The organism is Microvirga sp. 3-52 (genome assembly GCF_018383585.1).
Classification (GTDB): domain Bacteria; phylum Pseudomonadota; class Alphaproteobacteria; order Rhizobiales; family Beijerinckiaceae; genus Microvirga.
In genome coordinates, this window is sequence record NZ_JAHAMK010000001.1 from 53,193 (window position 1) to 165,735 (window position 112,543).

Here is a 112,543-nt window from a genome sequence, read left to right on the forward strand (position 1 = left end):
CCGACGTGACGGCCTGCCGGTAGATGTCGTCCGTCACGTCGCCGGCTGCGAAGACGCCTGGAACGTTGGTCTCGGTTGAGCCGGGCTTCGTGAGCAGATAGCCGCCGGACTTCATGTCGAGCTGACCGGTGAAGAGTTCCGTCGAGGGCTTGTGGCCGATGGCGATGAAGACCCCGTCGGTCTTGAAGTCCGACGTATCGCCCGAGACGATGTTCTTCAGCCGTACATGGGTGACGGAGGAGGGGTTCTCGCTGCCGCAGATCTCCTCGACGGCCGAGTTCCAGATCACGTCGACCTTGGGATGCTTGAACAGCCTATCCTGCAGGATGCGCTCGGCGCGCAGGGAATCCCGGCGATGAACCAGCGTGACCTTGGAGGCGAGGTTTGCTAGATACAGCGCCTCCTCGACGGCGGTATTGCCGCCGCCCACCACCACGACTTCCTTGCCGCGATAGAAGAAGCCGTCGCAGGTCGCACAGGCCGAGACACCGAAGCCCTGGAACTGGCCCTCGGACGGCAGGCCCAGCCACTTCGCCTGGGCGCCGGTGGCGACGATCAGCGCATCACAGGTATAGTTTTCTCCGGAATCCCCCTCCAGGCGGAAGGGGCGCTGCTTCAGGTCCACCTTGGTGATGTGGTCGGAAATCATGTGGGTGCCCACATGCTCGGCCTGCATCCGCATCTGCTCCATGAGCCAGGGGCCCTGGATCACGTCGGCAAAGCCCGGATAGTTTTCCACGTCCGTGGTGATCATGAGCTGCCCGCCAGGCTGGAAACCGGAGATCATCACCGGTTCGAGCAGAGCGCGAGCCGCATAGATCGCTGCAGTGTAGCCCGCCGGCCCCGAGCCGATGATGATGAGCTTGGCGTGTGAGTGGGCCATCAAAGGGTCTCCAGTGGTAAGGCGATGTCCGGCAGGCCGAGAGCGCGGCGGTGACGGCTGAAGCCCTCGGCTATGGCCTCCGCGACCTTGGGTGTTGAATTTAGTGGCTGATAGGGCCGTCCTTCAAGACGACCCTCGAAGGGATGCACAACTCCATGGGCTTTAAGGGCCTTCATGTAAACATCCAGTTTCGGATGTCCCCCCGAGGGCTCGAAGACCAGGATCGGCCGGCCGGTCACGGCTGCCTCGCCGATCATGTTGAAGGAATCCGCCGTTGCAATCACGAAGTCAGCCAGGGCCAGAAAGTCCACATAGGGGTTCTCGCCCGTGCCGTCCCAGAAGAAGCCGCCATGCTCGGCGATCACGGCCACCAGAGCTTCCCGCAGGGCCGGAGGCGTGCGGCGCGAGACCGTGACCATCAGACCGGCTCCGGTCACAGCCACGGCGGTGAGGTGCCGGACGAAGCCGGCGATGTCTTCGTCCGAAAAACGGTGGTGGCGGCTGTCGCCCCCGGCCAGCACGGCGACGCGGGGCCCGGGAAGGTGGGCGAGGCGAGGATCGGGCTGGGTCCGCGCCTCCTCGATGCGCCTGGCCGAGACCCGGTGGGGCGGGGTCAGCGTGTTGAGGACATTCGGCCCCCGCAGGCGATCGTAGCTTGGGGACCAGATGAAGTCGGCAGTCTCCGGTCCGGTACGGGGATCCTTGAGAAACACCGTATAGGCGCGCCCGCCGCTGGCCCTCTTCACATGGCGGAGGTAGGCCACGGCCCGGCGGCCCGAAGCGACGGCAAGGTCGGGAAAAGGCGGGGCAAGGGGACTGCCCGGAGTTCCCGGCCGCTCGTGCGGATCGATAGGGCCCCAGGGCATGAACCAGCTGAAGGGCGGCCTCGGCTTGATCCGGCGGATCTCCGGATCGACGCCGAGCGCCTCCGCCACGCTCAGGGCCTGCAGCTCATCCCCGGCCTTGCCATCGGTCAGCACCCAGGTGATAAGGCCGGTATCCTTGCGCAACATTCGATCAACGAGCCTGTGGAGTTCATGAAGTTCGTTGCGACTTAATCGCCTGTCCTTCTTGTGTAGACCCTCTACACGGTCTACTCACCCAAGACGAGATTTTTTGACCTGATGCCGCATGATCAGGACGACCGGCGGGCGCCCGTTGTCTGACCATGCATGAGCGGAGTTACCGTGCGCGGACGCCTCGATTCCATCGACTGGGCCATTCTGAAAGAACTGCAAGCCGACGGCAGCATCACCAATGTGGAGCTTGCCCGCCGGGTGGGCCTGTCGGCGCCGCCGTGCCTGCGCCGGGTGAGGGCGCTGGAAAGCGCCGGGATCATCAAGGCCTATCGGGCGATCCTGGATCCGAAGAATCTCGGTTTCGAAATCGTCTGCTTCGCCATGGTGCAGCTCGATGTCCAGGGCAAAAAGGATCTGCAGGAGTTCGAGCAGCGGGTGAAGGATTGGTCCATGATCCGCGAGTGCTGGACCCTTTCGGGCGATATCGACTTCATCATGAAATGCGTGGCCCCGAACCTCGCGTCCTTCCAGGGTCTCGTTTCCGAGCTCACCTCTCTGCCGAACGTGCGCAACGTCCGCACGGCGCTCACCCTTGATCTCATCAAGGACGAGCCGCTGGTGCCGATCGAGGACGTAGCGGAAGTCGAGGGCTGATACTTCACCGCGGGCCGCGGCGCTCCCGTCCGAAATGACATCCCTTGAGGATCAGATCTGTCGCCTGAGCCAGCGGACGTAATGCTGCGCCACTTGCACGGCACGTCCCTGCTCGTCCGGAGTCAGGATGCTGGTGTTCACGTCGCGCACGGCCAGCATTGGATGGCTCGCCAGGACTTCGCCCCTGCGTCCCACGGCCAGGGCTTCGCCCTCGACGGCATCGTGCCCGCTGTTTCCGCCGCCACCGCCTCGATCTCGGTATCCGCTGCTGTTGTCAGGGGAAGACGTGAGAAAGACTCCCGTCAGTCGCAGCACAAGACGCGGCCCACGAGGATCGACCCGATCGGCGAAGGAGCGCTGCAGCTCATCGAGCGCGGCCGCGCCGACGAGGTCGGCAAATGGACCGAGCCCCTTGGCCTTGAGGACGCTCACATCGACCGAGAAGGACGAGAAGGCCTGCGGGAAGCTCTGGGCGCCGGCAGGCACGGCAAAGCCTGCGCCGGCGAGGCTGACACAGGCGAGAGCTTTTAGAATGGTCCGACGGGATTGAGGGGACGTCATGGGATTTCTCATCATTGCTGCCCCCTTCCGTTGATCAGGCGCCGAACTGGACGCCGACGACCTCATAGGACTTGCCGCCGCCGGGGGTCGAGACCTCCACCGTATCGCCGATGGTCTTGCCCATCAGCGCGCGGGCGATGGGAGACGCGACAGAGACCCGGCCCGAGCGCACGTCGGCCTCGGGTTCACCGACGATCTGGTAGGTTTTCTCTTCCTCGGTGTCCTCGTCGACGAGTTTCACCGTCGCGCCGAACTTGATCCGGTCGCCGGAGAGCTTTGCGATATCAATGACTTCGGCGCGGGAGATCAGGCTTTCGAGCTCGAGGATCCGGCCCTCGTTGAGGGATTGGGCTTCCTTGGCGGCATGATATTCGGCATTTTCCGACAGGTCGCCAAGCGCGCGGGCTTCCGCGATCGCCTGGATGATCCGGGGGCGTTCAACCTGCTGCCGGTGCTTGAGTTCTTCCTCGAGCGCCGCAAAACCCTTGATCGTCAGAGGGACCTTGTCCATAGTTTGTCTCGTCCAAAAAGAGGTACGAGGCCGCTGTCGCCAGCGCCCTCGCATGTCAACGAAAACTTACCAGAAGCTTCGCAGTTCCAATGTGAGGCCGGATGCCTCAGGCAAAGTAGTCCTGAAGCGCCCGGACTTCGAGATCGCCGCTGAGGTACGCCTTGATGCCCTCGGCCGCGGCAATCGCTCCTGCAAGAGTGGTGTAGTAAGGTATCTTATGCAAGAGGGCAGCTTGTCTTAAAGACCGGGAATCCGAGAGGGCGCCAGCCCCTTCGGTGGTATTGTAGACGAGCTGGATATCACCGTTCTTGATGGCGTCCACCACGTGCGGGCGGCCTTCCAGCACCTTGTTGATCCGCGTCGCCTTGACGCCGTTTTCCTCAAGAAATTTCTGGGTTCCGGCGGTCGCCATGATCCGGAAGCCGATTTCCTCGAGCATCCGGACGGTGGGCAGGATGCGGACCTTGTCCGAGTCGCGGACCGAGACGAAGAGCGTGCCGGTCCTGGGAACCTGGCTGCCGGCGCCGAGCTGGCTCTTGGCGAAGGCCACGCCGAAGCTGCGGTCGAGGCCGATCACCTCGCCCGTCGAGCGCATTTCCGGTCCGAGCAGCACATCCACGCCTGGGAAGCGGGCGAAGGGGAAGACGGCCTCCTTCACGCCGATATGCGGCAGCTCCTTCGGGGTGAGCCCGAACTTTGCCAGCTCTTCGCCCGCCATGATCCGGGCTGCGATCTTGGCAATGGGCTCGCCGATCACCTTGGCCACGAAGGGCACCGTGCGCGAGGCGCGGGGGTTCACCTCGAGCACGTAGATCGTGCCGTCCTTGATGGCGTATTGCACGTTCATCAGGCCGCCCACATCCAGGGCCAGGGCCAGGGCCTTCGTCTGGCGCTCCAGCTCGGCGATGATCTCAGGTGAGAGCGACCGGGGCGGGAGCGAGCAGGCGGAATCGCCCGAGTGGATGCCTGCCTCCTCGATATGCTCCATGATGCCGGCGATGAAGGTGTCCCGGCCGTCGCAGAGGCAGTCCACGTCGACCTCGATCGCATCCGAGAGGTAGCGGTCGAAGAGCAGGGGGTTCTTGCCCAGCACCGTGTTGATCTGGCCGGTCTTGTCGTTCGGGTACCGGGCCTTCACGTCGGACGGGATCAGGCTCGGCAGGGTGCCGAGCAGGTAGTCTTCGAACTGGGTCTCGTCGCGGATGATCGCCATGGCCCGGCCGCCGAGTACGTAGCTTGGGCGCACCACGAAGGGCAGGCCGAGATCGGCGGCGATCAGACGGGCCTGCTCCACAGAATAGGCGATACCGTTCTTCGGCTGCTTCAGATGCAGCTTGTCGAGAAGGCGCTTGAACCGGTCCCGGTCCTCGGCGAGGTCGATGGCATCCGGCGAGGTGCCGAGGATGCGCACATCGGCCTCTTCCAGGGCGCGGGCGAGCTTCAGCGGAGTCTGGCCGCCGAACTGGACGATCACCCCGTGGAGCGTGCCCTTTGAGCGCTCGGTCTCGATGATCTCCAGCACGTCTTCCTGCGTCAGCGGCTCGAAATAGAGCCGGTCGGAGGTGTCGTAGTCGGTCGAGACCGTCTCCGGGTTGCAATTGATCATGATGGTCTCATAGCCCGCGTCCTTGAGCGCGAAGCAGGCATGACAGCAGCAGTAATCGAACTCGATGCCCTGGCCGATCCGGTTCGGACCGCCGCCGAGGATGATGACCTTCTGCGCGTCCGAAGGGTTGGCCTCGTCGGCAGGCTTGCCGGCGAAGGGCGCGGTATAGGTCGAGTACATATAGGCGGTCGGGGAGGCGAACTCCGCCGCGCAGGTGTCGATGCGCTTGAAGACCGGGCGCACGGAAAGCGCGCGGCGCGCCTCGCGCACTTCGGCCTCGGTCTTGTGAGTGAGCACGGCAAGGCGTGCATCCGAGAATCCCATGGCCTTGAGATGACGGAAGGCGCCCGGTGTCTGCGGCAGACCATGGGCCTTCACCTTGGCTTCCAGGTCGACGATGTCCTGAAGCTGTTCCAGGAACCAGCGGTCGATCTTGCAGCTCTCGTAGACCTCATCGTGGCTGATGCCCAGGCGAAGCGCCTGCGCCACCTTGAGGATCCGGTCCGGGGTGGGCGTGCCGAGAGCCGCCTTGATGGCGTTGCGGTCGTCGCCCTTGCCCATGCCCTCGATTTCGATCTCGTCGAGGCCGGTGAGGCCGGTTTCGAGCGAGCGGAGCGCCTTCTGGAGCGATTCCGGGAAGGAGCGGCCGATGGCCATCGCCTCGCCCACGGACTTCATGGCCGTGGTCAGGGTCGGCTCCGCGCCGGGGAACTTCTCGAAGGCGAAGCGCGGGATCTTGGTGACCACGTAGTCGATGGTCGGCTCGAAGGAGGCCGGGGTCGCGCCGCCGGTGATGTCGTTGGCGATCTCGTCCAGGGTGTAGCCGACGGCGAGTTTCGCCGCGACCTTGGCGATCGGGAAGCCTGTGGCCTTGGAGGCGAGCGCCGAGGAGCGCGACACGCGCGGGTTCATCTCGATCACGATCATGCGCCCGCTTGAAGGGTCGATCGCAAATTGAACGTTCGAGCCACCGGTCTCGACGCCGATCTCGCGCAGGACCGCCAGGGAGGCGTCGCGCATGATCTGGTATTCCTTGTCGGTGAGCGTGAGGGCCGGGGCGACGGTGATGGAATCGCCCGTGTGCACGCCCATCGGATCGAAGTTCTCGATGGAGCAGATGATGATGCAGTTGTCCGCTTTGTCGCGGACGACCTCCATCTCGTACTCCTTCCAGCCGAGCACGCTCTCCTCGATCAGCACCTCGTTGGTGGGGGAGGCGTCCAGGCCCCGCTCCACGATGTCGAGGAATTCTTCCCGGTTATAGGCGATGCCGCCGCCGGTACCGCCCATGGTGAAGGAGGGGCGGATGATGGCGGGCAGGCCGACTTCCGAGAGCGCGATCAGGGCCTCGCCCATGGCGTGCTCCTGGTAGCGCTTGCGGCGGTCGTTCTCGCCGGCGTCCCATTTCAGCTTGTAGCTCGAAATCACGCGCTTCTTGTCGCCCGGATGCATGTCGAGGGCCTCGAGGCGCGCGAGCTCGGCGAGATAGGCGTCCCGGTCCGCCTTCTTGAGAGCCGAGGCGTTGGCGAGGCGCGATTTCGGGGTGTCGAGGCCGATCTTGGTCATGGCCTCGCGGAAGAGCTGCCGGTCCTCCGCCTTGTCGATGGCTTCCGCCGTCGCGCCGATCATTTCCACGTTGAACTTGTCGAGCACGCCCATCTTTTTGAGCGACAGGGCGCAGTTGAGCGCCGTCTGGCCGCCCATGGTAGGCAGGATCGCGTCGGGCCGCTCCTTCTCGATGATCTTGGCGACGATCTCGGGGGTGATCGGCTCCACGTAGGTGGCGTGCGCGAGATCAGGGTCGGTCATGATCGTCGCTGGATTCGAATTCACCAGGATGATGCGGTAGCCTTCCTCCTTCAGGGCCTTCACGGCCTGGGTGCCCGAATAATCGAACTCCACGGCCTGGCCGATGATGATCGGACCGGCGCCGACGATGAGAATGGAGGAGATGTCTGTCCGCTTCGGCATTGGGCCACCCAGGCGTGTCCAGCCGCGCGGCCGTAGAGCTACGGCGCTTCAAGCGCAGCCGGGATGTGATCGGATTGTAGGTTGAGAGAGGCTCTTACACGGACCTTGTGCAAATTCAAAGGCCTGAGCCATGATTTAGACAGGCAATGCCCATGCGGCACGATCCGCCGCGTATGGCGGCGAAAGAGAATTGGGAAAAGATGGCCATGACCGAAGAGCCGCGCTGGACGTTGATCACGGGAGCATCCAGCGGAATCGGTGCGGAGCTGGCCCGCGTCTTCGCCGGCAGAGGTTACCCGCTGGTCCTGACCGCCCGGCGGCACGAGAGGCTCGAGGCCCTGGGTGCAGAACTTGGCCGGACCCATGGTGTGCCGGTCGAGGTCATGGCGATCGACCTCGAGGACAGGGAGGCCCCACGGGATCTCCACGAAATGCTCCAGGAGCGGGGGATCGCGGTCCATACCCTGGTCAACAATGCCGGGTTCGGGCTGAGAGGGTATTTCGCCTCCCTTCCGCACGAGAAGCAACTCGCCATGATCGATCTCAACGTGACGGCACTCACTTCGCTCTGCCGGCTGATGCTGCCTGGCATGATCGAGCGGAAGCGCGGGGGGATCCTGAATGTGGCCTCCGTCGCTGCCTTCCAGGCCGGGCCGTACATGGCGGTTTACTACGCGACGAAGGCCTTCGTCCTATCCCTGTCGGAGGGGCTGCATGACGAAGCCAAGCCGCACGGAGTGACGGTCACGGCCCTCTGCCCGGGACCGACCGAAAGCGAGTTTTCGCAGACCGCAGGCTTGAAGGATTCGCGTCTGTTCAGTTCAGGTGTCATGTCCTCCGCGGAAGTCGCCCGAGCAGGGGTCGAGGGCTATGAGGCCGGGCGGGCCATCGTCATCCCAGGCGCCAGGAACCGTGTCGGAGCCATTGGGGCGAAGTTCTCGCCGCGCTTTCTGTCGCGCAGGATTGCAGGGCTTCTTCAGGGAATGAGGTGACGGGCCGGCGGGAAGCCGTTATCGAAAGGACGTGACCGCATCCCGCCCCCTTCATCGTCTCACCCGTCAATTCACCGCCTTCTTCGGGGTCGGCCTTGCGGCTGCCGTGGCTCATTACGGGCTTCTCATTGCTCTCGTCGAGGGCGGAGGCATGCATCCGGTTCCGGCGACGCTCGCGGGCTATGTGGCGGGTGGGCTCGTGTCCTACATGCTCAACCGCAAGCATACTTATGAGAGCGACCGGCCCCACCGGGAGGCTACATGGCGTTTCGCACTCGTGGCCTTCGTGGGCTTTCTCGTGACCTGGTTCCTCATGCACGCCTTCACCGTCTGGCTCGGCGGCCCGTATCTTCCGGCACAGATCATCACCACCGGCGTCGTGATGCTGTGGAGCTTCATGGCGCATAAAACTTGGACATTTGCATAAAGTCTCGGCAGGCAGGAGGCAGATCCGGCAAGTTCCAGTCTTCCAGCGCAGCCCTGGCTTGCGTTCTGCCCGGTCCCGCGAATCTTTTTGCAGTGCAATATGAATGTCGCAGGAGCTGCTCAAACCGCTCTACCGCTTCATCCACCTTATACACTGCATGAGAAGCTTGGGGGCTCTATGTCCGATATGGCCGTTGCCGAGGAAGCCTGTCTTGCCGCCGAGGACAGGGCGCCCGCCGTTCCGCAGTCCCGATTGGCCGTTGCTCTGATCGAATTGGCCCTTGCGGTCGGCAGCTTCGGCATCGGAACGGGCGAGTTCGCGATCATGGGGCTGCTTCCCAACGTCGCGCAGGAATTCAACGTTACGACTCCTGAGGCCGGATACGCGATCAGCGCCTATGCGCTTGGGGTGGTGGTCGGTGCGCCGATCATCGCGGTCCTGGCGGCGAAGCTCGCGCGCCAGACCCTTCTCCTTCTCCTGATGGCTGTCTTCGCGGTCGGCAATGCGGTCAGCGCCGTCACGCCGACCTTCGAATCCTTCGTGCTCCTGCGCTTTCTCACCGGTCTGCCGCACGGCGCCTATTTCGGTGTCGCGGCTCTCGTGGCAGCCTCCCTGGTTCCTCCGAACAAGCGCACCCAGGCCGTGGCCCGCGTCATGCTGGGCCTGACGGTCGCGACCCTGCTGGGCACGCCGATAGCGACCTTGTTCGGCCAGATCCTGAGCTGGCGGATCGCCTTTGGGGCCGTCGGTTTCATGGGAGCCCTGACCGTGGTGCTGATCTGGCTCTTCCTGCCGAAGGACAAGGTCCAGGAGGGTGCGAGCCCGATGCGGGAACTCGGGGCCTTCAGGCGCAAGCAGGTCTGGTTCACCCTCGGCATCGGCGCCGTGGGCTTCGGCGGCCTGTTCTCCGTCTTCTCCTATATCGCCTCGACCGCAACGGAAGTGGCCGGAATGCCGGATAGCGCCGTTCCGGTGATGATGGCCCTGTTCGGCTCCGGCATGATCGTCGGCAACCTCGTCGGTGCCTGGTTCGCCGACCGGAACCTGATGGCCACCATCGGTGGCGTGCTCGCCTCCAGCGCCGTGGTCATGACGGTGCTCTGGCTGACGGCCGAGAACCCCTACCTGCTCTCCGCCTGCGTCTTTCTGGTGGGATGCAGCGTCGCCATCGGGCCTGCGCTCCAGACCCGCCTGATGGACGTGGCTGCCGATGCGCAGACGCTGGCGGCCGCCCTCAACCATTCGGCCTTCAATGTCGCCAATGCGCTCGGCGCCTGGCTCGGCGGTCTTGCGATTGCCGCAGGTTACGGCTTTGCCTCGACCGGTTGGGTCGGGGCGGCTCTGGCCGTCGCGGGCCTCGTGGTTTTCGGCCTGTCGCTCGCGAGCGATCAGCGCTCCGAGAGGTCTTCCGTATCGCGAGCGTGAGCGGGCCGCGCCAGATAAGTTATACGGGCCTGATTGTGCCCGAGGTTCCGCTCGGCGCGCTCGGGTACGAAGCTGGCGTCCTCGAGAAGGTCAACGATCTCCTCGGTGCTGTACTGTGCCAGGCCGACCTCCTCGCGGATCCTGCGATACTCCGAGAAGGCCGTGCGGGCGAGACCGCTGACGGCCGAGCGCAGAAAGCCGCCCTGCCAGGCAAAGCTGAGCAGTGCCTTCGCGTCGGTGAACGGGCTGATATCCGGCGGGATGATATCGCCCAGGACCAGCGTGCCGTCGGCTTTCAGCTTCTCGTGCATGAGCTTCAAGAGCGCACGGAACTCGTCGAGGGAGAGATACTGGATGAGCGAATTCACCACGATGAGATCAAGCGATGCCTCCGCAATGCCGGCGACGTCGTCGGTCGAGAGAACCGTGATCCGCTCGTCGTCGCGAAACCGTTCATTCAAGCGCTCTCGCACGAGCGGAGCTGCATCGCTCAAGTAGAGGCGGCCACATTTGGCGGCGATCCTGTCGGCGAGAAGTGCCTCGCCGCAGCCGTAATCCAAGACGATTGCCCCAGGGGAGGGGACGAGGCCGATAATGTCGTTGGCGAGCAGGCGATAGTGCAGCAGCTTGTGCCGCTCGCTCGCATAGATCGGCGTGTCCTGGTTCCAGTAGTCGCGCCAATTCATCAAAAAGATATCTCCCTGAATTCAGGATTTTGCCGAGAGCGCAGCCGAGTCATGGAGCCTGCTGCGGAGTTTCGCAACCTCCTGGACAAGAGCCCGGGCCTCGTCGAACGAGAGACCCAGGACGCAACCGACATGCGTCGGAATCTCCTCCGCCTTCTCCCGCAGGGCTCGACCGGCCTCGGTGAGTGAAATCCTGACCTGCCGCTCGTCCCTCTTGTCGCGCGTGCGGCGGATATGGCCCGCGTTCTCAAGGCGCTTCAGCAGCGGCGTCAGGGTGCCGGAATCGAGAAACAGCCGGTCTCCGATCTCCTTCACGGTGAGATCATCCTGCTCCCAGAGGACCAGCAGGACCACATATTGCGGATAGGTCAGGCCGAGAGGGTCCAGAAACTGACGATAGGCCCGGCTGAAGGCATGGGAAACGGAATAGAAGGCGAAGCACAACTGGTTAGTGAGCGCCAAAGTCTCTGACTTCTTCGTCATCGTCACCTCCATTCGCAACCAGCCTATGAAAGAAATAGATTGCACACAATGGAATTCTGACCTATACCTATAAATGCATGGCGCACAATTGAATTGTAAGCATGCGATTGACCAGTCAGACTTTCCGGCCTGACACTTCAAGGAGCTTTCCGATGACCCCTCTCTACACAGCCCATGCTTCAGCTCGCGGCGGACGCGAAGGCGTTGCCGCCTCCAACGATGGAAAGTTGGAGGTTCGTCTCTCCACACCGAAGGAGCTCGGTGGTGCGGGCGGTGAGGGGACCAATCCGGAGCAGCTTTTCGCAGCCGGCTACTCAGCCTGCTTCCTGGGCGCACTGAAGTTCGTCGCGTCGCAGGACAAGATCGCGCTTCCGGCCGATGCCCATGTCGAGGCCAAGGTTGGCATCGGCAAGCGCGATGACGGTGCAGGCTTCGGTCTGGTGGTCGAGTTGAAAGCCAACCTGCCGGGTCTAAGCCAGGAGCAGGCCATCGATCTGGTGCATAGGGCCGACGTGGTCTGTCCCTATTCGCACGCCATCCGCGGCAACGTGCAGGTCACGCTGTCGGTCTAAGGACCGACCCACCCGTACCGTAGGGGCAAAAGCCTCCCGCCTCGCAAGGCGGGAGGCTTTTCTGCATTCAGGTCCAAAGCTTCATGAGCGGCCCGTCGGCACCGTCCACAGGGTCGGTATCCGGGAGGGGGACTTGCGCAATGCGCTGCTGCGATGCGGCCAGGGCCTTGGGATCGTCGCGGACCGTGTCGTAATCGGCCCCGCCCGGATAGGCGCCGACCACGGCGAAATCGTCGCTCGCGTTGATGCAGGCATGGGCGACGCCGGCCGGGATGATCACCACGTCGCGGGCGCTCACGGCCACGAGATCGCCGTCCTCGCCGCCGAAGCGGATCTGGGCCGAGCCCGACACGATCCCGAGCACCTCGTGGGTGTTGGGATGGTAATGGTGGTAGTCGTGGATGCCGTCGAGCCAGGCATTCGTCCAGCCGTTCTTGGCGAAGGTCGCCTTGAAGCTCCTGACGGCATCGTCTTCAGAGGGGGAAATCGCCCCGCGTCGCACGATCAGCGGCAGGGACGAGTTCGGGACGATGCCGTTGCTGCGGAAGACGTAGGTCTCCGTGCCGAGCGGTGCGTTATAGCCCCGTGGATCGCCGTATCCTTTCGCCTGAGCCATAATTCTCTCCCTTCAGATCCGGGAGGGAACGCATGGTGCAGGCGAAAGATCGAGCGAGGCCGTGCAAAACCTGTCCGGCCCTACATGCCGATGAGCATCGCCGCGACGGCACGGTCGATGGACAGGTAGAACATCCCGAAGGCCACGGCTGCCGCGATGGCGAACTCGATGATCTGATTCCTGAAGACGCGGAACTTGGCGAAGAGGTTCTGGCCGAAGATCGAGATCAGCCAGGCCGTCGTGAGCACCACCGGGAAAATGAAGAGATAGGACCAGGTGCTCTCGACCGGCCCCACATTGGCCGGGTCGATCAGCGGCCGGATGTTGCGCACCCACGGAGCGTAGAGCGAGGCATAGAGGGACGTCAGCCACGCGAGGGTGACGGCGACGCCGAGGTGAAAGGTGAACAGGTTGTGCAGCCGGCTGAATTGGCCGGAATCATCATCGAAATCCATTGAAATACCCCCAAATCAAGGCCCGGAATCATTTTATTTTTATGGTTAATGATCGGTTACCGTGATTTGGGCAGCTGGCGCAACCGACGCGTTTGTCGCGGCGCCAGTCTTCACAAGTTCGTCAGGCTCAGGCCTTCTTCTGATCCATCAGCTCAACGAAGCGATCGAACAGATAATGGCTGTCCTGCGGGCCGGGGGAGGCTTCCGGGTGGTACTGCACCGAGAAGGCCGGGCGGTCGGTGAGCGAGATGCCGCAATTGGAGCCGTCGAACAGGGACACGTGGGTCTCCACGGCGTTCTGCGGCAGCGTCTCCGGATCCACCGCGAAGCCGTGGTTCATGGAGGTGATCTCGACCTTGCCGGTGGTCTTGTCCTTCACCGGATGGTTCGCCCCGTGATGGCCCTGGTGCATCTTCCTGGTCTTGGCGCCGACGGCAAGGCTCAGCATCTGGTGGCCGAGGCAGATGCCGAAGGTCGGGATCTTCTCCTCGAGCACCTTCCGGATCACCGGCACCGCGTACTCGCCGGTTGCGGCCGGATCGCCGGGGCCGTTGGAGAGGAACACGCCGTCGGGCTTCAGCGCCAGCACGTCCTCGGCCGAGGCGGACGCGGGCACCACCGTGACCTTGCAGCCGGCACGGGCGAGCAGGCGCAGGATGTTGCGTTTCACGCCGTAATCGATGGCGACCACGTGATGCCTCGGGGCACTGTCCTGGTGGCCATAGCCTTCGCCGCGCGTCCAGGTGGTCTCGTCCCAGTCGAAGCGCTGGGCGCTGGTGACCAGAGGCACGAGGTCCAGTCCGTCCATGGAGGGGAGGGCGGCGGCCTTGGCCTTCAGGGCCTCGATGTCGAACCGCCCCTCGGGATCGTGGGCGATGACCGCGTTGGGCATGCCCTTGTCGCGGATGAGCGCGGTCAGCGCCCGGGTGTCGATGCCCGAGAGCCCGACGATGCTGCGGGCCTTCAGCCAGGCGTCGAGGTCGCGGGAGGCGCGCCAGTTGGACGGCTCGGTGATGGCCGCCGCCAGCACGACGCCGCGCACGCCCGAGGACGAGGCGGCGTTGACGCTCTCGGTGTCTTCCTCGTTGGTGCCCACATTGCCGATATGCGGGAAGGTGAAGGTGATGATCTGGCCGGCATAGGACGGGTCGGTCAGGATCTCCTGGTAGCCGGTCATCGCCGTGTTGAAGCAGACCTCGCCGGTCGCCTCGCCGGCGGCGCCGATGCCGAAGCCTTCGAGAACCGTTCCGTCCTGGAGCACGAGAACCGCGGTCGGGCGCGGCTCGGCCCAGCCACCCGAGGAGGACCCGGTGGTGTCTTTGTCTTGCAGCATCGTCATGATCTCTTGTAAGTCCGGGGCCAACAGGCCGTGCTTGAGCAGGCCATTACCCGGGCCGCCCTTGAACTACCCCCGTGACTTAAGGGGCCGTTCGCGTTCCGTCAACGCTCAAGCGATTTAAAACCAAGGAGAACTCCATGCTGCGCGAACGTTTCACCACCGAGATGAAGGAAGCCATGAAGGCCGGCGACAAGAGCAGGCTCGGCGCCATCCGCCTGATCCAGGCGGCCCTCAAGGACAAGGACATCGAGGCGAGAGGCAGCGGCAAGGAGCCGCTGTCCGACGAGGAGATCCTGTCCCTCCTGCAGAAAATGGTGAAGCAGCGCCAGGAATCGATCACCATGTACGAGCAGGGCGGCCGCGCCGAGCTGGCCCAGCAGGAGAAGGACGAGGTCACGGTCATTTCCTCCTACCTGCCGCAGCAGATGGACGAGACCGAGACGAAGGCCGCCATCGAAGCCGCCATTGCCGAGACCGGCGCCGCCTCCATGAAGGACATGGGCAGGGTCGTCGCAGCCCTGCGGGCCAAATATGCCGGCCGCATGGACTTCGCCAAGGCGAGCGGGCTCGTGAAGGACCTGCTGCCGAAGGGGTGAACCCTCATGCACCGCCTGTCATCACCGGCCTTGGGCCGGATGAAAGAGGGTGTGACTCAGGACGATGTCATGCCCACCGCGCCATCACCGACCCTCGTACCCTCCGACGTCATCACCGGCCTTGTGCCGGTGATCCCGATCGGAAAGGCGCCGCGCTCTTCCGACCGGGATGGCCGGGTCAAGCCCGGCCATGACGGGCGAGGGGGCGTCCGGGCGGTGTCCCGACGCGAAGAGCACAGCGCCTCACTCATGGATCGGGATGGCCAGCACAAGCCCGGCCATGACGCCGGAGGAAGGCGATGACGACAGCGCGTGCCATTCCAGATCGTCTGCCGTCGGGGACGACATTCCGTTCGTGAATCTCCAGCCCACCGTGCTAAAAGGCGGATCCCTATCGAGCATCCGACGATGCGCCCTCGCGAACGAGCATCGGTGACCCATGAGCCTTGAACTCTGGCTGATTTATCTGGTTGCCGCGGTCGGCCTTTCGCTGACCCCTGGGCCGAACGGCCTGCTGTCGCTGACGCACGGCGTCTGTTACGGCTTCCGGCCGACGATCTATACGGTGCTGGGCGGCGCGCTCGGGTTCTTCGTCCTGATCGCGGCATCGCTCGCCGGCATGGGAGCGCTGCTCGCCGCCTCGGAGCAGGCCTTCACGATCGCCAAGTGGATCGGCGCCGCCTATCTCGTCTATCTCGGCATCCGCATCTGGCGGGCGCCCGCCTCCGTCCTGGATGTGGCGGAACAGACTAAAGGGTTGCGCAGGGCGCGGCCGCTCTGGATGTTCAACCAGGGCTTCCTCGTGGCGGTTTCGAACCCGAAGGCGCTGATCTTCTTCGCGGCGTTCCTGCCGCAATTCATGGCCCCGGGCGTGCCCTATCCGGTTCAGCTCGCGGTGTTCGGCGGCACCTTCGTGGTGGTGGAGATCGTCTACGAGCTTCTTCTCGCCGTCATGGCGCAGCGCATCGCCCCTGGCTGACCCGGCACGGGCGATGGTTCAACCGCGCCGCAGGCGTGACCTTCGTCGGCATCGGGGCGGCGCTCACGACGGCAAGCCGCTGACAGGCGCTCGTGCCCTAAATCAGTGATCCGGAAATCCTCGTCACGACCGCCCGTCCGTGAATTGAACGAGATCCCACAGATTGCCGTACACGTCCTCGAACACGGCCACCATGCCGTAGGAAGCCTGCTTCGGTTCGCGGATGAAGGTGATCCCGGCTTCGATCATGGCCGCGTGATCGCGCCGAAAATCGTCGGTGCGCAGGAACAGGAAGACGCGGCCGCCCGCCTGGTTTCCGATGAAGGCTTCCTGATGGGACGAGGAGGCCCGGGCCAACAGCAGCGACGTGCTGCCGCTCCCCCGAGGCCGGACGACGACCCAGCGCTTGTCCTGCTCCGGCTGATAGGTATCCTCGACCAGCTCGAAACCGAGCTTGCCGACATAGAAGGCGATCGCTTCGTCGTAGTCCCGTACGACGATGGCTATATGGGCGATGCTCTGATTCAAAGCGCTCCACCTGCTCTCAAACTCGCGCAGGATGGGGAGCTTATGTCTTGGGAGGAATAGCGCGCTTCACCTTGTCCACGTGAAACGGCGTCTCGCGGGTGCGCCTCTGACGTTGCGACCGAGCCCCGGCATCGCTCACATGGGCGGCGATCGATCGACGCAGTCGTCGTCCAGGAGGTCGTGAAAGCTGATCCGGACCCGGCTGCCGTGTTTCGTCGGTTCGGTCGCGGCGCCCAGGCCCACAAGCGCATTCATCTCGCCCACGAGACACCGGGTGCTGTCTGCCGTCCTGATCCGGACCTGGCGATGCCGCACCCGCGCTTCGAAGTCGTTGAGGTGGAACAGGGTCTCAGGATCGATGTCGAGATCGATGCGCCCGTAGCGTTTGCCGTCTCCGCCGGCTGCCACCTGAATGCCCGTCAGAAGATGCTGGAGCTCGGGCGGCCATTCCACGATAGGGTTCTGGGTGAGCGGCATAGGTGATCCCGAGGCTCGAGAGATCCTTCGACGATAAAGGGTCCTCCTCATTCAAGCGAGGGCCACGCTTCCTGGTTCCATGACCCGCCCCCTCGTCACCATCGGCCTGTCGAAAATGGCCGACCCTGTGGATTGCGGGCACAGAAAAGCTTGGCCTTGGGGTTTTTAACTCTGCCGTAGGCGCACTAGTTTATGGAGCAGGTTTGGAGAATTCCGCCTCGTGCGCTACCCGCCCCAAATCCTGGAAGAGATCCGCGCCCGGCTGCCGACCTCGGCGGTCGTGGGCAAGCGCGTGCGCCTGAAGAAGGCGGGGCGGGAATGGAAGGGGCTGTCGCCGTTCAACGCCGAGAAGACCCCGTCCTTCTACGTGAACGACCAGAAGCAGTTCTACCATTGCTTCTCCTCGGGAAAGCACGGGGACATCTTCACCTTTCTCATGGAGACGGAGGGGCTGTCCTTTCCCGAGGCCGTGGAGCGGCTGGCAGGCGAAGCGGGCGTGCCGCTGCCGCAACTCTCCCGCGAGGACCGGCAGGAGGAGGTCAAGCGCAGGAACCTCCACGACGTCATGGAGCTGGCGGCAGAGTTCTTCCAGACTTCGCTCCAGGGGCCGTCCGGAGGCAAGGCGCGGGATTATCTCGCCAGGCGCCAACTGAGCCGGGACACGCAGGCTCGGTTCCGCATCGGCTATGCCCCGTCCGAACGTTATGCACTGCGCGACCATCTCGCCGGCAAGGGCGTGCCCGTCGAGATGATGGTGGAGGCGGGCCTGGTTCATGCGGGCGAGGAGGGGAAGATCCCGGCCGACCGCTTCCGCGACCGGGTCATGTTCCCGATCTGCGACGTGCGCGGCCGGGTGATCGCCTTCGGCGGCCGGGCCATGAGCGCGGACGTTCCGGCGAAGTATCTCAACTCGCCCGACACCCCGCTCTTCAACAAGGGGCGGCTCCTCTACAACTACCACCTCGCCCGCCAGCCGGCCCATGACCGAGGCACGGTGATCGCCGTGGAAGGCTATGTGGACGTGATCTCGTTGAGCGTCGCGGGCTTTCCCCACGCGGTCGCGCCGCTCGGCACGGCCCTGACGGAGGACCAGCTCACCCTGCTCTGGCGCCTTGCCGAGGAGCCGATCCTCTGCTTCGACGGCGACAAGGCCGGGCAGCGGGCGGCCTACCGGGCACTCGATGTCGCCCTGCCCAACCTCATGCCGGGCAAGTCCCTGCGCTTCGCCATGCTGCCCGACGGGCAGGATCCGGACGATCTCGCCCGTTCCGGAGGAAGCGCCGCCGTGGAGCGGGTTCTGGCCTCGGCCCGGCCCCTGGTCGATGTGCTCTGGGCCCGGGAGCTGGAGGCGGGACCGCTGGATACCCCCGAGCGCCGGGCGGCCCTGGAGCGGCGCCTGCGCGAATCACTGGCACTGATTCGCGACGAAACCCTCAAGAAATACTACAGGGAGGAGGTCGAAAGCCGCCTTGCGGCCCTGAATCCCGATTCCCGGGCCAACCGGTTCAACCGTCAGACCGGGGGCTCGCGGCGGGACTTTCAGAAGCCCCAGCCCATGACGCCGAGCTCCCGGCTGAGCGTCTCCCCGCTTCTCGCCCGCAGCGCGCTTTTCGTCGGCGGAGCCGCCGAGTCTCCGCGGGAGGCGATGATCCTCTGCACCTTCCTGGCCCATCCGGAACTCGTTCAAAATCACGTCGAAACCCTTGCAGATCTTGAACTTGAGGGGCGGCCCACCCAGATGGTGCGCAGTCTCCTGCTCGATGGAGCGGCGAGCGGCGAACCTGCCGATCTGACGGTCATGAAGGCCCGACTCGAACGGGCCGGCCTGACGCCGGTGGCGGACAGGCTGACGGCTCTGGTCCGTCCCGGCGACCGATGGATGCTGGATCCGCATGCGGATCCCTTGCGGCTTGAGGACGCATTGAGACAAGCCATCACCTTGCATCGCCGCGCACGCACGTTACATAGCGAACTTCGGGCTGCCGAGCGCGCGCTTGCCGAAGAGGACAATGAGGCCAATCTCGCCTGGCTGCGGGAGGTCCAGAACCAGCTGTCCTCCGTCGAGGGTGCCGAGGCCGATATCGACAGCGGAGGGCTCCAGGGGGGCCACTGATGTCTCACACGATCGGGGTGCGGCAGGTGAGGCGGCTGCCGCTCTCTGGGCAGGGGATGGTTAACGGTTAGTCAAGCGACTCACTGTTTATAGTTGGAATGATTTCAGGTGGCGGAGCCTCGGGGCTCGGCCACCCATTCGCGCATCGCAGGTCCTGTAGGGGGGATGGGCGGGCGCTGGAGTTGAGCAAAGCATGGCGACGAAGACAACCGGCGGCGACGAAGGCGATACGACCACGACCGAGCAGCAGACCGATGGGCCTCTGCTCGACCTGAGCGATGCCGCCGTTAAACGGATGATCAAGCTCGCGAAGAAGCGCGGGTACGTCACTTACGACGAATTGAACGAGGTTCTGCCTCCGGAGGAGTTCAACTCGGAGCAGATCGAGGACGTTCTCGGCCAGCTCTCGGAGATGGGCATCAACGTCGTCGAGTCCGAAGAGACCGACGAGAATGCCCAGCCGGAGGCTGCCGACGAGGAGGAAGCCGACGGCGGCGACCTCGTCGAGGCCTCCCAGACCCGTGCCGTCGCGGTGCGCGAGACCACGGCCAAGGAGCCGACCGACCGCACGGACGATCCGGTGCGCATGTACCTGCGCGAGATGGGCTCGGTGGAGCTTCTCTCCCGCGAGGGCGAAATCGCGATCGCCAAGCGCATCGAGGCCGGCCGCGAGGCCATGATCGCGGGCCTCTGCGAAAGCCCGCTGACCTTCCAGGCCATCATCATCTGGCGCGACGAGCTCGTCGAAGGCCGGGTGCTCCTGCGCGACATCATCGACCTCGAGGCCACCTATGCGGGCCCCGACGGCAAGGGCGCGCCCAAGGTCGATGCCCTGGGCGAAGGCGAGGCCGAGGAGGAGACGGCCGAGGGCGAGGAGGGCATGACCCCGCCCGAGGGCGACCTCGACGACGACGACATGGAGAACAACGTGTCGCTCTCGGCCATGGAGGCCGAGCTGAAGCCGCGTGTTCTCGAGACCTTCGATTCCATCGCCGACAACTACAAGAAGCTGCGCCGCCTGCAGGTCGAGCATGTGGAACAGCGCATGCAGAACAAGCAGCTGACGCCGGCCCAGGAGCGCAAGTACAAGGAGCTCAAGGCGGATATCGTCGCGTCGGTGAAGTCCCTGTCGCTGAACAACAACCGCATCGAGGCCCTGGTCGAGCAGCTCTACGACATCAACAAGCGCCTCATCTCCCATGAGGGCCGCCTGATGCGCCTGGCCGAGAGCCACGGTGTCGCCCGCGAGGAGTTCCTCAAGCACTACCAGGGCTGGGAACTCGACCCGAAATGGGTGCTGCGCGTCTCAAAGCTCGGCGGCAAGGGCTGGAAGGACTTCGTCGCCAGGGCGAAGGACGGCATCCACGACCTGCGCGAGAACATCCACAATCTGGCGAGCGAGACCGGCCTGGAGATCCAGGAGTTCCGCCGCATCGTCATGATGGTGCAGAAGGGCGAGCGCGAGGCCCGTCAGGCGAAGAAGGAAATGATCGAGGCCAACCTGCGCCTCGTGATCTCCATCGCCAAGAAGTACACGAACCGCGGCCTGCAGTTCCTGGACCTGATCCAGGAGGGCAACATCGGCCTCATGAAGGCGGTGGACAAGTTCGAGTACCGCCGCGGCTACAAGTTCTCGACCTACGCCACCTGGTGGATCCGGCAGGCGATCACCCGGTCGATCGCCGACCAGGCCCGCACGATCCGCATCCCGGTGCACATGATCGAGACGATCAACAAGATCGTCCGCACCTCGCGCCAGATGCTGCACGAGATCGGCCGCGAGCCGACCCCGGAGGAGCTGGCCGAAAAGCTAGCCATGCCGCTGGAGAAGGTGCGCAAGGTCCTCAAGATCGCCAAGGAGCCGATCTCCCTCGAAACGCCCATCGGCGACGAGGAGGATTCGCATCTCGGCGACTTCATCGAGGACAAGAACGCGATCCTGCCGATCGACGCGGCGATCCAGTCGAACCTGCGCGAGACCACCACGCGCGTGCTCGCCTCGCTGACGCCGCGCGAGGAGCGCGTGCTGCGCATGCGCTTCGGCATCGGCATGAACACCGACCACACCCTCGAGGAGGTCGGCCAGCAGTTCTCGGTGACCCGCGAGCGTATCCGCCAGATCGAGGCGAAGGCCCTGCGCAAGCTCAAGCACCCCTCGCGGAGCCGGAAGCTCAGAAGCTTCCTCGACAACTGATCGCAATGATTTCGCCTACCGTGATGGCCGGAACAAGCCCGGCCATCACGATCAGCGAGGCGCGGTGCTTCACGGAATCGGGATCACCGGCACAAGGCCGGTGATGACGCGACAGAATCGGACATTGAGAATTACCTAAACAGCGCGAACGCCACGCCGCCCGCCGCGATGGCAGCGGCACTCGCCGCCGAGACGATCCAGCCGGCCTGCGCGCCGCCGAGGCTGAGCGTCATGCCTGCCTTCACCGCGGTGTTCACGGCAGCGGCGATGCCGATGCCGAGCGCCGCCGTGGCGACCGTGATGCCGCCATTGGCGAGACGCGCGAGCGAGAGCGTGATGGCATCGACATCCGCGATGCCGGAGAGCGCTGCCAGAATGGTGATCCCGACATCCCCGGCGGAGGTGCTGATCACCTTCGCGAACAGGCTGATCACGGCGATCAGTCCCGCGAGCTTCAGGGCGGTCCCGAGATCGAAGGGGCTTTTCATGACGAGCTGAGGATGCTCCTCGCTTCCTCGGCCATAACGGACGAAGAGCACTCCGGAAACCGCGATCATCACGAGCCCCGCGGCTCCCAGCGGCCCGGCGAGCGGCATGAGCAGTGCATTGTTCAGGGCGCTTGCCAGGATCAGCACCCGCACAACCATCACCGCTCCGGCCAGAAGGATGCCGCCGGCCAGCAGCGGACCTGCAGGCGGGTGCTCGCGCGCCATCCGTGCGAGGGTCACGGTCGTGGCCGTTGACGACGCCAGACCGCCGGCGAGGGCCGCGAGGGCGACACCCGCCTGACTTCCCATGATCTTCACCGCCATATACCCGATGAAGGACAGGGCCGCGATGATGATCGCAAGCAACCAGATCTCCGCCGGATTGATGGAAGCCCATGGGTCGACGGTCCGGTTCGGCAGCAGGGGCAGCGCCAGGAACGTCATCGCGAGAAGGATGAGCGCAGATCGGATCTCCAGCCATGTCAGACGCCGAAGCCAGCTGTGAAGTGGCTGCTTGAGAGCCAGGATGAGCGTGACAAGGACACCGGCCGCGACGGCGATTTCAAGATCGCCGAGGACCGCGTAAGCGCCGAGGGAGAAGGTGAGGAGGCCGGCGACGACGCCGGTGACGCTGAAATTCTCCTCCGCCTTCGCCTCGAGCCAGGAGAAGGCGCTGAACGCGAGAGAGAACCCGAGAAAGGCCAGCGCCAGAAAGACGGCGTTGGTGTAGTTCGTCAGGATTGCGGACAGGGCGCCGAGCAGGGCGATGAGGGTGTAGGTCCGCAGGCCCGCCGTCCGCTCGCCTTCCGCCTCCTCGCGCTGCTTCCAGCCGCGCTCCAGGCCGATGAGCAGGCCGATGGCCAGGGCAACGGCAAGACGGAAAAGCAGGGACGTGTCGTTCATGGCACTTGGGTTACGTGATCGGCGAGCCTGACGGGCCGCGGCTTCCGACCGTTCCTCCCGTGTCTAGCATGGGCATCTTGCGGGCAACAGCCTAGCTTTCCCGACGGCTTCATCGATGCTTTGCACAGGGCTTGCGCCGCGATACCTGTGGTGGGCTTTCCGCTCCTGAGGCCTGTTCATGATTGTCAGCCTGACCGTAATTCTTTTCTGCCAGCTCCTGGGCGAGGTGGTGACCCGCGGGCTCGGGTGGCCTCTGCCCGGTCCTGTTCTGGGAATGCTCATTCTGCTCGTTCTCTTAAGCCTGCGCGACCGGATCAAGACGAAGATCCCCGAGTTCGGCAGGGCGCTCGACTCGACCGGGAAGGGGCTTCTCGCCCATCTCTCGCTGCTGTTCATTCCGGCCAGCGTCGGCGTGATCCAGCGTCTCGACGTGCTGGCGGAATATGGCGTCGGTCTCGCGGTTGCACTCGTGGTCTCGACCTTCGTGACCCTGGTGGTGACGGTCGTGATCTTCGTGGTGGTGTCGCGCCTCAGCGGCTCCTCGATGGAGGCAGGCGAGGAGGGCAGAGCCCGTGACTGATCAGGCCTTTTCCCTCTGGGTCTATCTTTCGCAGACCCCGCTGCTCTGGCTCGTGGTGACGCTCGGCGCCTATGTCATCGCAGACCGCATTTCGCTCGCCCTCAAGCGGCATCCGTTGTGCAATCCGGTTCTGATCTCCGTCGTCACGGTCGCTCTCGTCCTGTGGGGCACGGGCACGTCCTATCCGGTCTATTTCGAAGGCGCGAAATTCGTGCACTTCCTGCTCGGTCCCGCGACCGTCGCGCTCGCCATCCCGCTCTACGAGAACCGGCGCATCGTGATGCGCTCCATCGTGCCGATGGTGGTGGCGCTCGTGGTGGGATCCGTGACGGCCATCGTGTCGGCCGTCGCCGTGGCGCAGCTCTTCGGCATTCCCGATCCGATCCTGATCTCGCTGGCGCCGAAATCCGTCACCGCCCCTGTGGGCATGGGCATCACGGAGGCCTTAAGCGGTGATCCGGCGCTGACCGCCATCCTGATCATGCTTACCGGCGTCACCGGCTCGATCATGGTCACGCCGCTGATGAACGCATTGCGCATGAAGGACTGGCGCGCCCGTGGCTTTGCGGTCGGGCTCGCGTCCCACGGCATCGGCACTGCGAGAGCGTTTCAGGTCCATTCGCTCGCCGGCACCTTCGCGGGCATCGCCATGGGGCTCAATGCCCTCGTGACCGCACTGCTTCTGCCGCTCGTTTTGGCGCTCCTGCTGGATTAGGTGTTGTTTACTCAACAGCCCCACTATGAAGCGCGTCAGCACGTCGCCAACGGGGAGATGAATCAATGACCGAACCTGCGCCCGGAAGCCCGTCCAGGAAATCGTCAGCCCGCAAGCCCACGGACACCGGGCAGCCGATCCTACTCTCGGGCGGGAACCCTCAAATCGCGAAGGGCTACGGCGATGCTCCCGTGCAGGCCTACATCGCCGCCATGCCAGGTTGGAAAAGCGACGTCGGGCGCCGCCTCGACGCGCTGATCGAGCGCACGATCCCCGGTGTGAACAAGGCGGTCAAATGGAACTCGCCGTTCTACGGAGTCGAGGGTCAGGGCTGGTTTCTCAGCCTCCATTGCTTCACGAAATACATCAAGGTGGCTTTCTTCCGCGGCACGTCGCTGGAACCTGCTCCTCCCGGTACGTCCAAGCAGAAGGAAGTGCGCTATTTCCACATTCACGAGAACGACCAGCTCGACGAAGCTCAGTTCGCCGATTGGGTGAGGCAGGCCAGCCGACTGCCCGGCGAGCGAATGTGAAAAGCGGGTGTTCGTTCCGGGCAGCAGGCTGACGTAGAAGGCTGCATCAATCCGAGAGTTTGCCTCGTAAGCCTCCGCTCTCATCCTGATAGTCAAGACGAGAATAGAAATGAAGAGTTCGCCCGTCCTTCCTGGACAAGTCTTCGGCGTCATGGCCGGGCCTGTCCCGGCCATCCCGATGTTGAAAAGCGCTGCGCCTCATGCAACCGGAATCACCGGCACAAGGCCGGTGATGACGACCCAGGTGAATGTCCGGCTAGATTCTAAGGAGGTCGCATAGGGACCCTCTCGACGAAAGATCCAGAGAACATGGGAGACGCTTTCGGTCTGCGAGACGCTCACTTCGTAATCTCCTCGGGATGATGGCTTCGGGAGCAATCTGAATGATGAGCCAAGCCGTCAAAAGCGACCAACCACCTAAAGCGGTTCTTCAGGCGGCGGGTTGCCGGACCCCACGCTGCCCGTCGTCTCGCTCTGCCGTGGCAGGAGCGCCGGAACGATGCCGTCCGCCACGAGAGCGTGAAGCTGCCCGATGTAATTGTCCTCCCGTGACGGCGCGGTCGGATCGGAGGTCATGACGATGGACAGGCCGAGACTCGGAATGACGTAGAGCATCTGTCCGCCGAAGCCCCAGGCGTAATAGGCCGTGTGTCCGCGCATGTCACGGATGAACCAGCCATAGCCGTAGCGGTCTCCCGTGAAAGGCGAGGCGGTGCGCGGCGTCCACGATTCCCTGATCCAGTTTTCCGACACGACGCGCCTGCCGTCGATCATGCCGCCCTGGCGATACAATTCGCCGAAGCGCCAGAGCGCGCGCGGCGAGAGCGCCATTTCGTTGCCGCCGAGATAGATGCCCTGCGGATCGCGCGTCCAGGGCGCGACATCGATCTCCAGCGGCTCGCCGAGCCAGTCGCGCGCGAGTTCCAGCGTGCTGCGTTTCGAAGCCCGCGTCAGCGCGGCGGAGAGAATATGCGTGCTGCCGGTCGAATAGAGCATGCGTCCGCCGGGCTCGTCCACGAAGGGCCGCGAGAGTGCATAGCGGACCCAGTTGCCGCTGCTGATCCAGGGGCCGTAATTGCGCCCGGAGGTGCGCTCCAGTCCGGCCTGCATGGACAGCAGATGGCCGATGGTGACCTGCCGGATCCGAGGATCGGCCTCGGAGGGAATGCTTTGCCCGAGCACCGACGCAACCGGCTGGTCGACACTCTGCAGAACGCTGCGGTCGATGGCGATCCCGACGAGAGCCGACATGATCGTCTTCGAGGCGGACTTGATGTTCGTCGGACGGTCGAGACGCGCGCCTCCGAAGGCCCGTTCGGCCAGAACGCTTCCCTGGTGGGACACGATCAGGGAGCGCAGATTCGGAAGATCCCCGGCACGCTCGACCGCCTCCTCGATCAGCCGGACGTCGGGCCCTGGCGTCGGAGGAGGGGAGGCGGGCTGGGCGAACGCGCCGACAATGCCGGTCAGGACGAGGAGAAGAGCCAATCCGCTTCGAGGGCTGGCGAAGCTTGAGAGCAGGCGCATGGAGAGCTCTGGCGTTGCATTTGTATCGGACAGGATTCGAGATGGACCGGTGTTCCCTCGGTGCAACACCATCGCACGCCATTGTGAGCACCGGCCGTCCATGCGGCAGCACGCTCCCTCCCTTGCATGGGCGGCATTTGCGCTTTCTCTGCCGATCCCTTATTTGCGAGGAAATTCGTAAATACAAGGCAATATACATGATTGGAACGTGGTTTACCCGCCCGCTCTGGCAGCGGGTCGCCGTGGGCTTCCTCCTCGGCATCCTGGCGGGCGTGCTGGCCGGAGAGCAGGCTGCAATCTGGTTCAAGCCCCTGGGCGACCTCTATCTGAACCTCGTGCGGATGATCGTGATCCCGCTCGTGTTCTTCACCATCACGTCCAGCGTGGCGAAGCTGGCTGAAGCGGGCAATGTGGCAAGCTTAGGCCTGCGCACCCTGTTCTGGTTCGTCGCCACATCGGCCATCGCCGTGCTGGTGGGCATCGCCTTCGGCCACCTCATCGATCCGGGTCTCGGCCTGTCGAACCTGCCGCTCGGCGAGGTGAAGCCGCGCACGATCCCGACGCCGCTCGAGGTGCTGATCGGCATCGTGCCGACGAACCCGATCAAGGCTATGGCCGACACCAACGTGCTGCAGGTGCTCTTCTTTGCGGGCATCGTCGGGGCGGCGCTCGTGTCGCTGGGTGAGAAGACCGCCGGCATCCGCACCCTGGTCGACCAGGGCGCAACCGTGGTCTTCCGCATCACGCGCTGGGTGCTGCAGCTCACGCCCATCGGCACCTTCGGCCTGATCGCCTGGGTCGTCGGGCGCTATGGCCTGGCCTCGCTCCTGCCGCTCGGCAAGTTCATCGCGGCCATGTACCTCGCCTGCCTGTTCCACATCATCGTGGTCTATGGCGGCCTCCTGAAGCTGCACGGCCTCAAGGTCGGACGCTTCTTCCGCGGTGCCGCGCCGGCGATGCAGATGGCCTTCGCGACCTCGTCGAGCCTCGCCACGCTGCCCATGTCCCTGCGCGTCGCCGTCGAGAAGCTCGGCGTGCCGCAGAGCTATGCGAGCTTCGCCGTGCCGCTCGGCGCCAACGTGAAGATGGACGGCTGCGGGGCGATCTATCCCGCCATCGCGTCGATCTTCATCGCGCAGTATTTCGGCCTGGATCTCTCGCTGACGCAGTACGTGCTCATCGGCCTCACGGCGGTTCTGGGTTCGCTCGGCACCGCCGGCGTGCCCGGCACCTCCATCGTCATGCTCACCCTGACCCTGAGCACCGCGGGCCTACCGCTCGAAGGCATCGGCTACATCATCGCCATCGACCGCGTCGTCGACATGATGCGCACCATGACCAACGTGACGGGCCAGATCCTCGTCCCGGTGATCGTCGCCAAGGAGGAGCACATTCTCGACCAGTCCGTCTATGATGGCGCCGTCGAGACGCATACGCCGGCCGGCGATGCGGTTCTGGTTGCGGCCGAGTAACCACAGGCTGCAAACAAGCAAGGCAAAAGGCGGGCCGTCGAGCCCGCCTTTCTTGTATGAGCTCCGGCCGACAGCGTGGATCGCTGAATCCCGTTCGGTCCTCGTACCCTCCGACGTCATCACCGGCCTCGTGCCGGTGATCCCGACGGGTTCAGGCACCGCGCTCCACATCATCGGGCGGGCCGGCACAAGGCCGGCCATGACAATCATGGCAGGATGAGAAGGAGTGTGATCCGGTCTCTCACAACAGGAAGTCCGAAGCGCCGATCAGCGAGAGCTTCACGTTGAGCAGCGTGATCGATTGACTGTCGGCCTTGATGATCACGTCATCGGCCCTGCCGTCACTGTCGGCATTGACCCTGCTGATGCTGAGCTCGTCGAAGCTCAGGCCGTTGCCGCGCAGATCGATGCGGTCGCTGGCGTTCCTGAAGTCGGTGATCTTGTCCTTGCCCCACTTGCCCGAAAAGCGGAACGTGTCCGCATTCGTGCCGCCGGTAAGGATGTCGTTGCCGCTGCCGCCGGAAAGGGTGTCCTTCCCGCTGTTGCCATAGAGCTTGTCGTTGCCCCCGTTGCCGTAGAGCTTGTCGTTGCCGCCATTGCCCTTGATCGTGTTGGCCGCGGACGTGCCCTTGAGGGTGTTGTTGCCAGCCGTGCCGCTGATCGTGGTGGGCGCAGGTGCGGGCGAGGCGCCCGCTGCCGGGTCGATGAGATCGAGCTTCACGTTGGAGGCGCCGATCGTCACCTGCTTGGTGACCGGGGCGTAGCCGCCGCCCGAGAAGGTGACCGAGTAGGTGCCGGCCGCGAGCGCCAGGCTGTAGCCGCCGGCGCCTTCCGTCGGGGTGCTGTACCGGGCGCCGGACGAACTCACGGCCGTGACGGTCAGCCCGCCGAGGCCCTCGCCGATGTCGTAGAAGCGGTCGCCGTCCTTGTCGTCCATGCCGACGCCCGTGAGGAACACGTTACCGCCCGACTTGGCGAAATGCTGCGTGACGAAGGCTCCGTCCCAGGTCTGATACGGTCCGGTGTCGAAGCCGATGCCGATCTCGCGGAAGGTCCCGTTGAGGATGTTGGCCTTGTGCCCCGGACTGTTCATCAGGTTCATGTGCAGGAGCTGCACCTCGTCCTGCAGTCCTGCCGGAGCGCGGGTGCTGGCCCAGGCGATGTTTTCTCCCGAGGTCCAGGAGCCCGAGAAGGCATAGCCGGCGTCCATCATCCGCTGGTGCGGAGAGGAGCCGCCCGTTCCCGTATGGGAGAACGTGTCGGTGGCAATCATCCAGTCGCTGTGCGAATCCGCCGACGCGTTCAGGCTGCCGTTGAAGGCAAGCGGCTGAGCGCCCGCCTTCGCCCGTTCACGGTTCACCAGTTCGAGCATGAATTGCTCATAAGCCGTGGCCTGCGACATGGAACACCCCTTTGTTGCTTATGATTTTTCCCGCGTTCGGGTTAATGACCTGAGCTTGGGCTTAAGGGGCAAATGGGAAAAAGTTGTGACCCTGGGATATGGTGTTGCAACCCGGCTCGGTGCGCGCCGTTGAACGAGGCAGGTGAAACGGCCCTACCGGCGCCGTAACCCTGCCCTGCAGGATGAGAGGGAGATCAGGAACCTATTCTGGTCTATAGCGGAAGCTGGAAACGCCTCAAGGCTGGGCTTGGCCGCAAGCTTGGCAGCATCACGAAGAATGTCGATGACCAACCAAACGCCCGCCATGCCCCTTGCCTCCCGTCCTGTCTCGGCAGAGAGGGTTGCCGTCCCGATCCTGGCCGCCATCAGCGTTTCGCACCTGCTGAACGATCTCATCCAATCCCTGCTGCCGGCGATCTACCCGATCCTCAAAAGCAATTTCCATCTCGACTTCGGACAGATCGGGCTTCTGACGCTGACGTTCCAGCTCACCGCGTCCCTGCTGCAGCCCCTGGTCGGCAGCTTCACCGATCGCAGGCCGCAGCCGTTCTCCCTCGTCGTGGGCATGGGCTTCACCCTCATCGGCCTGCTGACGCTCTCGCGGGCGGGCTCCTATCCGGTCCTGCTCCTGGCGGCGGCCCTCGTCGGCATGGGATCCTCGGTCTTCCACCCGGAATCCTCCCGCGTCGCCCGTCTCGCGTCAGGCGGACGGCACGGCCTGGCGCAGTCCGTGTTCCAGGTTGGCGGCAATGCGGGAACGGCCCTGGGCCCGTTGCTCGCGGCCTTCATCGTCGTCCCGTTCGGGCAGCCGAGCATCGCCTGGTTTTCCGTGGTGGCGCTGCTGGCGATGCTGATCCTGTTCGCCATCGGGCGCTGGTATCAGGCCAAGCTCGCGGATCTGCGCGCCAGGCCCCGCACGGCCGAGACGGGATCGCTGGTCTCGAAGAGGCGCGTCGTGATCTCGCTCGCAATCCTGATCCTGCTGGTCTTCTCGAAGGACTTCTACGTCGCAAGCCTCACCAATTATTTCACCTTCTACCTGATCGCCAAGTTCCAGCTCTCAGTGCAGGAGGCGCAGATCTATCTCTTCGTCTTCCTCGGCGCGCTCGCCGTCGGGACGATTCTGGGCGGCGCCATCGGCGACAAGATCGGGCGGCGCTACGTGATCTGGGGCTCGATCCTCGGGGTCCTGCCTTTCACGCTCGCGATGCCTTACGCCAATCTGTTCTGGACGGCGGTTCTGAGCGTCACCATCGGGTTGGTTCTGGCCTCGGCGTTCTCGTCCATTCTCGTCTACGCGACGGAGCTCGTTCCGGGACGGGTCGGCACGATCGCGGGCCTCTTCTTCGGCCTGTCCTTCGGCATGGCGGGCCTAGGCGCGGCGCTGCTGGGTCAGCTGGCCGACCTGACGAGCATCGAGACCGTCTACAGGGTCTGCTCGTTCCTGCCGGCCATCGGGCTCCTGGCCTACTTCCTCCCGAAGATCGAGAAGAAGCACGCCTGAGGGGCGAGCTCCCCCCGTCATGGCCGTCCCCGGACTTGATCCGGGGATCGGTCCCGGCCATCCCAATGGGACAAGCACCGCGCTTCGACCCATCGGGATCACCGGCACAAGGCCGGTGATGACGTGGGAACGGATGACGTCTGAAGCTTTGTTCCTGCCCTTGCCTCCAGGGACGTATCGGTATCGAATATTTACGAAACGCCGTTCGTCAGCTCAGGGCTGCTCTCGCCGCATCTTCCAGGGCCTTCATCGCCATGCGATACGGGCCCGGTCCATGGCTGATGCGGGCGACGCCGAGCTCCGCGAGCCGTGCAGCCGGGGGCGTCTTCGGGCTCGCCATGATGTTCACCGGCAGGGACGAGCCTTCGACGATGCGGGCGATCAGCGCCTCGTCGGCAAGGCCGGGAACGAAGAACCCGTCGGCACCGGCATCGGCATAGGCGCGGCCGCGCTCCAAGGCCGTGTCGACGAGGCTCTCGTGCTGGTCCGCGGCGGCCACCAGGAACACGTCCGTGCGCGCATTCAGAAAGGCCGGAACCCCGAGCCGGTCGGCCGCATCCCTGGCGCCCTTGAGCCGCGCCGCCTGATCGGAGATCGCGCGCAAGGGACCGGTCTCGCGAGAGCTGTCCTCGATATTGTAGCCGATGGCGCCGGCCTGGACGGCGCGGGCGATATTGGCGCCAACCTCTGCGGGAGTGGTCCCGTAGCCGCTTTCGAGATCGATGGTGACCGGCAGGTCGGTGGCCGCCGCGATGCGCTCCAGATTGGCGATGGCGAGGTCGAACGGCATGTATTCGCCGTCGTCGAAACCGTGCGCGGCCGCAACCGACCAGCTGCCGGTGGCGAGAGCCTTCGCGCCGCTCGCCGCAACCGCCTTGGCGCTGCCCGCATCCCAGACGTTGAACAGGATAACCGGGCGGCCCGGAACGTGGAGAGCCTTGAACGTCTTGGCCTTCGTGACTTGATCCGTCATGCTTTTGACCCCTTGGAGAATGTTGCCGCGATGCGCCGCTCGTGTTCCAGCAGCCATTGCTTGCGCCAGATCTTGCCGCCATAGCCGGTCAGCGATCCGTCGGCGCCGATCACGCGATGGCAGGGCACGATGATCGCCACCTGATTGGCGCCGTTCGCCCGCGCGACGGCACGCGCCGCGTCGGGGCGATCGATGAAGCGGGCGATGTCGCCGTAGCTGCGCGTGGCACCCGCCGGGATCCGGCGCAGCGCGTCCCAGACCGTCGCCTCGAATGCCGTACCCTTCTGAACGATGGGAACCTCGAAGGAGATCGCGCGGCCGGCAAAATACTGCTCCACCTGATGGGCCAGCGTGTCGAGCATCGCGTGCTGCCCGAAGCAGATCGGCCCGACGCGTCTGCGCAGGCGCTCGATCTCGGTCGGAAGCGCCTTGCGTTCCGCGAATTCGAGCAGATGCACGCCCGCATCGTCCACGACAGCGAGCATGGCGCCGATCGGCGAGTCGAGCCATTGCGCCGTCAGGATCTGACGCGCCGGCGTGCGGATCGGCGCATCGCCGATGAGCTTGCTGATCGCATCTCGAAAGCCGCTGCCGGATTCGTAGCCGGCATCGAGCTGGGCCTCCACCACGGAACCTCCCTGCTGCAATGTGTTCACCGCAAGTCCCAGACGCTGCGAGCGCGCATATTGCGCGAAGGTGATGCCGTATTCCCGCTGGAAGGCGCGGCGGACGGTGGAGGGATCGTAGCCGAGGGCCTTTACGTCTTCGGCGCTCCAGCGCCGGTCGGGCTCGGCCTTGATCCTGTCCCGGAGGCTTTCGAGCGCCCCGCTCGTCGGCCGCTTGATGTCGAGGGGCCTGCACCGCAGGCAGGGGCGGAAACCTGCATCCTGGGCGGCATCCTTGCAGGAGAAGAACACCACGTTGTGGCGCTTCGGCTTCCGGGCCGGGCAGGTCAGGCGGCAGAAGATGCCCGTCGTCGTCACGCCCACATAGGCGAACCCTTCATAGGAAGGATCGCGGGCGATCAGGGCGGCAAAGAGAGTGTCGTCGTCGCGAAGCATTGGCATGACCCTGTTCTAGCGCAGCCGCCGGGGCCGTGTCGCCGGAAACGAGGCGTGTATTTTCTTTTCCTCAGCGGGCCTGAGCGACATCGACGCTGAGGCGCATCTCCGGGTGGATGCCGCAGATCACGTCGTAGTGGCCCGGCCGATCGAACCCGACGGTGACGGTATCACCGGGGTTCTGCGCATCGGAATTGAAGCTCTTGCCCGGCCCGTCGAGGCGTATGTTGTGCACACGCGTGTCATCGTTGAGGATGCGCAGGGCATCGCCCACCTTCAGGATGACGGCGCCGGGCGTGAAGCGCCGGGCCTTCTGGCTGACGCTGGATGCCGGCACCGCATCCGCATTGGTGCCCCAGGCCATCGTCCTGGCCGGCAGGCTTGCCGGACGGGGAGGATCGTCGCTGGACACGGTGTTGAGGAACGCGACGAGCTGCGCCCGCTCCGTCGCGCTGAGCTCGATCTGCTGCGGCAGGTCCGCCGAGAGGGTGGGGCGCTTCACCACGCGCTCTGCATAGTGATTCACCACATCGTCGAAGCTCGCAATCGAGCCGTCATGCATGTAGGGCGCGGACCAGACCCGTTCGCGCAGGCTCGGCGTCTTGAAGGCATGATCCGCCGCGCTCACGCCGAGAACCGGCCCACGACCCTTGTCATCGCTCGGCAGGCCGATGTCGTGGAAGGCTTCATCGGTGAAGCGCCAGCCCTGGTGGCAGGCCACGCAACCGGCCTTGCCGACGAACAGGGAGAAGCCCGCAAGCTCGTCGGGCTCCAGCGCCTTGTCGTCGCCCTTCACCCATCGGTCGAACCGGGTTTCCGGCGAGACCAGCGTTCGCTGGAAGGCCGCGAGAGCCTTGGCCAGATTGGCTTGCGTTATGGCGGGATCGTCCGGGAAGGCTTCAGCGAAGGCTTTGCGCATCTGCGGATCTGCGGATAGTTCACGCAAGGCCGTCTGCAGGTTGCCGGCCATCTCTCGCTCGTTCTCGATTGGCACCATGGCCTGGGCTTCCAGGCTCGATGCCCTGCCGTCCCAGAAGAAGGACAGGCCCCAGGCCAGGTTCCAGAGTGGAGGCGTGCGGCGGTCGAGAGGCTGTCCGTCATGGCCCACATGGCGGTCGACGCCGTCGGAGAAGGCGAGGTCCGCCTGGTGGCAGCTCGAGCACGCCACGTTGTCGGAACCCGACAGGCGGGTATCCTCGAAGAGCCCTGCGCCGAGCGCCACCTTTTCGGGAGTGGCCGGATTGTCGGCGGGCGTCGGGGCGTGGTCAGGACGCGCGAAAGCCTTTCGCCAGTGCTCGACGTCGAGCGGAGCGGGCTTGTCGGCCGCTCCGCCCACGAGGCCTGCGAGCACGAGGCTCGCAAGCGCCCGGCCGGCTCTGGCGAGACCCTCGCGCGGCATGGATGTCAGCGCAGATGTCCGAGCTGCAGTTCGAACTTCGCGACGGCGCTCAGGAACTCGCCGGAATCCTTCACGGCCTGCTTCAGCGGCGTCACGGCCGGGAAGGTGGCCTTCAGCTCGTTGAGGCTAGCCTGCACGGCCTTGGCCGCATCGGCGTTCTTCGCGGTGGCGGCCGGAATGACCGTTCCGACGAGACGGTCCGCTTCGAGCACGAAGCCGCGCGCGTCCTGGTACTCGACCACGTTCGCGATGCGGCCCTTGCTGACGGCCTCCTCATATTCGTCGGCCGCCTGCTGCAGCACCTCGAGAGCCGTCTCGAGCACGAAATAGGTGCCGTTCTCCTCCTTCGCCTTCACGGCGGTCTCGGCGGCCGCCAAGCGCTCGTCGAGGGCCGCGCGGGCGCGGACATAGGCCTCCTTGTTCTTGGCCTTCACGGTCTGCGAGAGCGACTTCAAGGCCACCTGGAAGGGCGCGATGTTGAAGGTCTTCAGCTGATCGCGAATGCTGCCGTAGATCTCTTCCTCCGGGTGCAGGAAGTGGGGCAGGGCGTCGGCCCAGCGCCCGGCCTCGATCAGTTCGGCGCCGACGAGAAGATGGCCGCGGATCGTCTCGATTCCGCGATAGACGTGGATGGCCGGCTGCAGCTGCGCGGCGCCGCCTTCCCCTTCGCCTCCTTCGCCTTCGCCGCCGGCAGTGGCCGCAGGCGCCGCGTGGCCCTGGTGCTGGGCGAGTTGGAGCAGGGTCTGGTCCGCCTTGGCCTCGATACCGGCCTGGGGCTGAACGTGCAGGGCCGTCGCCTGCGCAACGGCCGGAGCGGCAACCAGCACGGCGGAGCTCAGGCCCGCCCAGATCTTCCGTTTCTTCATGGTTTTCCCCTCGCCACGGCGGCCGCTGCCGGCTAGTTTAGAAAAGCTAAAAACTACCTGTCTTTACAATGATTTAGCTACAGAATATGGGGGTTCCTGGCAAGCCCGAAGGTGTCTCACCCATGCTCATCACGATTGCGGACGTCCTGCCCCTGGCCGAACTCGGAGAGGTTCGTGCGATGCTGGGATCGATGCGCTTCGAGGATGGTCGCGCGACGGCCGGATGGAGCGCCAAGCTCGTCAAGGACAACGAGCAGGCCCGGGAAGGCGCCGCGCTCACGCTGCTGCGGGACAAGGTGGCGAAGGCCATTCTCGACAACGAGGTGTTCAGCCTCGCCGTGCGCCCGAAGGTTCTGACGCCGCTCACCTTTGCCCGCTACGGCGAGGGCAGGGCCTATGGATCCCACGTGGACAATCCGCTGATGAACGGCATCCGTACGGATGTGTCCTTCACCCTCTTCCTGGCCGATCCGGAAAGCTACGACGGTGGCGAACTCGTAATCGAATCGGTTGCCGGCGAGGAGGAGGTGAAGCTCCCGGCAGGGCACCTCGTCGCCTATGATTCGACGAGCCTGCACCGGGTCGCGCCCGTCACGCGGGGAGAGCGCGTGGTGGCCGTGGGCTGGGCGCAGAGCTACGTGCGCGACAGCGCCCGGCGGGAACTCCTGTTCGATCTGGAAACCGCAAAGCGCGGCCTGTTCGCCCAATCCGGCAAGACGCCGGAATTCGACCTGTTGGCGAAAAGCGGCGCCAATCTCTTCCGCATGTGGGCCGAGGTTTAAGGGGTTCTCGACGTCCTCTCTGGGTTGCTGTCCGGTGTGCCCAACCGGAAACGCACCTGCTTCGTCATCACCGGCCTCGTGCCGGTGATCTCGATGAAGAAAAGCGCGGCGCTTCATAGAATCGGGATGGCCGGGACCGATCCCCGGATCAAGTCCGGGGACGGCCATGACGTGCGGAGGTTATCCATGGAAGATCGGTGCCCCTGTCCCCGGAAGCTCAGGGAAGGGGCGAATCCCAGGAACTTGTAGGTGCTACTGCCAGGAGTAGTTGAAGCTCACGCTGATGCGCTCGCTTTCGGCCTCGTTGAGAGGCACCTCGTGGCGCAGCCAGCTTTCCCAGAGCAGCACCGTGCCGGGCGCGGGCTTCACATAGGCGAACTGCCGGTTCTCCGGCTTGGCCTTGGCCTTGCGCGGCGGCGCGGCCATCATGAAGCCGAGGCGCGGATCCTCGAGCTTGAGCGCGCTCGCACCCTCCGGGATCGTCACGTAATAGGTGCCGCTGATCACCGAATGCGGGTGAATGTGGGAGGTGTGGATGCCGCCCGGCGGGAGAATGTTGATCCACAGGCTGTCGAGCACGAGCTTGCGGCCCTGAAGATCGAATTCCAGCTCCTTGGCAAAGGCCGCCACATGCTTGTCGAGTTCCTTCAGGAGTTCGCCGAACACGGGTACGCGCCACGGCAGATCGTTCAGGGACGCGTAGGACGTGTAGCCCGGATAGCCGTGCTTGGCGCACCAGCGCTGGCCGGCCTCGTCGTCCTCGGCGATGGACAGGCAGGCCGCCTCCAGCTCCGCATTGCGGCGCTCGGCCTTGGCGCCCGTCATCTCGGCGCGGTAGACTTTGGTGACGAAAAGCATATCGATACTTGCCATGGCTCGGCTCTATTCCGGCAGCCGGCTTCTGTCAAAGCCATTGCTCTTTCCGGAACGGCATCCCAGCTTTCATGTTCGAATGGTTCCTCATGGCTTGAAGGATCCGTGAGGGCAACACACCTTGGCCTTATGATGTCATCCTCCCTCGCGTCGATCGCCTCCGACGACCTGTTGACTATGGCTCGAAGTCTCGATGCCGAAAGCCTCGCGCTGGTCATCGCTCTACGGGACTGGCTGGTCACGGCCGCAGGCCAGATGGAGGATTCGAACGAGGTCCTGTCAAGCTTCCTCGACCGTCTGATCGAGCTCGGCGTGCCCGTCGACCGAGCCGTTTCGGCCATTGAGGCGCTGCACACGGAATATGCGGGAATCGGACGCTTCTGGACACGGGAAGAGGGAACCGTCGTGCGCTACCTGCCGCACGGGGACCGCCGCGAGGCCATCTATCAGACGAGCCCCTTCGCCCATGTCAGCCGAACCCGCGAGTGGCTCATCCTCGATCTCGCGAACACCCCGGACGATCTCTTTCCGATCGTTCCCGAACTGAAGGAAGCGGGATATCGTCATTACGTCACCATCCCGATTCGCTTCACCAACGGAGCCGAGAACGCGATCTCGTTTGCGACGAGGTCTCCGAAGGGATTCGGCACGCGCGATCTGACGATCCTGCGCATGGTGATTCCGTCCTTCGCCCTCGTGACCGAGCTGCGCGCGACGAGCAACCGGCTCGACGAGGTGCTGCGCATCTATGTGGGGGACGATCCTCACAAGGCGATTCTTTCGGGCGCCATCCAGCGCGGACAGGTGACCCGCATCCGCTCGGCCATCCTGTTCGCCGACATGCGCGACTACACGCATATCTCATCCACGCTGAGCCCCGAAAGCGCGGTCGAGCTGTTGAACAACTATTTCGACTGCCTCGTGCCGCCCATCGAGGACGAGGGTGGCGAGGTCCTGAAATATCTCGGCGACGGACTTCTGGCGATCATGCGCGACAAGGGCGACGATACGGGCGGTGCCGCGCAGTCGGCTCTCACCGCGGCCACGAAGGCCCTTCGGCGCATCGAAGCCGCCAACAACGAGGGCCGCTTCCCCGTGACGATCAACGTGGGCTTCGCGCTCCACCATGGCGACGCGGCCTACGGCAATGTGGGCTCCGGTCAGCGCCTGGATTTCACGGTGATCGGCCGCGACGTGAATCTCGCGAGCCGCATCGCGGAGCTGAACAAGCGCCTGGGTGAGCCGCTGCTGATGTCAAAATCCTTCGTGGAGCATCTCTGGGGCAATCCCACGCCGCTGGGCGCTCATGATGTCGAAGGGTTCGCGGAGGCCATCGAGGTCTACAAGCCTTGAATCCTGTCGCGCCCATGCGGTGCATCGAGATCCAAGAGTGGTCCGAGCGGTACGATGCCGGTGGGATTGATGGTCCTGTGGCTCTCGTAGTAATGCCCCTTGATGTGGGCCATGTCCACGGTCTCGGCGATGCCGCCCGTCTGGTAGAGATCGCGCAGATAGCCTGAGAGATGCGGGTAATCCGCAATGCGGCGCAGATTGCACTTGAAGTGGCCGACATAGACCGGATCGAAGCGCACCAGCGTGGTGAAGAGCCTGATATCGGCCTCGGTCAGCCGGTCGTCGCAGAGATAGCGGCGCGACGACAGGCTCCCGTCGAGAAAATCCAGCGTTTCGAAAAGCGGGCGAACGGCTTCTTCGTAAGCCTGCTGCGTCGTCGCGAAGCCTGCCTTGTACACCCCGTTGTTGACATTGTCGTAGATGCGCCCGTTCAGGGCGTCGATGTCGGCGCGCAGATCCTCCGCACAGTAATCGCCCGGCCTGGCGCCGATCCCGTCGAACGCGGAGTTCATCATGCGGATGATCTCGGCGGATTCGTTGTTCACGATGGTGCCGGTCGCCTTGTCCCAGAGCACGGGCACCGTCACGCGTCCGGTGTAATCGGGCACTGCCGCCGTATAGACCTGATAGAGATATTGCGCCTGGTTGATGGGATCTGGAATGACGCCCGGACCCTCCTCGAACGTCCAGCCATGCTCCATCATGCGCCAATGCACGACGGAGACGTCGATCATTCCTTCCAGCCCTTTGAGCTTGCGCATGATCAGGGTGCGATGAGCCCAGGGACAGGCGAGCGAGACGTAGAGGTGGTAGCGCCCGGGCTCCGACTTGAACCCGCCTTCTCCCGTCGGGCCGGGGGATCCGTCGGCGGTGATCCAGTTCCGGAAAGCCGATGGCTTGCGGACGAAGCGCCCACCGGTGCTCCTGGTGTCGTACCATTGATCCTGCCAGACGCCGTCGATCAGCAGCCCCATTCCATCCTCCTGTCGGGTCGCGCCGGGGACAACCCGATTCGACCGTGAAAGCAGACAGATGGTCGAACCCGGCAGGGGTCAAGAGGCGTCCCGGTTCCCCGATCCGCCAAGGTGCGTGCGACGGCCGGGCCGGACGGAGGGAGCAAAACCGGCTTGACGGAAATTGGGATGTATTACAGGAACATGAAGGGTCCGGCTCGTTCGGGACCATCCCCCCTTTTTCGAGCCCTGGTTCTTGGAAGAGGGCAATGCCTTCCGCCATGACAAGGGGTGACGAAAGGCTTTCCCTCCGGTAGAGGTTCCCTTGCCTTCCTCGGAAGGGCCTGTAGCTCAATGGTTAGAGCCGGCCGCTCATAACGGTCTGGTTGCAGGTTCGAGTCCTGCCGGGCCCACCACCCCCCTGAATGACGTCGGCCAAGGGGCAATCTTCCCTTGCTCAGGAGGGTTTCAGCCCACGCCAGGGCGTTGAACGGATACCCGAGTGTTGAACAGGAGCGAATTCGTGAGCGCCTCCACCGACCGGTTCGTGCTGCGCGTATCCAAGGGTCTCGACCGGCCGATCGGCGCCCGCGAATTGGTGAGCCGGTCGAATTCGCGACCGCACCTGGGTATCGTGTAAGCTCCGGCAGACCCCGAAAGACCCTCACTGACCGATCGACAGCCCCCCATCATGCATATGACTTCGCCACGGAATTCGCCCGCCGCAGGCTTCACGGACGGCCTGCCCAATCCCGAGCGGCTCCTGGCCTTCCTTGCGATCGCCGTCGCCCTCACCATGGCGGTCCTGGACAGTGCGATCGTCAATGTGGCCCTTCCGGTTCTGGCCCGCGAGCTTCAGGTGGATCCCGCAACCGCAGTGTGGGCTGTCAATGCCTACCAGCTGGCGATCACGGTCTCCCTCCTGCCGCTGGCCTCCCTTGGGGATGCCCTGGGCTACCGGCGGATCTATTGGACAGGGCTCCTGGTCTTCACCATCGCGTCGCTCGGCTGTGCCCTTGCCGGATCCTTTCCGATGCTGATCGCCGCTCGTGTTCTGCAGGGGCTCGGGGCGGCCGGGATCATGAGCGTCAACATCGCTCTTGTCCGCTTCATCTATCCTAGCAAGCTCCTGGGCCGGGGTGTCGGGAACACGGCTCTCGTGGTGGCGGTCTCATCGGCCGCCGGTCCCACCCTGGCCGCAGCCATCCTGTCGGTCGCGTCCTGGCCCTGGCTCTTTCTGATCAACGTGCCGCTCGGGGTGTTCGCACTCATCGTCGCCGCGCGGACGCTGCCGGAGACGCCGCGATCCGCCAGGCGGCTCGACGGATGGAGCGTTCTGCTCAATGCCCTGACCTTCGGGCTCCTGATCACCGGGATCGACAGCCTCGGCGCGGGTGACCTCACCTATCCGCTGCTCGCCCTAGGCGGGGCCGTGGTGGCGGGGTTCGTGTTCGTCCGCTACCAGCTCTCGCTGCGGACGCCGCTGCTGCCCCTGGATCTTCTGCGGCGGCCGGTGTTCGCCCTCTCGATGATGACGTCGATCTGCTCGTTCGCCACCCAGTCGCTCGCCTACCTGGCGCTCCCGTTCTACTTCCACGATGAGCTGGGGCGCAGCGTCACCGAGACCGGCATGCTCATGACCCCGTGGCCCTTGGCAATTGCGGTGGCGGCTCCCATTGCCGGCCGTCTGGCCGACCGCTTCTCGCCCGGCCTGCTGGGTGGCATCGGTCTTGCCACCCTGGCTGTCGGCCTCGCCCTTCTTGCCGTGCTGCCGGACGATCCCTCGACCCTGGACATCGTCTGGCGTCTGACGATCTGCGGCCTGGGCTTCGGCCTGTTCCAGTCGCCGAACAACAAGGCCATCATCACCAGTGCGCCGCCGGAGCGCAGCGGCGGGGCGAGCGGCATGCAATCCTCGGCCCGGCTGCTGGGCCAGTCCCTGGGGGCGGCCCTGGCGGCGGTTCTCTTTGGCCTGGCTCCCGGCAACGCGACGGCCCTCATCCTGTGGCTGGGAGCCGGCCTGTCGGCGATTGGGTGTGTGACCAGCAGCCTGCGGGTCTTTAGGGACCGCCATCCAGGTCGACCCGATCCGGACCCAAAGGCCCGATGAGCACTTCCGTCGGAAGGGACGTCCTCCGTCAGAACGGTTGCAGGTCGTGCCCCACAAACACTGCCTTCCCGAAATCGCGGGTTGGCTGATCGAGCCACATGTCCTCTGTGATGGCCGCATCATCACCGGGCACGAGGTGGGTCAGGACGAGCTTCCCCACCCGGGCTGAAGCAGCAATCTTCCCGACCGCCTCGGTCAAGGTATGACTGGCCGACAGATGCTCGCGAAGCAGCCGTGCCTGGCGCAGTCCCGAGGCAAGGCGATCAATGCCATCTGGATGCAGCACCTCGTGCACCAGCACGTCTGCATCCCGGGCCAGACTGATCAGCTCCGGACATGGCGTCGTATCGCCGGACAGGACGATCGCGCGGTCGGAGGCATCTATCCTGAAGGCATAGGCATCGGCCAGCGGCGGATGGTGCACCCTCGCGGCGCTCACCCGCAAGTTCCCGTCCTCGAACAGAACGCCTCCCTCCCGGAACTCATGCACCCGAACGAGGTGCCGCGGATCGACCCGTCCCTCATCGGCGATGCGGATACCGATATCAAAGCTCATCGACTGAAGGAATCCGCGGATCAGCCCGTGCAACGGGGGTGGCCCCCAAACATCGACGGGCTCGTCCAAGCCCCCGATCCAGGCATTGTAGAGAAGGGGCCCCAGCTCAAGCGTATGATCGGAGTGGTGGTGCGTGATGAGGATCGTCCGCACCTCGTGCGGATGGAATCCGGCCTCAAGAAGCCGGCGTGTGACACCATACCCGCAGTCCACGAGGATGACCGCTCCGCCTGCCACGACGAGGTTTGCAGGATTTGCCCGGGTAATGCTGGGCCGGGGGCCACCCTTGGTGCCCAGCAGGATCAGTCTGGTGCTGTCGAGGCCCGGGATGTCGGATCGGCCATTCTCTGCGGTCATCGCACTGCTCCGGCGACAGGGCCCAGGTCGCTATTGCTCAGGGGTGAACCCGGACGCCTTGACGGCAGGGGCCCAGAGTTCAGCATCGCGGCGCAGGATGACGGCGAAGGCCTCCTGTGAAGTGCCGGTCGGTTGAAATCCCATGCGCGCGAGCCTGTCCCGGACCTCCGGCGTCCGAACGGCGTCGACGACGGCCCCATTCAAGCGGTCGAGCAGATCAGGGGCGGTGCCTTTCGGAGCGAAGAGACCATGCCAGCCCGTTCCATGGATGGCATAGCCTTCCTCCTGAAAGGTCGGCACCTCCGGCAGGAACGGTGATCGCTCCGTGCCGGATGTTGCAAGGACATGGATCCGGCCAGCCTTGTGCAGCTCGATCAACTCGCTCGTCGATGTGAAAAGCATTGGGATCTGGCCACCCAGAAGGTCCGTCATGGCCGCTGCGGTTCCTTTGTAGGGCACGTGCTTCATTCCGAGGCCCGTGGCCCGGCCGAACAGGACGGCGAAGAAGTGAGGGAGAGTGCCGGCGGCGGGCGTGCCGTAGTTCGCCTGGGCCGGATTGGACCTGATCCAGGCCGTCAATTCACCCAGCGTCCGAACCGGGACCTGTGGCCCGACGGCGACGGCGAAGTCGAAGGTCGCGATCTGCGCGACCGGCTCAAAGTCCCGGATCGGGTCGTACCCGAGGGACTGATAGACGTGCTGATACACCACCATCGGGGCTATCGGCGTTACCAGGAGGGTGCTTCCGTCCGGTTCGGAATCCTTCACGGACTTGATTCCCAGCCTGCCGGCCGCTCCGGTCCTGTTCTCCACGATGACGTTGCGCCCCAACCGGGTTTGCAGCTGCTCCGCCACGATGCGGGTTAGCGCGTCTGCGGATGCGCCGGCCGCAAACGGAAAGACGATCCGCACGGTCTCGTCGGCCCGGAGCGGGCCGGCTCCCACCAGACCGAGGAGGGCCACAACTGTCATCATGAACAAGCGAGGCATGTCACCCTCCAGGTGGTTCACCTGTACCGGCATCGATCATCGGTACCTGCAGGCTCATGCCCATGGTCGCGGCAAAGAGCTATAAAGAGAATGCCGATTTCTGTAATATCGCTATCAGAAATCGTGAAGGCCGACGATGAAGCGGGACGAGTGGCTGGCGCGAAGGATCAAGCTGCGGGACCTGAACACGCTTCGGGCCGTCGTCGAGGCTGGCAGCATGGCAAAGGCGGCGCAGGTTCTGGGCATGTCGCAGCCTGCGATATCCAAGGCTATAGCGGATCTGGAGCATGCTCTCGATGTTCCGCTGCTTGACCGATCTCCGCGTGGGGTTGCGCCAACCGAGTATGGCCGCGTCCTGCTCGACCGGGAGGCCGTCATCTTCGACGAACTGCGGCAGGGCCTTGAGCAGGTCGAGTTCCTTAAGGATCCGACCGCGGGCGAGATCAGGATCGGGGCAACGGAGCCGATGACGCTGTTCGTGTCAGCGGTGATCCAGCGGCTCTCGCAGGAATATCCCCGCGTCGTGTTCCACGTGACCGTAGGGGATACCGGGATGCTGTACCGGGAGCTACGCCACCGCAACATCGATGTGGCGGTGACACGGATGGCGGAGCCCTCGGCTGAGGATGACCTAAGGACGGAGGTTCTGCTTGAGGACCCGCTTGTCGTCATGGCCGGGCAGGGGAACCCGTGGGTGGACCGGCCCGGGGTCGAACTGGCAGACCTGATGGGCGAGCCTTGGACCTTGTCGCCGCCGGGAAGTTTTCTCAGCGGCTTCGTCGAAGAGGCCTTCCGTCACCGCGGCCTGGAGCCCCCGCAGGCCGCCGTGCTGACCCTCTCCGTTCAGATGCGGATCAATCTTTTGGCGACGGGCCGTTTTCTCAGTATTCTTCCGAGCGCGATCCTGATGTTTCCGTCCCACCATCCTGCGTTGCGGGCAGTCGCGGTTGATCTGGCTGAGACGCGGAGGCCGATCGGACTTGTGACCTTGCGTCACCGCACGCGCAGCCCTGTCACCGAACTCTTCCTCTCTGCTGCGCAGTCCCGACATAATTGGTCATAGGGCAGGTGCCGGCACCCCCCGGACCAACAGAGCCTGGTCCGCGGCGGCGCTCACTCGCCGACGTTCCTTGTGCGGCCGGAATGTGAAAGTCCGACCGAGCCCGTGCAGACGTTGAGCACAGGATATTCCGCGGTCCCGTGGTCCTGCCTTGTCATGCCCTTGGCATCATGGTGCCTGGCATTGCTCCTTCATTCAGTCTGCAATGGGCGCCCTAGCACGCTAGGGCGCCCATTCACCCAGGGAGGCGGCGCTAATCGCTGATCCGCACGGTCAGCGTTCCCAGCTTGTCGATCGAGCCAACAAGTTCGTTGCCGGGGACCACCGCGCCGACGCCCGCTGGGGTTCCGGTCAGAATGATGTCGCCTGGCTGCAGCATGAAGTACTTTGACAGATTGGCGATGATTTCCGGCACCTTCCAGATCATCAGCCTGAGGTCGGAATCCTGCTTTACCTCACCATCCACCGTGAGGCGGATGGAGCCCTCCGAGATGTGTCCGACCTGCTCGACAGGGTGAAGAGGGCCGCAAGGGCATGATTCATCGAAAGCTTTTCCAGCCTCCCAGGGAAGACCGCTTTTCCCAAGGTCCATCTGAACGTCGCGACGGGTCATGTCGAGGCCGACGCCGTAGCCATAGATGTGATCGAGTGCATCCTCGACCGGAATGTCACGTCCGCCTTTCTTGATCGCGACGACCAATTCGAGCTCGTAATGATATTTGCTCGTCATGGGAGGGTAGGAGATCGAGCTCCCGTCCGGAACGATGCTGTCGCTCGGTTTCTGGAAGAAGATCGGCGGATCCCGGGACTCGTCGCCGCCCATCTCGCGGACGTGGGCGACATAATTCCTGCCAACGCAGTAGATCCTTCGAACGGGGAATATCTGACTCGTTCCTGCCACTGGCAGAAAAGCGCGAGACGGGGGTGTTATTACACAGGAACCTGCGTCCATTGGTGTCGTCCTCAAAAGATCACCTGCATCCGGGTGTCTGTCTGCGCCGCTGATATTTTCGGCCGAGCAGGCATAAAATGTATTTTGCTGAGTCTAGGCGAGTTGTCCTTTGGTATAGTAGCGTCATGTAGTAACCTAAACTATTCTTCGTTTTATTCCGCAGCGCACAACGAAATCATTGAACTTTCGAATTTAAATTGTGCATTGCGTCAATAAAGAGCGTAGAGACAAGACTATTCTCAAATAAATAGATCATACATTTTTTGACATCCTGGCGCAGTGCATACATCATCAGTTGCCGCATCAAACGCCGGCACTGCCAATGAGCAGCAGAATGCAGGAGAGGAAACGTCAATGAAGATGAGCAAAGCTCTTGGATTAGCTGTAACGCTTACCCTTGCCCCTTGGGCGATGAGCGTCGCCAGCGCGCAGAATGCGTCCACGAAGATAACGGTGGTGCTGCCGAACCCGTCGGCCGTGAACAACTTCCCGCTCCATGTCGCGATCGGCGAGAAGATGTTCGAGAAGGAGGGGCTCGATGTGAAGGTCGAGGCCGTGGACGGCTCGTCGCAGGTCCTTCAGGCGATGTCCGCCGGCCAGGCTCAGATCGGGCAGCCCGGTCCGGCGCCCGTTCTCGCCGCCCGCGCCCGCGGCGTTGATGTGGTCTTCATCTACAATCACTTTGCGAAGTCGGTCTTCGGGGTGGTCGTTCCCGAGAAATCCGCGATCAAGTCTCCGGCCGATCTCAAAGGGGCCGTTATCGGCGTCGGCACGGCCGATGGCGCGGAAGTCGGCTTTACCCGCGCGATCCTCACGGATCTGAAGATGAGTGAAGGCAAGGACTTCACCTTCCTGCCGGTCGGCGACGGCGGCCTTGCCGCGGCTGCTTTCCTGCGCGGTGACATCAAGGCCTATGCGGCGGCTGTCAGCGATGCCGCCATCATGGAAACGCGAGGGATCGACCTGCGGGAAATCACGCCCGAGCAGTACTTGAGCTATTTCGGCAATGGCTATGCGGCGATGAAGTCGTTCATCGACCAGAATCCTCAAGCCGTCGAAAAGTTCGGCCGTGTCCTCGTCCAGGCGACGGAGTTCGGGCTGAAGCCTGAGAACAGGGAGAAGGTTCTGCAGCACACGAAAGCCGGAAACCCGCAGGAAGGCGAAGACACGAAGCTGTCGGCTGCCTTGTTCGAGCAGGTGAAGGACCGCATCACGCCGTTCGACAAGTCGAAGGGCTGGGGCTACCAGCCGCCGGAGCACTGGGAGCTGTGGCACAAGAGCGCTGTCGAATCGGGTGTTCTGAAGACGCCGCTTCCGGATCTGAAGGCCGCATACACCAACCAGTTCGTCGACGCCTGGAACAAGGGTGCGAAGTGATGGCGGTGCTTTCAATGGCTGGAGAAGCTGTTGCTCCGGTCGGCCTCATGGGCCGACCGGTGTACGAACTGCGAGGCGTGAGCAAGACTTTCGCCAGGCGCAATGTGCACGCGCTCGACAAGGTGGATCTGGTGCTGCGGGAGGGCACCTTCTCATCGATCATCGGTCCGAGCGGGTGCGGGAAGTCCACCCTGCTCAAGATCATGGCAGGCCTGCAGCCGCCGTCATCGGGCAGTGTGGTTCTCGAGGGTAAACCGGTGATGGGGCCACGCCGGGACATTGGCATGATGTTCCAGCAGGCGACCCTGTTCCCGTGGCGGACCACCCTCGAGAACATCGTGCTTCCGATCGAGATCCGCGACGGCAAGGCTGCAGCCCGCGCCAAGCATGATCAGGCGCGCCAGCTCGTGGATCTCGTCGGCCTCAAGGGCTTCGAGAGCGTCTATCCGAACGAGCTCTCCGGCGGCATGGCGCAGCGCGCAGCGATCTGCCGGATGCTGATCACGGAGCCCGCGGTCCTTCTGCTCGACGAGCCGTTCAGCGCTCTCGACGAACTGAGCCGCGATTTCATGAACATGGAGCTGCAGAGGATCTGCCTCGAACGCAATGCCACGACGTTCCTCGTGACTCACTCGATCGCCGAGGCGGTGATCCTCTCCGACGTGGTGTACGTGATGTCGCCCCGGCCAGGACGCTTCGTCGAAGCCATCACGGTAGACCTGCCCAGACCGAGGACCCTGGAAATGATGACCGATCCGCGTTTCGGCGCGCTCGTTCACCGCATCCGCAGTCATCTCGACAAGGGAGCATTCCAATGACTCAGGCACAGATCCTCGCCCCCACGCTGCCCGAGCAGACGGTTTGGGCAGAACGCGTCTCCTGGATCGACCGGGTTCCGCGTTGGGTGTCCATGCTGGCTCTTCTGATCGGCTTCCTGATCATCTGGCAGATCGTCTATCTGATCGAGCTCGTCTCGCCGATCATTCTTCCGTCTCCTCTGGAGACCATCCAAGACCTGTTCGTCGTCGGCAGGAACCTCCTGACCGGCGACTATATGCTCATGGCTCTTTGGATCACGACGCAGGAGGTTCTTCTCGGCTTCGTGATCGCTGTCGTGCTCGGCTTCGGTCTCGGCGTTCTCGTGGGTGAGACCGCATTCGGCGAGCGTGCCGTCATGCCTTATCTCGTGGCCATCAACACCATGCCGAAGGTGGCGTTCGCGCCTCTCTTCGTATCATGGCTGGGCTTCGGCATCGCATCGAAAGTGGCACTTGCCGCCTTCATCGCCTTCTTCCCTGTCATCGTGGGAACGGCGGCAGGCCTGCATGCCGCCGACCAGAACGCCCGCATGCTGTTCAAGACGATGGGGGCGACCCGTTGGCAGGCCCTGGTCCAATTGAAGCTGCCCATCGGAATGCCCCACTTCTTCTCCGGCTTGAAGAACGCCGCCGTGCTCGTCGTCGTCGGCGCCGTCGTGGGCGAATTCCTCGGCGGCGGCAAGGGATTCGGGGAGCTTATCCGCGTGGCGGCCGCCCAGCTCAATACGCCGCGCGTGTTCTCGCTGATCATCTACCTCAGCCTGCTCGGACTGGCGACGTTCTGGGTTGTCGCCTGGGCGCAGCGCCGATTCGTGTTCTGGCATAAGGAGAGCGTCACAGAGGAGACTCTTGCGCAGTAAGGGGCGTGACGATGTCCCGGGGTTGACCTGCGTCGGCCACCGGGACATTCGGCTCCGAACCAAACCTTGCGCGGGTTGCGTCATGAACAAAATCGAAAAGATAACGGCGGCAACCTCGGTCTATGAGAGGCTTCGCCAGGACATTCTGAATGGCGAGCTGCGGCCGGGGCAAAAGCTCCTGATCGACTTCGTGTCCGATCGGTATGGAACGGGCCTGAACCCGGTTCGCGAGGCACTCAACCGTCTTTCTTCCGAAGGACTGGTCGAGCGCAAGGATCAGCGCGGCTTCTTTGTGCCCCCCGTCAGCATCGAGGGCTGGCGCGAATTGGTGCAAACCCGGTGCTGGCTCGAGGGCAAGGCCCTGGAGGAGGCGATCAAGAATGGCGATCAGGCCTGGGAGGAGCGCATCGTCGTGGCCTTCCACCACCTGTCTCGGACCCCCTGGAAGCTGTCCGAGCAGGACACGAGCACCAACCCTGCCTGGGAGGACCGGCATCGGGCGTTTCACCTCGCCCTCATCGGTGCGTGCGGCTCCTCGATCCTCATCGGGATCTGCAAGGACCTGATGGATCAGGCGCAGCGATACCGCTTCATCTCCGTCGCCTCCTCGCATCGCTACCGCAACACCGTGGAGGAGCACCGCGGGATCATGGAATCCGTGCTCGACCGCAAGACGGAACTGGCCGTTGAGCGTCTCGTCGAGCACTACCAGACGACGCTCAGGCACATCGAAGATCAGATCCAGCCCTCAATCAAGGTCCGGGTCGATCCGCCTCTGCCCGGCTGACCGGATCGAGACGCTGCCGAACAGGGCGCGTCGCGAGCCACAACTCACCTCATTCCCGTTCACGAGCTCAAAGGAGCAAGGAAGTCCCATGAAGCTGCTGCGCTACGGCCCTCCCGGCCAGGAAAAACCCGGCGTTCTCGATCGCGATGGCGCCATCCGCGACCTCTCCGGCATCGTTCCGGATATTGCCGGCGACGTCCTGTCGTCGGCCGGGCTCGAGCGGCTGCGGGGTGTCGATCCCTCCACGCTGCCGCGCGTCGAAGGTGATCCGCGCATCGGCCCCTGCGTCGGGCAGGTCGGCAAGTTCATCTGCATCGGCCTCAACTATTCCGACCACGCGGCCGAATCCGGCATGGCCGTTCCGCCCGAGCCCATCATTTTCATGAAGGCGACCAGCGCCATCTGCGGGCCGAACGACGGCATTGAAATACCGCGGGCCTCCGAGAAGACGGATTGGGAGGTCGAGCTTGGCATCGTGATCGGCAAGAGCGCCAAATACGTGGACGAGGCGCAGGCGCTCGAGCACGTCGCAGGCTACTGCGTGGTCAACGACGTCTCCGAGCGTTCCTTCCAGATCGAGCGCTCGGGACAATGGACCAAGGGCAAGAGCGCCGACACGTTCGGCCCGATCGGCCCATGGCTCGTCACGCGGGACGAGATTCCCGATCCGCAGAGCCTCCATATGTGGCTGGAGGTGGATGGGAAGCGCTATCAGAACGGCAGCACGGAGACCATGGTCTATGGAGCCGCGTTCCTGGTGAGCTACCTGAGCCAGTTCATGAGTCTGCAGCCAGGCGATGTGATTGCGACGGGCACGCCGCCGGGCGTCGGGATGGGCATGAAGCCGCCGGTCTATCTGCGCCCCGGCAATCGCGTGCGACTGGGAATCGAGGGCCTTGGCCAGCAGGAGCAGCTCGTCAGGGACTGGAAGGGGCAGGATTAATCTGCCCGGGCCGATCGGGGGCGGCGGCATCATTCTGCCGTCCGCTCCGGTTGGATATCATCAGCAGGAGCGCGCGAGCGCAGGAGATGTCAATGAGGATCGGGGTCATTGGATTAGGCCGCATGGGGACGGCCCTTGCAACGCGGCTTCAGAGCTGCGGGCACGATCTCGTGGTATGGAACCGCACCTCCGACAAAGCGAAGGGCTTGGTAGAGGCCGGTGCCGAGCTGGGGGAAACACCTGCTGCGGTCGTCGGCCAATCCGAGGTGATCGTCACCTGCCTCCTGGATGAGAACGCCCTGGAGGCCGTCTTCGGCGGTGACCAGGGCATTCTGGCTGCGGACGTGAATGGCAGGCTGTTCATCGAGATGAGCACCGTTCAGCCCAAGATCCAGCAAGCCCTGGCGAAGCGGGTGACTGCGAAGGGCGGAGTCTACGTGGAGTGTCCGGTGAGCGGCTCCACAGGTCCGGCCCGGGAAGGACGGCTGATAGGTCTCGCGGGCGGATCGTCGGAGGACGTCACCCGGGCGCGCCCGATCCTGGAGCAGCTCTGCCGGCGGATCGAACATGCGGGACCTGTCGGATCAGGAACAAGCCTGAAACTGGCTGTCAACCTGCCGCTGGTGGTCTACTATCAGGCTCTGGGCGAGGCCTATTCGCTCTGCCGCCATCTCGGCCTCGAACCGGAGCGCATCGTCGACCTCTTTTCGGATACATCCGGCGGCGCCAACATTCTGAAGGCACGCGGGGCCATGATCGCGAAGGGAATGAGCGGAGACGATCCTCAGCCCGTAACCTTCGACGTGGACTCCTTTCGAAAAGACTTGCGGACCATGCTTGCGGAGGGCGTGGAGCGTGGCTTCTCGCTGCCAGTCACCGAACAGGTTCTCTCGGTTTATGAAGAAGCGAGCCGTGACGGCTGGGGCGCTCGGGATGGAACGAGCCTCGCCGGATATTGGTCGAGCCGTTCTGGAAATGGATCTTTGAAGGAGGCGAAGAAAGAACGCCGGTCAACCGGAACCGCCGACGAAACTTGACGTGCACGCTCCGAACGAGCCGGGAAACGATCCTGTCCTGCGACATGGCAGAACGGCATTGTGCCGGACGTGAGACACGACCGTCCAAATCCATCCCCCCGGTTCAGGCACCGCTTCCTCACCGTTTTAGCTTGCCGGGCGAACACCGCACCATCCTGCCGCAAACAGAGCGATCGTCTTTGTCACGCGCCGCAGGGAAGGGAGGGATACGCGTTCGTCGATGGCGTGAATATTCTCCGCGACGGGTCCATAGACCAGCGAGGGGATCCCTGCGTGGACGGCATAGACCGCGGCATCAAGATAGCAGGCCATGACATAGCTTTGTAATGGCGGATGATCAGGCGGGTTGGCTGCCGCATGAGCCTGCGTGAGAAGGTCCTCGGCCTCCGAGCCGGGCGCGAGAGTATAGCCCGCATGCACGACACCGACCCACTCCACGACCGGTTCCGGGCAGCGTCGCACCAGTGGATCTTGCGCCGACACCTTGGCGACGAAAGCCTCGAATTCCTTCACGCGCTCGTGGGGATCGTCCCCAGGATAGAAGCCGATGCGCCCCTCGAAACGGCAGGAGGATGGGACGGATGCGATCCATTCACCGCCACTGATCGTTCCGATTGTCAGGGCGGCGGGATTTTCCACCTCGTCGAAGTACGGCTTGGCCGGTCGTTCCTCGTTCCACCGCGCCTCGAGGGTACGCATCTGGTCGATGAGCCGCACGGCCGCGTCGAGCGCGCTCACGCCCCCGCTGACCTCGCGCGGGTGAGCGGGTGTTCCGTGGATCGTAATGGCAAACTTGATCACGCCGGAATTCGCGCGGACGAGCTTCTCGTCTGTCGGTTCAGGGATCAGCACGGCGTCGGCGACATAGCCGCCGGCCAATGCCATCGCGGCCCCGTTCCCGGTGATCTCCTCCTCCACGACCGAATGGATCTGGACGGGAGCCGTCAGTTCCAATCCGGCAGTTCTGATCGCGTCGAGGGCGAAAATCGCCGCCGACAGGCCGGCCTTCATGTCTCCCGAGCCTCGACCGTAAAGCCAATCGTCACGTCGTATCGGCTCGAAGGGTGGATGCTGCCAGCGCCCCGGCTCGCCCGTCGGCACGATGTCCACATGAGCGTTCAGGATGAGGGATCGTCCATGCTCGACCGCCGGCTTGCGGATGCCGATGACATTCCAGAAATCCGCATAGCTGACGGTCGCCGGGGAAAAGGCCGGATGACGGCCGATCAGCGACGGATCGAGCGGCTGACGCTCGACCTCGTATCCTCTTCCTCGAAGCGCAGCCTCGACGAGGTTCTGAACCTCGGCTTCCTGTCCTCTCAGCGAGGCGCATCGGATCAGGTCGGAAAGGAAATCGACCTGTGCGTCGAAGGCTGCGTCGACGGCCGCGATGATGCGCTCCCGGTCAGCCTTTGAAAGTGTGTCCACGCGTGAAAGCTCCTCGTCGGAAGATGCAATGCTCAATGGAACGGACCTTGAAGATGAATCCTGAGGCGGCGACACCCGAATGCACCAGATGTCCCTTTCGAATGCCGGAGGCCGATGCCCGTCAATGCCCGTTCGCGATCATGTCCTGGGCGGGCGTGTAGTCGAGGCCTTGGGCGTCCGCCACGGGGAGGCAGGTGATCCTGCCGTCGCATACATTCAAGCCGGCCAGCAGATGCTGATCCTCCGATAGCGCCGTGCGCCAACCCTTGTTCGCGAGGGCCAGCACATACGGCAGGGTCGCATTGTTCAGAGCGAAGGTCGAGGTCCTGGGGACCGCGCCGGGCATGTTGGCGACGCAATAATGGACGACCCCATCCACCACAAAGGTCGGGTTGGAATGCGTTGTGGCGTGGGAGGTTTCGAAGCATCCGCCCTGGTCGATCGCGATATCGACGACGACGGCTCCCTTCTTCATGGTTCCGATCATCGCGCGGCTTACCAGCTTGGGTGCGGCAGCGCCCGGGATGAGCACTGCGCCGATCAGCAGATCGGCCTCTCTGACGAGTTCCGTGATGGCCGCATGGGTGGAATAGACTGTCGAGATCGCGCTGCCGAACTGGTTCGCCAGGCGCTTCAGGGCATCGGGCGACCGGTCGACAACCGTAACCCGCGCCCCCATGCCGATGGCGATTGCGGCGGCATGGGTGCCTGACACTCCCCCGCCCAGAATGACCGCGGACGCTGCCGGAACCCCCGGGACGCCGCCGAGCAGGATGCCGCGCCCGCCCTGGGCCTTTTCCAGCGCATGGGCTCCGACCTGCGGCGCAAGCCTGCCGGCGACCTCGGACATGGGGGTCAGCAGGGGCAGGGCGCCGGAGGGGGAGGTTACGGTCTCGTAGGCAATGCAGACCGCCCCGGATTCCATGAGGTCGCGGGTCTGCTCCGGATCGGGGGCAAGATGCAGGTAGGTGAACAGGACCTGCCCCGGACGCAGGCGTTTGCGCTCCTGGGCCTGGGGCTCCTTGACCTTCACCACCATCTCGGCTTCCGCGAAGATTCGCTCCGGGCCGTCAACGATCTCCGCCCCGGCCGCCATGTAGTCCTCGTCCGTAAGGCCCGCCCCCAGGCCGGCCCCGGACTGAACCATGACCCGGTGCCCGTGGTGGACCAGCTCCTGCACGGATGACGGGATAAGCCCCACGCGGGCTTCGTTGTTCTTGATCTCCGACGGAACGCCGACCAGCATGGATGCTTCCTCAATGGTTCGGGGCTTCAACCCTCTTGTCGCGGCTTCCGCGAAGCCGCTGACGGATCCTTGCGGCGGTTGGCCCCTGCACGCGCCGCCGCAAGAGAGAATTAGAGCGTAGCGGTAACGCTTTCCACAGCATCCTTCGCGGCGGCCACGATGATGTCGGCCTCTTCCTTCGTCAGGCAGAGCGGCGGGGCAAAGCCGAGGATGTCGCCTTGCGGCATGGCCCGTCCGATGACACCCCGTTCCAGCAATGCCGCCGTGATGCGCGGTCCCACCTTTTCGGAGGGATCGAAGAAGACACGGTCGTCGCGGTCTCGCACAAACTCGACGGCGGCCATCAGGCCCTCGCCGCGCACCTCGCCCACGAAGCGGTTGGAACCCACCGCGTCATTGAGCGCCTGATTGAAATAGGCGCCGACCTCGCGAGCGTTGGTGACGACGTCGAGTTCGTCGACCAGTTCCAGGTTGGCGACGCCCGCCGCCGCGCAGAGGGGATGGGACGAATAGGTCCAGCCATGGCCGATCGGACCGAAAGTGTCGGAACCCTGCTCCAGGACGCGCCAGACCTTCTCGGACACGATGACGCCGGAGAGCGGCGCATAGGCCGAGGTCAGGCCCTTGGCGATCGTGATGAGGTCCGGCTTCATGCCGTAGTGATCCGAGCCGAACATGGTGCCGAGCCGTCCGAAGCCCGTGATCACCTCGTCGGCGATGAGCAGGATGTCGTATTTCGCCAGAACCGCCTGGATCTTCTCCCAATATCCCTTCGGCGGCGGCACGATGCCTCCCGTGCCCAGCACCGGCTCGCCGATGAAGGCCGCAATGGTCTCCGGGCCTTCCGTCTGAATCAGGTCGTCGAGCCTGTCGGCGCAATACTGCGAGAACTGCTCCTCGGTCATGTTCAGGTCGGGCCGACGGAAGTAATACGGCGCTTCCGTGTGCAGGATCGGCGGGCGCGGCAGGTCAAACAGGTTGTGGAAGGCCGCAAGACCCGTGAGGCTGCCGCTCATGAGCCCGGACCCGTGATAGCCGCGCCAGCGGGAGATGATCTTCTTCTTCTCGGGCCGTCCCAGCACATTGTTCATGTACCAGACGAGTTTGATGTTGGTTTCGTTCGCATCCGATCCCGACAGGCCGAAGAACACGCGGCTCATGCCTTTCGGAGCGCGGTCGATGATCATCTTCGCAAGGCGGATCGAGGGTTCCGAGCCGTGGCCCACATAGGCATGGTAATAGGGCAGGGCCGCCGCCTGAGCGGCGATGGCGTCGGCAATCTTCGTGCGGCCATAGCCGACATTCACACAGTATAGGCCCGCGAAGGCGTCAAGGCTGCGCCTGCCCTGCCGGTCGACGATGTAGACCCCTTCGGCGCCGGTGATGATGCGGTTCGGCGTCTCGCCGCGGGCATGCTGGGCCATGTGGGTGGACGGATGAAAGAAATGGTCCCGATCCCAGGCATTGAGTTCGTTATCGAGGGTGTTCGTTTCGTTCAGCATGGCTGGCTCCCGGTCAATGGATGTCAAGACAAAGGTATTTCAGATCAGTGAAGGCTTCGAGGCCGTGGCGCGAGCCCTCGCGGCCGAGGCCCGATTGCTTCATGCCGCCGAAGGGAATGGGTGCGCCGGTGATCTTCACTCGGTTGACGGCCACCATGCCGTATTCGAGGGCGCGACCGAGCCGCAGGGCCCGCGCGCCGTTTTCGGTCACAACGTAGGCGACGAGGCCGTATTCCGTGGCATTGGCCCGCGCCACCACCTCGTCTTCCCTGTCGAATGGGGTTACGGCGGCGACAGGCGCAAAGGTTTCTTCCCGCATGATCAAGGCGTCGTCCGGTACGTCGGCGAGCAGCGTCGGCATCATGAAGAGCGGCCCCGGGGTCTCGCTTTCCTCTGTCACGCGGCGTGCACCGAGGGTGAGAGCATCTGCAATTTGGGCTTTCGCTTTCGACACCGCATTGGCGTGCATGAGCGGCCCGATTTCCGTACTCTCCTCGAGCCCCGGCCCGACCTTCAGGGCCGCAATGCGTGCGGCGAAGGCTTCGCAGAAGGCGGGATAGATCGGTCGCTGGACGTAAATGCGGTTGGCGGCAAGGCAGTCCTGTCCGGAGGTTGCGAACTTCGCCGCCATGGCGATCCCGACGGCCTTATTCAGATCGGCATCCTCGAACACGATGAGCGGCGCGTGGCCGCCCAGCTCCATCACGAGGCGCTTCATGGTCGAGGCGCAGCGTGCCGCAATCTTGCGCCCGATCTCCGTCGAGCCGGTGAAGCTGACGACGCGGACGCGCCCGTCATCGCAGAACCGGTTGGCGATGGGCTCGGCGTCCCCCGTGACGATGTTGAAAACGCCGCGCGGAAGGCCCGCCCGTTCCGCGAGCTCCGCCAGCGCCAGGGCGGAAAGCGGCGTGTATGAGGAGGAATGGGCCACCACCGTGCAGCCGGCAGCGAGCGCAGCCGCGGCTTTGCGCGTCAGCATGGCCGAGGGGAAGTTCCACGGCGTCAGCAGGGCCGCGACGCCCAGGGCCTCGCGCCGCATCAGCATCTCCGCGCCGGGCAGGTGGCTCGTCACGCTCTCCACGTTCACGCGCTTGGCTTCCTCGGCGTACCATCCCACGAACGAGGCCGCATAGTCGATCTCGCCGAGCGACTCGGACAGGGGCTTGCCTTGCTCGAGCGTCATGATGAGGGCAAGATCCTCACGGGCCGCCAGGATGAGATCGTACCATGCGCTCAAGCGTGCGGCACGTTCCTGCGGCAGCAGGGCCTTCCAGGCAGGGAGCGCGCGGGCGGCGGCATCGACGGCCTGGCCGGCCTCATCCGCACCGAGGCGCGACACGCGGGCAACATTCAGGCCTGTGGCCGGATCGTTGACCTCGAAGCGTGCATCGGCATCCGCCGCAGTCCAGCGGCCATCGATATAGGCCATCTCGCGGAACAGGCGGGGATCCCGTAAGCGGCTCAGCGCCGGGTGGGTATCCGCCTTCACCGGCACGGGAGCGGTGGTGTGGGTGATCGCGTTCATGCGGCGCTCTCCTCAAGATCCGACGGAACGGAGGATAGCGCGTCAGCCGGCGAGAGGATTTCGGTTCTTCGGCGGGAGACCGGAGAATGTCTCTGTTTTCATTGGACGCGCCGGAGACTTTCTCGCGAAGGCGCCTGCTCGCCCAGGAATGAGCTCAGGAACTCCCGGGTCCGGGGCTGCTGCGGGTTGCTGAAGAACTGTTCCGGGCCGCCCTGTTCGACGATCCGCCCCTTGTCGAAGAAGCAGACCCGGTCCGACACCTCGCGGGCAAAGCGCATCTCGTGCGTCACGAGGAGCATGGTGAGATCGTGCTCCTGCGCCAGATTGCGGATGACGCCGAGAACCTCGCCGACCAGCTGGGGGTCGAGTGCGGAGGTCGGCTCGTCGAACAGAAGGACGCGCGGGCGCATGGCGAGCGCCCGGGCGATGGCGACGCGCTGCTGCTGACCGCCGGAGAGCTGGCTCGGGAAATGATCCTTCTTGTCGTAGAGGTCCACCATGCGCAGCAACTCGGTGGCCCGGCTCTCCGCCTCGTCGCGCTTCATCTTCAGAACCGCGACCGGCGCCTCGACGATGTTGCGCAGCACGGTCATGTGCGGAAACAGGTTGAAGCTCTGAAACACCATGCCGACATTGCTGCGGATCTTGTGAAGGTGCTTTTCGCTCGCCTTGAAGGGGCCGCGGCCGTTGGGCTCGTGGTAGCTGATCCCGTCGATTTCGAGGAGGCCTTCCTGGAAAGGCTCCAGCGTCATCAGAATGCGCAGAACGGTGGACTTGCCGGAGCCCGACGGGCCGATCAGCGTCACTTTCTCGCCGCGCTGGACTTCGAAGTTGAAGTTGTCGAGCACCGTCAGCGCACCGAAGCGCTTGGTGACGTTCTCAAAGCGGATAATGGAGGTCATCGCAGGGGAATCCCACTTTTGGGCAGGGCCCTCTCGATCATGTAGACGAGGGCCGAGCAGATGAAGGTCATGGGAAGGAAGATCAGGCCCACCATGGAAAGCGGAACGAGATACTCGAAGGTCCGCTCGCCGATCATGTTGGCGAGGCCCAGCATATCGAGAACGGTCACGACGGAGAGGACCGGCGTTTCCTTCAGCATGGAGATGAGATAGTTCCCCAATGCCGGTACGATGCGCGGGATCATCTGCGGCACGACGATGTCGCGGTAGACCTGAAGCCGGGTCAGGTTGAGGGCGGTCGCCGCCTCCCATTGGCCGCGTGGAATCGCCCCGATGCCGCCGCGATAGACCTCTGACGTATAGGCCGAGTACTGCAGGCCGAGCGCAAGGGCGCCGGTCATGAAGGCGGGCAGGACGATTCCGAATTCAGGCAGGACGTAATAGAGAAAGAAGAGCTGGACCAGCAGCGGGGTGTCACGCACGAACTCGGTAAAGCCGGTGACCGTCCAGGAGATCAGTCTGCTCTTGCTGCGGCACAGGAGCGCCAGGACGAGCCCCAGGACAAGCGCGATGGCGTAGCCGACAGCCGCCGCCTTCAAGGTCACGAGCAGGCCGATGCCGAGAATCGGCAGAATGGAGAGCGCGAAGGTCAGCGGTGTCGACGTATCCCAGGTATAACCATACATCATGAGTGGGCGCTCCTGGGAAAGGCCGGTCCGCGCCTCAGCTTCATCTCGATGAAGCGCATCACAAACATCAGGCAGAGAGCAATCATGAAGTAGCCGACCAGCGTCAGGGTGTAGACCGTGGCGCTGTCGAGGGTGATGTTGCGCAGGGACTGTGCCTGGAAGGTCAGGTCGGCGATCGAGATCAGCGACACCAGAGCCGTGTCCTTGAGGTTCTGAATCGCGAGGTTGCCGAAAGCCGGCATCATTTCGATGATCGCCTGAGGCATCGAGACATGCCAGAGCGTATAGGACTTGCTGAAATTGAGCGCGCGCGCCGCTTCGAGCTGCGCGGGAGGCACGGCGAGGAGGGCGCCGCGCACCACCTCGGCCCCGAACGCGCCGGTGAGAAGCGACAGCACCGTGATGCCGGTCGTGACCGGGTCGAACGAGATGCCGATCAGTGGCAATGCGTAATAAAACCAGAACAGCTGGACGAGAAGCGGCGTGCCCCGGAACAGAACAACATAGACGAAGGCTATGCCCGACAGGACCCGGTTGCTCGAAGTGCGTGCGATTCCAGCGGCGAAAGCCAGGATCGCACCAAAGAAGATCGATGCGAGCGAGATCATCACCGTCACCTGCGCGCCCTTCAGCAAAGGCGCGAGATATTGCATCCATGTCATCGTCGGCTTCTCCTTACGGCGTTCCATCCAGCCAGGGCCGAACGGCCCTGACCGGATGGTTCGAACGATGCGCGGATTACTTTCCGGCGCAGAGATCGGCGACGTTCTTGGCCGCGGCGGCCTTGACGCTCTCGACGCTCAGACCGTAGGACGTGAGAATCTTCTGGTAGTCTTCGGTCTTGCGAAACTCGACGAGTTCGTTGTTGAAGGCGTCGCGAAGTTCCTTGTCCTCGGGACGGAATGCGAAGCCGCCATAGTTGCGCACCGGCTTTCCGTCGACGACCGGATCCGTGAAGGGCCGCACCTGCTCGACGCCTTGGCTTCCTTCCGCGAGCTTGGATACGGTGAGCTCGGTCGCCGCATAGGCATCCGCGCGGGATTGCACGGTCGAGGGAGCGTCGGCATTGGCCTGGATGATGATGATCTGGTTGTCCTTCACGCCGACGGCGCGCAGGAAGTCGATGTTGTTGGCGCCCGAGACGACCGCCACCTTGAGGGACGGATCCTTGGCGATGTCGGCATAGGTGGTCAGCTTCTTCGGATTACCCTTCTTGACGAGCAGGCCTTCGCCGTAGCTGGAGTTCGGCTCCGAGAACGACACCTGCTTGCAGCGTTCGGGCGAAATGTTCTGTTCCGCGGCCGCGAATGCGAAGCGGCGAGCCTTCAGACCGGGAATGAGCGTGCCGAACGGCGTCACCGTCCAGTTCACCTCGTTGACGCCCATGCGCTTGAGCACGGCAATCGCCACGTCGGGGCCGATGCCGGCAGCCGAGCCGTCTTCCTTCATATAGCCATAGGGCACTTCGTTGGCCGTGGCGCCCTGGATGTAGCCGGCCTCCTTGACCTGGTCGAGAGTGAGGGCTTGCGCGCTCCCGGCCGCGGCAGCAAGAGCGAGGACGGCGACGCCGTAACGGATCATTGTCTTCATCTGGTCTTCTCCTCTGGTGTTGTAAGAACCGCGTGCCGGTTGATCCGGCTTGCAGCGTCGTCGCTGGCGGTGTTTGGATTCAGATCTTCTCCTCCACGGTCGCGACCACCGCGAGGCAGTCTCCGGCCTTGACCAGGCCCGGGAAGTGCCTTGCGGCGAGAACTCCGTCGAGGGCGGCCCGGTATTCGGCCGGGGATTGCCCCGTGCGGCCGATGGGATGGATACGTGCGATCACGTCGCCCGCCCGGATCGACTCGCCAAGATCGACACACGGCTCGACGAGGCCATCATCCTCCGCGAAGCGGAAGCAATCGTTGGACGGCATGTCGAGCCAGCGGGTCGGTCCGGTCTCCGTCGAGCCGGCAACGATGCCCGCATGCTTGAGCACATTCATGACGCCGCGTTTGGCGATGCCCACGGTTCTCGCCGAGGACGTGCCGCCGCCCGACAGCTCCGTGGTCACGAACACCTTGCCCATCTCCTCGGCGGCGGTATCGTACATGCCGACGGCGTCGATCTCGATCATCCGCATGGAGTATGGCGCCGCAAAGGCCGCTACGGCCTCGAAGCAGCGCTTCTCCTGCGCTTTGTCCGGCAGCTCATGGGCGGCCGCATAGGGCAGGAAGTCGAGGGTGCGGCCGCCGGAGTGGAAGTCGAGCACGATATCGGCGAGCGGCAGCAGCATACGCTGGAAGTAGTCGGCGATCTTCTCGGTCACCGTGCCGTCCGGACGACCGGGAAAGCTCCGGTTGAGATTGCCCCGGTCGATGGGCGAGGTGCGGGTTCCAGCGTGAAAGGCCGGGTAGTTCATGGCGGGCACGATGATGACGCGCCCCTGGACCTGATCCGCCTGCAGCGTCCGTGCGAGATCGAACAGGGCCACCGGCCCTTCGTACTCGTCGCCATGGTTGCCGCCGGTGAGAAGCGCCGTCGGGCCGTCACCGCGTTTAATGACGGCGATCGGGATCATCACCGAACCCCAGGCCGAGTCGTCCCGGCTGTAGGGCAGGCGCAGGAAGCCGTGCTGCACCCCGTCCGCGTCGAAATCGACGCTGGCACTGATCGGGGAGGGGCGCTGGATCGGCGTGATGACGTTCATGGCTTCACGAAGAGTTGGCGCGGCACGTTGGAGAGGCATTCGACGCCGGTTTCAGTGATGACGATGCTCTCCGTGAGCTCCAGGCCCATGTTTTCGAGCCACAGCCCCGTCATGAAATGGAAGGTCATGCCGGGCTTGAGCTCGGTCCTGTCGCCGGGGCGCAGGCTCATGGTGCGCTCGCCCCAATCCGGCGGATAGCTCAGGCCGATGGGATAGCCGGTGCGGTTGTCCTTCACGATGCCGTAGCGCTTGAGCACGGCGAAGAACGCGTTGGCGATGTCCTCGCAGACATTGCCGGGCTTGGCGGCCGCAAGTCCTTCCTCCATGCCTTCCAGAACGGCCTTCTCGGCATCGAGGAAGGCCTGTGTCGGCTTGCCGAGGAAGACGGTGCGCGAAAGCGGGCAGTGATAGCGCTTGTAGCAGCCGGCGATCTCGAAGAACGTGCCTTCGCCGCTGCGCATGGGCCTGTCGTCCCAGGTCAGGTGCGGGGCCGAGGCTTCCTCGCCTGACGGGAGAAGCGGAACGATGGCGGCGTAGTCGCCGCCGAACCCGTCGACGCCACGCAGGGCCGCATCGTAAATCTCGGCCACGAGATCGTTCTTGCGAATGCCAGGCTCGACCTTGTCCAGGATGCGCCGGTGCATCGCCTCGACGATGCGGCCCGCGACCCTCATGTATTCGATTTCCGTCGGGCTTTTGACCGCGCGCTGCCAGTTGACGAGAGATAAGGCGTCCTGAAACCTGGCGTTCGGCAGATGCTTGACCAGCGACAGGTAGGCGGCGGCGGAGAAGTAGTAGTTGTCCATCTCGACCGCGATGGTGCCCTTGTGCCAACCTCGTTCCGCAATGATGCCGGACAGGAAGTCCATGGGGTGACGCTCGGTCGACTGAACGTAGTGGTCGGGATAGCCGATGATGTTGTCGTGCGCGAGATAGGCGGTGCGCATGGCGCCATTGGCGTCCTGGCCGCGGCCGAACCAGATCGGCTCGCCGTCCGGCGGCACCAGTACGCATTGATGCACGTAGAACGACCAGCCGTCGTAACCCGTCAGCCAATGCATGTTGGACGGATCGGTAACGACCAGGAGATCGATTCCCGCCCTGTCCATCGCCCGGCGGGTCTTGGCGAGGCGCTCGGCATATTCCGCTCTGCTGAAATTGAGGTTGGGCGCGCTCACGGAACGTCTCCAGTTGCTTCTTTTGTGTCGATGGGTCTGCCCGCTCCGGCTTCCCGGGCGCGTGCATGGGCGAGGGTGGCGATGGCGGTATCCTGCACGCCGGTGCCGGTGAGGTCGCACAGGGTCATGGCGTCCGGGCTTTCGCGGCCGGGTGCCTGGCTGGCGACGACCTGTCCAAGTTCAGGGAACGACCGGTCCGGCTCGATCAATCCGGCCCGGATGGCATGATGCAGTTCCCCGAGGCGGCGTGTCTGCCCCAAGCTGTCGGCGATGTAGAGGGCGCGGGGCAGGATTGCGGGGTCGATCTCGTTCTTGTGCTCGGAGTCGGAGCCCATGGCCGTGATATGCTGGCCCGGCTGCACCCATTCCGCTTTCAGGATCGGCTGTTCGGCCGGCGTCGTCGTGACGATGATGTCGGCGCCGTCGCAGGCCGATTCCGGATTTGGCACGGCTTCGACCGCGATCCCGAGGGATGTGGAGAGATCCTGCGCCGCCGTCTCCGCCTTGGCGAAATCCCGCGCCCAGATGCGGGCTCGCTTGATTGGCCGCACGAGCGTGAGAGCCTCGAGTTGAAGGCGGGCCTGAATGCCGGCTCCGAAGATGGTGGCGACCTGTGAGTCCGGGCGCGACAGGTGCTTCGCGGCAACCGCACCCGCGGCGGCGGTGCGCACATCGGTGAGATAGCCGTTGTCCAGCAGCAGAGCCTCGACGAGGCCGGTCTTCGTGCTGAACAGGATCATCAGGCCGTTGAGGCTGGGCAGGCCGAGCTTCGGATTGTCGAAGAAGCCCGGGCTGACCTTGATGGCGAAGCCGTCGAGGCCGGGCACATACGCCGTCTTGACGTCCACCTCGCCGCGATGCTCGACGATATCGAGCCGGAGGATCGGCGGCATCACGACGGGCTTGGTGGCAAGCGCCGCGAAGGCATCCTCGACGCAATCCACCGCACTGGCGTCGAGGCGCACGGCCTTGCGCAGATCGGGCTCCGTCAGAACGAGCATCCCCGTCATGGGACCGGTCCTCCGGCGGACATGGCCTTAAGGCCATCGATGTCGACGATCCGCCGATGGAGCGCCTCGTCGATGTTGCGGCCCGAAACCAGGACGACCGTCGGGCCCCGCAACTCGACCTTCTTGGCCAGGAGCGCCGCGATCCCGACCGCGCCTGCACCTTCCACCATCTCGCCTTCCGCCGCGAAGGCATGGCGGACGCCCTCGGCGATCTCCTCTTCCGACAGCAGCACGACATCCTCGAGGAGGTCGCGGCACATGGCGAAGGTGTAGCGGTTCTCAAGGCCGATCCCGCCACCGAGGGAATCGGCCAGGGTTTCCAGTTCCTCGACCGGGAGGGGCTTTCCGGCGCGTAGGCTCTCATACATGGCGGCGCCGCGTTCCATGGAGACCCCGATCACCCGCGCCTGCGGAAGTCGTCCCTTGATCGCCTCGGCAACGCCCGCCGCCAGGCCACCTCCGGAGAGTGGCACGAGCACCAGTTCCGTATCGGAGCGGGCGTCGGCGATTTCGAGCCCGATCGTTCCCTGTCCCGCGATGACCTCGGCATGATCGAAGGGCGGAATGGCCGTCAGGCCCTCCTCGCGCACGAGGCGGTCGACCTCTGCCTGCGCGTCGTCCTGGGAGCGGCCGACGATGCGTACCTCCGCTCCAAGAGCCCTGACCGCGTCGACTTTGTTGGCGGGCACGAGAGCCGACATGCAGATCACGGCCCGCACTCCTTCGGCTTTCGCCGCATGGGCGAGGGCACGCCCGTGATTGCCTGTCGAGGCGGTGACAAGACCGCGTTTCTTCGCCTCATCGCTCAGGGACAGAACGGCATTCGTGGCGCCGCGCAGCTTGAAGCTGCCGGTCGGCTGATGACATTCAAGCTTGAGGTGGACCGGAACGCCGCAAACGGCGGATAGACCGGGGGAGAAGACCAAAGGGGTGTACCGGACGCGGCCGGAGATGCGCTCGTGAGCCCGCGCGATCCTGTCGAGCCCGACCGCGATCATGGGCGGGGGCCTGTCGGGACAGGGGCGGACGCGGCCCGATGGACGCTGCCCGCGCTGCCGTGCCAGGAGTCGAATTGAACTGTTTCAACGCCAAGTTTTCGCGCAGGCACCGCGTGCATTCATCACCTCCCGCTAGAACAATGAGATGGTGTGATGCACTAAATTTCATGTCAATCATTATATTGTCATGAAACAATCTCTAGAGAATCTCGCATGGTAGATCTCCCGTCTCGACTGGAAGGTCATGCCAGACATCTTTCACGTCTACGCAATGGAGCTGGTATCGAAGACAGGCGGCAGTTGCTCGAAGGTTTCAGCGATCATCCGCAAGGCGCGGCTCAGGGTCGTGTGGGACAAACGGCCCCCGATGCAGATGCGGATGCCCCCCTCGCACTCCGTCCCCGCCATGAAGGGATCGGACGGGGTGACGGCGATGTTCTTCTGGGCCAGAACCCGCACGAGGCCCTCTTCCGTCCACCGGGGCGGCACTTTCAGCCAGGCGCAAAGGGACAAGGGATGGGTCTGGGCGGTATGCGCCCCGAGGATCTCCGACACCATGGCCTGACGCGCCTGCACCTCCCGGCGCTGCAGGTCGACCAGGTTCATGGCCGTGCCGTCCTCGACCCACAGGGTCGCGATCTCGGCAGGAAGATTCGTTGCGCTCCAGCTCGTCACGCGCATGATGCTGGCGACGCGGATCGAGTATTGCGGCGGAACCACGAGATATCCGACGCGCAGGCCGGTCAGGACCGATTTGGTGAAGCTGGTGACGAAGAAGCCAAGGTCGGGCAGCATTTCGGTAAAGGATGGCAGCGGCGTCTCCAGCAGCGGCTTGTAGACCTCGTCCTCGACGACATAGATGCCATAGCGGCGCGCGACCTCCGCGACGGCCCTCCGCCTCTCGGCCCCCATGACATGGCTGGTCGGATTGCCCAGCGACGGGATCAGCACCAGGGTCGTCACTCCGCCGGCCGCGCAGGCTTCCTCGAACGCCTCGACCAGGATGCCCTCCCGGTCGGTCGGGAGGCCGCGCAGGGTGAAACCCAGGACGTTGGCGAGGCCGATGATGCCATGGTCCGTCAGGTTCTCGGTCAGGACGATCTCCCCCGGCTGGACGATGGCCGCGATGGCCAGGAACAGGCCGTGGGCTGCGCCGTTCGTGATCAGGATGCGGTCCTTCGCCGCCTCGACACCAAGGCCTCTCAGCCAGGTCTGCGCCGCGGCGCGATGGTGTTCCAGCCCCGCAATGGGTCGGCACGGGCGCATGAAGGCGCTGTTGTCGCTCTGGGCGAGGCGCCGCATGACCGCGCGGGACGCGTCCTCATGCGCCTCGGTGTAGCTCGCACGGATGATGGAGAGATCTACCGTCTCGCCGGGATCGCGGTCGAGCATGAAGCGGTCGGCCTTCTCCGTCACGCGGCTGCGGACGAAGGTGCCCCGGCCGACCTCACCCCGCAGATAGCCCCGCCGCTCGGCCTCCTTGTAGCTGAGGCTCACCGTCTGCACTGAAACCTTGAGCCGCCGTGCAAGGTCTCGATGGGTAGGCATGCGCGCGTGAGCCGGCAGGATGTCCGCATCGATGTCCGCGATGATCCGCTCGGTCAGGAGTTTGTGCTTTGTCGCCCCCTTGCGCTTAGCCAAGGTGGGTTGCCAATCGGGAACCGACGCCTGGTTGAGGTGGGCCAGGTCGTCGGGGGCGTTCGTTAAAGTGCGAGTTGGCCCGCGCATAGGACTGTCTCAAGCGATTGTAATGGAGTAATCATTACATTGCGCTGAGACTCAAGGATAGTCATGAAACTCGACAAGATCGATCTGAAAATTCTCGCGGCTCTTCAGAGAGACGGCAGGATGACTAAGCTTCGGCTCGCCGAAGCTGTCAGTCTGTCCCCTACGGCATGCTGGGAGCGCCTCAGCCGTCTTGAGAAGAACGGGGTGATCACCGGCTACACAGCCCGCATCAACACAGACGGGTTCGCGCGTCGGACGACGGTACTCGTGGAGATCATGCTCAGGAGCCACCAGCAGGCTGATTTCGACCGCTTCGAGGCCGCAATCCTCAAGGAGCCTGCGATCATCTCCTGTGATGCGACCGGTGGCGGGGTCGACTACATCCTCAAAATTGCCTCTGATGATATCGACTCCTATCAGAGGCTGATCGACCGACTTCTGAAGCTCGAACTGGGTATCGAGCGGTATTTCACTTACGTTGTTACTAAAAATGTGAAGTGTATCGACACATTACAGAGCTTAAACGTTGAATAATCTTCTGATGAGGTCGTTCAGCTCATGACAAGGTATGCTTCTGGACTATCTTCGAGGAGACCTGGATGAACGAATTCATACCCATATCCAATTCAGACTGCGCGTGACGGCCTAGAGAGTGAGGTTGAATGCCTGCTTGATGCCGAGAACGATGCCGTTCACGGCCACGCTGGCGAGAATGAGGCCCATGACCCGGCTGATGACGCTGGCACCGGCATCGCCGATGATCTTGATGATCCGGGACGCCAATAGCATGAGAACCAGGGTGACAAGCAGAACGAGAGCCATCTGAGCCACGGTCTCAGCCTGCTGTGAGATACTGAACTTGGTGTTGTCCGTGAGCGAGACCACGGCCAGCATGGCTCCGGGGCTTGCAATCGAGGGAATAGCCAGCGGGTAGATCGATCGGTCCACATCCGAAGTTACGAGTTCCTTCTCCTCGACTTCGACTTTCGGCTCTCCGAAAATCATCGTCAGTGCAAACAGGAAGAGGACAACGCTGCCGGCGATTTGGAACGCGTCGAGATCGATATCCATGGCCTGAAGCAGCGCCTGACCCGCCACGACGAAGAACAAGAGGACGAAGAAGGCGGCCACCGTCGCCCGTAAAGCGGTTCTCCGCGCTGCGGCGGCACTCAAGCCGGCTGTGACGGCCAAAAACACCGGAAGTGTTCCAATCGGGTCGATCACAACCCATAAGGTGATCAGATCGGTGAAATACTGGCTCATTGACGGCAGCCCTGGGCTCAACGGCGCAAGTAAAGCGCGCGCCGGATCTAAAGCCAAGCTTAATGCCGTCGCTCGTCGCAACGGGGCAACCACGTACCTCATTGCATGCTAAGCGGCGCGTCCCGGCTTGCGCTCCCGATGCTGCGTCATGGTAATCTACCGGTTGACAACGGGAGCCCGGAATGAGTGCTCAAGCCCAAAGCCGCAAGAACGCAGTACGAGGGCTGAAGTGCCCCAATGCGGAGAAATCCGTGTCGCTGGCGCTGCAGGGCGGCGGCGCACATGGCGCCTTCACTTGGGGGGTGCTCGACTACCTCCTCGAGGACGGCCGGCTCACAATCGAGGCGGTCACGGGCGCGAGCGCCGGATCGATGAACGCGGTCGTGCTCTTCGAGGGCTGGCTCGAAGGAGGACGGGACGGCGCGCGCGAACAATTACGCAAATTCTGGAAGCGCGTGAGTCTCGATGGTGTGCTCTCTCCGCTCCAGCGTTCGCTGTTCGACCGTCTGTTGAGCTACTGGAGCATGAACGGATCTTCGCATCTCTGGTTCGATGCGTGGTCCCGGGTCGCGAGCCCGTACGATCTGAACCCCCTCGACATCAACCCGTTGCGCGATGCCCTCAACGGTCTGATCGATTTCGAGCGGGTGAGGGCGTGCACAGACGCAAAGCTGTTTATTGCAGCGACGAATGTCTGGACTGGGAAGATCCGGATCTTTACCGGCCCTGAACTGACCGTGGACCACGTGCTGGCCTCGGCCTGCCTGCCGATGCTCTTCAAGGCTGTCGAGATCGATGGAGAGCCCTATTGGGATGGTGGTTATACAGGCAATCCGCCGCTCTTTCCACTTTTCTACGAAACACGATCGGACGATATCCTGTTGGTCCAGATCAACCCGATCGAGCGCCGGTCGACGCCGCAGAGCGTGCAGCAAATCCAGAACCGGCTGACCGAGATCACCTTCAATGCCAATCTGCTGCAGCAACTCAGGTCGGTCGAATTCGTGACACGGTTGATCGACGAAGGAAAGCTTTCGACGAAGGATTACAAGCGGGTCTTCATGCACCGAATCCATGGAGGACAGGATCTCGATGAGTTCACCGCTGCGTCCCGCCTCAGTGCTCAATGGAGTTTCTTCAAGGAACTGAAGGACCTCGGCAGAAATGCCGCCCGTTCATGGCTCGAGGAAAACTATCGCTTCATCGGGCAGAAAAGCACTCTCGATCCGCGCGACGCTTATACCTGAACACCTAGCCAACCGGCTAGGTGTTAGCCAAGGGGTGGCATCCCATCATTAGGCAATGGATCCCGTATCGATCAAATCTCATGTGGTGATTTCGCCTCGACGGATGCAGACAAATTTGGCGCTCCTTGCGTATCATTGTTGCGTATCTTGCCAGAAGCGCAGCGATGCGTAGTATTGCGTCGCAACAAGAACAAAAGCTCTTCCGCGTGCCTTTGCGCACAGGGCCGTAAGCTGAAATTTGGAATCATCGTGCTGCGTCGAGAATGCCGATCAGGAGGTTACGCATGCGCTTTCCTCGGTCCTTGGTTGTTTCCAGCGTTCTGTTCTCGTGGATTGCATGGGCAAGCCTGGCTTTGGCCCAGGGTAGCCCTGCGCAACCGCCACCGCCGGTGACTGTTGCGAAACCTGTCGTGAAGGACATCGTCGAGCGGGACGACTTCATCGGACGCTTCGAGGCCATCGATCAGGTCGATATCCGAGCCCGGGTTTCAGGGTATCTCGACAAGGTTCATTTCCAGGACGGCACCTTCGTCAAGGCGGGAGATCTTCTCTTCACCATCGATCCGCGGCCCTACCGCAATGCGCTCGAGCAGGCGCAATCAGCCGTCACATCCTCGCAGGTCCGCCTGGAATTCGCGCAAAGCGATCTCGACCGCGCTGAGCAGTTGCGCCGGACCGGCAACATTCCCGACCAGCTTTTCGACCAACGTCGGCAAGCCTTCCTGACCGCCAAGGCCGAACTGGATCGAGCTCAGGCGGCCCTGCGGCAGGCGCAGCTCGATGTGGAGTTCACGCAGATCAAATCGCCCCTGTCGGGGCGGATCTCGCGCAAGCTCGTTTCCGAAGGCAATCTGGTCAATGCCAACGAGACGATCCTGACGAACGTTCTTTCGCTGGACCCGATCCAATTCTATTTCGATATCGACGAGCGCTCCTTCCTGGCATTTTCGCGGCAGACGCACGGCGGAACGAACACCTTGGCCAGCGGGGAGACCAACGAAGTCCTGCTCACGCTGACGGACGAGCGCCTGGGACAGCGCAAGGGACAGCTGGATTTCGTCGACAACCGACTCGACGCGGCAAGCGGCACGATCCGTGTGCGTGCCATCTTCGAGAACAAGGATCAGTTCCTGACCCCTGGCCTGTTCGGTCGCGTCACAGTGGGCGCCTCCGATCCTTACAAGGGCATCCTCCTGCCCGATGAGGCCATCGGCAGCGACCAGGATCGGCGTGTGGTCTACGTGGTCGGCGAGAACAACGTCGTCAATCTCAAGCCCGTACGGATCGGTCCGCGGATCGACGGCTACAGGGTCATCCGCGATGGGCTCACCGGCAATGAGACGGTGGTCGTAAACGGCCTCGTCCGGGTCCGGCCCGGAGCGCCGATCACGCCGCAGATGACAACGCTTCCGCCGGTGCGGGAACGAAACGGCAGCTGAGTTCACGCGAGGAGGCGCACCCATGCGCTTTGCCCATTTCTTTGTCGACCGTCCCATCTTCGCGACCGTTCTATCGGCCCTCTTCCTGATTATCGGCGGGATCGCCTATACGACTTTGCCCGTGGCGCAATATCCGGAGATCGCGCCACCCACCGTCGTGGTCAGGGCGAGTTATCCGGGAGCCGATGCGCAGACAGTTGCGGCGACGGTCGCTACGCCGCTGGAGCAGCAGGTCAATGGTGTCGAGGACATGCTGTACATGTCCTCCTACTCTACCGGCGACGGCGCCATGGCGCTGACGATCACGTTCAAGCTCGGCACTGATCTCGACAAGGCACAGGTTCTGGTTCAGAACCGGGTGGCGATCGCGACGCCGCGCCTGCCGGAGGAGGTGCGGCGCCTCGGCGTGACGACACTCAAGAGCTCGCCCGACCTGATGATGGTCGTGCACATGCTCTCACCCGACGGATCCTACGATCAGCTCTATGTTTCCAACTACGCCCGTAACTATGTGCGCGACATCCTGCTGCGGCTCGATGGCGTTGGCGACGTCATCATCTTCGGCGAGCGGCAATATTCCCTGCGGATCTGGCTCGATCCTGAGAAGCTCGCCTCCTACGGCATGACGTCGAGTGAGGTGGTGCGTGCGATCCAGGAGCAGAACGTCCAGGTCTCGGGCGGTGCCCTGGGGCAGGAGCCTACGCCGACGGATGCCGCGTTCCAGCTGACGGTAACGACGCAGGGGCGGTTCGAGGATCCGCGTCAGTTCCGGCAGATCATCGTCCAGGCTACGCCGCAGGGGCGCCTCGTGCGGCTGCAGGACGTGGCGCGCATCGAGCTCGGTGCACAGGATTACGTGACGAATTCCTATCTCAACGGCAACCCTGCCGTTGCTCTTGGGATCTTCCAGCGCCCCGGCACCAATGCGCTTGCCGCATCGGATCAGATCATCCGGACCATGGAGGAACTCAAAGGCAATTTTCCGCCGGGCATTGCACATCAGATCGTCTACAACCCCACGGAATTCATCGCCGAGAGCGTGAACGAGGTCTACAAGACCCTGTTCGAGGCGACGGCGCTCGTCGTGATCGTCGTGTTCGTGTTCCTGCAGAGCTGGCGCACGGCGATCATTCCCATCGTGGCGATCCCCGTCTCCCTGATCGGCACCTTCGCCTTCATGGCGGCCCTCGGCTTCTCGATCAACACACTGACCCTGTTCGGCATGGTGCTGGCCATCGGCATCGTGGTCGACGATGCGATCGTGGTGGTGGAGAACGTGGAACGGAACATCGCCCTTGGCATGTCGCCGCGGGACGCGGCTCACACCACCATGGACGAGGTCGGGACGGCTCTTGTAGCCATCGCGCTGGTTCTCGTCGCGGTGTTCGTGCCGACGGCCTTCATCCCTGGCATTTCTGGCCAGTTCTACCGGCAATTCGCATTGACGATTGCCGTGTCGACCGTCATCTCCGCCTTCAATTCCCTGACTCTTTCGCCGGCTCTCGCGGCATTCCTGCTGAAGCCGCACAGCCAGGAGCATTCCAGAAATCCGATTGCCCGATTTGGACGAACCCTGGCCAACGGCTTCAACCGAGGCTTCGATGCCACGTCGAACGGGTATGCGAGAGCGGTGGGAACGCTGGCGCGACACAAGCTGATCGTGTTGCCGATCTATGTCGGCCTTCTGGCGGGCACCGTTTGGATCACCAATCACGTGCCGCGCGGCTTCATCCCGACGCTTGATCAGGGTTATGCCATCGTTGTGATCCAGTTGCCGGACGGATCCTCCCTGTCGCGCACCGATGCCGTCGTGCAAAGAGCCTCGAAGATCATCCAGGAAACGCCGGGTGTGCAGAACGCGGTGGCCTTCGCGGGCTTTTCGGGTGCCACCTTCACCAATGCGACCAATGCTGCGGCGATCTTCGCCGCGTTCAAGCCTTTCGACGAACGCATCGAGGCTGGGGATTCCGGGTCCAAGATCATTGGTGATCTCTTCGCCCGCATGCAGCAGATCGAGGAGGCGTTCATCATCGCCATCCCACCGCCGCCCGTCCGTGGTCTGGGTAATTCAGGCGGCTTCAAAGTCCAGATTCAGAACCGGACCGGCGATGACGTGCGCGGGATTCTCGCCACGGCCTTCCAGCTGATGGGTCAGGCGCGGCAGAACCCGAATCTGGCCGGCGTCTTCACCACGTTCTCGGCCAATTCGCCCCAGCTCTATCTGGAGATCGACCGGCAGAAGGCGAGCATTCTGAACGTACCGATCCCGAACATCTTCGAGACGCTCCGCATCAATCTCGGCACGGCCTACGTCAACGATTTCAATGCGTTCGGCCGTGTCTATCAGGTGCGGGCCCAGGCCGATCAGCGCTTCCGGATCGATCAAGAGGATATCAACCGGCTGCGGGTTCGCTCCTCCACGGGCGCTCTCGTGCCCTTGGGCACGCTCGTCGAGATGCGAGAGGTGTCAGGGCCCGATCTGGTCCAGCGCTACAACATGTTCACGTCGGTGGCCCTGCAGGGCGATGCGGCACCAGGCGTCTCCTCGGGTGATGCGCTCAATGCCATGGAGGCGCTGGTCCGGCAGAACCTCTCGCCTGGAATGGGCTTCGAATGGACGGAACTGGCGTTCCAGGAGCGCCAGACCGGTAACACGGCGGTCTTCATCTTCGCCCTGTCGGTGCTCTTTGTGTTCCTCGTCCTCGCGGCCCAGTATGAAAGCTGGTCCCTGCCCATCGCCATCATCCTGATCGTGCCGATGAGCGTTCTTTCCGCGCTGATCGGCGTCATGATCCGGGGCCAGGACAACAACATCCTGACCCAGATCGGCCTCGTGGTTCTGGTCGGACTGGCCGCGAAGAACGCCATTCTCATCGTCGAATTTGCAAGGCAGGCAGAATTTGATGGCAAGACGCCGGTGGAGGCTGTTGTCGAAGCCTGTCGGTTGCGCTTGCGTCCCATCCTGATGACGGCTTTCGCCTTCATCCTCGGCGTGCTGCCCCTCGCGATCGCGACCGGCCCCGGCGCCGAGATGCGACAGGCCCTAGGCACGGCCGTGTTCGCCGGCATGCTCGGCGTGACCGTGTTCGGACTGTTCCTGACGCCGGTCTTCTACGTGGCCGTGCGGATGGTGGTTCTGCGGCTGTTCAGGCGTCCGGACCCAAAACGAGCGGATTCCTTAGGAACTCAGCCGTCACCCGCCGAGTAGAATCGGAGGGCAGACACACCACTTATTCAGGTTCCGCTTTGACCTAGCACCCGATGTGCTGTCATGGACGCCCGGCAGAATCGTCATCGTGAAGAGATCCCCATGGACACAGTCCAGGCAGCAAGCACCGCGAAATGGGTCACGGAGGCCGGACTGACCGGCCTGACGGAGCTTGAGCTCCTGCACGGCTTCTGTGATCGCCTAGTCGCCAGCGGGCTGCCGGTCGCCCGGGTCAATATCGTCATCGACACGTTGCACCCCATCCACGAAGGACGGGTCTTCCGCTGGCGCCGTGACGATCAGGATAGCCTCGATCCAATTGTCGAGTACGGCCGTACCAATGTCGAAGGGCAGGCCGCCGACAACTGGCGCCGGAGCACCTATTATCACCTTCTTCTCAGTGGAGAGGATTTCCTGCGGCGCCGGATCGGCCCCGGTCATATCGAGGATTTCTCCGTCCTCAAGGATCTCCGCGCAGAGGGGCAGACGGATTATCTGGTCCTGATCCATCGCTTTGCAGCCGAAGGCGCCATCGGCGAAATGGACTCATTCTATTCCTCTTGGACGACGGATGTTGTTACCGGCTTCACCGACGAAGAGATTTCGCTCGTGCGCGAGTTGGCATCACCCCTGATGCTGGCTTTGAAATGCGCCTCACTCGCGCGCATCGCCAAGACCCTCGTTGAAACCTATCTTGGCCGCGACGCCGGGCGCCTCGTCCTGAACGGCCGCATCGCCCGTGGCGTGACGGATCGGATTCAGGCAGTCCTGTGGTTCAGCGACCTGCATGGTTTCACCCACATTACTGAGACCGCGGACCCCGAGCAGATCATTCCGTTTCTCAACGACTATTCGGAAGCGATCATCTCCTCCATCTACGAAGCCGGTGGCGACGTGCTGAAGCTGATCGGGGATGGAGCGCTCGCGATCTTCAAGGAGGAGGATCCGAGCCAAGCCTGCCGGTGCGCTCTCAGGGCCGAGCGTCTGATGCATGCCCGGATCCGGGCGCTGAACGAAGAGCGGTTGTCATGCAACTTGCCGGTCACGAGCGCCTATCTCGGCCTGCATATCGGCGAGGTCTTTTATGGGAACATCGGCAGCCAGGATCGCCTCGATTTCACGGTCGTAGGGCCCGCCGTGAATGAGGTGAGCCGGATCGGCGCTTTGTGCCGCTCCGTCGAGCGCGACGTTCTCGTGTCGTCCACCTTCTTCTCGGCGGCCGCGAAGGAGGATCAGGACTGTCTAGTGTCGGTCGGTCGTTATGCGCTGAGAGGCGTCGCCCGGCCGCAGGAGTTGTTCACGCTCGATCCTTCCCGCATAGAGGAAGAGGGTCCCGAGCGGGAGACGAATGGCGAAACGAAGTCTCATTGCTGAGACATCGCGCGATCGACCCCGCTCAGGATCTTTTCTCGCTACTCACTCTGAACGAGCGGCTTTCGCCCTGCGCTCGACGGGCGTGATCGTCACGGTGCGCATCTCGCCCTTTTTGAGAAGCACGAGCTCGACGAAGTGTCCGATCCGCTCTCCGTTCAGCAGGCGCACCAGATCGTCGACTCCACCTACCGATTTGCCGTCGAGCGAGAGGATGACGTCGCCCTGTTCCAGCTGCGCATGGTCTGCGGGACTGCCGGGTTCCACCGCGGCGATGACCACTCCGAATTGTCCAGTCAAACCGGCCGCATAGCTGATGCGCCGTGGCAGCGGGACAGTCTGCCCCGCAATGCCGATCGAGGCCCGGCGAACGCGGCCGTGGCGGACCAGTTCCGACACGACGAAGCTCGCCGTATTGCTCGCGACGGCAAAGCAGATGCCCTGTGCGCCCATGATGACGGCGGTATTGATACCGATCACCTCGCCGGAGGTCGCGACGAGCGGGCCGCCGGAATTGCCCGGATTCAAGGCCGCATCCGTCTGGACCACGTCGTCGATGAGTCGGCCCGACTTCGCCCGCAGGCTACGTCCGAGTGCCGAGACCACGCCGGCTGTGACGGTCGACTCAAAGCCGAGGGGATTGCCGATGGCAATTGCGATCTGGCCGCGCTTCAGCCGCTTGGAATCTCCCAGGGTCGCGAAGGGAAGTTTGTCGCCGTTGGCGCGCAGCAAGGCAAGATCCGTGTCGGGATCATCGCCGATCACTCGCGCCTCGATGGTGCGCCCGTCGGAGCCGGTGAGCTTCGCATCCCGTGCGCCCCGCATGACATGGCTGTTGGTGAGCAGGAGGCCATCGGGCGAAATGATGACGCCGGAGCCCATCCCCGCCGCTCGGCCCAAATTCTGTGGTTCGACCCGCACCACCGCGGGACCGATCCGGTCCACGACGCTGGTCACGGCATGCGAGTAGGAATCGAGCAGGATTTCGTCATCGCGCGTATCGGAGACTTGTTGCGATGGCGATGACGAGTTGTCGATGTTGAGGAGAAAGGTTGGAGTGCGATCGAGCATGGAGCCCTCCAAAGGATAACGCTATTTCACATCATATGGTGAGGCTGGGGGCGGGAACCAAGAGCCTGGGCGGTGGTGTCTGTCATTACAACATGATGAGGCCCAGACGGATCGCCTGTGCGACTGCATCGGTTCGCCCTGTCGCGTCGAGTTTTGCCGCAATGGAGGCGACGTGAAATTTCGCGGTGTGGAATGAGATCCCTAGCCTGCGCGCAATGAGCTTATTCGAGGCGCCTTCCGCGAGCAGGCGCAGGACTTCGAACTCGCGCGGGGTGAGCAGATCGTCTCGCGGCAGGCCAGATGGATCGTGCGAAGCCGGATCCCGGACGATCCCGGCAGCGCCTCTCGGCATGATGATGAAGCCCCGGTTGACGGCCTCCAGCGCCAGCAGAAGATCCGAGACGGCGACATCGCGGGGGAGAATTCCGCTCGCTCCAGCCTTCAGCGCCTCGGGACCATTCAGGCTGTCGCCCAGGAGGATCGTCGGGACCGCCTCCGAAAATTGCAGGTGATCTGTGATCACCACGTCGGGGTTGCCTGGGTGCAGGGTACCTATTCCGGCATCCTCGGTGAGGATCGTGGCGATGCGATCGATCAGGCTCGCATCGTCGATTTGAAGAGCTACCTTCCGCAAGGCTTCACCCTATCGGCGCCCACTCGCTACTGAGGCTTCGGGCGCTCCTTGATCTCAACCGCAACAGTAATATGCGCATCCGCCCTCACAATTCCCAGATCGACGGATTGGCCCACGCTCTCGGGTCCGAGAAGCGTATAGACGCGGCGGACGGAGGGTAGGACGTCCGCGTTCCACCGGACGAGGATATCGCCTTGGCGAATGCCGGCCGTGTGTCCCGGACCGTCCTGGTCCACACTGATCACGATCAGGCCCCGCGGTTCCGTAAGCCCTGCTGCGTCGGCCGCGGCCTTGTCAATGCGGACCGGCTGGAGCCCGAGGCCCAGATAGCCGCGGGCGACATGACCCTTGTCGAGAAGCTGCGGGGCTACCCGCTCGATGGTTTCCGATGGAATGACGAGAACGCGACCCCGGGGGCCGAGCACCGTCATGCCGACGATCCGCCCGCTCGTGTCGAGGGCAACGCCGCCTTCAGACTGGAAATCGAGCCTGTGATCCAGATGGATCCTGCGGTCGACATGGCCACCGCGCAGGCTCCTCCAGGGTCCGCCTGCAAGGGCGACGATGCCGAGCGCCGCGCTCAGGCCCTCCGGCTGCCTCCCTACGGCCAGAATGAGATGGCCCGCTCGAAGTCCACCTGTTGGATGAAACGCGGTCTCCTCCAGCGCCTGCTCCTCGATGCGGAGAAGGGCGATATCTGTGCTCGGGTCACGACCGATGAGGCTTGCTGTGACTTGGCTCCCATCGGGACGTGTGACCGTCACGTCTTCGTCGACCTCCAGCGCTTCCTCCGCTGTTACGACAAGGCCAGGGCGCCAGAGGATCCCACTTGACGTTCCACGCCTGCGTCCGTGGATCGTCACGAGTCGCGGCGCTATGCCATCGAGCAGATCGGCGGCAAGATCTGAAATCGTAGCGAGGGAAAAGCCGGCTGATGGATCTGGCATGACAAACCTCTTCGGTCATCGTCCAGGCGATCCTGCCGGCAAACAGCCTTCTTCGATACTGACCGGGCGGCTAGGTGGCGTGCACTGCCTTACATAAAATAACCCCGCCCTAGTGGGCGGGGCCAGTCTCGGTCAGCTGCGCTTCGGCGGGGATGCGGGCCAGCTCTTGATGAGCGTGTCGTAATCCACCGTCTCGCCCTTCGGCTTCTCGTTCGCGAGCTTGCGCTGGGGCGCGATAGTGCCAGCGGCTTCCGCTTTCTTGAACCATTCTTCAGCGGAGGTCTTCGGGTTCAGCTTCGGGCCGCATTCGCCCTGCACATTGGCGCGCTCGAGACGTCCGAGCACGTCGTCCTGTGCATTGGCGAGCGACGTCATGGCTTCTTGCGGCGTCTTGGCGCCGGAAGCCGCGTCACCGATGTTCTGCCACCAGAGCTGCGCGAGCTTCGGATAATCCGGCACGTTGTTGCCGGTGGGCGTCCATTGCACGCGGGCGGGCGAGCGGTAGAACTCGACGAGACCACCGAGCTTCGGTGCGCGATCCGTCATCGACTGATGCCAGATGTCGCTTTCGCGGATGAAGGTGAGGCCCACATGACTCTTCTTCAGCGAGACCGTCTTGGAGGTCACGAACTGCGCATAGAGCCAAGCCGCCTTGCGGCGGTCGACAGGCGTGGATTTCAGCAGCGTCCACGAGCCTGCGTCCTGGTAGCCGAGCTTCATGCCGTCCTTCCAGTACGAGCCGTGCGGCGAGGGCGCCATGCGCCATTTCGGCGTGCCGTCCTGGTTCACCACGGGGAGCCCAGGCTTCACCATGTCGGCGGTGAAGGCAGTGTACCAGAAGATCTGCTGGGCGATGTTGCCCTGCGCCGGAACCGGCCCCGACTCGGAGAAGTTCATGCCGTTTGCCTGGGGCGGGGCATATTTCTTCATCCAGTCGAGATACTTGGTGATGGCATAGACGGCAGCCGGACCGTTGGTGTCGCCGCCGCGCTCGACGGACGAGCCGACCGGGCGGCAGCCCTCCATGCGGATGCCCCATTCATCGACGGGCAGACCGTTCGGGATGCCCTTATCGCCGTTGCCGGCCATGGAGAGCCAGGCGTCTGTGAAACGCCAGCCGAGCGACGGGTCCTTGCGGCCGTAATCCATGTGCCCGTAGACCTTGACGCCGTCGACCTCCTTCACGTCGTTGGTGAAGAATTCGGCGATGTCCTCATAGGCCGACCAGTTCACCGGAACGCCGAGGTCGTAGCCGTACTTTGCCTTGAACTTCTCCTTCAAGTCCGGACGCTGAAACCAGTCGTAGCGGAACCAGTACACATTGGCGAACTGCTGATCCGGCAGCTGGTACATCTTGCCGTCGGGCGCTGTCGTGAAAGACTTTCCGATGAAGTCGTTGATGTCGAGGGTCGGCGATGTCACGTCCTTGCCTTCGCCTGCCATCCAGTCGTCGAGCGCGATAGCCTGCTTGTAGCGGAAGTGGGTGCCGATGAGATCGGAATCGTTGACCCATGCATCGTAGATGTTGCGGCCCGACTGCATCTGGGTCTGGATTTTCTCAACCACGTCGCCTTCCTGAATCAGGTCGTGGGTGAGCTTGATGCCGGTAATTTCCGAGAAGGCCTTGGCCAGCGTCCGCGCCTCGTATTCATGGGTCGTGATGGTCTCGGAGACTACGTTGATCTCCTGGCCCGCGAAGGGCTTGGCCGCATTGACGAACCATTCCATCTCCTTCAACTGCTCGTCCTTGGAGAGGGTGGAGGGCTGGAATTCGCTGTCGATCCAGCGACGGGCCTCTTCCATGCCCGCGAGAGCAGCGCTTGAGCCAAGCGCCATGGCAATGACGCTTGTTGAGATGAACAGTTTCAAGTGCCGGTGAGTTTGGGTGAGTTTCATTCGTTCCTCCCAAGTTATGCCCTGGCCGGCTTGTGCGCTGGTCTTATTCCCTCCGGTCCGGGCAAACCGGAAGGCGTTCTTGAGCCATTCCCTCCTAGACGTAGCGAAACACGGCCGCTGCGTAGAGCAGGGACAGGCCGGAGGCCCACCACAGACCTGGGCCGACGAGCCCGAGCCATGCGAGGTGAATGAAGGCGGCACCGAGAAGCGAGATGAAGAGGCGGTCGCCGCGCGTCGTCGGGATGCGCAAAACGCCGACGTGTTCGGTCTCGGGGCGATAGATCGCGAGCAATGTCATAATCAGCAGCAGGCACGCGATTCCTGCGAAGAAAAGCCCCGTCTGCCAGGTCCAGGCCATCCAGGCGAGATCAGGCATGTGAACCTCCTTAGACCCGGCCCAGGGCAAAGCCCTTGGCGATGTAGTTGCGGACGAACCATATCACGAGCGCGCCCGGTACGATGGTGAGCATGCCGGCGGCGGCGAGCAGGCCCCAATCCATCCCGGACGCCGAGATGGTGCGCGTCATGGTGGCGGCGATGGGCTTGGCATTGACCGAGGTTAGCGTGCGCGCCAGCAGCAGCTCGACCCAGGAGAACATGAAGCAGAAGAAGGCCGCCACGCCGATGCCGGAGGCGATGAGCGGCATGAAGATCTTCACGAAGAAGCGCGGGAAGGAATAGCCGTCGATCGCAGCGGTCTCGTCGATCTCCCGCGGTACTCCCGACATGAAGCCCTCCAGAATCCACACCGCAAGCGGCACGTTGAAGAGGCAATGCGCCAGAGCCACCGCCCAGGGTGTGTCGAAGAGGCCTATGGCCGAGTAAAGGTTGAAGAAGGGCAGGGCGAAGACTGCCGCCGGCGCCATGCGATTGGTGAGCAGCCAGAAGAACAGGTGCTTGTCGCCGAGAAATTTATAGCGGGAAAAGGCATAGGCGGCCGGAAGCGCGAAGGAGATCGCAAGCACCGTGTTGATGACAACGTACGTCAGCGAGTTGATATAGCCCGAGTACCAGCTCTCGTCGGTGAAGATCTTGATGTAGTTGTCGAAGGTGATTTCCCGGGGCCAGAGCGTGAGGCCGGAGGTGATCTCCATGTTCGTTTTCAGGCTCATGTTGAGGAGCCAGTAGATCGGAAGCATCAGGAACAGGAGGTAGAGGGTCATCACCACCACGCGTCCATTCACCCGCGGGCCGGACAGGGCGCGGTTCGCGGCCAGGGGTGCTGCGATGGGCTTTGTCTCGGAAGCGCCGACGGCGATGGTTCCGGTCATGCTTCGACCCTCTCGCGTTCGGCATCCACGTTGGTCATGACGGTATAGAAGACCCAGCAGATGGCGAGGATGATCAGGTTGTAGACCAGTGACATGGCGGCCGCCTTGCCAAGGTCGAACTGGCCGAGCGCCAGCTTCACCAGATCGATGGACAGGAAGGTGGTGGCATTGCCCGGGCCGCCCCCAGTGATCACGAAGGGCTCGGTATAGATCATGAAGGAGTCCATGAAGCGCAGGAGCACTGCGATCAGCAGCACGCGCCGCATCTTCGGCAGCTGGATCGTACGGAAGATCGCCCAGCGCGAGGCACCGTCGATACGGGCGGCCTGGTAATAGGCGTCGGGAATCGATTTTAGCCCGGCATAGCAGAGCAGGGCGACAAGGCTGGTCCAGTGCCACACGTCCATGACGATGATCGTCACCCAAGCGTCGATGGGATCGTTCGTGTAATTGTAGTCGATGCCGAGTTGGTTGACGGTCCAGCCCAGCAAGCCGATGTCGCCGCGGGCAAAGACCTGCCAGATCGTCCCGACCACGTTCCATGGGATCAGAAGCGGCAGCGCCATCAGGACGAGGCAGAGTGCCACCGTCCATCCTTCGCGCGGCATGGCGAGCGCGACGGCAATGCCGAGCGGCACCTCGATCATGAGGATGATCGCCGAGAAGAGGAGGGTGCGCCATAGGGCATCGAAGAAGCGTCCGCCCAGCTCCGTCGAAGGGTCGAGCAATTCCTGGAACCAGCCGATGCCGTTCCAGAAGAACTGGTTGTTGCCGAAGGTGTCCTGAACCGAGTAGTTCACCACGGTCATCAGCGGCAGGACGGCTGAGAAGGCCACGAGGGCGAACACCGGCAGAACGAAGAACCAGGCTCTGTTGTTGACGGTCTTCGTCATGCCCGGGTTCCTCCGATCGGCTCGCCCGAGACGAGATGTCCGTTGGCATAGATGTGGATGTGGCGTGGATCGAGCGCGAGCGCGGCCTCACTCCCATCGATGGAGATGCCCTCCGGAACGCTAGCGGCAAGTGGGCGCCCGCTCATCTCCACCCGCGCGACGCGGGCGCGGCCGATATCGTCGACGCGCCGGATCTGGACCGGCAGCCCCGATCCCTTCGGCTGCAGCCGCACGAATTCAGGCCGGATGCCGAGCTCGACCCGCTCACCCTCAGACAAGCCGCGATAGGCCCGCTGCAGGGGGATCGCTTCATTACCGACGAAGGCGGTGGCGCCTTCGACGCGGCAGGGTAGGATGTTCATGCCCGGCGAGCCGATGAAATGCCCCACGAAGGTGTGGGCTGGGCGCTCGAACAGTTCGTCAGGAGTTCCGGTCTGCACCACGGCGCCGTCATGCATGACTACGACCTTGTCGGCGAAGGTGAGCGCCTCGGTCTGGTCGTGGGTCACGTAGATCATCGTGATATCGAGCGTCCGGTGGATCTCCTTCAAAGTGGAGCGCAACTGCCATTTCAGGTGCGGATCGATCACGGTCAACGGCTCGTCGAACAGGATCGCCGCCACATCGGGCCGCACGAGGCCGCGTCCGAGGGAGATCTTCTGCTTCATGTCCGCGGTGAGGTTGCTGGCCTTGCGGTCGAGGACACGTGTGAGGTCGAGCAACCGGGCGATCTCCTCCACCCGCTGGGCGGTCCTGTCGCGCGGCACGTGCCGGTTCTTGAGCGGAAAAGCGAGGTTTTCGCGTACAGTCATCGTGTCATAGACCACGGGGAACTGGAACACCTGCGCGATGTTGCGCGCTTCCGTCGGCAGATCCGTCACATCGAGATCGTTGAAGAGCACGCGACCGCGGGTGGGACGCACCAGGCCGGAGATGATGTTGAGCAGGGTGGTCTTGCCGCAACCCGAGGGACCCAGCAGCGCATAGGCCCCGCCCTGGTTCCACACGTGGTTGATCTCCTTGAGGGCGTAGTCATCCGCCGCGCGGGGGGCGGTCTTGTAGGCATGAGCGAGATGATCGAGGGTGATGCGGGCCATCCAGCTCTCCTCACGCGGCTTTCTGGGCAGGGTCGGCGGCCGCAAGACGGCCCGTACCATCGAACAGGAACAGGTGTCGCGGATCAATATAGGCGGTCACGGCTGTTTTCGGCTCAAGGCGCCTCACCCCGGGAACGAGCGCTATGAGGCGGTGCTCGCTGGCATCGAGATGAACATAACTTTCCGATCCTGTGATTTCGGCAACCGACACCATGGCTGGAATGGCGATCTCATCGGTGCCGCCGGGTTCGAGGTTGAGGTGATGGGCTCGAAAGCCTACGGTATAGTCCCCATCCGGAACGGCCGCGAGAGGACCGGTCGCGCGGATCTCGCCGACGGTACTCAAGGATGCGGTGCCGCCGGTCTTACGGGCTTTCAGGGTGTTTAGCGGCGGATCGGAGAAAACCCGGGCCGTGATCAGATCACGGGGGCGGCGATAGACCTGCGGTGTCGGCCCGAATTGAGTCACGCGGCCTTCGAACAGGGCCGCCGTGTTGCCGCCGAGAAGCAGAGCCTCGGACGGCTCCGTCGTCGCATAGACGAAGATGGCGCCGGAGGCCGCGAAGACCCGCGGCAGTTCCTCGCGCAGTTCCTCACGAAGCTTATAGTCGAGATTGGCCAGAGGCTCGTCGAGCAGGACGAGATCCGCACGCTTGACCAACGCCCGGGCGATTGCCGTGCGCTGCTGCTGGCCGCCGGAGAGATTCAACGGCTTGCGGTCGAGATAAGGCTCGAGCTTCAGAAGCTTGGCGGCGTCGCGGACACGCCCGTCGATCTCGCTCTTCGGGAGGCCGGAGACGCGCAGGGGCGAGGCGATGTTCTCGTAAACGTCGAGCGATGGGTAGTTGATGAACTGCTGGTAGACCATGGCTACGCTGCGGCGCTGCACGGGCCAGCCGGTCATATCCCTGCCGTCCACGAGAATGCGGCCGCCTGTTGGCACATCGAGCCCAGCCATAAGCCGCATGAGCGAGGTCTTGCCGGCAAGCGTCGCCCCAAGCAGCACATTGAGGGAGCCATGTTCCAAGGTCAGATGAACGTCGTCGATATGGACTGCTGCTCCGACCTTCTTCGAGACGCCTTCAAGAACAATGGTCATCGGCACTCCCCTGGGCTTCGAGCAGGACCGGAGGCGGCAGAGGTGAAATATATGGAGATCATCGCGGTGCCGTGTTCCACCGCGTTTCGGGCCATGTCATGCCCGTATGCGCCACCACTCACCGCGACATCGAGCGTCGCCGATTCTTGCGGACCCAAGAGCGCTTCTCCCGGCTGCAGATCCACTGCGATCTGAGCTTTCTTATGTTGTTATGGTGAAGGTAACGTGCCCCCATAGCGAAAGCAACTGCTTGGCATCGGTACAAAACTGGCCTTTGACTGGACTGGGTCCGCAGGATGCCTCAAGTGGCGCGACCAGCAGCCCGATGAGTAATTTTTGAACTGAAGTGCCATTGGCGAGTTCAAGCACCACGTGCCGGTTTCGCTTTTCTCCGATAGTGGCCGGTCCATTCATTTGAGCCGTCTGGGAGTATTCCATGCCAGAAACTGCAAAGCCGCTTGCCATCGTGACCGGGGCCTCGTCGGGCATCGGTTATGAACTCGCGAAACTCTGTGCCCAGAACGGGTACGACCTCCTGATCGCCGCCGATCGAGCCGCCATCCACGATGCGGCGAAGGACTTCCAGGCTCTCGGATCCGACGTCGAGGCCATCGAGGCCGACCTTGCCACCCTTGAGGGTGTCGACAAGCTTTACGCCGCTGCCAAAGGCAGGCCGGTCGGTGCGCTTCTGGCCAATGCCGGGCACGGGCTCGGCCACGCCTTCCTGGATCAGGACTTCGCTGAAGCGCGCCACGTGATCGACACCAACATCACCGGCACAATCTATCTGATCCAGAAGGTAGGCTGCGATATGCGCGCCAGAAACGAGGGCCGCATCCTCATCACCGGATCGATTGCCGGCTTCATGCCCGGCACATTTCAGGCTGTTTATAATGGCACCAAGGCCTTCATCGACTCCTTCTCCTTCGCGCTCCGAAACGAGTTGAAGGATACCAACGTGACGGTGACTTGCCTGATGCCCGGCGCTACCGAGACCGAGTTCTTCGAGCGAGCCGGCATGGAGGACACGCAAGTCGGCCAGGACAAGAAGGATGATGCCGCCTATGTGGCGCAGGTCGGCTTCGACGCCATGGTGAATGGCGAAGGAGACGTGGTGAGTGGTTGGAAGAACAAATTCACTACCGTCCTCGCCTCCGTGACTCCGGCCGGCATGCTCGCCGAACAGCACCGCAAGATGGCTGAGCCTGGATCAGGCAAGCGCTGAGTGTAATTCTGCTGCATTCTGCCTGATGCCATGTCCCTCGCGGTTGCCGAGTTGACGATTGCTCCCTGATCGGTCAGGAGCGGAAGTCGCAACCGCGAGGGTTTTCCGATGACTATGCAGACGGACTTGCAGCAGCGTTTAACGGCCCTTCTCGGTCCGACAGCTGTCATCACCGAAGGCTCAGATCTCGAACCTTATGCCGTTGATTGGCGCAAGCTCTTCCCCGGCCGGCCGGCTTGCGTCGTCCGCCCGTCCTCGACCGAGCAGATAGCTCAGATCGTGCAGACCTGCCGGGAGGCGGGGGCAGCTATCGTCCCGCAGGGCGGCAACACAGGGTTGGCCGGCGGAGCAGTGCCGGACCCGTCCGGCACCCAGGTTGTCCTGTCTTTCAACCGCATGGCGGCCATCCGCCGTGTCGATCCGGTCGGCTTGACCATCGAGGCGGAGGCCGGATGCATCTTGAAAGTCGCGCAGGATGCTGCCGCCGCGGCTGGACGCCTGCTGCCGATCAGCCTGGCGGCCGAAGGCTCGGCCACTATCGGTGGGGTGGTCGCGGCCAATGCGGGCGGCGTGAACGTGCTGCGCTATGGCATGACCCGCAGCCTCGTGCTCGGCCTTGAGGTGGTCCTGCCCGATGGCAATGTCATCCGCGGCCTGCGGAAGCTGCGCAAGGACAACGCAGGCTACGACTGGAAGCAACTCTTCATCGGCAGCGAGGGCACGCTCGGGATCGTCACGGCGGCGGTCCTGAGACTTCTGCCGCGACCGAAGCATTCCGTGACAGCATTGCTCTCGGTGGCCGATCCTGCGGCCGCCCTGCGGCTTCTGGAACTCGCCCAAGACGAATTGGGCGACCAGATCTCGGCCTTCGAACTGATCTCGGCCACATCCATGCAGCTTGTTGCCCGGCATGCCGGCTTGAAAGCACCCATCGCCGAGGGCGAATGGTTCGTGCTGATCGAGGCAGCCTCCAGCTTGGCAGGTCTACGGGAGGCAGCCGAGTCGATGCTGGGCTCGGCCTTCGAGCAGGAGATCGCGCTCGATGGCGTCATCGCCGAATCGGGCGCGCAGGCGGCCCAGCTCTGGGCCCTGCGCGAACATGTGACGGAATCCGAGGCTCGGGAGGGCAAAAGCGTCAAGCATGACGTATCCGTGCCGCTGACCGAGGTTCCGCGCTTTCTCATCGAGGCCGGGCAGGCGCTCGCTGCTGGCGTCCCGGGCACGCGCGTGAACGCCTTCGGACATCTGGGTGACGGCAACATCCACTATAATGTGCTCGTGGATGCAGGCTATGATGCAGGTGTCGTGAACCGCATCGTCCATGATGTGGTGGCGGCGTTCGGCGGCAGCATCTCGGCGGAGCACGGCATCGGCCAGTACCGGGTCGGCGAGTTGGCGCGCTACCGCGCAGCAACTGAGATGGAACTTGCCCGTATGCTCAAGCGAGCGCTCGATCCCGATAACCTCCTCAATCCGGGTAAGGTACTCTCAGCACAATGAATCAGCCCCGGCCGAGCGAATAGAACTCGTCGTTTGGCCGCATGCTGGTGACATTGGCGAGACGGTTCGACATGGCGAAGAAGGCGGCAATCGCCGCGATATCCCACACGTCGTCTTCCGTAAAGCCGTGGGCGCCTAATGCTGCAATGTCGGCATCGCCGACAGCATAGGCCTCAAGGGACACCTTCATGGCAAAGTCCAGCATTGCCTTCTGCCGAGATGTGATGTCGGCTTTCCGGTAGTTGATGGCGACCTGGTCGGCAATCAGCGGGTTCTTGGCACGGATGCGCAGGATGGCGCCATGAGCAATGACGCAGTATTGGCACTGGTTGGCATTGCTTGTCGCCACTACGATCATCTCGCGCTCGGCTTTGGTGAGATTGCCTGGTTTCTCCATCAGGGCATCGTGATAGCCGAAGAAGGCCCGAAACTCGTCTGGGCGACAGGCCAGCACCAGAAAGACATTTGGCACGAAGCCCGACTTCTCCTGAACCGCGAGAATGCGCGTGCGGATATCTTCGGGCAGATCGGATATCTCGGGGGTGGGAAAGCGGCTGATCGGCGGCTTGGTCAAGAAAGGCACCTCTTGTCTTTGGCCCAGGTTGATACAGCATTCCTCAAGGGTCTTATTGCCAGATCGAGCTTATTCGGGTTGGATCATGTAAACAACGTGCAAGGAACGATCCGGAGGGAGAATGCCCATGAGTGCCCAGCAGGCCGTTGCCGCTGATGACATTCTGCTGTGCGAGGATCGGGATGGGGTCGTAACGCTCACCCTCAACCGCCCGGCCCAGTTCAATGCTCTCTCCGAGGAAATGCTGACGGCGCTTCAGGGGGCGCTGGACGAGCTGAGAAAGGATGAGGCGGTTCGCTGCGTCGTTCTTGCGGCCTCCGGCAGGGCCTTCTGCGCGGGGCATGATCTCAAGCAGATGCGGGCCAATCCGCATCAGGATTACTACGAGGCCCTGTTTGCGCAATGCAGCCGGGTCATGCAGGGCATCGTCAACCTGCCCGTTCCGGTGATCGCACGGGTGCATGGCATGGCGACGGCGGCCGGGTGTCAGCTCGTGGCGTCCTGCGATCTGGCTGTGGCGGCTGAGAGCGCAACCTTTGCCGTATCCGGAATCAATGTGGGATTGTTCTGCTCCACGCCGGCCGTGGCTCTTTCCCGCAATGTCTCGCCCAAGCAGGCTTTCGACATGCTGGTGACGGGTCGCTTCATCTCATCCGCCGAGGCATTGTCCTACGGGCTCGTCAGCCGGGTCGCGCCGGATGCGGAACTGGATCAGGCCGTGGCCGCTTTGACGGCCGACATCTGCGCGAAAAGCCCTGTGGCGATCCGCACGGGCAAGGCCATGTTCAGCCGCCAGCGCTCCATGAGCCTGGAGGAGGCTTATGCCTATGCGGGCAACGTCATGGCCTGCAACATGATGGCGGAAGATGCCGCCGAGGGCGTCGACGCCTTCATCGAGAAGCGCAAGCCGCATTGGAAGGGGCGATGAGCATCCCCCCTCAACCCGCACTCTTGTGAGCCCGTGCTATCTCGCGCAGCTGGAATTTCTGGATCTTGCCCGTGGAAGTCTTGGGGAGTTCCGTGAAGATCACGGTGCGCGGGCATTTGTAGGACGCCAGATTCTGCCTGCACCAAGCCATGATGTCTTCCGCCGAGGCTGATTGGCCGGGCTTCAGCTCAACGAAGGCACACGGGGTCTCGCCCCATTTTTCGTCCGGCATCGCAACAACGGCTGCCGCCTGAATGGCGGGGTGCTTATAGAGGGCATCCTCCACTTCGATGGACGAGATGTTCTCCCCGCCGGAAATGATGATGTCCTTCGAGCGGTCCTTCAGCTGCACATAGCCGTCCGGATATTTCACGCCGAGATCGCCCGAATGGAACCAGCCGCCCTCGAAGGCCTTGGCCGTGCCGGACGGATTCTTGAGATAGCCCTTCATGACCACGTTGCCGCGGAACATCACCTCGCCGAGGGTCCGCCCGTCGGCAGGCACCGGCCGCATGGTTTCTGGGTCGAGCACGTCGAGAGCATCCAGCACCGGATAGCGCACGCCCTGCCGGGCCTTCTTCGCCGCATAATCGCCTGCGTCGAGAGCATCCCATTCTTCATGCCATTCGTTGACGACCGCCGGGCCGTAGACCTCCGTCAGGCCGTAGAGATGCGTCACGTCAAAGTGTGCCGCCCTCATCGCGGCGAGCACCGCTTCCGGTGGCGGGGCGGCGGCCGTCATGAATTTGACCGTGTGGGGCAGGGGACGCTTTTCGGAGGCGGGCGCATTGAGAAGCGTCGACATGACGATGGGTGCGCCGCAGAGATGCGTGACCTCGTGATCGGCAAGAGCGTCATACATGGGCTTTGCCCGCACGGCGCGCAGGCAGACATGGGTGCCGGCGACGATGGAGAGCGACCAGGGAAAGCACCAGCCGTTGCAGTGGAACATGGGAAGCGTCCACAGATAGACAGGGTGCTGTCCCATGCCGGCCGTGAGAATGTTGCCCATGGCGAGCAGATAGGCTCCGCGATGGTGATAGACGACGCCTTTTGGATCGCCCGTGGTGCCGGAGGTATAGTTCAGGGTGATGGCATCCCATTCATCCTGCGGTGGGCTCCAGGCGAAGTCCGGGTCGCCTATGGCCAGGAACTCCTCATACTCCATGGATCCCAGCCGTTCGCCGGGGCCGGTGAATACCGGATCGTCGCAGTCGATGACGAGAGGTTTTGCCGAGGACAATTCGAGAGCCGCTTTGACTGTGGTCGCGAATTCCCGGTCGGTGATCAGCACCTTGGCTTCGCTGTGCTCCAGACAGAAGGCGATGATCTTGGCGTCGAGGCGGGTGTTCAGCGTGTTGAGCACCGCACCGGCCATGGGGACACCGTAATGGCACTCGAGCATGGCAGGCGTGTTGGGGAGCATGACCGAGACGGTGTCGCCGCGTCCGATGCCACGCTGGGCAAGTGCCGAGGCGAGACGCCGGGAACGGGCATAAAGGTGCTGATAGCTGCGCTTCAGGGAACCGTGGATCAGTGCCGTGCGGTTTGGGTGAACGCTGGCCGCTCGCTCCAGGAAGGTGAGGGGCGTCAGCGGCTGATAGTTCGCCGGATTCTTGTCCAGGTTCGTGTCGTAGATCGTCGAGGTCACTATCTTTCCTCCCCCTGGCGATGAGTATCGCCAGGGGGAGGGGAACTGACAACCCTACGAAATGTCACCACCTGATTCGCGCCGTACTCGAGAGCGGATCATTCCTTGACGGCCATCACAGCGCGCTGCGCCTTCGCCGTGATCTCACCCCAGGCCTGTGCGCGGATGTCGGAGGTCTGGCATACCCACGATCCGCCGATCGCTACGACATTCGACAGGGCAAGCCAATCCCGGGCGTTCTTCTCGTCGATTCCGCCCGTGGGGCAAAACCGTGCCTGCGGGAACGGGCCAGCCAGGGCCTTCAGAGCGGGAATGCCGCCGGCCGCGACGGCCGGGAAGAACTTGACGGTCTGGAAACCGTGAGCGAGCGCCGCCATGAGTTCGGAGGCAGTGGCGATGCCGGGAATGAATGGAATTTCGCTCTGGCTCGCTGCTTCGAGCAGGTCTGGTGTAGCGCCAGGGCTCAAGGCATAACGTGCGCCGAGCGCCTGAGCACGCTCCAGATCCTTAGGGGTCAGAACGGTCCCGATGCCGACGATGGCCTCAGGAACCTCCCGGATGATGGCAGCTGCGGAATCCGCCGCAGCGGACGTCCGCAGGGTGATTTCCAGCAAGCTCAATCCGCCCGCCACGAGAGCCCGTGCGAGGGGAACCGCGTCCTCAACACGCTCCAGCGTGATGACCGGAACGATGGGGCCGGCGCGGAGGAGATCGGCCAGCTTCTTGTTGCGGGAGCTGGCGAGGTCCTTCTGGTCTTGTGGCATGGGAGGAACTCCTTGGATGGAGATTGCAAGCATAGTTTACGGCATGGCCTCGCGCGGAATGATCGCGCCGCGATAGCGCACGACCTGGCCGGCGAGACGATGCCCCGCTGCTGCGGCGGATTGGGGGCTCTCACCTGAGAGGCGCGTGTTGAGATAAGCCGCCGCGAAGCTGTCGCCGGCCGCAGTGGTATCGACCACATCCTCCGCAGGCTTGCCGGTCACGACAATGTCTTCACCTTGCGACAGGACGCGGCAGGTAAGGTCGGGGTATTTGAGGACGATCTCGGCCCTGTCGGCGAAGGTCATCAGTTCGTCCACACCGCTGCTGCCGAACAGGAGGTCGAGGTCTTCCGTCGATGCGAGGATGATATCGGCACATGCGAAGGCCTGACGGAAGCCAGCCCGCGCGATATCGGGATCGGGCCAGCCCCGCGGGCGGAAGTTCGTGTCGAAGGCGACACGGCCGCCTTTGGACCGCGCGTCGCGGAGCACGTCGAACAGGCGCTCGCGTCCACTGTCTCCGTAGAGGGAAAGGGAGATGCCCGAGAGATAGACGAGATCGTATGTGCCGATGGCTTGGATGACGTCCTTGGCTTCCGGCGTCTGGAACAGCAGGCGCGCGGCAGCGGTTTCGCGCCAGTATGAGAACCGGCGCTCGCCCTTAGGATCCGTTTGGATGATGTAGAGTCCCGGCAGACGCCCGGGCAGGCGCAGCACTTGTTGTGTCCCAACGCCTTCCGCGTTCCAGGCTGCGATCAGTTCATCGCTCCAGCTGTCGTCTCCGAGCGCGGTGATGTAATCCGTCGGAGTACCGAGACGGGCCAGATAGGCGGCGGTGTTGAACGTATCGCCGCCATAACCGCGGGACAGCCGGCCATCGGCCTCCTCCCGAAGCTCGATCATGCATTCTCCGATGCAGGCGACCTTTGTCATGCTTTCACCGTGGCATTTCCTGAATTATGGTGAGCGTAAGCTCTTTGTCGATCCAATAACTGCAATACTGCGGTTTTGCGACAGGGAAAGTGACATCAGGTAATCCTCGGATGTCCAGTTCCCAGCCTTCCAAAGAGATCATGCAATCTCGAGACAGCACGCGAAAAGCGGCGCTGCCAGCGATGTTTGTTCGAACTCAAGCTGCTCCGCATCCTGTTCGGAGTTCGGATACAGGGCGCAGTTCAAGGGGGCGGAGCCAGCATTCGGGCCTTTGTCGACGAGAAATCGACAAGTAACTCTTACTATTGTGCGGAAACCTAGCTTTGCCATCTTTAATTCTTGGCTGAAAGCGTTATTGAGAATCTGCTGTCTTATGCATTCACCATCTACAAAGGAGTTTCTGATGGCCAAGACTGCAACCAAAGTTTCCAAGAAGGCCCCGGCCAAGAAGGCTGCGGCGCCTAAGGCTGCAGCAAAGGCATCGTCGAAGGCTGCCAAGGCCCCTGCAAAGGCCGCCAGCAAGGCTGCCGCAGCCAAGGCACCGGCCAAGAAAGCGTCCGTAAAGAAGGTTGCGAAGGCTTCCTCCTCGGCGTCATCCCCGATCCTGACGCTGCGCCACATTGCGGAAAAGCTCTCCGAGCTGCATGAGCTTCCCAAGCGCCAAGCCAACGAGATGCTGACCCAGGTCGTCGAGCTGATTGCCAAGAGTCTGAAGAAGGGCGAAAAGATTCGCCTGACCGGTCTCGGCATTCTGCAGGTGCGCAAGCGCGCCGCTCGCATGGGTCGCAATCCTCAGACTGGTGAGCCGGTGAAGATCAAGGCTTCGAAGAAGATTGCGTTCCGCGCTGCCAAGGACCTCAAGGAATCCATCTGAGTTTCCGGCAAATGGAACAGCGCCTTGCGCGCTCCTATCCAAGAGAGCGTTCGATTCGGCGCGAAGAGCAAGGCGGATCATCCGTCTTGCTCTTTTTGGTAGAGGGGGCCGTCCTGCCGAGGTGAGGCGTCTCCTCCTTAAGTTGCCCTTCTGAAGCCCGCAGCTGGTACCAGAACGAATGAGCGCGAGCGCACCGCGCGGAAAAGTGGATCCGGTTTTCCGCATGGCGACGCGTTAGCTTAGGAAATGAGCATCGGACCTAAATGAGGAATCCACTTTCAGGTCCGACGCTCTAGAACAAGGTTGTGCAGATCGAACAGCCCCAGCCGCCGCGCCGCTCCAGGATTGTCCCGGTCATCCTTGGACGACTGGCCCTTTCGATACTGGCGGGACTTGGGATCGTTGCCGCGCTGATCTGGGGCGAGGTCATTGCGATCCCCAACCGCCTCAATCCCTTCACGCCGTTGCGCATCGCCGACGATGTCAGCTGGCTGACGCGTCTCAAGCTCTCCCGTCTAAAGCGGGACGGGGAGCAATGCCGTGCGGTTCTGGCCGATTCGTCCGTCTCGCACCGATCGGTACCGGATCGTCCTTTGGAGCAGGGATGCGGTCTGTCCGATGCGGTTGAAGTGTCACGATCCCTGGTGGGCTTGAGCCGGGAGTTCACGGCCACCTGCTCGCTCACAGTGGCCTGGGCTCTGTTCGAAGCGCATGTCCTGCGTCCGGCGGCCCGCCAGCATTTCGGGCAGGACGTCGTGCGGGTCACGCATTTCGGCACGTATGCCTGCCGCAATGTCAATCATTGCGCGAACGGCCGGCGCAGCGAGCATGCGACAGCCAATGCCGTCGACATTGCCGGTTTCGTTCTGGCGGACGGACAGCAGGTCACGGTGAAGAGCGATTGGAGGGGAAGCACCGCGCGCCGATCGGCCTTCCTGCGCACCCTCAGAAATGGAGCGTGCGATTTTTTCGATCTCGTACTCAGCCCCGACTATAATGAGGCTCACCGCGATCATTTCCATTTCGATATGGGCTCCTACCGGGCGTGCCGATGAGGAGCCTACTGATCCACGTGATTTGAACGGGAACGAAGATCAGTTGAATGCGTAGCTCGGAGCCTCACCCATCTCAGCTGCCCGGGCTGCGAGCAGCAGCGCCTCGCCGAGCTCCCGAGCATGCTCGGGTGTCATGGCGACGGGCATCTGGCGGCGGATGCCGAGCTCGTATTCCTCAGGCGTAGTCGCGAGTTCAATCACCATCATCGCATCGCGGCCATCCAGTGTGCCGACGGAGAAGCTGGTGAGAGCGCCGATCAGATCCATATCCGGTTTCATGGCTGTGCCCCTTGCGTAGCGTAAGAAACATTTACCCGAAACACCCGCCCCCTGTCTGCTCTGCGTATAGAGAGTGGATTTTGTTACGTACTCTTCAGTCCCTGGAAAGCTGTGACCGCGTAGGGGCAGCCTCTGCCCGCCCCTCCTGACGGGCGGAGTCACGTGCCGGATAGGGAATTCCGCCGGTTTATCGGCCAAGCTTGCGCATCAAATGCCTGATTGGGGCGTTGACAGACTGCAATCTTGGCGGCGGCCGACGGATTGATGGCCGGGAGCGGAGGCAGTCATGGCGAATAGGCTCCTGAGTACGCTCGCGTTTTTTCTACTCGCCGGCGATGTGCTGGCAGGTGGTCCCCCTGACGCGGAAATGCAGCTCGACGTTGCGCTTGTCATTGCCGTCGATGTGTCGTCTTCCATGGAAAGTGAGGAGCAGGGGCTTCAGCGCGAAGGCTTCATCGATGCCTTCCGCTCGTCCCTTGTTCACGAAGCGATCGAGAACGGTCTGAATGGTCGGATTGCGGTTACCTACGTCGAATGGTCGGGCGTGAAAGATCAGAGGGTCATCGTGCCCTGGACGATCATCGACAATCCTGAGAAGGCGATGTCATTTTCCAACCAACTCGCCTATCAGCCTATCCGGCAGGCAGGTATGACATCGATCTCCGGAATCATCGACCATAGTCGCAGGCTCTTCGAGCAATTGGGTGGCGCTCCGCTCCGTCGCGTCATCGACGTGTCCGGAGATGGTCCCAACAACGATGGTCGTCACGTCACCTATGCCCGCGATGAGGCGGTTGCGGGAGGTATCATCATCAATGGCTTGCCGATTATGTTCAGACGGGCGACCGGCAGCACGGAGCTCGAGGATCTGGATCTCTACTTCAGGGAATGCGTCATCGGCGGCGTTGGCTCTTTCGTCCTGCCCCTGCACGATCCTGAGCAATTCGCCATGATCGTTCGCACGAAAATCATGCGGGAGATCGCGGGGATTGGCGATAGCAGGCCCCTGATCGTGCCGGCCCAGCAGGAAAGCATGAATTGCATCACGGGCGAAAGACGCAAGCAGGAGGATCTGCTGAGCCAGGAGAAAAAGCCCTGAGCTGCATGGATAGGAAGCCAAGCGCCGGATGGCGCTCGGCTCATGCTGGCTTCTACGCTGCTCTCAATTTAGAATCGCTCACTTCATGAGACCAGCCGCCTTGAGCGCCTTCGTGATCACCGATCCGATATCCAGATGGGACGAAGCCGATTGTTCGCGCTGCTGCGGCTTATGCACTGCAGCCTCGTTTCTCGGTGCTTCCGCCGCAGTTGGGAGAACGTGGAGGGCTGCTTCCGAGACCTGCGGAACGGGTTGAGGCGCAGGACGGCTCCAGGCCCTTCTCTCGGAAGGCTCCGTCAGCCCCCAGAACGTTGCGATCCGGAAGCTCGATGAGATGCCTACATCCAGAAGGAAGGGGCCGGGGGCGCCGTAGCTGTTCTCATCGTTGCCGACCGCCAGCGGTGTGCCATGGACCATCCCGGTGATGACATATTCCTCAATGATCTCGTTGCCCGCTGCATCGATCCAGGCGCGCCTTGGATAGCCGTCCACGATTTCACTGCGGTTCGGGCCGGATCGAAGGCCATGGACATTCGTCCATTGCTTGATGATCTCGCCCGCATTCATCGGTTTGACCGTCGCATCGGCGCTGCCGTGCCACACGGACACTTTGGGCCAAGGTCCCTTGTGGGAAGAGGCATCTCGCACGAGGTCGCCCCATTCCTGTGCCGTTCGCGTCCGTCCCTGGAACATGCATTCGAAGGCTTCTGGAACGCTCGCGGCGCAGTGATAGGGAAGGCCGGCAATGATTGCGCCGCCGGCGAAGACTTCCGGATATGCGGCGAGCATGGTGGACGTCATCGCGCCGCCGGCCGAGAGACCCGTCACGAAGATGCGGCTACGATCCACGACATGCTGCTGAACGGCATGCTCGATCATCTGACGGATCGAGTAAGCCTCGCCGCGATCGCGTTCGATGTCGCCAAGCTGAAACCAGTTGAAGCATCGGTTCGGATTGTTGGCCTCCTGCTGCTCGGCATAGAGCAGAATGAAACCATACTGATCAGCAAGCGCTGACCAGCCCGAGCCGTGATCGTATCCGGCTGCCGTTTGCGTGCATCCATGCAGGACGACCACGAGACCGGGGGAGGTTGGAAGGGTTTCCGGAACGTAAGTCAGCATCCGGAGGTTGCCCGGATTGGAGCCGAAGCCGGTGACTTCCGTCAGTCGATTTGGTGCCAATGGGTTCTCGAATGCGACGGATGCCGCATTCGACGCGGCCATCGCGGTTTCCCACTGGCGGCGGTGATGAGCCAGATGGCGAATCATTTGCCCTAAGCGCTGCATAATGACTGGGCCTTTTCAGGTATGGGGTTATCTCGAAACTAACTCGTCATATGGGGTTTATGTTGCGATGCACAACATACTTTGTGCGATGCAATATGGACCGGAGCCTTCTTCCGCGCCTCATCGTTGAAGCTTGGCCGTTCCTTGACCGGGATCAATGCTGCGGAAGCGGCACTGATCAATCGTCCGTCGTCTACGTGTCGGATGAAATGCCTTAGGTCATAACGGACAATGCCGCCCGCAACCTTCGAATCCTTTTGCGTGCCGAATCGACTATTGTGGATATTCGCTTTCAGCAGACGATCACCCGGTCCTCCCTGTGGAGCGCTCCGGCGCTGCTGGGCGCCTTCGCTTTTCTGATGGGTAATGTGTCCCTGTTCTTTGTTCTGCACCAGGCCGGCGCCCGATCTGGGCGGCGGCTGTGATCGCGCTTGTCAATTTTCTGCTGGCCGTCGTGATGCTGATCGTCGCACAGCGGTTGAAGGTCTCGCGGGAGATGGAGCTGACCTTGGGGGAGTGCAACAGCGCTGTACGGGCCCTTGAAATGAACGCGCAGGCTCTTCAGCAGCAGCTCGTGGAGGTTCAGAGGGCAGGGAAGCGGTCGTGGGTTTCGTCCGCCACCCAGTTGACTCGGCTCTTCCAAGTATCCCGTGCCGCTCGCAGGTGCGCTGATCAAAGGGATGAAGAAGCCGTAATGAACCATTTCATCGATCTGCCGCTCTGAAGGAAAGCAGGTCGGGACATGATGATGTCCCGACCTGTGGCTTTTATCAGGGGCGCTTGTCCGATGAGCGCTTCTTGTCCTTCGGACGCTTTTGATCCTTCGGACCCTTGGTGTCCTTCGGCTTCCCATATGGCGGAGGTCCGCCTCTCTCCTTCGGGCCTTTGCTCTTCGGCCTATCCCAGGATTTGCCCTCGTGAGGCTTGCCATCACGCGGCTTGCCGGGTCCAGCATCGGCCGGCTCGATGCGAATGTCCTCGTCATTGGTCTTGCGGACAGCGGAGGCGAATTTCGGCGCGTGGGACTTGACGATCTCGAACTTCGTCTCGCGATCGAAGATCTTGATCGAGCCGATCTCCTTCTTCGTCACATGACCGAGGCGGCAGATGATCGGCAGAAGCCAACGGGGATCGGCATTGTTGCGCCGACCGACGCTCATGCGGAACCATACCATGTCCTCGGACGAGCGCTCGAATCCGCCCTCGGACGAATCCCGGCTACGGTCTTTGAAGTCGCGTACGCGCTCGTCCTGCCGCTCGCGCTTGTCCTTGCGCTGACGCGGTTCGCGGTCTGGACCTGTATCCACCATCTCTTCGGGAGCAGGCAGCCGCGAACGGTTGAAACGAACCAGGGCATTGGCGATCTCCTCGGCCGAACGCTCTGCGAGGAGCGCCCGCGCCATGACAAGATCCTCCTCCGTTGTCTCCTCGGTGAAGATCGGATCCTGCATCAGGCGCTCCCGGTCGCGCAGGCGGATTTCGTCCGCGGAGGGAGGACCGGCCCAAGTCACGTCGACGCCTGCCATGTCCACGAGGCGCTCGGCCTTGCGGCGGCGGGTATAGGGCACCAGCAGCACGCAGGTGCCCTTGCGCCCGGCGCGGCCCGTGCGGCCGCTGCGGTGCAGGAGCGTTTCATGATCGTTCGGCAGATCGAAATGGATCACGAGACCGAGATCCGGAAGGTCGATGCCGCGAGCCGCCACATCGGTCGCGACGCAGACCCGTGCACGCCCGTCACGCAGAGCCTGCAGAGCGTGGCTGCGCTCGCTCTGGGTCAGTTCGCCCGATAGCGCGACCGCCAGAAAACCGCGTTCGAGCAGGCTGGCATGCAGATGCCGTACCGCCTCGCGGGTGTGGCAGAACACCATGGCGCCGCGGCTCTCGTAGAAGCGCAGCACATTGACGACCGCATGCTCGACTTCGTTGGGGGCGATCCTGAGCGCCCGGTAGTCGATATCGCCGTGCGGCTGGTTCTGGACCAAGGTGTCGATGCGGTGTGCTTCGCGCTGGTAGCGACGCGCCAGGGCCACGATGTTCTTCGGCAGGGTCGCAGAGAACAGCAGCGTGCGTCGCTCCTCCGGCGTAGCGTCGAGGATGAATTCCAGATCCTCGCGGAAGCCGAGGTCGAGCATCTCGTCGGCCTCATCGAGCACCACGACGCGCATCTTCGAGGTGTCGAGACGTCCACGCTCCAGGTGGTCGCGCAGGCGGCCCGGTGTGCCGACCACGATATGACAGCCATCGGCAAGCGCCCGCTGCTCGCGGCGCACATCCATGCCGCCGACGCAGGAGACGACCCGCGCGCCGGCCGGGCCATAGAGCCAGATGAGCTCCCGGTTGACCTGGAGGGCGAGCTCACGGGTTGGCGCGATGATCAGCGCCATCGGCTCACGCGGCACGTCGAAACGCTCCGCATCACCCAACAGGGTGGAGGCCATGGCGAGGCCGTAGGCGACGGTCTTGCCGGAGCCGGTCTGGGCCGAGACAAGAAGGTCACGATCGAGGGCATCCGGCTGCAGCACGGCGGCCTGGACGGGGGTCGGATCGTTGTAGCCCCGATCGGCAAGGGCGCGTTCGAGGCTGGGATTGGTCTTGGGAAAAGGCATGTGAATAAGGCTGAACCGTGTCTGGGGAGCCTACGAGGGCTCCGGTAAGGATGATCAGCCGGAGGCAGCGGCGTCGTCAATTTCGTCGATGGACACCAGGAACACGACATCGATATCGAGGTCGTCGTCATAGTCTTCGTCGCCTTCGTCGACCTCGTCCTCTTCGTCCAGGGCCTCATAGAAGGCATCGATCTCGTGTTCCGATGCGGGCCGTGTCGTCAAGGCAGCTGAGCCGTCCCAGAGGGAGCGGCCCTCGCTCTTAAACGATTTCAGGTCATCTTTAAAGCTCTCGCTGAGAAAGAGTTCGCGGGCTTGTCCCTCATCTGCGTTCGTCACGGCAACTGCCTTGCCGTCTATCTCCAGGGTGACCATGGCTTTCCCTTCGCCGATACAGCTTGATCAAAGCACTAACGCCTAGGTCTCCGATTCGATCAAAACGAACATTCCTAAGCCCTTTGATCTTCAGGAAGGATGTGAAAAGCCCTTAAGACCAGTATAGACACGAGGCGACCAATATGAGACCAGTTAGGCCGTGAACGCGACTGGCTCCATTCTCCGTTTCCGGTCTCTGGACCGGCTGTCCCTGCCAGGCTCCCGTGTCAATGAGGACGGGATCGGCCTGCGTGGGTCTGTTGCCTGGGTGGTCGATGGTGCGACCGGTCTGTCCAACGAGCAGCTCACCTCCGGTGGCAGCGATGCCGCCTGGCTTGCCGGTCTGGTCGGCAAGCGGTTGATGGATCTCGCCGGAACAGGAGGCGCCGATGCGGTCTTGAGCCGCCTTGAGGCCGATATTCATTCTGCCTTCCGGGAGACCACAACCCACGTCCCGGAAGTCGGCGACGACCATGCCCCCTCGGCCTGCCTCGGCTTGGTCGAGGCCCATCCAGGGAACAGTGGACAGGTAAGGGTCCAGGGCCGCTTCCTGGGTGACGTGATCGCCCTCGTGCCCTCGGAACGAGGGATCGTCCGGTGGACCGATGACCGGGCCAAGCCTTTCGAGAGGAAGACGCTGGCCGCCCTCGGGGCGCGGGAGCACGCGCCCGGCTCCATCCCCGAAGCGGTGAAACGCCAGATCCTCGAGAACCGCACCAAGCTCAATCGGCCCGACGGGTACTGGGTCGTGAACCCACTCCGGCCCTGGGCCGGCCGCGAGCTGCGGTTCGAGGCGCAGGTGAAGCCGGGCGTGCCTATCCTGCTTGCCACCGACGGTTTCATGCGGCTCGTGGACGTGTTCGGGGCATACTCGGACAACACCCTTCATGCCGAGCTTGCCGCGGGTAAGGGTCCTGCTCTGATGCAGGAGCTGCGGGAAAGAGAGCGGAGCGATCTTCTGGCAGGCGCTTATCCGCGTGTTAAAACTCACGATGACGCGACGTTTCTCGTCATCGCAGCCGAGCCATATGGCTGAAGAAATTCCGTCGGGCATGCCGAAAATCATACCCGGCGGTGGGAGGACAAGGCCTTTAACAATGAGGGAACTGACAATGAAACTGACCCGACGCATTCTGATGGCCGCTGCTGCCGGCAGCTTCCTGCTCTCAGGCACCGCCGCCATGGCTCAAACCGAGCTGACCTTCTGGAGCTGGCGCCAGGAAGACAAGGCTTTTTACCAGGACATCATCAAGAAGTTTCAGGCGAAGGAGCCGGGCATCACGGTCAAGTTCGAGACCTACGCGCCCGAGAACTACCAAACCATTCTGTCCACGGCGCTCGCCGCCGGCCGCGGCCCGGACGTGATCCAGGCGCGCGCCTACGGCAACCTTGAGACCATCGCGACCTCCGGCTATCTGCTCGCCCTCGACCAGCAGAACGTGCCCGAGCTGGCGAACTTTCCGGAAGCGGCACTCGCGGCCGAGACCCTACGCTCAAACGGCAAGGTCTACGCGGTTCCCTTCGCCATGCAGGCTCAGCTCGTGGTCTACAACAAGAAGATCTTCAAGGATAACGGCCTGAACCCGCCCAAGACCTGGGACGAGATGATGGCTCTGGCCCAGGCGCTGAAGGCCAAGAACATCAACCCGTTCTCCAACGGCACGGCAACGGCCTGGCAGAACGAGACCATCGTCGGCGGCCTGCTCTCGTCCATGCTCGGCAAGGAATTCGAGGCCGACATCGTCTCCGGCAAGGCCAACTTCACCGATCCGCGCTTCGTCAGCGCCCTCGCCAAGCTGAAGGACATCAGCCAGTACTTCGCGCCGAACTTCATAGGCGTTGATTATCCGTCCTCGCAGCAGCTCTTCGTGGCGGGCCGCGCGGCCATGTTCGCGGGCGGTTCCTATGAGGTGGCGAACTTCAAGAACCAGAACCCCACGCTCGATCTCGGCGTGTTCCCGGCTCCCGTCCTAAAAGCAGGCGACCAGGCACTGATTGCCACCTATTACGACGGCGGCTATGCGGTAAACGCGAAGAGCGAGAAGAAGGACGCCGCGCTCAAGTTCGTGCGCTTCCTGGCGACCCCTGAATACGGCACGGCTTTCACCAACACCCTCAAGAATCTGTCGCCGATCAAGGGCATCAAGATCGAGGATCCGATCACGCAGGATGTGGCGAAGCTCGCTGAGAACTCCATGTCCTACCTGATGCTCGTGCGCTTCCGATACCAGGAGCCGAGCGGTTCGGTGCTGCTGCAGTCGAACGTGCAGAAGATGCTCGCCGGCCAGCAGACCCCCGAGCAGGCGGCTGCCGAGATCAACAAGGGTATCGCGACCTACTACAAGCCGTTCCAGAAGTAAGACACTGATGAAAGGGCGGCAGGCTTTTGGAGCCTGCCGTTTATCCCGAAGGCATCTAATTCCATGCAAGCCTCGCGCCAACAGCCCCGCTCGCTGAAGCACCAATTGTGGGTGGCGTTTCTCGTTGTCCCGCCTATCGTCTTCATGTCGCTGTTCGTGGTCTATCCGATCCTGTCAGCCTTCGCCTATGCCTTCTACGATTGGCAGGGCTTGGCACGCGGCGAGTTCGTCGGCCTCAAGAATTTCAGGGAAGTGCTGTTTGGCGCCACCATGGCCCCGGTGGTGTGGAACGCCTTCCTGCACAACGTCTATGCGCTAATTGCGCTGATGATCATCCAGAACGGCGGCGGGTTCTTTCTCGCTTGGCTTCTCTACAAGGAGCCCTTCGGCTTCCGCTTCCACCGGATCGCGGTATTCGTGCCGGTGGTGCTGTCGACGATCATCGTCGGCTTCCTCTGGAAGCTTTTCCTGAATCCCAATTTCGGCATCATCAATCAGGCCCTCTATTCAGTGGGGCTCGATTCGTGGGCCAAGCCATGGCTCGGTGATTCCTCGACGGCGCTCGGTGCGCTCATCCTCGCCAATGCCTGGCACTTTGTCGGGTTCCCGGCTCTCGTCTATCTCGCCGGCATGCAGCGCATCCCGCCGGAAATCATCGAGGCGGCGCGGCTCGACGGCACCAACGAGTGGCAGCTTCTGAAGAATGTCGTGTGGCCGCTGGTGGCGCCGAGCACCACGATCCTCTTCACATTGCTGTTCATCGGTGCTTTCAACTGGTTCGAGATCCCCTACGTGATGGTGGGGCTCGACGGCTCGCCCTTCGGCTCCACGGACGTGCTGGGCCTCGTCTTCTACCGCACGGCCTTCGGCAACCAAAGCGCCAGCATCCAGAACTTCGGCATGGGTTCGGCCCTGGCCACGCTCCTCTTCCTGTTCATTGTCGTCTTCGCGTCCATGCTGACCCTGTGGCTGCGCCGTCGGGAGATCCAGTTTTGACCGCCATCACGTCCGACGCACCCGCGACGCGTCAAGCGATTCCCTTCGTCCTGCTCGCCCAGGTTATCCTGATCGCGAACTCCTTCATCATGCTCTATCCGGTCGTGGTGATGGTGCTCTCCGCCTTCAAGACGACAGGCGAGATCTTCGAGCATCCCTTCGCCTTGCCCGATTTCACGCAGGTGCAGAACTTCGCCAAAGTGCTCGGCGAGACCGCCATGCCGGTTTACTTCGTCAACTCGATCCTCGTGACGGGCACCTCGATCGTTCTGATCCTCGTTCTCGGCACCATGGCGGGCTATGCGGTGGCACGCTACGAGTCTCGCACCAACACTTTTATCCTGCTGTTCTTCTTGGCAGGGCTGATGCTGCCGCTGAAGCTTGCCGTCATCCCGCTCTTCATCCTGTTGCGGGATCTCGGCCTGCTCGACAGCCGATGGAGCCTGATCGTCACCTATACGGCCATCGGCCTGCCTTCGACCGTGTTCATCATGGCAGGATTCCTGCGCACGCTGCCATCGGAACTCGAGGATGCGGCGCGCATCGACGGCGCGTCCGAGCCTCGCATCATGTGGTCGGTCATGCTGCCGCTGGCGCGCCCGCCCATGGCGATTGCCGCCATACAGAACGCGGTGCCCATCTGGAATGACTTCTTCTTCCCGTTGGTCTTCATCCAGACCGATGCGCGCAAGACCCTGCCGCAGGGGCTGACCACCTTCATGGGCGAATACACCACTGATTGGGGCATGTTGTTTGCCGGCCTCACCATCGCGGCGGCTCCCATCACGCTTCTGTACATCGCCCTGTCTCGCCAGTTCATCCAGGGCATGACGGCCGGTGCAGTGAAGTAAGGTGAACCCATGCTGATCCCGAAGGGCACTCTCGTCGTCTCCTGCCAAGCGCGGGCCGACAACCCGTTGCACGGTCCGGTCCATATGTCCGCCATGGCGCAGGCCGCGGAGGCCGGCGGCGCCGGAGGTATCCGTGCCAACGGCGAGGCGGACGTGGCGGCGATCCGCGCCGTGACGAAGCTCCCGATCATAGGAATCGCGAAGGTATGGGACGCCCGCTTCCCCGTCTATATCACCCCAGGTTTCGAACAGGCCGTACAGATCGCGAAAGCAGGCGCCGACATCATCGGGCTCGATGCCACGCCGCGTCCGCGGGATGGCGAGCCGGTGGAGCGCCTGATCGGGCGGATCCGTGCGGAACTCGGCACAGAGGTCTTTGCCGATATCGCCACGCTGGAGCAGGGTCAGGCCGCCTTTGCTGCCGGCGCCACCTATGTCGCGACCACACTCTCCGGGTACACGCAGGAAACGGCGTCTCTCAGGACCGAGGGCCCCGATCTGGGGCTTCTGTCGGCTCTTGCGGCAGCACTCCCGGTGCCCATCATTGCGGAAGGGCGCTTCGATACGCCGGATCTCGTTGCGGAAGCTCTCAGGCGTGGGGCCCATGCGGTGGTGGTGGGAACCGCCATCACCAACCCGCGCGAAATAACACGAAAATTCGTTCGCGCGATCTCGTTCTAGTTCATCAGTCTGGCTTCAAAAGAAAGTTTGTAACGGAAACGTGAGACCACCACTGGCGTTCTCGGGTGTACCCATTCACAATGGGTTCCAAACGAGGTGATGCCGTGCTGATCCGCCGCCCTACCGATATCCCGCCTTCCGAGATTACGCCCCGGGAGGTGTATTTCAACCGCCGCCAATGGATGGCTGGCGCTGCCGGGCTCGCTCTGGCCACGGCCCTGCCGAGGAGCCTGGAAGCTGCGCCTCTGTCTTCTGCTAAAAGTCCCTTCTCAACGGACGAGAAGAAGACGAGCCGCGAGGACATCACGAGCTACAATAATTATTACGAGTTCGGGACCGGAAAGGAGGATCCGGCGGCCAAGGCCGGAAGCCTCAAGACCTCACCCTGGACGGTCAAGATCGACGGCATGGTAGGCAAGCCTGCAGAGTTCGCTATCGAGGATCTGATCAAGTCATCGGCCCTGGAGGAGCGCATCTACCGGATGCGCTGCGTCGAAGGCTGGTCCATGGTCATCCCCTGGGTCGGCTTCCCACTGGCGGATCTCGTCAAGCGCGTGGAGCCCTTGGGCAGTGCGAAATACGTGGCCTTCGAGACCGCCTACCGGCCGGAGGAGATGCCGGGCGTCGAGTCCATCTTCCCGGTGCTCGACTGGCCCTATGTGGAGGGCCTGCGTCTCGACGAGGCCATGAACCCGCTCACCATTCTGGCGGTCGGCCTCTATGGCGAGACCCTGCCGAACCAGAACGGCGCGCCGATCCGTCTCGTGGTGCCGTGGAAATACGGATTCAAGGGGATCAAGTCGATCACCCGCATCAGTTTCGTCGACAAGCAGCCCGAGACATCCTGGAACAAGCAGGCGCCGAGCGAATACGGCTTCTATGCCAATGTGAACCCGAGCGTCGACCATCCACGGTGGAGCCAGGCAACCGAGCGGCGCATCGGCGAGGGCGGCCTGTTCGTCAAGCGCCGCCCGACGCTGATGTTCAACGGCTATGCCGAGCAGGTGGCGAGCCTTTACACCGGCATGGACCTGCGGAAGCTCTACTGATGGCGGGCCGAGCCTCCGTTCAGGCAGACAAGAAAAGCCTTGCGCTGCCTCAGGTGCCGAAGATTGCGATCTATCTCGTCGGCTTCATCCCGGCAATCTGGCTGTTCTATGCCGGCATCACCGATCAGCTCGGAGCCGATCCGATGCGCTATCTGGAACAGGGGCTCGGACTATGGGCCCTGCGCTTCCTGATCGCGACCCTGACGATCACGCCCCTGCGCCAGCTCTTCAATATCAACCTGCTGCGCTATCGACGGGCTCTGGGACTAATCGCCTTCTACTATGCCGCCCTGCATCTGGTCACTTATCTCGTGCTCGATCAGGGGCTCGATGTCTCGGCCATAGTCGCCGATATCGTGAAGCGGCCCTACATCACCATCGGCATGGCGACCTTCGTCATCCTCGTGCCCCTGGCTCTGACCTCCAACAATGCCTCGATCCGGCGTATGGGAGGGCAGGCCTGGGCGAAGCTGCACCGCCTGGTCTATCTGGCGGCCATCGGCGCGGCGCTCCATTTCCTGCTCGTCGTGAAATCCTGGCCTCCCGAGCCGCTCGTCTATGCTGCCATCGTGGCCGTATTGCTCGGCTATCGGCTGATCCGCTCAACAATGAAGAAAACGTCTCCTCGGCGGCGTCTGGCTTGAACGCCCGGCTTACTCGGTTAGGATGCGCCCGGCAACAACAGGCTTACCCTTGAGCGAGAAGATCATCAATCCGGCAAGCTCTATCTTCGGGGCATCCGCCAAAGTGCTTATGGTAGGGCTGCTCTTCGCGGTCTTTGCGCTGAACGCAGGAGCCTCGGCTCAAGCCAGAGACGTGGTGGTCTTCGCCGCGGCCAGCCTGAAGAATGCCCTCGATGACGCCGGTGCCGCATGGATGCGGGACACCGGCCGGCGGGTTGTCGTCTCCTATGCGGCGAGCAACGCACTCGCCAAGCAGATCGAGGCGGGCGCTCCAGCCGATCTCTTCTTCTCAGCCGATCTCGATTGGATGGATTACCTCGCCTCCAAGAGCCTGATCAGGCCTGAGAGCCGCGTCGGCCTCCTCGGCAATTCCCTCGTGCTCGTCGCACCGAAGGGATCGACAATTCAGGTCGTGCTGGAGCCCGGCATCGATTTTGCGTCGATCCTCGGCAGTGGCCGCCTCGCCATGGGCCATGTTGAGGCAGTTCCGGCAGGCAAGTATGGCAAGGCGGCTCTGGAGCATCTCGGCGCTTGGGAGGGGGTGAAAGGCCGGATCGCGCAGGCCGACAATGTCCGTGCCGCGCTCCTTCTCGTCTCCCGTGGCGAGGCGCCCTTAGGGATCGTTTACAGGACGGATGCCGTCTCGGATCCGAACGTGACAATTGCCGCGACATTCTCGATGGGAAGCCATCCCCCGATTGTCTATCCGGTGGCGCTCACAAGAGCCTCGACGAATCCTGATGCCGCGTCCTTCCTGGCATTCCTGCGCTCGGCTCAGGCCAAGCCATTGTTTGAGAAGCAAGGCTTCATCGTCATCAACACTGCAGGTTCTGGTTCGTGACGGACTGGTTGACTCCTGAGGAATGGACGGCGGTTCGCCTGAGCCTGAAAGTCGCGCTCGTTGCGATGGCGGCGAGCCTTATTCCCGGTGTCGCCATCGCCTTTGCCCTGGAGCGCGGGCGCTTCTGGGGACGGCATGCGCTCGATGTGATCGTCCATCTGCCTCTCGTGCTTCCTCCGGTGGTCGTCGGATGGTTTCTTCTCATTGGCTTCGGACGGCGCGGGCCTATCGGGGCGTTTCTCGACGCGCAGTTCGGCATCGTCCTGTCGTTTCGCTGGACGGGCGCTGCGCTTGCCTGCGCCATCATGGGCTTTCCGCTGCTGGTGCGGGCCATCCGCCTGTCCATCGCATCGGTCGACCGCAGGCTCGAAGATGCTGCCGGCACATTGGGCGCGCATCCAGTCTGGGTTTTCGCCGCCGTGACGCTGCCGCTGATCCTTCCAGGCATCATCGCCGGCATGGTGCTGTCCTTTGCCAAGGCGATGGGCGAGTTCGGCGCGACGATCACCTTTGTGTCCAACATTCCTGGTGAAACGCAGACCGTTCCCACGGCCATCTATGCCTACACGCAGGTGCCGGGAGGCGAGGGCGGTGCGATGCGGCTGACGCTCGTCTCCATCGGCATTTCCATCGCCGCACTCTGGCTCTCCGAGTGGCTGGCGCGGCGCGTTCGGCGACGGGTTCACGCGCAATGATCCTCGATGTCGATATCCGGCACGTACAAGGCGCCTTCAGCCTTCATGCGCGCTTCCAGTCGGATGGAAAGCTCACGGCGCTCTTCGGGCCATCGGGTTCCGGTAAGACGACGATCGTAAGCGCCATTGGCGGCCTCGTGCGCCCCAGCCACGGAAGGATCGTCGTGCAGGGACAGGTGCTCCTCGATACAAAGGCGAATGTTTTCACGCCGAAGCACAAGCGGCGGATCGGCTGCGTGTTCCAGGAGGGACGCCTCTTTCCGCATCTCGACGTGCGGCATAACCTGCTCTTCGGCCGCTGGTTCACGCCCAAACGGGACAGGAAGGCGAGCTACGATCATATCGTCGATCTTCTCGGCATCGGCCATCTGCTCGAGCGGCGGCCATCCACGTTGTCGGGTGGCGAGAAACAGCGGGTCGCTATCGGGCGGGCGCTTCTGGCCGATCCGCAATTGCTGCTGATGGACGAGCCGCTCGCCTCCCTCGACGAAGCGCGCAAGGCTGAGATCTATCCGTATATCGAGCGACTGCGCGACGAGGGCGGGGTGCCGATCGTTCTCGTCAGCCATTCGGTGGCCGAGATTGCGAGGCTTGCCACATCCATCGTCGTTCTGTCCGAAGGCCACGTGACAGCTTCAGGTCCGGCATTTGACATCCTCCGGCACCCCCATCACTTCGCGCAAACCGGCCTCGCAGAGGCGGGAGCACTGATCGAGGCCCAGGTATTGCGGCATGAGGATTCCTTCGGTCTGACCGTGCTGCAGACCAGGGCTGGAACACTGAGGGTGCCGCATCTGACATATCCCGCTGGCACGGGCCTGCGCGTGCGTCTGCGCGCGCGCGACATCATGCTGTCTCTGCAGAAGCCCATAGGCATGAGCGCATTGAATGTGTTGCCGGGACTTATTTCCTCGATCGAGCATGCCGAGGGGCCGAGCGTGGATGTGCAACTCGATTGTAGCGGCGACCGTCTTGTGGCCCGTGTGACCCGCAAATCGGTGGAAGAGCTTGGCCTGAAGCCGGGTCTTCCCGTCCACGCCATCATCAAGAGCATCGCCTTCGACCCGGAGGCTCTCGGCGCGGTCAAGCCGCAGCGTATGTGAGATTTTCGCCTATCGAGGTTGCACCGGCGGCAGAGCCGTGTAGCCTCTCCTGCCATCCTTTTCAGCTTCGAGAGCCTCAGATCATGAACGAGCAATTCCGACACCCGGCTGATGCCACGTCCCATGCCAAGCTTCTCGACCGCTTGGCAGAAGTCGCCGTTCGTGTCGGCCTCGGGCTGAAGCCCGGGCAGGAATTGGTCGTGACGGCTCCGCTCGAGGCCGTCGCCTTGGTGCGGGGCGTTACGGAACATGCTTACAAGGCCGGCGCCTCCCTCGTCACCACGATTTTCTCCGACGAGGAGAGCACGCTCATGCGCTTCCGCCACGGTCGCAACGAGGGTTTCGACACGGCGCCGGCCTGGCTCTATGAGGGCATGGCAACCGCCTACAAGAACGGTGCAGCCCGGCTCGCTATCGTCGGTGAGGACCCGTCGCTCCTTGCCAAGGAGGATCCGGAAAAGGTCTCCCGTGCCAATCGGGCCCGCTCCAGGGCCTATATGCCTGCCCTCAACATGATTGCCGGCTTCGACATCAACTGGACGATCATCTCCGCAGCGACGCCTGCCTGGGCCAAGACTGTCTTTCCGGACGATCCGGAGGACGTGGCCGTCTCCAAGCTCTGGCAGGCGATCTTCTCAGCTTCCCGTGTCGATATGCCGGATCCTATCGCCGCATGGGAGAAGCACAACGCGAACCTCCAGGCGCGTACGCGCATGCTGAACGACAAGAACTACGCCACGCTCCATTTCCGAGGCCCCGGCACGGACCTGCGTGTCGGCTTGGCAGACGGGCATGAATGGAACGGCGGCTCGACCACGGCGAAGAACGGGATCGTCTGTAATGCCAATATCCCGACCGAGGAGGTTTTCACCACGCCGCACAAGGACCGGGTGGACGGATACGTGACCAGCACCAAGCCGCTCTCGTACAACGGCACCCTGATCCAGGGCATTCAGGTACGGTTCGAGGGCGGGCGCATCGTCGAGAGCAAGGCGCGCACCGGAGAGGCCGTGCTGAACAAGGTTCTCGATACCGACGAGGGCGCGCGTCGCCTCGGCGAAGTGGCTCTGGTGCCGTTTTCGTCGCCGATCTCACAAAGCGGGCTTCTCTTCTTCAACACCTTGTTCGACGAGAATGCCTCCAGCCACATTGCCCTTGGCCAAGCCTATAGCAAGTGCATCCGCAATGGCGGAACGATGAGCGAGGACGAGCTCGCGTCCCATGGCTCAAACAAGAGCCTGATCCATATCGATTGGATGATCGGCTCCAACCAGATAGACGTCGATGGTATCACACAGGACGGCAGAGCCGAGCCGCTCATGCGGGGCGGCGAATGGGTTACTAAGTAACAAATATCCGGCCTTGCAGCTGTGCCGGATCTATGATCTGGCCGATTTCCTGATCTGATGCAAACAGTGCTTGACGTGTTGGCATTATGGCTGTGATGGATTGCAGGTATCAAAGAGGTACTGATCTTGCCATCGGTGGGGTCAGTGCCTTCTCACAAGCGTGGATGTATGTCGGATACTGCCAATCTTAGGTCTCAGGACCAAGCTCTCCTGTCGGTTCGCTCCCTGTCGGTGGAGTTTGGAACGGGGAGCGGAGCCTTTAAAGCTGTCAAGGACATCAGCTTCGATGTGCAACCGGGCAGGACCCTGGCAGTCGTCGGCGAGTCGGGATCAGGCAAATCCGTCACCTCCTTGGCGATCATGCGTCTGACCGATTATACGGGCGGGCGCATCACCGGAGGGCAGGTGCTTTTCCGGCCCGACGGCGGCGAAGCGATCGATCTCGTCAAGGCGTCCGACAGCAATCTTCGCCAGATCCGCGGCAACGACATCGCGATGATCTTCCAGGAGCCGATGACGTCGCTCAATCCTGTCTTCACCATCGGCAATCAGATTTCCGAGACCCTGATCCTGCACCAAGGCTTGAACGGACGCGATGCACGCCTACGGGCGAAGGAGCTGCTGCAGAAGGTGCGCCTTCCCGACGCGGACAAGCTTCTCGACCGCTATCCGCACCAGCTCTCCGGCGGCATGCGCCAGCGCGTGATGATCGCCATGGCGCTCGCCTGCAATCCAAAGCTTCTGATCGCCGATGAGCCGACGACAGCGCTCGACGTGACGATCCAGGCGCAGATCCTGCATATCATCCGCGATCTGCAACAGGAGATGGGCACAGCGGTCATCTTCATCACGCATGACATGGGCGTCGTTGCCGAGATGGCGGACGATGTAGTGGTGATGTGGAAGGGCGAGAAGGTAGAGAAGGCGCCGGTGCGCGACATCTTCGCAGCACCCCAGCATCCTTATACCAGAGCCCTTCTCTCCGCCGTGCCGCGCCTCGGCAGTTTGAAAGGGCAGCCGTTCCCCAAGCGCACCCCCGTCATGGTGATGGATGGCGGCGTGGCCAAGCCCGTCGGCGACGCCCATGAGCAGAACACCGCCGATTACACGAAGCCGATCCTTCAGGTAGAGAAGCTCACGACTCGTTTCGATGTGGGTAAGACCTTCTTCGGTCGCGTGACTCATCGAGTTCATGCGGTGGAAGAGGTGAACTTCGACATCTATCCCGGCGAGACATTGGCGCTGGTTGGGGAGTCCGGCAGCGGCAAATCCACCATCGGGCGCACGCTGCAGCAGCTCGTCGAGCCGACGGGCGGCACGGTGCGCTTCGACGGGCGCGACATGGCGGCCATGAGCCAAGGCGAGCGGCGGCGCCTGCGGCAGGAGATCCAGTATATCTTCCAGGATCCCTTTGCCTCGCTCGATCCGCGGCATACGGCGGGCTATAGTGTTGCGGAGCCGATCATCGTTCATGGCCTGATCCCGGATCGCAAGGCGCGCGAGCGGCGCGTGCACGAATTGCTGGAGCAAGTCGGTCTGCAGCCGCAGCACGCCAAGCGTTATCCTCATGAATTCTCCGGTGGCCAGCGCCAGCGCATCTGCATCGCACGGGCGCTGGCGAGCAATCCGAAGCTCGTCATCGCGGATGAATCCGTGTCGGCTCTCGACGTGTCGATTCAGGCGCAGATCGTCAATCTGCTGATGGAGCTGCAGGAGAAGCGGCGACTGTCCTATCTTTTCATCACCCATGACATGGCTGTGGTCGAGAGGATTAGCCATCGCGTCGCGGTGATGTATCTCGGTCAGATCGTCGAGCTCGGGCCACGCCAGGCGATTTTCGAGAACCCGCAGCATTCCTATACGCGCAAGCTGCTCTCGGCAGTGCCGATTGCGGATCCGCAACGCGAGCGGGCCCAGACGCGGATCGAAGGCGAGATCCCAAGTCCCGTGCGTCCGGTCGGGCAGGAGCCCGCCATTCATCGCATGCGCGAAGTCGAGCCGGGACATTGGGTTGCGATCGAGGCCGATCAGCTCCGCGGGGCTGCGTGAGAGACCGTTTTCCAGAGGGAGACATAAGATGAAGTTTTCGACCACCATGAAAGTGCTCGGCCTGACGGCCGCTGTCGCGTTGGCACCCGTGATGGTATCTGGTGCTCAGGCCGCCGGGACGCTGACCACGGCCGTTGCCATCGATCCCGGCAGCTGGGATCCGATCGATACCTTTCTGGTCAATTGGTCGTCCGCCGCCAACAACCTCTTCGACGGGTTAACTGCTCGCGGCGCCGACATGAAGCTGAGGCCTGGCCTCGCAACGTCGTGGGAGTTTCTCGACAACAACAGCCGCATCCGATTCAAGCTGCGCCAGAACGTAAAGTTCCACAACGGCGAGCCGTTCAATGCGGCGGCCGTGAAGTTTACCTTCGATCGCCTGCTTGGCGACGAAGGCAGGAAGGGACCGCAGCAGTCGAACTACAATACCATCGATCGTGTGGAAGTCATTGACGATAACACTGTCGATTTCATCATGAAGCAGCCGGATCCCGTCTTGCTGACGAAGCTTGCCGGCTATGGCGGCATGATCGTGCCGCCCAAGTACATCCAGGAAAAGGGTGACGCTCACTTCAACCTGAACCCGGTCGGCACGGGTCCGTTCAAGTTCGTGGAATACAGCCCCAAGGTCAGCCTCACCCTCGAGGCCTTCCCCGAGCATTGGGGCGGCGCACCGAAACTCGACAAGGTCGTGACCCGCTTCATCTCGGAGGCGAACACACAGGTGGCCGAGCTTCAGGCGGGCCGCATCGATGTGGCAACCCTCATTCCGTTCGGCCTCGCGCCGACGGTGGAAAAAAGCCCTAACCTGAGCCTCATCAGCATCACCGGCCCAACGGTCGTCGCCCTGCGCCTCAATACCCGGGACGGCATCACGAAGGACGTGAATGTCCGCAAGGCGCTGATCATGGGAATCGACCGCGAGGCGATCATCAAGGCCGTGCTCCTCGGTCACGGAAAACCGATCGCAAGCTTCCAGTCCGATCTGTCCTTCGGCTACGATCCGAGTTTGAAGCCGCTGCCCTTCGATCTCGCCAAGGCGAAGCAGATGCTGCAGCAGGCGAAGGTCCCGGCTGGTGCGCCGGTGAGGATCGATTTCCGCGGCAATGACGCGACCTTCCGCGAGGTGGCTCAGGCCGCCGCGGGCTTCCTCCAGGCCCTCGGTCTCAAGCCCTCGCTCCAGCCGCACGAACCTCCGGTGCTGCTCAACGATATCATTCCGAACGGCAAGACAGGCGAAGCCTGGCACAATGCCTGGGGCGGATGGACCTTCGACTACGACAACACCGCTTACCTAATGTATCACTCTGGCGAGAAGTGGAACCCTTACGACAACGATCCCAAGCTGAACGCCCTGCTCGAGAAGCAGCGCACGATGTACGACGTGAAGGAGCGTGAGAAGGTTCTGCAGGAGATCGCGCGCTACGTGGCCGATCAGGCGCTGGAGATCCCGCTCTACAACCAGAACACGATTTTTGGCGTGAACAAGCGGGTCAAGAATTTCGATGCGCCCGCAGACAGCCGCTTCCGGTTCACGGAAACGACCGTCGAGTGACGAATAGCCTAGGACATTGCTACTCGCGGTACTGTCCGGAACCAAGATGTGAATGGAGGCCCCGCGCAAGCGGGGCCGTTTTTCCAAGAGCCAAGAAGGGCCACCCCATGGCGGGCTTCATCTTCAAACGATTGTTGCAGGCTGTTTTCGTGGTCCTCGCAGTAACTCTGATCGTCTCGTTCGCGATCAGATTGTCGGGCGATCCTGCGATCATGCTGATGGGTGGCGGCAATGTCACCGAGCAGGATCTGCAGAACATCCGGCAGTCGCTCGGGCTCGAGCGGCCGTTCTACGTCCAGTATCTCAGCTTTCTCGAAGGCATGGTAACGGGAGATTTCGGCAAGAGCTTCATGGGCGGAACGCCCGTTTCGATGCTCATTGCCAATGCCTTGCCGGCCACTCTCCTGCTGGCGTTTGCGTCCCTCCTCGCATCCATCGTCCTGTCCGTGCCGCTCGGCGTCTATGCGGCGGTGAACCGGGGGCGCTGGCCGGATCAGATGATCCGCATTCTGTCCTTGGTAGGCCTGTCATTCCC

At 63.1% G+C, this 112,543-nt stretch carries 108 protein-coding genes and 1 tRNA gene (2 of these 109 only partly in view); 53 read left to right on the forward strand and 56 right to left on the reverse strand.

The features are described from left to right. On the reverse strand, positions 1–883 hold the 5' portion of the coding sequence (trxB, locus tag KHP60_RS00305; RefSeq protein WP_213561544.1) for a thioredoxin-disulfide reductase. 80 nt of this gene lie to the left of the window's left edge; the window shows 883 of its 963 coding nt (coding positions 1–883); the start codon lies at positions 881–883; its stop codon lies beyond the left edge, outside the window. Further along, a complete protein-coding gene (locus tag KHP60_RS00310) occupies positions 883–1,896 on the reverse strand; it encodes a mitochondrial fission ELM1 family protein (RefSeq protein WP_213561545.1) in 1,014 nt (337 codons plus the stop codon). Before KHP60_RS00310 ends, trxB begins: the two co-directional genes overlap by 1 nt. A 159-nt stretch (positions 1,897–2,055) precedes the next feature. Between KHP60_RS00310 and KHP60_RS00315 the strand changes: the two genes are divergently transcribed. Then, positions 2,056–2,556, forward strand: coding sequence for an Lrp/AsnC family transcriptional regulator (locus KHP60_RS00315; protein WP_249688376.1), 501 nt, complete (start codon positions 2,056–2,058; stop codon positions 2,554–2,556). Between the two features lie 51 nt (positions 2,557–2,607). Here the strand turns inward: KHP60_RS00315 and KHP60_RS00320 are convergent, their stop codons facing one another. The 3 genes from KHP60_RS00320 to carB form a co-directional block, all read right to left on the reverse strand. Next, positions 2,608–3,117 (reverse strand): hypothetical protein, encoded by a 510-nt coding sequence (locus KHP60_RS00320; RefSeq protein ID WP_213561546.1) that lies wholly within the window; start codon positions 3,115–3,117, stop codon positions 2,608–2,610. Between the two features lie 34 nt (positions 3,118–3,151). Beyond that, complete coding sequence (gene greA, locus KHP60_RS00325; RefSeq protein WP_213561547.1) at positions 3,152–3,628, reverse strand: transcription elongation factor GreA; 477 nt, start codon at positions 3,626–3,628, stop codon at positions 3,152–3,154. A gap of 106 nt (positions 3,629–3,734) precedes the next feature. After that, complete coding sequence (carB, locus tag KHP60_RS00330; protein ID WP_213561548.1) at positions 3,735–7,205, reverse strand: carbamoyl-phosphate synthase large subunit; 3,471 nt, start codon at positions 7,203–7,205, stop codon at positions 3,735–3,737. 206 nt (positions 7,206–7,411) lie between these two features. On the opposite strand from carB, the gene KHP60_RS00335 reads away from it, so the two are divergent. From KHP60_RS00335 to KHP60_RS00345, 3 genes are all read left to right on the forward strand, one after another. Then, a complete protein-coding gene (locus KHP60_RS00335) occupies positions 7,412–8,197 on the forward strand; it encodes an SDR family oxidoreductase (RefSeq protein ID WP_249688377.1) in 786 nt (261 codons plus the stop codon). A 31-nt stretch (positions 8,198–8,228) separates the two neighbouring features. Beyond that, positions 8,229–8,624 carry a GtrA family protein gene (locus KHP60_RS00340; protein ID WP_213561550.1) on the forward strand — a complete coding sequence of 132 codons (396 nt, stop codon included), beginning with the start codon at positions 8,229–8,231 and terminating at the stop codon, positions 8,622–8,624. A gap of 177 nt (positions 8,625–8,801) precedes the next feature. Continuing rightward, positions 8,802–10,049, forward strand: coding sequence for an MFS transporter (locus KHP60_RS00345; protein WP_213561551.1), 1,248 nt, complete (start codon positions 8,802–8,804; stop codon positions 10,047–10,049). Here KHP60_RS00345 and KHP60_RS00350 read toward each other — a convergent pair. Further along, positions 10,013–10,735, reverse strand: coding sequence for a class I SAM-dependent methyltransferase (locus KHP60_RS00350; protein WP_213561552.1), 723 nt, complete (start codon positions 10,733–10,735; stop codon positions 10,013–10,015). The genes KHP60_RS00345 and KHP60_RS00350 overlap by 37 nt on opposite strands. Before the next feature lie 21 nt (positions 10,736–10,756). Next, on the reverse strand, positions 10,757–11,218 hold the full coding sequence (locus tag KHP60_RS00355) for a MarR family winged helix-turn-helix transcriptional regulator (RefSeq protein WP_213561553.1): 462 nt from the start codon (positions 11,216–11,218) through the stop codon (positions 10,757–10,759). A 152-nt stretch (positions 11,219–11,370) separates the two neighbouring features. Between KHP60_RS00355 and KHP60_RS00360 the strand changes: the two genes are divergently transcribed. After that, complete coding sequence (locus KHP60_RS00360; protein WP_213561554.1) at positions 11,371–11,790, forward strand: organic hydroperoxide resistance protein; 420 nt, start codon at positions 11,371–11,373, stop codon at positions 11,788–11,790. Between the two features lie 67 nt (positions 11,791–11,857). On the opposite strand, the gene KHP60_RS00365 is transcribed toward KHP60_RS00360, so the two are convergent. The 3 genes from KHP60_RS00365 to carA all read right to left on the reverse strand — a co-directional run bounded on the left by KHP60_RS00365 (position 11,858) and on the right by carA (position 14,194). Then, positions 11,858–12,406: a cupin domain-containing protein gene (locus KHP60_RS00365; RefSeq protein ID WP_213561555.1), complete on the reverse strand. Its 549-nt coding sequence runs from the start codon at positions 12,404–12,406 to the stop codon at positions 11,858–11,860. An 80-nt stretch (positions 12,407–12,486) separates the two neighbouring features. Continuing rightward, positions 12,487–12,861 (reverse strand): hypothetical protein, encoded by a 375-nt coding sequence (locus KHP60_RS00370; protein WP_213561556.1) that lies wholly within the window; start codon positions 12,859–12,861, stop codon positions 12,487–12,489. A gap of 127 nt (positions 12,862–12,988) precedes the next feature. Further along, positions 12,989–14,194, reverse strand: coding sequence for a glutamine-hydrolyzing carbamoyl-phosphate synthase small subunit (gene carA / locus KHP60_RS00375; protein WP_213561557.1), 1,206 nt, complete (start codon positions 14,192–14,194; stop codon positions 12,989–12,991). 143 nt (positions 14,195–14,337) lie between these two features. Between carA and KHP60_RS00380 the strand changes: the two genes are divergently transcribed. The 3 genes from KHP60_RS00380 to KHP60_RS00390 all read left to right on the forward strand — a co-directional run bounded on the left by KHP60_RS00380 (position 14,338) and on the right by KHP60_RS00390 (position 15,775). Beyond that, positions 14,338–14,796: a GatB/YqeY domain-containing protein gene (locus KHP60_RS00380; RefSeq protein WP_213561558.1), complete on the forward strand. Its 459-nt coding sequence runs from the start codon at positions 14,338–14,340 to the stop codon at positions 14,794–14,796. Positions 14,797–14,865: 69 nt separating this feature from the next. After that, the gene (locus KHP60_RS00385) at positions 14,866–15,099 is read left to right on the forward strand and encodes a hypothetical protein (protein WP_213561559.1); all 234 of its coding nucleotides are present in this window, start codon (positions 14,866–14,868) and stop codon (positions 15,097–15,099) included. 136 nt (positions 15,100–15,235) lie between these two features. Further along, entirely contained in the window at positions 15,236–15,775 is a 540-nt protein-coding gene (locus KHP60_RS00390; protein ID WP_249688378.1) for a LysE family translocator, read from the forward strand. Positions 15,776–15,898: 123 nt separating this feature from the next. On the opposite strand, the gene KHP60_RS00395 is transcribed toward KHP60_RS00390, so the two are convergent. Both KHP60_RS00395 and KHP60_RS00400 read right to left on the reverse strand, forming a co-directional pair. Next, the gene (locus tag KHP60_RS00395; protein WP_213561560.1) at positions 15,899–16,303 is read right to left on the reverse strand and encodes a VOC family protein; all 405 of its coding nucleotides are present in this window, start codon (positions 16,301–16,303) and stop codon (positions 15,899–15,901) included. Between the two features lie 135 nt (positions 16,304–16,438). Continuing rightward, positions 16,439–16,780 (reverse strand): hypothetical protein, encoded by a 342-nt coding sequence (locus KHP60_RS00400; RefSeq protein ID WP_213561561.1) that lies wholly within the window; start codon positions 16,778–16,780, stop codon positions 16,439–16,441. Between the two features lie 220 nt (positions 16,781–17,000). Between KHP60_RS00400 and dnaG the strand changes: the two genes are divergently transcribed. Together dnaG and rpoD are read left to right on the forward strand one after the other, a co-directional pair. Beyond that, positions 17,001–18,893, forward strand: a complete 1,893-nt coding sequence (dnaG, locus tag KHP60_RS00405) for a DNA primase (protein ID WP_213561562.1) — start codon at positions 17,001–17,003, stop codon at positions 18,891–18,893. Positions 18,894–19,086: 193 nt separating this feature from the next. Then, positions 19,087–21,087 (forward strand): RNA polymerase sigma factor RpoD, encoded by a 2,001-nt coding sequence (gene rpoD, locus KHP60_RS00410; protein WP_213561563.1) that lies wholly within the window; start codon positions 19,087–19,089, stop codon positions 21,085–21,087. 131 nt (positions 21,088–21,218) lie between these two features. Here the strand turns inward: rpoD and KHP60_RS00415 are convergent, their stop codons facing one another. Then, positions 21,219–22,478, reverse strand: coding sequence for an MgtC/SapB family protein (locus KHP60_RS00415; protein WP_213561564.1), 1,260 nt, complete (start codon positions 22,476–22,478; stop codon positions 21,219–21,221). Between the two features lie 178 nt (positions 22,479–22,656). On the opposite strand from KHP60_RS00415, the gene KHP60_RS00420 reads away from it, so the two are divergent. From KHP60_RS00420 to KHP60_RS00430, 3 genes are all read left to right on the forward strand, one after another. After that, entirely contained in the window at positions 22,657–23,058 is a 402-nt protein-coding gene (locus tag KHP60_RS00420; RefSeq protein ID WP_213561565.1) for a CidA/LrgA family protein, read from the forward strand. After that, a complete protein-coding gene (locus KHP60_RS00425) occupies positions 23,051–23,773 on the forward strand; it encodes an LrgB family protein (protein WP_213561566.1) in 723 nt (240 codons plus the stop codon). The genes KHP60_RS00420 and KHP60_RS00425 overlap by 8 nt, the downstream gene beginning before the upstream one ends. A 65-nt stretch (positions 23,774–23,838) precedes the next feature. Continuing rightward, positions 23,839–24,306, forward strand: a complete 468-nt coding sequence (locus tag KHP60_RS00430) for a DUF1801 domain-containing protein (RefSeq protein ID WP_213561567.1) — start codon at positions 23,839–23,841, stop codon at positions 24,304–24,306. Positions 24,307–24,723: 417 nt separating this feature from the next. On the opposite strand, the gene KHP60_RS00435 is transcribed toward KHP60_RS00430, so the two are convergent. Further along, on the reverse strand, positions 24,724–25,833 hold the full coding sequence (locus KHP60_RS00435) for a serine hydrolase (protein WP_249688379.1): 1,110 nt from the start codon (positions 25,831–25,833) through the stop codon (positions 24,724–24,726). A gap of 197 nt (positions 25,834–26,030) precedes the next feature. Between KHP60_RS00435 and KHP60_RS00440 the strand changes: the two genes are divergently transcribed. Then, positions 26,031–27,305, forward strand: a complete 1,275-nt coding sequence (locus KHP60_RS00440) for a dicarboxylate/amino acid:cation symporter (RefSeq protein WP_213561568.1) — start codon at positions 26,031–26,033, stop codon at positions 27,303–27,305. Positions 27,306–27,546: 241 nt separating this feature from the next. On the opposite strand, the gene KHP60_RS00445 is transcribed toward KHP60_RS00440, so the two are convergent. Then, entirely contained in the window at positions 27,547–28,707 is a 1,161-nt protein-coding gene (locus KHP60_RS00445) for a CAP domain-containing protein (protein WP_213561569.1), read from the reverse strand. 304 nt (positions 28,708–29,011) lie between these two features. Between KHP60_RS00445 and KHP60_RS00450 the strand changes: the two genes are divergently transcribed. Then, the gene (locus KHP60_RS00450) at positions 29,012–30,211 is read left to right on the forward strand and encodes an MFS transporter (protein ID WP_283770663.1); all 1,200 of its coding nucleotides are present in this window, start codon (positions 29,012–29,014) and stop codon (positions 30,209–30,211) included. A gap of 208 nt (positions 30,212–30,419) precedes the next feature. On the opposite strand, the gene KHP60_RS00455 is transcribed toward KHP60_RS00450, so the two are convergent. The 4 genes from KHP60_RS00455 to KHP60_RS00470 all read right to left on the reverse strand — a co-directional run bounded on the left by KHP60_RS00455 (position 30,420) and on the right by KHP60_RS00470 (position 34,510). Next, positions 30,420–31,184 (reverse strand): isocitrate lyase/phosphoenolpyruvate mutase family protein, encoded by a 765-nt coding sequence (locus KHP60_RS00455; protein WP_213561571.1) that lies wholly within the window; start codon positions 31,182–31,184, stop codon positions 30,420–30,422. Then, positions 31,181–32,245 carry a bifunctional transcriptional activator/DNA repair enzyme AdaA gene (locus KHP60_RS00460; RefSeq protein ID WP_213561883.1) on the reverse strand — a complete coding sequence of 355 codons (1,065 nt, stop codon included), beginning with the start codon at positions 32,243–32,245 and terminating at the stop codon, positions 31,181–31,183. The genes KHP60_RS00455 and KHP60_RS00460 overlap by 4 nt, the downstream gene beginning before the upstream one ends. Before the next feature lie 70 nt (positions 32,246–32,315). Further along, a complete protein-coding gene (locus tag KHP60_RS00465) occupies positions 32,316–33,644 on the reverse strand; it encodes a cytochrome c peroxidase (protein ID WP_213561572.1) in 1,329 nt (442 codons plus the stop codon). A 5-nt stretch (positions 33,645–33,649) separates the two neighbouring features. Continuing rightward, entirely contained in the window at positions 33,650–34,510 is an 861-nt protein-coding gene (locus KHP60_RS00470) for a hypothetical protein (protein ID WP_213561573.1), read from the reverse strand. Positions 34,511–34,632: 122 nt separating this feature from the next. Here KHP60_RS00470 and KHP60_RS00475 point away from each other — a divergent pair, with 122 nt between their 5' ends. After that, entirely contained in the window at positions 34,633–35,292 is a 660-nt protein-coding gene (locus tag KHP60_RS00475; RefSeq protein WP_213561574.1) for a Fe2+-dependent dioxygenase, read from the forward strand. A 252-nt stretch (positions 35,293–35,544) separates the two neighbouring features. Here KHP60_RS00475 and KHP60_RS00480 read toward each other — a convergent pair whose 3' ends face one another. Then, positions 35,545–36,165, reverse strand: coding sequence for a TIGR02466 family protein (locus KHP60_RS00480; protein WP_213561575.1), 621 nt, complete (start codon positions 36,163–36,165; stop codon positions 35,545–35,547). A 177-nt stretch (positions 36,166–36,342) separates the two neighbouring features. On the opposite strand from KHP60_RS00480, the gene KHP60_RS00485 reads away from it, so the two are divergent. After that, positions 36,343–37,518 (forward strand): adenylate/guanylate cyclase domain-containing protein, encoded by a 1,176-nt coding sequence (locus KHP60_RS00485; RefSeq protein ID WP_249688380.1) that lies wholly within the window; start codon positions 36,343–36,345, stop codon positions 37,516–37,518. Here KHP60_RS00485 and KHP60_RS00490 read toward each other — a convergent pair. Further along, on the reverse strand, positions 37,506–38,492 hold the full coding sequence (locus KHP60_RS00490) for a glutathione S-transferase family protein (RefSeq protein WP_213561576.1): 987 nt from the start codon (positions 38,490–38,492) through the stop codon (positions 37,506–37,508). The genes KHP60_RS00485 and KHP60_RS00490 overlap by 13 nt on opposite strands. Before the next feature lie 319 nt (positions 38,493–38,811). On the opposite strand from KHP60_RS00490, the gene KHP60_RS00495 reads away from it, so the two are divergent. The 3 genes from KHP60_RS00495 (at position 38,812) to KHP60_RS00505 (ending at position 40,581) form a co-directional block, all read left to right on the forward strand. Beyond that, positions 38,812–38,887: transfer RNA gene (locus KHP60_RS00495), tRNA-Ile, on the forward strand. Positions 38,888–38,973: 86 nt separating this feature from the next. Next, complete coding sequence (locus KHP60_RS00500) at positions 38,974–39,111, forward strand: hypothetical protein (protein WP_213561577.1); 138 nt, start codon at positions 38,974–38,976, stop codon at positions 39,109–39,111. A gap of 57 nt (positions 39,112–39,168) precedes the next feature. Beyond that, positions 39,169–40,581, forward strand: coding sequence for an MFS transporter (locus KHP60_RS00505; RefSeq protein ID WP_213561578.1), 1,413 nt, complete (start codon positions 39,169–39,171; stop codon positions 40,579–40,581). Between the two features lie 28 nt (positions 40,582–40,609). On the opposite strand, the gene KHP60_RS00510 is transcribed toward KHP60_RS00505, so the two are convergent. After that, positions 40,610–41,494, reverse strand: coding sequence for an MBL fold metallo-hydrolase (locus KHP60_RS00510; RefSeq protein ID WP_213561579.1), 885 nt, complete (start codon positions 41,492–41,494; stop codon positions 40,610–40,612). 30 nt (positions 41,495–41,524) lie between these two features. Continuing rightward, on the reverse strand, positions 41,525–42,484 hold the full coding sequence (locus KHP60_RS00515; protein WP_213561580.1) for a Bug family tripartite tricarboxylate transporter substrate binding protein: 960 nt from the start codon (positions 42,482–42,484) through the stop codon (positions 41,525–41,527). Positions 42,485–42,620: 136 nt separating this feature from the next. Here KHP60_RS00515 and KHP60_RS00520 point away from each other — a divergent pair, with 136 nt between their 5' ends. Next, complete coding sequence (locus KHP60_RS00520) at positions 42,621–43,547, forward strand: LysR family transcriptional regulator (RefSeq protein WP_213561581.1); 927 nt, start codon at positions 42,621–42,623, stop codon at positions 43,545–43,547. A gap of 250 nt (positions 43,548–43,797) precedes the next feature. On the opposite strand, the gene KHP60_RS00525 is transcribed toward KHP60_RS00520, so the two are convergent. After that, a complete protein-coding gene (locus KHP60_RS00525; RefSeq protein ID WP_213561582.1) occupies positions 43,798–44,496 on the reverse strand; it encodes a fumarylacetoacetate hydrolase family protein in 699 nt (232 codons plus the stop codon). Between the two features lie 354 nt (positions 44,497–44,850). Here KHP60_RS00525 and KHP60_RS00530 point away from each other — a divergent pair, with 354 nt between their 5' ends. The 6 genes from KHP60_RS00530 (at position 44,851) to KHP60_RS00555 (ending at position 50,318) form a co-directional block, all read left to right on the forward strand. Then, complete coding sequence (locus tag KHP60_RS00530; protein WP_213561583.1) at positions 44,851–45,873, forward strand: ABC transporter substrate-binding protein; 1,023 nt, start codon at positions 44,851–44,853, stop codon at positions 45,871–45,873. 77 nt (positions 45,874–45,950) lie between these two features. Then, positions 45,951–46,691, forward strand: a complete 741-nt coding sequence (locus tag KHP60_RS00535; protein WP_311924505.1) for an ABC transporter ATP-binding protein — start codon at positions 45,951–45,953, stop codon at positions 46,689–46,691. After that, positions 46,688–47,551 carry an ABC transporter permease gene (locus KHP60_RS00540; RefSeq protein ID WP_213561585.1) on the forward strand — a complete coding sequence of 288 codons (864 nt, stop codon included), beginning with the start codon at positions 46,688–46,690 and terminating at the stop codon, positions 47,549–47,551. The genes KHP60_RS00535 and KHP60_RS00540 overlap by 4 nt, the downstream gene beginning before the upstream one ends. An 82-nt stretch (positions 47,552–47,633) precedes the next feature. After that, positions 47,634–48,338: a GntR family transcriptional regulator gene (locus KHP60_RS00545; protein ID WP_213561586.1), complete on the forward strand. Its 705-nt coding sequence runs from the start codon at positions 47,634–47,636 to the stop codon at positions 48,336–48,338. Positions 48,339–48,426: 88 nt separating this feature from the next. Continuing rightward, positions 48,427–49,281 carry an ureidoglycolate lyase gene (locus KHP60_RS00550; RefSeq protein ID WP_213561587.1) on the forward strand — a complete coding sequence of 285 codons (855 nt, stop codon included), beginning with the start codon at positions 48,427–48,429 and terminating at the stop codon, positions 49,279–49,281. A gap of 92 nt (positions 49,282–49,373) precedes the next feature. Further along, positions 49,374–50,318, forward strand: a complete 945-nt coding sequence (locus KHP60_RS00555) for an NAD(P)-dependent oxidoreductase (protein ID WP_213561588.1) — start codon at positions 49,374–49,376, stop codon at positions 50,316–50,318. A gap of 126 nt (positions 50,319–50,444) precedes the next feature. On the opposite strand, the gene KHP60_RS00560 is transcribed toward KHP60_RS00555, so the two are convergent. The 13 genes from KHP60_RS00560 to KHP60_RS00620 form a co-directional block, all read right to left on the reverse strand. Beyond that, positions 50,445–51,746 carry an ArgE/DapE family deacylase gene (locus KHP60_RS00560; RefSeq protein ID WP_213561589.1) on the reverse strand — a complete coding sequence of 434 codons (1,302 nt, stop codon included), beginning with the start codon at positions 51,744–51,746 and terminating at the stop codon, positions 50,445–50,447. Positions 51,747–51,867: 121 nt separating this feature from the next. Next, positions 51,868–52,992 carry an alanine dehydrogenase gene (gene ald, locus KHP60_RS00565; protein ID WP_213561590.1) on the reverse strand — a complete coding sequence of 375 codons (1,125 nt, stop codon included), beginning with the start codon at positions 52,990–52,992 and terminating at the stop codon, positions 51,868–51,870. A 110-nt stretch (positions 52,993–53,102) separates the two neighbouring features. Further along, entirely contained in the window at positions 53,103–54,494 is a 1,392-nt protein-coding gene (locus KHP60_RS00570) for an aspartate aminotransferase family protein (RefSeq protein WP_213561591.1), read from the reverse strand. A gap of 13 nt (positions 54,495–54,507) precedes the next feature. Next, complete coding sequence (locus KHP60_RS00575; protein ID WP_213561592.1) at positions 54,508–56,019, reverse strand: NAD-dependent succinate-semialdehyde dehydrogenase; 1,512 nt, start codon at positions 56,017–56,019, stop codon at positions 54,508–54,510. Positions 56,020–56,117: 98 nt separating this feature from the next. Further along, the gene (ehuA, locus tag KHP60_RS00580) at positions 56,118–56,921 is read right to left on the reverse strand and encodes an ectoine/hydroxyectoine ABC transporter ATP-binding protein EhuA (RefSeq protein WP_213561593.1); all 804 of its coding nucleotides are present in this window, start codon (positions 56,919–56,921) and stop codon (positions 56,118–56,120) included. Beyond that, positions 56,918–57,610 carry an ectoine/hydroxyectoine ABC transporter permease subunit EhuD gene (gene ehuD / locus KHP60_RS00585; RefSeq protein ID WP_213561594.1) on the reverse strand — a complete coding sequence of 231 codons (693 nt, stop codon included), beginning with the start codon at positions 57,608–57,610 and terminating at the stop codon, positions 56,918–56,920. The genes ehuA and ehuD overlap by 4 nt, the downstream gene beginning before the upstream one ends. After that, on the reverse strand, positions 57,607–58,272 hold the full coding sequence (gene ehuC, locus KHP60_RS00590) for an ectoine/hydroxyectoine ABC transporter permease subunit EhuC (protein ID WP_213561595.1): 666 nt from the start codon (positions 58,270–58,272) through the stop codon (positions 57,607–57,609). Before ehuC ends, ehuD begins: the two co-directional genes overlap by 4 nt. 76 nt (positions 58,273–58,348) lie before the next feature. Beyond that, positions 58,349–59,200 carry an ectoine/hydroxyectoine ABC transporter substrate-binding protein EhuB gene (gene ehuB, locus KHP60_RS00595; RefSeq protein ID WP_249688382.1) on the reverse strand — a complete coding sequence of 284 codons (852 nt, stop codon included), beginning with the start codon at positions 59,198–59,200 and terminating at the stop codon, positions 58,349–58,351. 79 nt (positions 59,201–59,279) lie between these two features. Continuing rightward, positions 59,280–60,299 (reverse strand): N(2)-acetyl-L-2,4-diaminobutanoate deacetylase DoeB, encoded by a 1,020-nt coding sequence (doeB, locus tag KHP60_RS00600; RefSeq protein WP_213561596.1) that lies wholly within the window; start codon positions 60,297–60,299, stop codon positions 59,280–59,282. Next, on the reverse strand, positions 60,296–61,477 hold the full coding sequence (gene doeA / locus KHP60_RS00605; RefSeq protein ID WP_213561597.1) for an ectoine hydrolase DoeA: 1,182 nt from the start codon (positions 61,475–61,477) through the stop codon (positions 60,296–60,298). The genes doeB and doeA overlap by 4 nt, the downstream gene beginning before the upstream one ends. Further along, entirely contained in the window at positions 61,474–62,487 is a 1,014-nt protein-coding gene (gene eutC / locus KHP60_RS00610) for an ectoine utilization protein EutC (protein WP_213561598.1), read from the reverse strand. Before eutC ends, doeA begins: the two co-directional genes overlap by 4 nt. Beyond that, positions 62,484–63,485, reverse strand: a complete 1,002-nt coding sequence (gene eutB, locus KHP60_RS00615) for a hydroxyectoine utilization dehydratase EutB (RefSeq protein ID WP_213561599.1) — start codon at positions 63,483–63,485, stop codon at positions 62,484–62,486. The genes eutC and eutB overlap by 4 nt, the downstream gene beginning before the upstream one ends. A gap of 264 nt (positions 63,486–63,749) precedes the next feature. Next, the gene (locus KHP60_RS00620) at positions 63,750–65,126 is read right to left on the reverse strand and encodes a PLP-dependent aminotransferase family protein (protein ID WP_249688383.1); all 1,377 of its coding nucleotides are present in this window, start codon (positions 65,124–65,126) and stop codon (positions 63,750–63,752) included. A gap of 150 nt (positions 65,127–65,276) precedes the next feature. Here KHP60_RS00620 and KHP60_RS00625 point away from each other — a divergent pair, with 150 nt between their 5' ends. Further along, on the forward strand, positions 65,277–65,747 hold the full coding sequence (locus KHP60_RS00625; RefSeq protein ID WP_213561601.1) for an Lrp/AsnC family transcriptional regulator: 471 nt from the start codon (positions 65,277–65,279) through the stop codon (positions 65,745–65,747). Between the two features lie 111 nt (positions 65,748–65,858). Here the strand turns inward: KHP60_RS00625 and KHP60_RS00630 are convergent, their stop codons facing one another. Continuing rightward, entirely contained in the window at positions 65,859–66,476 is a 618-nt protein-coding gene (locus KHP60_RS00630) for a MarC family protein (protein ID WP_213561602.1), read from the reverse strand. 182 nt (positions 66,477–66,658) lie between these two features. On the opposite strand from KHP60_RS00630, the gene KHP60_RS00635 reads away from it, so the two are divergent. From KHP60_RS00635 to KHP60_RS00650, 4 genes are all read left to right on the forward strand, one after another. Next, positions 66,659–67,723, forward strand: a complete 1,065-nt coding sequence (locus tag KHP60_RS00635) for a patatin-like phospholipase family protein (protein ID WP_213561603.1) — start codon at positions 66,659–66,661, stop codon at positions 67,721–67,723. A gap of 284 nt (positions 67,724–68,007) precedes the next feature. Further along, positions 68,008–69,162 (forward strand): efflux RND transporter periplasmic adaptor subunit, encoded by a 1,155-nt coding sequence (locus tag KHP60_RS00640; RefSeq protein WP_213561604.1) that lies wholly within the window; start codon positions 68,008–68,010, stop codon positions 69,160–69,162. 22 nt (positions 69,163–69,184) lie between these two features. Further along, a complete protein-coding gene (locus tag KHP60_RS00645; RefSeq protein ID WP_213561605.1) occupies positions 69,185–72,370 on the forward strand; it encodes an efflux RND transporter permease subunit in 3,186 nt (1,061 codons plus the stop codon). Positions 72,371–72,472: 102 nt separating this feature from the next. After that, positions 72,473–73,744 carry an adenylate/guanylate cyclase domain-containing protein gene (locus tag KHP60_RS00650; protein WP_213561606.1) on the forward strand — a complete coding sequence of 424 codons (1,272 nt, stop codon included), beginning with the start codon at positions 72,473–72,475 and terminating at the stop codon, positions 73,742–73,744. A gap of 42 nt (positions 73,745–73,786) precedes the next feature. Here KHP60_RS00650 and KHP60_RS00655 read toward each other — a convergent pair whose 3' ends face one another. From KHP60_RS00655 to KHP60_RS00700, 10 genes are all read right to left on the reverse strand, one after another. Then, positions 73,787–74,812: a S1C family serine protease gene (locus KHP60_RS00655; protein WP_213561607.1), complete on the reverse strand. Its 1,026-nt coding sequence runs from the start codon at positions 74,810–74,812 to the stop codon at positions 73,787–73,789. A gap of 85 nt (positions 74,813–74,897) precedes the next feature. After that, positions 74,898–75,257, reverse strand: coding sequence for a response regulator transcription factor (locus tag KHP60_RS25595; RefSeq protein WP_409366246.1), 360 nt, complete (start codon positions 75,255–75,257; stop codon positions 74,898–74,900). Between the two features lie 215 nt (positions 75,258–75,472). Beyond that, a complete protein-coding gene (locus KHP60_RS00665) occupies positions 75,473–76,393 on the reverse strand; it encodes a S1C family serine protease (RefSeq protein ID WP_213561608.1) in 921 nt (306 codons plus the stop codon). A gap of 132 nt (positions 76,394–76,525) precedes the next feature. Further along, entirely contained in the window at positions 76,526–78,229 is a 1,704-nt protein-coding gene (locus tag KHP60_RS00670) for an ABC transporter substrate-binding protein (RefSeq protein WP_409366247.1), read from the reverse strand. A 154-nt stretch (positions 78,230–78,383) separates the two neighbouring features. Then, positions 78,384–78,665: a DUF2160 domain-containing protein gene (locus KHP60_RS00675; RefSeq protein ID WP_213561610.1), complete on the reverse strand. Its 282-nt coding sequence runs from the start codon at positions 78,663–78,665 to the stop codon at positions 78,384–78,386. A 10-nt stretch (positions 78,666–78,675) separates the two neighbouring features. Then, on the reverse strand, positions 78,676–79,452 hold the full coding sequence (locus tag KHP60_RS00680) for a carbohydrate ABC transporter permease (RefSeq protein ID WP_213561887.1): 777 nt from the start codon (positions 79,450–79,452) through the stop codon (positions 78,676–78,678). A gap of 104 nt (positions 79,453–79,556) precedes the next feature. Next, on the reverse strand, positions 79,557–80,453 hold the full coding sequence (locus KHP60_RS00685) for a carbohydrate ABC transporter permease (protein WP_213561611.1): 897 nt from the start codon (positions 80,451–80,453) through the stop codon (positions 79,557–79,559). Next, positions 80,450–81,550, reverse strand: coding sequence for an ABC transporter ATP-binding protein (locus tag KHP60_RS00690; protein ID WP_213561612.1), 1,101 nt, complete (start codon positions 81,548–81,550; stop codon positions 80,450–80,452). The genes KHP60_RS00685 and KHP60_RS00690 overlap by 4 nt, the downstream gene beginning before the upstream one ends. Positions 81,551–81,560: 10 nt before the next feature. Then, positions 81,561–82,649: an ABC transporter ATP-binding protein gene (locus KHP60_RS00695; protein WP_213561613.1), complete on the reverse strand. Its 1,089-nt coding sequence runs from the start codon at positions 82,647–82,649 to the stop codon at positions 81,561–81,563. 201 nt (positions 82,650–82,850) lie between these two features. Beyond that, the gene (locus KHP60_RS00700) at positions 82,851–83,087 is read right to left on the reverse strand and encodes a hypothetical protein (RefSeq protein WP_213561614.1); all 237 of its coding nucleotides are present in this window, start codon (positions 83,085–83,087) and stop codon (positions 82,851–82,853) included. Here KHP60_RS00700 and KHP60_RS00705 point away from each other — a divergent pair. Beyond that, positions 83,086–83,874, forward strand: coding sequence for an SDR family oxidoreductase (locus KHP60_RS00705; RefSeq protein ID WP_213561615.1), 789 nt, complete (start codon positions 83,086–83,088; stop codon positions 83,872–83,874). The two genes, KHP60_RS00700 and KHP60_RS00705, sit on opposite strands and share 2 nt — an antisense overlap. 108 nt (positions 83,875–83,982) lie before the next feature. Then, the gene (locus tag KHP60_RS00710; protein WP_213561616.1) at positions 83,983–85,374 is read left to right on the forward strand and encodes an FAD-binding oxidoreductase; all 1,392 of its coding nucleotides are present in this window, start codon (positions 83,983–83,985) and stop codon (positions 85,372–85,374) included. A gap of 1 nt (position 85,375) precedes the next feature. Here KHP60_RS00710 and KHP60_RS00715 read toward each other — a convergent pair whose 3' ends face one another. Then, positions 85,376–85,948: a peroxidase-related enzyme gene (locus KHP60_RS00715; protein WP_213561617.1), complete on the reverse strand. Its 573-nt coding sequence runs from the start codon at positions 85,946–85,948 to the stop codon at positions 85,376–85,378. Between the two features lie 121 nt (positions 85,949–86,069). On the opposite strand from KHP60_RS00715, the gene KHP60_RS00720 reads away from it, so the two are divergent. After that, positions 86,070–86,876, forward strand: coding sequence for an enoyl-CoA hydratase (locus KHP60_RS00720; protein ID WP_409366241.1), 807 nt, complete (start codon positions 86,070–86,072; stop codon positions 86,874–86,876). Between the two features lie 10 nt (positions 86,877–86,886). On the opposite strand, the gene KHP60_RS00725 is transcribed toward KHP60_RS00720, so the two are convergent. The 3 genes from KHP60_RS00725 to KHP60_RS00735 form a co-directional block, all read right to left on the reverse strand. Beyond that, positions 86,887–88,530 (reverse strand): acyl-CoA synthetase, encoded by a 1,644-nt coding sequence (locus KHP60_RS00725; RefSeq protein WP_213561888.1) that lies wholly within the window; start codon positions 88,528–88,530, stop codon positions 86,887–86,889. A 95-nt stretch (positions 88,531–88,625) separates the two neighbouring features. Next, a complete protein-coding gene (gene eda / locus KHP60_RS00730; protein ID WP_213561619.1) occupies positions 88,626–89,291 on the reverse strand; it encodes a bifunctional 4-hydroxy-2-oxoglutarate aldolase/2-dehydro-3-deoxy-phosphogluconate aldolase in 666 nt (221 codons plus the stop codon). Between the two features lie 36 nt (positions 89,292–89,327). Continuing rightward, complete coding sequence (locus KHP60_RS00735; protein WP_249688386.1) at positions 89,328–90,194, reverse strand: sugar kinase; 867 nt, start codon at positions 90,192–90,194, stop codon at positions 89,328–89,330. 433 nt (positions 90,195–90,627) lie between these two features. Between KHP60_RS00735 and KHP60_RS25600 the strand changes: the two genes are divergently transcribed. Next, the gene (locus KHP60_RS25600) at positions 90,628–91,098 is read left to right on the forward strand and encodes an HU family DNA-binding protein (protein WP_213561621.1); all 471 of its coding nucleotides are present in this window, start codon (positions 90,628–90,630) and stop codon (positions 91,096–91,098) included. Between the two features lie 305 nt (positions 91,099–91,403). Continuing rightward, positions 91,404–92,153: an extensin family protein gene (locus KHP60_RS24925; RefSeq protein WP_213561622.1), complete on the forward strand. Its 750-nt coding sequence runs from the start codon at positions 91,404–91,406 to the stop codon at positions 92,151–92,153. Between the two features lie 39 nt (positions 92,154–92,192). On the opposite strand, the gene KHP60_RS00750 is transcribed toward KHP60_RS24925, so the two are convergent. Further along, positions 92,193–92,432: a hypothetical protein gene (locus KHP60_RS00750; RefSeq protein WP_213561623.1), complete on the reverse strand. Its 240-nt coding sequence runs from the start codon at positions 92,430–92,432 to the stop codon at positions 92,193–92,195. A gap of 286 nt (positions 92,433–92,718) precedes the next feature. Here KHP60_RS00750 and KHP60_RS00755 point away from each other — a divergent pair, with 286 nt between their 5' ends. Beyond that, positions 92,719–93,531: a DUF1194 domain-containing protein gene (locus tag KHP60_RS00755; RefSeq protein ID WP_213561624.1), complete on the forward strand. Its 813-nt coding sequence runs from the start codon at positions 92,719–92,721 to the stop codon at positions 93,529–93,531. 78 nt (positions 93,532–93,609) lie between these two features. On the opposite strand, the gene KHP60_RS00760 is transcribed toward KHP60_RS00755, so the two are convergent. Then, on the reverse strand, positions 93,610–94,755 hold the full coding sequence (locus KHP60_RS00760; protein WP_249688388.1) for a PHB depolymerase family esterase: 1,146 nt from the start codon (positions 94,753–94,755) through the stop codon (positions 93,610–93,612). Positions 94,756–95,239: 484 nt separating this feature from the next. Between KHP60_RS00760 and KHP60_RS00765 the strand changes: the two genes are divergently transcribed. Then, positions 95,240–95,542, forward strand: coding sequence for a hypothetical protein (locus KHP60_RS00765; protein ID WP_213561626.1), 303 nt, complete (start codon positions 95,240–95,242; stop codon positions 95,540–95,542). 46 nt (positions 95,543–95,588) lie between these two features. Here the strand turns inward: KHP60_RS00765 and KHP60_RS00770 are convergent, their stop codons facing one another. Next, entirely contained in the window at positions 95,589–97,424 is a 1,836-nt protein-coding gene (locus KHP60_RS00770) for a DEAD/DEAH box helicase (protein ID WP_213561627.1), read from the reverse strand. Between the two features lie 54 nt (positions 97,425–97,478). Beyond that, positions 97,479–97,796, reverse strand: coding sequence for a hypothetical protein (locus tag KHP60_RS00775; protein WP_213561628.1), 318 nt, complete (start codon positions 97,794–97,796; stop codon positions 97,479–97,481). 160 nt (positions 97,797–97,956) lie between these two features. Between KHP60_RS00775 and KHP60_RS00780 the strand changes: the two genes are divergently transcribed. From KHP60_RS00780 to KHP60_RS00845, 14 genes are all read left to right on the forward strand, one after another. Then, complete coding sequence (locus tag KHP60_RS00780) at positions 97,957–98,832, forward strand: hypothetical protein (RefSeq protein WP_213561629.1); 876 nt, start codon at positions 97,957–97,959, stop codon at positions 98,830–98,832. A gap of 76 nt (positions 98,833–98,908) precedes the next feature. Next, positions 98,909–100,156: an extracellular solute-binding protein gene (locus KHP60_RS00785; RefSeq protein WP_213561630.1), complete on the forward strand. Its 1,248-nt coding sequence runs from the start codon at positions 98,909–98,911 to the stop codon at positions 100,154–100,156. Between the two features lie 63 nt (positions 100,157–100,219). Further along, on the forward strand, positions 100,220–101,152 hold the full coding sequence (locus tag KHP60_RS00790; RefSeq protein WP_213561631.1) for a carbohydrate ABC transporter permease: 933 nt from the start codon (positions 100,220–100,222) through the stop codon (positions 101,150–101,152). After that, complete coding sequence (locus KHP60_RS00795) at positions 101,149–102,003, forward strand: carbohydrate ABC transporter permease (RefSeq protein ID WP_213561632.1); 855 nt, start codon at positions 101,149–101,151, stop codon at positions 102,001–102,003. Before KHP60_RS00790 ends, KHP60_RS00795 begins: the two co-directional genes overlap by 4 nt. A 9-nt stretch (positions 102,004–102,012) precedes the next feature. Continuing rightward, positions 102,013–102,684, forward strand: a complete 672-nt coding sequence (locus tag KHP60_RS00800) for an N-acetylmannosamine-6-phosphate 2-epimerase (RefSeq protein WP_213561633.1) — start codon at positions 102,013–102,015, stop codon at positions 102,682–102,684. Between the two features lie 80 nt (positions 102,685–102,764). After that, a complete protein-coding gene (gene msrP / locus KHP60_RS00805; RefSeq protein ID WP_249688390.1) occupies positions 102,765–103,733 on the forward strand; it encodes a protein-methionine-sulfoxide reductase catalytic subunit MsrP in 969 nt (322 codons plus the stop codon). Further along, positions 103,733–104,377 carry a protein-methionine-sulfoxide reductase heme-binding subunit MsrQ gene (gene msrQ, locus KHP60_RS00810; protein ID WP_213561635.1) on the forward strand — a complete coding sequence of 215 codons (645 nt, stop codon included), beginning with the start codon at positions 103,733–103,735 and terminating at the stop codon, positions 104,375–104,377. The genes msrP and msrQ overlap by 1 nt, the downstream gene beginning before the upstream one ends. A 109-nt stretch (positions 104,378–104,486) precedes the next feature. Continuing rightward, positions 104,487–105,257, forward strand: coding sequence for a molybdate ABC transporter substrate-binding protein (gene modA / locus KHP60_RS00815; protein ID WP_213561889.1), 771 nt, complete (start codon positions 104,487–104,489; stop codon positions 105,255–105,257). Next, positions 105,254–105,952, forward strand: coding sequence for a molybdate ABC transporter permease subunit (modB, locus tag KHP60_RS00820; RefSeq protein WP_213561636.1), 699 nt, complete (start codon positions 105,254–105,256; stop codon positions 105,950–105,952). Before modA ends, modB begins: the two co-directional genes overlap by 4 nt. Then, the gene (modC, locus tag KHP60_RS00825; protein ID WP_213561637.1) at positions 105,949–107,055 is read left to right on the forward strand and encodes a molybdenum ABC transporter ATP-binding protein; all 1,107 of its coding nucleotides are present in this window, start codon (positions 105,949–105,951) and stop codon (positions 107,053–107,055) included. The genes modB and modC overlap by 4 nt, the downstream gene beginning before the upstream one ends. 83 nt (positions 107,056–107,138) lie before the next feature. Beyond that, the gene (locus tag KHP60_RS00830; protein ID WP_213561638.1) at positions 107,139–108,404 is read left to right on the forward strand and encodes an aminopeptidase; all 1,266 of its coding nucleotides are present in this window, start codon (positions 107,139–107,141) and stop codon (positions 108,402–108,404) included. 168 nt (positions 108,405–108,572) lie between these two features. Beyond that, on the forward strand, positions 108,573–110,453 hold the full coding sequence (locus tag KHP60_RS00835) for an ABC transporter ATP-binding protein (RefSeq protein ID WP_213561639.1): 1,881 nt from the start codon (positions 108,573–108,575) through the stop codon (positions 110,451–110,453). Positions 110,454–110,481: 28 nt separating this feature from the next. After that, positions 110,482–112,008, forward strand: a complete 1,527-nt coding sequence (locus KHP60_RS00840; RefSeq protein WP_213561640.1) for an ABC transporter substrate-binding protein — start codon at positions 110,482–110,484, stop codon at positions 112,006–112,008. Positions 112,009–112,115: 107 nt separating this feature from the next. After that, on the forward strand, positions 112,116–112,543 hold the 5' portion of the coding sequence (locus KHP60_RS00845) for an ABC transporter permease (protein WP_213561641.1). 493 nt of this gene lie beyond the right edge of the window; the window shows 428 of its 921 coding nt (coding positions 1–428); its start codon is at positions 112,116–112,118; the stop codon falls past the right edge of the window.

Bases quoted from the DNA above. Each gene is read 5' to 3' on its own strand.
- KHP60_RS00635 (WP_213561603.1), top strand. From the start codon at position 66,659: ATGAGTGCTCAAGCCCAAAGCCGCAAGAACGCAGTACGAGGGCTGAAG.
- msrQ (WP_213561635.1), top strand. From the start codon at position 103,733: ATGGCGGGCCGAGCCTCCGTTCAGGCAGACAAGAAAAGCCTTGCGCTG.
- KHP60_RS00345 (WP_213561551.1), top strand. From the start codon at position 8,802: ATGTCCGATATGGCCGTTGCCGAGGAAGCCTGTCTTGCCGCCGAGGAC.
- KHP60_RS00455 (WP_213561571.1), bottom strand. From the start codon at position 31,184: ATGACGGATCAAGTCACGAAGGCCAAGACGTTCAAGGCTCTCCACGTT.
- KHP60_RS00800 (WP_213561633.1), top strand. From the start codon at position 102,013: ATGCTGATCCCGAAGGGCACTCTCGTCGTCTCCTGCCAAGCGCGGGCC.
- KHP60_RS00520 (WP_213561581.1), top strand. From the start codon at position 42,621: ATGAAGCGGGACGAGTGGCTGGCGCGAAGGATCAAGCTGCGGGACCTG.
- KHP60_RS00685 (WP_213561611.1), bottom strand. From the start codon at position 80,453: ATGACGAAGACCGTCAACAACAGAGCCTGGTTCTTCGTTCTGCCGGTG.
- KHP60_RS00680 (WP_213561887.1), bottom strand. From the start codon at position 79,452: ATGACCCTCTACCTCCTGTTCCTGATGCTTCCGATCTACTGGCTCCTC.
- KHP60_RS00735 (WP_249688386.1), bottom strand. From the start codon at position 90,194: ATGATCGAGCTTCGGGAGGAGGCCGATGGCCGGCTGTCCCGCGGTTAT.
- KHP60_RS00380 (WP_213561558.1), top strand. From the start codon at position 14,338: ATGCTGCGCGAACGTTTCACCACCGAGATGAAGGAAGCCATGAAGGCC.
- KHP60_RS00540 (WP_213561585.1), top strand. From the start codon at position 46,688: ATGACTCAGGCACAGATCCTCGCCCCCACGCTGCCCGAGCAGACGGTT.
- KHP60_RS00720 (WP_409366241.1), top strand. From the start codon at position 86,070: ATGCCCATGAGTGCCCAGCAGGCCGTTGCCGCTGATGACATTCTGCTG.
- KHP60_RS00350 (WP_213561552.1), bottom strand. From the start codon at position 10,735: ATGAATTGGCGCGACTACTGGAACCAGGACACGCCGATCTATGCGAGC.
- KHP60_RS00650 (WP_213561606.1), top strand. From the start codon at position 72,473: ATGGACACAGTCCAGGCAGCAAGCACCGCGAAATGGGTCACGGAGGCC.
- KHP60_RS00760 (WP_249688388.1), bottom strand. From the start codon at position 94,755: ATGGCCGCGTCGAATGCGGCATCCGTCGCATTCGAGAACCCATTGGCA.
- KHP60_RS00830 (WP_213561638.1), top strand. From the start codon at position 107,139: ATGAACGAGCAATTCCGACACCCGGCTGATGCCACGTCCCATGCCAAG.
- KHP60_RS00640 (WP_213561604.1), top strand. From the start codon at position 68,008: ATGCGCTTTCCTCGGTCCTTGGTTGTTTCCAGCGTTCTGTTCTCGTGG.
- KHP60_RS00525 (WP_213561582.1), bottom strand. From the start codon at position 44,496: ATGGACGCAGGTTCCTGTGTAATAACACCCCCGTCTCGCGCTTTTCTG.
- ehuD (WP_213561594.1), bottom strand. From the start codon at position 57,610: ATGATGTATGGTTATACCTGGGATACGTCGACACCGCTGACCTTCGCG.
- KHP60_RS00310 (WP_213561545.1), bottom strand. From the start codon at position 1,896: ATGTTGCGCAAGGATACCGGCCTTATCACCTGGGTGCTGACCGATGGC.
- KHP60_RS00315 (WP_249688376.1), top strand. From the start codon at position 2,056: ATGAGCGGAGTTACCGTGCGCGGACGCCTCGATTCCATCGACTGGGCC.
- KHP60_RS00440 (WP_213561568.1), top strand. From the start codon at position 26,031: ATGATTGGAACGTGGTTTACCCGCCCGCTCTGGCAGCGGGTCGCCGTG.
- KHP60_RS00755 (WP_213561624.1), top strand. From the start codon at position 92,719: ATGGCGAATAGGCTCCTGAGTACGCTCGCGTTTTTTCTACTCGCCGGC.
- ald (WP_213561590.1), bottom strand. From the start codon at position 52,992: ATGCTGGTCGGCGTTCCGTCGGAGATCAAGAACAACGAAGCCCGCGTG.
- KHP60_RS00335 (WP_249688377.1), top strand. From the start codon at position 7,412: ATGACCGAAGAGCCGCGCTGGACGTTGATCACGGGAGCATCCAGCGGA.
- KHP60_RS00775 (WP_213561628.1), bottom strand. From the start codon at position 97,796: ATGGTCACCCTGGAGATAGACGGCAAGGCAGTTGCCGTGACGAACGCA.
- KHP60_RS00420 (WP_213561565.1), top strand. From the start codon at position 22,657: ATGATTGTCAGCCTGACCGTAATTCTTTTCTGCCAGCTCCTGGGCGAG.
- KHP60_RS00510 (WP_213561579.1), bottom strand. From the start codon at position 41,494: ATGACCGCAGAGAATGGCCGATCCGACATCCCGGGCCTCGACAGCACC.
- eda (WP_213561619.1), bottom strand. From the start codon at position 89,291: ATGCCACAAGACCAGAAGGACCTCGCCAGCTCCCGCAACAAGAAGCTG.
- KHP60_RS00390 (WP_249688378.1), top strand. From the start codon at position 15,236: ATGAGCCTTGAACTCTGGCTGATTTATCTGGTTGCCGCGGTCGGCCTT.
- KHP60_RS00710 (WP_213561616.1), top strand. From the start codon at position 83,983: ATGACTATGCAGACGGACTTGCAGCAGCGTTTAACGGCCCTTCTCGGT.
- KHP60_RS00355 (WP_213561553.1), bottom strand. From the start codon at position 11,218: ATGACGAAGAAGTCAGAGACTTTGGCGCTCACTAACCAGTTGTGCTTC.
- KHP60_RS00365 (WP_213561555.1), bottom strand. From the start codon at position 12,406: ATGGCTCAGGCGAAAGGATACGGCGATCCACGGGGCTATAACGCACCG.
- KHP60_RS00630 (WP_213561602.1), bottom strand. From the start codon at position 66,476: ATGAGCCAGTATTTCACCGATCTGATCACCTTATGGGTTGTGATCGAC.
- KHP60_RS00430 (WP_213561567.1), top strand. From the start codon at position 23,839: ATGACCGAACCTGCGCCCGGAAGCCCGTCCAGGAAATCGTCAGCCCGC.
- carA (WP_213561557.1), bottom strand. From the start codon at position 14,194: ATGCTGCAAGACAAAGACACCACCGGGTCCTCCTCGGGTGGCTGGGCC.
- ehuB (WP_249688382.1), bottom strand. From the start codon at position 59,200: ATGAAGACAATGATCCGTTACGGCGTCGCCGTCCTCGCTCTTGCTGCC.
- KHP60_RS00695 (WP_213561613.1), bottom strand. From the start codon at position 82,649: ATGACCATTGTTCTTGAAGGCGTCTCGAAGAAGGTCGGAGCAGCAGTC.
- KHP60_RS00485 (WP_249688380.1), top strand. From the start codon at position 36,343: ATGGCTCGAAGTCTCGATGCCGAAAGCCTCGCGCTGGTCATCGCTCTA.
- modA (WP_213561889.1), top strand. From the start codon at position 104,487: ATGGTAGGGCTGCTCTTCGCGGTCTTTGCGCTGAACGCAGGAGCCTCG.
- ehuA (WP_213561593.1), bottom strand. From the start codon at position 56,921: ATGACCTCCATTATCCGCTTTGAGAACGTCACCAAGCGCTTCGGTGCG.
- KHP60_RS00515 (WP_213561580.1), bottom strand. From the start codon at position 42,484: ATGCCTCGCTTGTTCATGATGACAGTTGTGGCCCTCCTCGGTCTGGTG.
- KHP60_RS00675 (WP_213561610.1), bottom strand. From the start codon at position 78,665: ATGCCTGATCTCGCCTGGATGGCCTGGACCTGGCAGACGGGGCTTTTC.
- ehuC (WP_213561595.1), bottom strand. From the start codon at position 58,272: ATGACATGGATGCAATATCTCGCGCCTTTGCTGAAGGGCGCGCAGGTG.
- KHP60_RS00575 (WP_213561592.1), bottom strand. From the start codon at position 56,019: ATGAACGCGATCACCCACACCACCGCTCCCGTGCCGGTGAAGGCGGAT.
- KHP60_RS00655 (WP_213561607.1), bottom strand. From the start codon at position 74,812: ATGCTCGATCGCACTCCAACCTTTCTCCTCAACATCGACAACTCGTCA.
- KHP60_RS00790 (WP_213561631.1), top strand. From the start codon at position 100,220: ATGCAAGCCTCGCGCCAACAGCCCCGCTCGCTGAAGCACCAATTGTGG.
- KHP60_RS00705 (WP_213561615.1), top strand. From the start codon at position 83,086: ATGCCAGAAACTGCAAAGCCGCTTGCCATCGTGACCGGGGCCTCGTCG.
- KHP60_RS00530 (WP_213561583.1), top strand. From the start codon at position 44,851: ATGAAGATGAGCAAAGCTCTTGGATTAGCTGTAACGCTTACCCTTGCC.
- KHP60_RS00555 (WP_213561588.1), top strand. From the start codon at position 49,374: ATGAGGATCGGGGTCATTGGATTAGGCCGCATGGGGACGGCCCTTGCA.
- msrP (WP_249688390.1), top strand. From the start codon at position 102,765: ATGGGTTCCAAACGAGGTGATGCCGTGCTGATCCGCCGCCCTACCGAT.
- eutC (WP_213561598.1), bottom strand. From the start codon at position 62,487: ATGACGGGGATGCTCGTTCTGACGGAGCCCGATCTGCGCAAGGCCGTG.
- rpoD (WP_213561563.1), top strand. From the start codon at position 19,087: ATGGCGACGAAGACAACCGGCGGCGACGAAGGCGATACGACCACGACC.
- doeB (WP_213561596.1), bottom strand. From the start codon at position 60,299: ATGAACGTCATCACGCCGATCCAGCGCCCCTCCCCGATCAGTGCCAGC.
- carB (WP_213561548.1), bottom strand. From the start codon at position 7,205: ATGCCGAAGCGGACAGACATCTCCTCCATTCTCATCGTCGGCGCCGGT.
- KHP60_RS00400 (WP_213561561.1), bottom strand. From the start codon at position 16,780: ATGCCGCTCACCCAGAACCCTATCGTGGAATGGCCGCCCGAGCTCCAG.
- KHP60_RS00570 (WP_213561591.1), bottom strand. From the start codon at position 54,494: ATGCTGAACGAAACGAACACCCTCGATAACGAACTCAATGCCTGGGAT.
- KHP60_RS00470 (WP_213561573.1), bottom strand. From the start codon at position 34,510: ATGAAGAAACGGAAGATCTGGGCGGGCCTGAGCTCCGCCGTGCTGGTT.
- greA (WP_213561547.1), bottom strand. From the start codon at position 3,628: ATGGACAAGGTCCCTCTGACGATCAAGGGTTTTGCGGCGCTCGAGGAA.
- KHP60_RS00665 (WP_213561608.1), bottom strand. From the start codon at position 76,393: ATGCCAGATCCATCAGCCGGCTTTTCCCTCGCTACGATTTCAGATCTT.
- eutB (WP_213561599.1), bottom strand. From the start codon at position 63,485: ATGATCGCGGTCGGGCTCGACAGGATCGCGCGGGCTCACGAGCGCATC.
- KHP60_RS00465 (WP_213561572.1), bottom strand. From the start codon at position 33,644: ATGCCGCGCGAGGGTCTCGCCAGAGCCGGCCGGGCGCTTGCGAGCCTC.
- KHP60_RS00480 (WP_213561575.1), bottom strand. From the start codon at position 36,165: ATGGCAAGTATCGATATGCTTTTCGTCACCAAAGTCTACCGCGCCGAG.
- KHP60_RS00785 (WP_213561630.1), top strand. From the start codon at position 98,909: ATGAAACTGACCCGACGCATTCTGATGGCCGCTGCTGCCGGCAGCTTC.
- KHP60_RS00385 (WP_213561559.1), top strand. From the start codon at position 14,866: ATGCCCACCGCGCCATCACCGACCCTCGTACCCTCCGACGTCATCACC.
- KHP60_RS00550 (WP_213561587.1), top strand. From the start codon at position 48,427: ATGAAGCTGCTGCGCTACGGCCCTCCCGGCCAGGAAAAACCCGGCGTT.
- KHP60_RS00625 (WP_213561601.1), top strand. From the start codon at position 65,277: ATGAAACTCGACAAGATCGATCTGAAAATTCTCGCGGCTCTTCAGAGA.
- KHP60_RS00370 (WP_213561556.1), bottom strand. From the start codon at position 12,861: ATGGATTTCGATGATGATTCCGGCCAATTCAGCCGGCTGCACAACCTG.
- KHP60_RS00490 (WP_213561576.1), bottom strand. From the start codon at position 38,492: ATGGGGCTGCTGATCGACGGCGTCTGGCAGGATCAATGGTACGACACC.
- KHP60_RS00450 (WP_283770663.1), top strand. From the start codon at position 29,012: ATGCCCCTTGCCTCCCGTCCTGTCTCGGCAGAGAGGGTTGCCGTCCCG.
- KHP60_RS00750 (WP_213561623.1), bottom strand. From the start codon at position 92,432: ATGAAACCGGATATGGATCTGATCGGCGCTCTCACCAGCTTCTCCGTC.
- KHP60_RS00700 (WP_213561614.1), bottom strand. From the start codon at position 83,087: ATGGAATACTCCCAGACGGCTCAAATGAATGGACCGGCCACTATCGGA.
- KHP60_RS00645 (WP_213561605.1), top strand. From the start codon at position 69,185: ATGCGCTTTGCCCATTTCTTTGTCGACCGTCCCATCTTCGCGACCGTT.
- KHP60_RS00690 (WP_213561612.1), bottom strand. From the start codon at position 81,550: ATGGCCCGCATCACCCTCGATCATCTCGCTCATGCCTACAAGACCGCC.
- KHP60_RS00320 (WP_213561546.1), bottom strand. From the start codon at position 3,117: ATGACGTCCCCTCAATCCCGTCGGACCATTCTAAAAGCTCTCGCCTGT.
- KHP60_RS00435 (WP_249688379.1), bottom strand. From the start codon at position 25,833: ATGCGCCTGCTCTCAAGCTTCGCCAGCCCTCGAAGCGGATTGGCTCTT.
- KHP60_RS00415 (WP_213561564.1), bottom strand. From the start codon at position 22,478: ATGAACGACACGTCCCTGCTTTTCCGTCTTGCCGTTGCCCTGGCCATC.
- KHP60_RS00360 (WP_213561554.1), top strand. From the start codon at position 11,371: ATGACCCCTCTCTACACAGCCCATGCTTCAGCTCGCGGCGGACGCGAA.
- KHP60_RS00505 (WP_213561578.1), top strand. From the start codon at position 39,169: ATGACTTCGCCACGGAATTCGCCCGCCGCAGGCTTCACGGACGGCCTG.
- KHP60_RS00460 (WP_213561883.1), bottom strand. From the start codon at position 32,245: ATGCTTCGCGACGACGACACTCTCTTTGCCGCCCTGATCGCCCGCGAT.
- KHP60_RS00770 (WP_213561627.1), bottom strand. From the start codon at position 97,424: ATGCCTTTTCCCAAGACCAATCCCAGCCTCGAACGCGCCCTTGCCGAT.
- KHP60_RS00670 (WP_409366247.1), bottom strand. From the start codon at position 78,229: ATGGCGCTTGGCTCAAGCGCTGCTCTCGCGGGCATGGAAGAGGCCCGT.
- modC (WP_213561637.1), top strand. From the start codon at position 105,949: ATGATCCTCGATGTCGATATCCGGCACGTACAAGGCGCCTTCAGCCTT.
- KHP60_RS00840 (WP_213561640.1), top strand. From the start codon at position 110,482: ATGAAGTTTTCGACCACCATGAAAGTGCTCGGCCTGACGGCCGCTGTC.
- KHP60_RS00475 (WP_213561574.1), top strand. From the start codon at position 34,633: ATGCTCATCACGATTGCGGACGTCCTGCCCCTGGCCGAACTCGGAGAG.
- KHP60_RS25600 (WP_213561621.1), top strand. From the start codon at position 90,628: ATGGCCAAGACTGCAACCAAAGTTTCCAAGAAGGCCCCGGCCAAGAAG.
- KHP60_RS00445 (WP_213561569.1), bottom strand. From the start codon at position 28,707: ATGTCGCAGGCCACGGCTTATGAGCAATTCATGCTCGAACTGGTGAAC.
- KHP60_RS00545 (WP_213561586.1), top strand. From the start codon at position 47,634: ATGAACAAAATCGAAAAGATAACGGCGGCAACCTCGGTCTATGAGAGG.
- KHP60_RS00835 (WP_213561639.1), top strand. From the start codon at position 108,573: ATGTCGGATACTGCCAATCTTAGGTCTCAGGACCAAGCTCTCCTGTCG.